Annotated in this window: 99 protein-coding genes (2 of these 99 only partly in view); 36 read left to right on the top strand and 63 right to left on the bottom strand. The window is 71.6% G+C overall.

Annotation, left to right across the window (positions count from 1 at the left end):
- The 8 genes from AB0F52_RS31620 to glyA form a co-directional block, all read right to left on the bottom strand.
- On the bottom strand, window positions 1–1,163 hold the 5' portion of the coding sequence (locus tag AB0F52_RS31620; protein WP_360179056.1) for a trypsin-like peptidase domain-containing protein. 211 nt of this gene lie to the left of the window's left edge; the window shows 1,163 of its 1,374 coding nt (coding positions 1–1,163); its start codon is at window positions 1,161–1,163; its stop codon lies off the left edge, out of view.
- Window positions 1,164–1,257: 94 nt separating this feature from the next.
- Window positions 1,258–3,723 carry an FAD-dependent oxidoreductase gene (locus AB0F52_RS31625; protein ID WP_360179058.1) on the bottom strand — a complete coding sequence of 822 codons (2,466 nt, stop codon included), beginning with the start codon at window positions 3,721–3,723 and terminating at the stop codon, window positions 1,258–1,260.
- A gap of 13 nt (window positions 3,724–3,736) precedes the next feature.
- A complete protein-coding gene (purU, locus tag AB0F52_RS31630; protein ID WP_360179060.1) occupies window positions 3,737–4,579 on the bottom strand; it encodes a formyltetrahydrofolate deformylase in 843 nt (280 codons plus the stop codon).
- Window positions 4,576–5,094, bottom strand: coding sequence for a sarcosine oxidase subunit gamma family protein (locus AB0F52_RS31635; RefSeq protein WP_360179062.1), 519 nt, complete (start codon window positions 5,092–5,094; stop codon window positions 4,576–4,578). The genes purU and AB0F52_RS31635 overlap by 4 nt, the downstream gene beginning before the upstream one ends.
- Complete coding sequence (locus tag AB0F52_RS31640) at window positions 5,084–7,648, bottom strand: 2Fe-2S iron-sulfur cluster-binding protein (protein WP_360179064.1); 2,565 nt, start codon at window positions 7,646–7,648, stop codon at window positions 5,084–5,086. Before AB0F52_RS31640 ends, AB0F52_RS31635 begins: the two co-directional genes overlap by 11 nt.
- Entirely contained in the window at window positions 7,645–7,923 is a 279-nt protein-coding gene (locus AB0F52_RS31645; RefSeq protein ID WP_360179066.1) for a sarcosine oxidase subunit delta, read from the bottom strand. Before AB0F52_RS31645 ends, AB0F52_RS31640 begins: the two co-directional genes overlap by 4 nt.
- Before the next feature lie 9 nt (window positions 7,924–7,932).
- Window positions 7,933–9,144: a sarcosine oxidase subunit beta family protein gene (locus AB0F52_RS31650; RefSeq protein ID WP_360179068.1), complete on the bottom strand. Its 1,212-nt coding sequence runs from the start codon at window positions 9,142–9,144 to the stop codon at window positions 7,933–7,935.
- On the bottom strand, window positions 9,141–10,403 hold the full coding sequence (gene glyA / locus AB0F52_RS31655) for a serine hydroxymethyltransferase (RefSeq protein WP_360179070.1): 1,263 nt from the start codon (window positions 10,401–10,403) through the stop codon (window positions 9,141–9,143). Before glyA ends, AB0F52_RS31650 begins: the two co-directional genes overlap by 4 nt.
- A 57-nt stretch (window positions 10,404–10,460) precedes the next feature.
- On the opposite strand from glyA, the gene AB0F52_RS31660 reads away from it, so the two are divergent.
- Window positions 10,461–11,108, top strand: coding sequence for a GntR family transcriptional regulator (locus tag AB0F52_RS31660; protein ID WP_360179072.1), 648 nt, complete (start codon window positions 10,461–10,463; stop codon window positions 11,106–11,108).
- On the opposite strand, the gene AB0F52_RS31665 is transcribed toward AB0F52_RS31660, so the two are convergent.
- Together AB0F52_RS31665 and AB0F52_RS31670 are read right to left on the bottom strand one after the other, a co-directional pair.
- A complete protein-coding gene (locus AB0F52_RS31665; protein WP_360179074.1) occupies window positions 11,105–12,226 on the bottom strand; it encodes an aromatic ring-hydroxylating dioxygenase subunit alpha in 1,122 nt (373 codons plus the stop codon). The two genes, AB0F52_RS31660 and AB0F52_RS31665, sit on opposite strands and share 4 nt — an antisense overlap.
- A 294-nt stretch (window positions 12,227–12,520) precedes the next feature.
- On the bottom strand, window positions 12,521–13,099 hold the full coding sequence (locus AB0F52_RS31670) for a TetR family transcriptional regulator (protein WP_360179076.1): 579 nt from the start codon (window positions 13,097–13,099) through the stop codon (window positions 12,521–12,523).
- A gap of 97 nt (window positions 13,100–13,196) precedes the next feature.
- Between AB0F52_RS31670 and AB0F52_RS31675 the strand changes: the two genes are divergently transcribed.
- The 6 genes from AB0F52_RS31675 to AB0F52_RS31700 all read left to right on the top strand — a co-directional run bounded on the left by AB0F52_RS31675 (window position 13,197) and on the right by AB0F52_RS31700 (window position 20,146).
- A complete protein-coding gene (locus tag AB0F52_RS31675; protein WP_360179078.1) occupies window positions 13,197–14,663 on the top strand; it encodes an aldehyde dehydrogenase family protein in 1,467 nt (488 codons plus the stop codon).
- 31 nt (window positions 14,664–14,694) lie between these two features.
- Window positions 14,695–16,263 (top strand): amino acid permease, encoded by a 1,569-nt coding sequence (locus AB0F52_RS31680; RefSeq protein ID WP_360179080.1) that lies wholly within the window; start codon window positions 14,695–14,697, stop codon window positions 16,261–16,263.
- 9 nt (window positions 16,264–16,272) lie between these two features.
- Window positions 16,273–17,952, top strand: a complete 1,680-nt coding sequence (gene betA, locus AB0F52_RS31685) for a choline dehydrogenase (protein WP_360179082.1) — start codon at window positions 16,273–16,275, stop codon at window positions 17,950–17,952.
- Between the two features lie 183 nt (window positions 17,953–18,135).
- On the top strand, window positions 18,136–18,456 hold the full coding sequence (locus AB0F52_RS31690; protein ID WP_360179084.1) for a bifunctional 3-phenylpropionate/cinnamic acid dioxygenase ferredoxin subunit: 321 nt from the start codon (window positions 18,136–18,138) through the stop codon (window positions 18,454–18,456).
- Entirely contained in the window at window positions 18,453–19,586 is a 1,134-nt protein-coding gene (locus tag AB0F52_RS31695) for an FAD-dependent oxidoreductase (RefSeq protein ID WP_360179086.1), read from the top strand. Before AB0F52_RS31690 ends, AB0F52_RS31695 begins: the two co-directional genes overlap by 4 nt.
- A 38-nt stretch (window positions 19,587–19,624) precedes the next feature.
- Window positions 19,625–20,146 carry a putative immunity protein gene (locus AB0F52_RS31700; RefSeq protein WP_360179088.1) on the top strand — a complete coding sequence of 174 codons (522 nt, stop codon included), beginning with the start codon at window positions 19,625–19,627 and terminating at the stop codon, window positions 20,144–20,146.
- A 30-nt stretch (window positions 20,147–20,176) separates the two neighbouring features.
- Here AB0F52_RS31700 and AB0F52_RS31705 read toward each other — a convergent pair whose 3' ends face one another.
- A complete protein-coding gene (locus AB0F52_RS31705; RefSeq protein WP_360179090.1) occupies window positions 20,177–21,103 on the bottom strand; it encodes an alpha/beta hydrolase in 927 nt (308 codons plus the stop codon).
- 84 nt (window positions 21,104–21,187) lie between these two features.
- On the opposite strand from AB0F52_RS31705, the gene AB0F52_RS31710 reads away from it, so the two are divergent.
- Window positions 21,188–21,811, top strand: a complete 624-nt coding sequence (locus tag AB0F52_RS31710; RefSeq protein WP_360179092.1) for a TetR/AcrR family transcriptional regulator — start codon at window positions 21,188–21,190, stop codon at window positions 21,809–21,811.
- Between the two features lie 198 nt (window positions 21,812–22,009).
- On the opposite strand, the gene AB0F52_RS31715 is transcribed toward AB0F52_RS31710, so the two are convergent.
- From AB0F52_RS31715 to pdhA, 5 genes are read right to left on the bottom strand one after another with little or no spacing between them, the layout of a single operon-like run.
- A complete protein-coding gene (locus AB0F52_RS31715) occupies window positions 22,010–22,984 on the bottom strand; it encodes a hypothetical protein (protein ID WP_360179094.1) in 975 nt (324 codons plus the stop codon).
- Window positions 22,981–23,529 (bottom strand): hypothetical protein, encoded by a 549-nt coding sequence (locus AB0F52_RS31720; RefSeq protein WP_360179096.1) that lies wholly within the window; start codon window positions 23,527–23,529, stop codon window positions 22,981–22,983. The genes AB0F52_RS31715 and AB0F52_RS31720 overlap by 4 nt, the downstream gene beginning before the upstream one ends.
- A 55-nt stretch (window positions 23,530–23,584) precedes the next feature.
- Window positions 23,585–24,769, bottom strand: coding sequence for a dihydrolipoamide acetyltransferase family protein (locus AB0F52_RS31725; RefSeq protein WP_360179098.1), 1,185 nt, complete (start codon window positions 24,767–24,769; stop codon window positions 23,585–23,587).
- A complete protein-coding gene (locus AB0F52_RS31730; protein WP_103338373.1) occupies window positions 24,762–25,757 on the bottom strand; it encodes an alpha-ketoacid dehydrogenase subunit beta in 996 nt (331 codons plus the stop codon). Before AB0F52_RS31730 ends, AB0F52_RS31725 begins: the two co-directional genes overlap by 8 nt.
- On the bottom strand, window positions 25,757–26,842 hold the full coding sequence (gene pdhA, locus AB0F52_RS31735) for a pyruvate dehydrogenase (acetyl-transferring) E1 component subunit alpha (protein ID WP_360179100.1): 1,086 nt from the start codon (window positions 26,840–26,842) through the stop codon (window positions 25,757–25,759). Before pdhA ends, AB0F52_RS31730 begins: the two co-directional genes overlap by 1 nt.
- Before the next feature lie 134 nt (window positions 26,843–26,976).
- Here pdhA and AB0F52_RS31740 point away from each other — a divergent pair, with 134 nt between their 5' ends.
- Window positions 26,977–27,453: an Lrp/AsnC family transcriptional regulator gene (locus AB0F52_RS31740; protein ID WP_360179391.1), complete on the top strand. Its 477-nt coding sequence runs from the start codon at window positions 26,977–26,979 to the stop codon at window positions 27,451–27,453.
- 27 nt (window positions 27,454–27,480) lie between these two features.
- Here AB0F52_RS31740 and AB0F52_RS31745 read toward each other — a convergent pair whose 3' ends face one another.
- From AB0F52_RS31745 to AB0F52_RS31755, 3 genes are all read right to left on the bottom strand, one after another.
- Entirely contained in the window at window positions 27,481–27,621 is a 141-nt protein-coding gene (locus AB0F52_RS31745; protein WP_360179393.1) for a hypothetical protein, read from the bottom strand.
- 3 nt (window positions 27,622–27,624) lie between these two features.
- Window positions 27,625–28,731, bottom strand: coding sequence for a pentapeptide repeat-containing protein (locus AB0F52_RS31750; RefSeq protein ID WP_360179101.1), 1,107 nt, complete (start codon window positions 28,729–28,731; stop codon window positions 27,625–27,627).
- Window positions 28,732–28,843: 112 nt separating this feature from the next.
- A complete protein-coding gene (locus AB0F52_RS31755) occupies window positions 28,844–29,251 on the bottom strand; it encodes a GNAT family N-acetyltransferase (protein ID WP_360179103.1) in 408 nt (135 codons plus the stop codon).
- A gap of 248 nt (window positions 29,252–29,499) precedes the next feature.
- Between AB0F52_RS31755 and AB0F52_RS31760 the strand changes: the two genes are divergently transcribed.
- Window positions 29,500–32,091 (top strand): exo 1,3/1,4-beta-D-glucan glucohydrolase, encoded by a 2,592-nt coding sequence (locus tag AB0F52_RS31760; RefSeq protein ID WP_360179395.1) that lies wholly within the window; start codon window positions 29,500–29,502, stop codon window positions 32,089–32,091.
- A gap of 44 nt (window positions 32,092–32,135) precedes the next feature.
- On the opposite strand, the gene AB0F52_RS31765 is transcribed toward AB0F52_RS31760, so the two are convergent.
- Window positions 32,136–32,753 (bottom strand): hypothetical protein, encoded by a 618-nt coding sequence (locus tag AB0F52_RS31765; RefSeq protein WP_360179105.1) that lies wholly within the window; start codon window positions 32,751–32,753, stop codon window positions 32,136–32,138.
- Between the two features lie 801 nt (window positions 32,754–33,554).
- Here AB0F52_RS31765 and AB0F52_RS31770 point away from each other — a divergent pair.
- Window positions 33,555–35,195 (top strand): DUF885 domain-containing protein, encoded by a 1,641-nt coding sequence (locus AB0F52_RS31770; RefSeq protein ID WP_360179107.1) that lies wholly within the window; start codon window positions 33,555–33,557, stop codon window positions 35,193–35,195.
- On the opposite strand, the gene AB0F52_RS31775 is transcribed toward AB0F52_RS31770, so the two are convergent.
- The 3 genes from AB0F52_RS31775 to AB0F52_RS31785 all read right to left on the bottom strand — a co-directional run bounded on the left by AB0F52_RS31775 (window position 35,177) and on the right by AB0F52_RS31785 (window position 37,315).
- On the bottom strand, window positions 35,177–35,608 hold the full coding sequence (locus tag AB0F52_RS31775) for a hypothetical protein (RefSeq protein ID WP_360179109.1): 432 nt from the start codon (window positions 35,606–35,608) through the stop codon (window positions 35,177–35,179). The two genes, AB0F52_RS31770 and AB0F52_RS31775, sit on opposite strands and share 19 nt — an antisense overlap.
- A gap of 7 nt (window positions 35,609–35,615) precedes the next feature.
- Window positions 35,616–36,107, bottom strand: coding sequence for a hypothetical protein (locus AB0F52_RS31780; RefSeq protein ID WP_360179111.1), 492 nt, complete (start codon window positions 36,105–36,107; stop codon window positions 35,616–35,618).
- A 92-nt stretch (window positions 36,108–36,199) separates the two neighbouring features.
- Window positions 36,200–37,315: a helix-turn-helix domain-containing protein gene (locus AB0F52_RS31785; protein WP_360179113.1), complete on the bottom strand. Its 1,116-nt coding sequence runs from the start codon at window positions 37,313–37,315 to the stop codon at window positions 36,200–36,202.
- Between the two features lie 116 nt (window positions 37,316–37,431).
- Between AB0F52_RS31785 and AB0F52_RS31790 the strand changes: the two genes are divergently transcribed.
- Window positions 37,432–38,292: an alpha/beta fold hydrolase gene (locus AB0F52_RS31790; protein ID WP_360179115.1), complete on the top strand. Its 861-nt coding sequence runs from the start codon at window positions 37,432–37,434 to the stop codon at window positions 38,290–38,292.
- 15 nt (window positions 38,293–38,307) lie between these two features.
- On the opposite strand, the gene AB0F52_RS31795 is transcribed toward AB0F52_RS31790, so the two are convergent.
- On the bottom strand, window positions 38,308–41,454 hold the full coding sequence (locus tag AB0F52_RS31795) for a GH92 family glycosyl hydrolase (RefSeq protein WP_360179116.1): 3,147 nt from the start codon (window positions 41,452–41,454) through the stop codon (window positions 38,308–38,310).
- A gap of 156 nt (window positions 41,455–41,610) precedes the next feature.
- Between AB0F52_RS31795 and AB0F52_RS31800 the strand changes: the two genes are divergently transcribed.
- Together AB0F52_RS31800 and AB0F52_RS31805 are read left to right on the top strand one after the other, a co-directional pair.
- Entirely contained in the window at window positions 41,611–42,306 is a 696-nt protein-coding gene (locus AB0F52_RS31800; protein WP_360179118.1) for a response regulator transcription factor, read from the top strand.
- Window positions 42,296–44,140 (top strand): HAMP domain-containing sensor histidine kinase, encoded by a 1,845-nt coding sequence (locus AB0F52_RS31805; protein ID WP_360179120.1) that lies wholly within the window; start codon window positions 42,296–42,298, stop codon window positions 44,138–44,140. The genes AB0F52_RS31800 and AB0F52_RS31805 overlap by 11 nt, the downstream gene beginning before the upstream one ends.
- Window positions 44,141–44,146: 6 nt before the next feature.
- Here AB0F52_RS31805 and AB0F52_RS31810 read toward each other — a convergent pair whose 3' ends face one another.
- The 5 genes from AB0F52_RS31810 to AB0F52_RS31830 form a co-directional block, all read right to left on the bottom strand.
- On the bottom strand, window positions 44,147–45,202 hold the full coding sequence (locus tag AB0F52_RS31810; protein ID WP_360179122.1) for a LacI family DNA-binding transcriptional regulator: 1,056 nt from the start codon (window positions 45,200–45,202) through the stop codon (window positions 44,147–44,149).
- A gap of 86 nt (window positions 45,203–45,288) precedes the next feature.
- Window positions 45,289–46,440: a 4-hydroxybenzoate 3-monooxygenase gene (locus tag AB0F52_RS31815; RefSeq protein ID WP_360179124.1), complete on the bottom strand. Its 1,152-nt coding sequence runs from the start codon at window positions 46,438–46,440 to the stop codon at window positions 45,289–45,291.
- A 73-nt stretch (window positions 46,441–46,513) separates the two neighbouring features.
- Complete coding sequence (locus AB0F52_RS31820) at window positions 46,514–47,266, bottom strand: IclR family transcriptional regulator (RefSeq protein ID WP_360179397.1); 753 nt, start codon at window positions 47,264–47,266, stop codon at window positions 46,514–46,516.
- Between the two features lie 48 nt (window positions 47,267–47,314).
- Window positions 47,315–49,081 carry a glycoside hydrolase family 18 protein gene (locus AB0F52_RS31825; protein WP_360179125.1) on the bottom strand — a complete coding sequence of 589 codons (1,767 nt, stop codon included), beginning with the start codon at window positions 49,079–49,081 and terminating at the stop codon, window positions 47,315–47,317.
- A gap of 910 nt (window positions 49,082–49,991) precedes the next feature.
- Window positions 49,992–50,546, bottom strand: coding sequence for an AAA family ATPase (locus AB0F52_RS31830; RefSeq protein WP_360179127.1), 555 nt, complete (start codon window positions 50,544–50,546; stop codon window positions 49,992–49,994).
- Between the two features lie 261 nt (window positions 50,547–50,807).
- Here AB0F52_RS31830 and AB0F52_RS31835 point away from each other — a divergent pair, with 261 nt between their 5' ends.
- On the top strand, window positions 50,808–51,230 hold the full coding sequence (locus AB0F52_RS31835) for a hypothetical protein (protein WP_360179129.1): 423 nt from the start codon (window positions 50,808–50,810) through the stop codon (window positions 51,228–51,230).
- Here the strand turns inward: AB0F52_RS31835 and AB0F52_RS31840 are convergent.
- Together AB0F52_RS31840 and AB0F52_RS31845 are read right to left on the bottom strand one after the other, a co-directional pair.
- Window positions 51,208–52,935 (bottom strand): serine/threonine-protein kinase, encoded by a 1,728-nt coding sequence (locus AB0F52_RS31840; protein WP_360179131.1) that lies wholly within the window; start codon window positions 52,933–52,935, stop codon window positions 51,208–51,210. The genes AB0F52_RS31835 and AB0F52_RS31840 overlap by 23 nt on opposite strands.
- Window positions 52,932–53,720 (bottom strand): hypothetical protein, encoded by a 789-nt coding sequence (locus tag AB0F52_RS31845; protein ID WP_360179133.1) that lies wholly within the window; start codon window positions 53,718–53,720, stop codon window positions 52,932–52,934. The genes AB0F52_RS31840 and AB0F52_RS31845 overlap by 4 nt, the downstream gene beginning before the upstream one ends.
- A 176-nt stretch (window positions 53,721–53,896) precedes the next feature.
- Here AB0F52_RS31845 and AB0F52_RS31850 point away from each other — a divergent pair, with 176 nt between their 5' ends.
- From AB0F52_RS31850 to AB0F52_RS31870, 5 genes are all read left to right on the top strand, one after another.
- Window positions 53,897–54,700, top strand: coding sequence for a hypothetical protein (locus AB0F52_RS31850; RefSeq protein WP_360179135.1), 804 nt, complete (start codon window positions 53,897–53,899; stop codon window positions 54,698–54,700).
- A 78-nt stretch (window positions 54,701–54,778) separates the two neighbouring features.
- Window positions 54,779–55,555 carry a metalloregulator ArsR/SmtB family transcription factor gene (locus tag AB0F52_RS31855; RefSeq protein WP_360179399.1) on the top strand — a complete coding sequence of 259 codons (777 nt, stop codon included), beginning with the start codon at window positions 54,779–54,781 and terminating at the stop codon, window positions 55,553–55,555.
- Between the two features lie 210 nt (window positions 55,556–55,765).
- The gene (locus AB0F52_RS31860) at window positions 55,766–56,923 is read left to right on the top strand and encodes an EfeM/EfeO family lipoprotein (protein WP_360179401.1); all 1,158 of its coding nucleotides are present in this window, start codon (window positions 55,766–55,768) and stop codon (window positions 56,921–56,923) included.
- Entirely contained in the window at window positions 56,920–58,146 is a 1,227-nt protein-coding gene (locus tag AB0F52_RS31865) for a Dyp-type peroxidase (RefSeq protein ID WP_360179137.1), read from the top strand. Before AB0F52_RS31860 ends, AB0F52_RS31865 begins: the two co-directional genes overlap by 4 nt.
- A gap of 28 nt (window positions 58,147–58,174) precedes the next feature.
- Window positions 58,175–59,797 (top strand): alkaline phosphatase family protein, encoded by a 1,623-nt coding sequence (locus AB0F52_RS31870; RefSeq protein WP_360179139.1) that lies wholly within the window; start codon window positions 58,175–58,177, stop codon window positions 59,795–59,797.
- A 127-nt stretch (window positions 59,798–59,924) separates the two neighbouring features.
- On the opposite strand, the gene AB0F52_RS31875 is transcribed toward AB0F52_RS31870, so the two are convergent.
- The 8 genes from AB0F52_RS31875 to AB0F52_RS31910 form a co-directional block, all read right to left on the bottom strand.
- A complete protein-coding gene (locus AB0F52_RS31875; protein ID WP_360179141.1) occupies window positions 59,925–60,332 on the bottom strand; it encodes an ATP-binding protein in 408 nt (135 codons plus the stop codon).
- Window positions 60,333–60,343: 11 nt separating this feature from the next.
- On the bottom strand, window positions 60,344–60,700 hold the full coding sequence (locus AB0F52_RS31880) for an STAS domain-containing protein (RefSeq protein ID WP_360179143.1): 357 nt from the start codon (window positions 60,698–60,700) through the stop codon (window positions 60,344–60,346).
- Window positions 60,701–60,734: 34 nt separating this feature from the next.
- Window positions 60,735–61,175 (bottom strand): response regulator, encoded by a 441-nt coding sequence (locus AB0F52_RS31885; protein WP_360179145.1) that lies wholly within the window; start codon window positions 61,173–61,175, stop codon window positions 60,735–60,737.
- On the bottom strand, window positions 61,172–62,785 hold the full coding sequence (locus AB0F52_RS31890) for an ATP-binding protein (protein ID WP_360179147.1): 1,614 nt from the start codon (window positions 62,783–62,785) through the stop codon (window positions 61,172–61,174). Before AB0F52_RS31890 ends, AB0F52_RS31885 begins: the two co-directional genes overlap by 4 nt.
- Window positions 62,775–63,977: a SpoIIE family protein phosphatase gene (locus tag AB0F52_RS31895; protein WP_360179149.1), complete on the bottom strand. Its 1,203-nt coding sequence runs from the start codon at window positions 63,975–63,977 to the stop codon at window positions 62,775–62,777. The genes AB0F52_RS31890 and AB0F52_RS31895 overlap by 11 nt, the downstream gene beginning before the upstream one ends.
- A gap of 157 nt (window positions 63,978–64,134) precedes the next feature.
- Window positions 64,135–65,472 carry a DUF2252 family protein gene (locus AB0F52_RS31900; protein ID WP_360179151.1) on the bottom strand — a complete coding sequence of 446 codons (1,338 nt, stop codon included), beginning with the start codon at window positions 65,470–65,472 and terminating at the stop codon, window positions 64,135–64,137.
- 34 nt (window positions 65,473–65,506) lie between these two features.
- The gene (locus tag AB0F52_RS31905) at window positions 65,507–66,574 is read right to left on the bottom strand and encodes a DUF6801 domain-containing protein (RefSeq protein WP_360179153.1); all 1,068 of its coding nucleotides are present in this window, start codon (window positions 66,572–66,574) and stop codon (window positions 65,507–65,509) included.
- An 80-nt stretch (window positions 66,575–66,654) separates the two neighbouring features.
- A complete protein-coding gene (locus AB0F52_RS31910; RefSeq protein WP_360179155.1) occupies window positions 66,655–67,884 on the bottom strand; it encodes a DUF6801 domain-containing protein in 1,230 nt (409 codons plus the stop codon).
- 332 nt (window positions 67,885–68,216) lie between these two features.
- Between AB0F52_RS31910 and AB0F52_RS31915 the strand changes: the two genes are divergently transcribed.
- The gene (locus AB0F52_RS31915) at window positions 68,217–68,780 is read left to right on the top strand and encodes a hypothetical protein (protein WP_360179157.1); all 564 of its coding nucleotides are present in this window, start codon (window positions 68,217–68,219) and stop codon (window positions 68,778–68,780) included.
- A complete protein-coding gene (locus AB0F52_RS31920; RefSeq protein ID WP_360179159.1) occupies window positions 68,777–69,961 on the top strand; it encodes a lipase family protein in 1,185 nt (394 codons plus the stop codon). The genes AB0F52_RS31915 and AB0F52_RS31920 overlap by 4 nt, the downstream gene beginning before the upstream one ends.
- Here AB0F52_RS31920 and AB0F52_RS31925 read toward each other — a convergent pair whose 3' ends face one another.
- Window positions 69,962–70,576: a hypothetical protein gene (locus tag AB0F52_RS31925; RefSeq protein WP_360179161.1), complete on the bottom strand. Its 615-nt coding sequence runs from the start codon at window positions 70,574–70,576 to the stop codon at window positions 69,962–69,964.
- Between the two features lie 39 nt (window positions 70,577–70,615).
- Here AB0F52_RS31925 and AB0F52_RS31930 point away from each other — a divergent pair, with 39 nt between their 5' ends.
- Window positions 70,616–71,146 (top strand): GtrA family protein, encoded by a 531-nt coding sequence (locus tag AB0F52_RS31930; RefSeq protein WP_360179163.1) that lies wholly within the window; start codon window positions 70,616–70,618, stop codon window positions 71,144–71,146.
- Here AB0F52_RS31930 and AB0F52_RS31935 read toward each other — a convergent pair.
- Entirely contained in the window at window positions 71,036–71,746 is a 711-nt protein-coding gene (locus AB0F52_RS31935; RefSeq protein WP_360179165.1) for a GNAT family N-acetyltransferase, read from the bottom strand. The two genes, AB0F52_RS31930 and AB0F52_RS31935, sit on opposite strands and share 111 nt — an antisense overlap.
- A gap of 148 nt (window positions 71,747–71,894) precedes the next feature.
- Window positions 71,895–73,121, bottom strand: coding sequence for a helix-turn-helix domain-containing protein (locus AB0F52_RS31940; protein WP_360179167.1), 1,227 nt, complete (start codon window positions 73,119–73,121; stop codon window positions 71,895–71,897).
- A gap of 175 nt (window positions 73,122–73,296) precedes the next feature.
- On the opposite strand from AB0F52_RS31940, the gene AB0F52_RS31945 reads away from it, so the two are divergent.
- The 4 genes from AB0F52_RS31945 to AB0F52_RS31960 all read left to right on the top strand — a co-directional run bounded on the left by AB0F52_RS31945 (window position 73,297) and on the right by AB0F52_RS31960 (window position 78,670).
- The gene (locus AB0F52_RS31945; protein WP_360179403.1) at window positions 73,297–74,499 is read left to right on the top strand and encodes a helix-turn-helix domain-containing protein; all 1,203 of its coding nucleotides are present in this window, start codon (window positions 73,297–73,299) and stop codon (window positions 74,497–74,499) included.
- A gap of 440 nt (window positions 74,500–74,939) precedes the next feature.
- Window positions 74,940–75,857, top strand: a complete 918-nt coding sequence (locus tag AB0F52_RS31950) for an alpha/beta hydrolase (protein WP_360179169.1) — start codon at window positions 74,940–74,942, stop codon at window positions 75,855–75,857.
- Window positions 75,858–76,073: 216 nt separating this feature from the next.
- Window positions 76,074–77,447, top strand: coding sequence for a helix-turn-helix domain-containing protein (locus AB0F52_RS31955; protein ID WP_360179171.1), 1,374 nt, complete (start codon window positions 76,074–76,076; stop codon window positions 77,445–77,447).
- 26 nt (window positions 77,448–77,473) lie between these two features.
- Entirely contained in the window at window positions 77,474–78,670 is a 1,197-nt protein-coding gene (locus AB0F52_RS31960) for a helix-turn-helix domain-containing protein (protein ID WP_360179173.1), read from the top strand.
- Between the two features lie 108 nt (window positions 78,671–78,778).
- Here AB0F52_RS31960 and AB0F52_RS31965 read toward each other — a convergent pair whose 3' ends face one another.
- The 14 genes from AB0F52_RS31965 to AB0F52_RS32030 are packed head-to-tail and all read right to left on the bottom strand — an operon-like array spanning window position 78,779 to window position 92,390.
- On the bottom strand, window positions 78,779–79,921 hold the full coding sequence (locus tag AB0F52_RS31965; RefSeq protein WP_360179175.1) for a KR domain-containing protein: 1,143 nt from the start codon (window positions 79,919–79,921) through the stop codon (window positions 78,779–78,781).
- A complete protein-coding gene (locus AB0F52_RS31970) occupies window positions 79,918–81,108 on the bottom strand; it encodes an AMP-binding protein (RefSeq protein WP_360179177.1) in 1,191 nt (396 codons plus the stop codon). The genes AB0F52_RS31965 and AB0F52_RS31970 overlap by 4 nt, the downstream gene beginning before the upstream one ends.
- Before the next feature lie 16 nt (window positions 81,109–81,124).
- Complete coding sequence (locus AB0F52_RS31975) at window positions 81,125–81,709, bottom strand: hypothetical protein (protein WP_360179179.1); 585 nt, start codon at window positions 81,707–81,709, stop codon at window positions 81,125–81,127.
- Window positions 81,706–82,203 (bottom strand): hypothetical protein, encoded by a 498-nt coding sequence (locus tag AB0F52_RS31980; RefSeq protein WP_360179181.1) that lies wholly within the window; start codon window positions 82,201–82,203, stop codon window positions 81,706–81,708. The genes AB0F52_RS31975 and AB0F52_RS31980 overlap by 4 nt, the downstream gene beginning before the upstream one ends.
- Window positions 82,200–83,306 carry an MlaD family protein gene (locus tag AB0F52_RS31985; RefSeq protein WP_360179183.1) on the bottom strand — a complete coding sequence of 369 codons (1,107 nt, stop codon included), beginning with the start codon at window positions 83,304–83,306 and terminating at the stop codon, window positions 82,200–82,202. The genes AB0F52_RS31980 and AB0F52_RS31985 overlap by 4 nt, the downstream gene beginning before the upstream one ends.
- Window positions 83,306–84,277 carry an MCE family protein gene (locus tag AB0F52_RS31990; protein ID WP_360179185.1) on the bottom strand — a complete coding sequence of 324 codons (972 nt, stop codon included), beginning with the start codon at window positions 84,275–84,277 and terminating at the stop codon, window positions 83,306–83,308. The genes AB0F52_RS31985 and AB0F52_RS31990 overlap by 1 nt, the downstream gene beginning before the upstream one ends.
- Window positions 84,274–85,272, bottom strand: a complete 999-nt coding sequence (locus AB0F52_RS31995) for an MCE family protein (RefSeq protein ID WP_360179187.1) — start codon at window positions 85,270–85,272, stop codon at window positions 84,274–84,276. Before AB0F52_RS31995 ends, AB0F52_RS31990 begins: the two co-directional genes overlap by 4 nt.
- Window positions 85,272–86,282 (bottom strand): MCE family protein, encoded by a 1,011-nt coding sequence (locus AB0F52_RS32000; protein ID WP_360179189.1) that lies wholly within the window; start codon window positions 86,280–86,282, stop codon window positions 85,272–85,274. Before AB0F52_RS32000 ends, AB0F52_RS31995 begins: the two co-directional genes overlap by 1 nt.
- Window positions 86,279–87,295: an MCE family protein gene (locus AB0F52_RS32005; RefSeq protein ID WP_360179191.1), complete on the bottom strand. Its 1,017-nt coding sequence runs from the start codon at window positions 87,293–87,295 to the stop codon at window positions 86,279–86,281. Before AB0F52_RS32005 ends, AB0F52_RS32000 begins: the two co-directional genes overlap by 4 nt.
- Window positions 87,292–88,482, bottom strand: coding sequence for an MCE family protein (locus tag AB0F52_RS32010; protein WP_360179193.1), 1,191 nt, complete (start codon window positions 88,480–88,482; stop codon window positions 87,292–87,294). The genes AB0F52_RS32005 and AB0F52_RS32010 overlap by 4 nt, the downstream gene beginning before the upstream one ends.
- Entirely contained in the window at window positions 88,479–89,294 is an 816-nt protein-coding gene (locus AB0F52_RS32015) for an ABC transporter permease (RefSeq protein ID WP_013229372.1), read from the bottom strand. The genes AB0F52_RS32010 and AB0F52_RS32015 overlap by 4 nt, the downstream gene beginning before the upstream one ends.
- Window positions 89,295–90,089, bottom strand: coding sequence for an ABC transporter permease (locus tag AB0F52_RS32020; RefSeq protein ID WP_103338417.1), 795 nt, complete (start codon window positions 90,087–90,089; stop codon window positions 89,295–89,297).
- Window positions 90,086–90,799, bottom strand: coding sequence for a hypothetical protein (locus AB0F52_RS32025; protein ID WP_360179195.1), 714 nt, complete (start codon window positions 90,797–90,799; stop codon window positions 90,086–90,088). The genes AB0F52_RS32020 and AB0F52_RS32025 overlap by 4 nt, the downstream gene beginning before the upstream one ends.
- A gap of 28 nt (window positions 90,800–90,827) precedes the next feature.
- Window positions 90,828–92,390, bottom strand: coding sequence for a DUF6801 domain-containing protein (locus AB0F52_RS32030; RefSeq protein ID WP_360179197.1), 1,563 nt, complete (start codon window positions 92,388–92,390; stop codon window positions 90,828–90,830).
- Window positions 92,391–92,642: 252 nt separating this feature from the next.
- Between AB0F52_RS32030 and AB0F52_RS32035 the strand changes: the two genes are divergently transcribed.
- Window positions 92,643–93,575, top strand: coding sequence for an ATP-binding cassette domain-containing protein (locus tag AB0F52_RS32035; RefSeq protein WP_360179199.1), 933 nt, complete (start codon window positions 92,643–92,645; stop codon window positions 93,573–93,575).
- A gap of 11 nt (window positions 93,576–93,586) precedes the next feature.
- Window positions 93,587–94,420: an ABC transporter permease gene (locus AB0F52_RS32040; RefSeq protein ID WP_360179201.1), complete on the top strand. Its 834-nt coding sequence runs from the start codon at window positions 93,587–93,589 to the stop codon at window positions 94,418–94,420.
- Here the strand turns inward: AB0F52_RS32040 and AB0F52_RS32045 are convergent.
- Genes AB0F52_RS32045 through AB0F52_RS32065 form a run of 5 tightly spaced genes read right to left on the bottom strand, consistent with a single transcriptional unit; the run spans window position 94,417 to window position 106,136 of the window.
- Complete coding sequence (locus AB0F52_RS32045; protein ID WP_360179203.1) at window positions 94,417–95,523, bottom strand: nucleotide disphospho-sugar-binding domain-containing protein; 1,107 nt, start codon at window positions 95,521–95,523, stop codon at window positions 94,417–94,419. The two genes, AB0F52_RS32040 and AB0F52_RS32045, sit on opposite strands and share 4 nt — an antisense overlap.
- On the bottom strand, window positions 95,520–96,296 hold the full coding sequence (locus AB0F52_RS32050; RefSeq protein ID WP_360179205.1) for an alpha/beta hydrolase: 777 nt from the start codon (window positions 96,294–96,296) through the stop codon (window positions 95,520–95,522). The genes AB0F52_RS32045 and AB0F52_RS32050 overlap by 4 nt, the downstream gene beginning before the upstream one ends.
- Window positions 96,284–96,574 carry a phosphopantetheine-binding protein gene (locus AB0F52_RS32055; protein ID WP_103338423.1) on the bottom strand — a complete coding sequence of 97 codons (291 nt, stop codon included), beginning with the start codon at window positions 96,572–96,574 and terminating at the stop codon, window positions 96,284–96,286. The genes AB0F52_RS32050 and AB0F52_RS32055 overlap by 13 nt, the downstream gene beginning before the upstream one ends.
- The gene (locus tag AB0F52_RS32060; protein WP_360179207.1) at window positions 96,571–100,401 is read right to left on the bottom strand and encodes a type I polyketide synthase; all 3,831 of its coding nucleotides are present in this window, start codon (window positions 100,399–100,401) and stop codon (window positions 96,571–96,573) included. Before AB0F52_RS32060 ends, AB0F52_RS32055 begins: the two co-directional genes overlap by 4 nt.
- Complete coding sequence (locus AB0F52_RS32065; RefSeq protein ID WP_360179209.1) at window positions 100,398–106,136, bottom strand: beta-ketoacyl synthase N-terminal-like domain-containing protein; 5,739 nt, start codon at window positions 106,134–106,136, stop codon at window positions 100,398–100,400. Before AB0F52_RS32065 ends, AB0F52_RS32060 begins: the two co-directional genes overlap by 4 nt.
- Before the next feature lie 205 nt (window positions 106,137–106,341).
- Here AB0F52_RS32065 and AB0F52_RS32070 point away from each other — a divergent pair, with 205 nt between their 5' ends.
- Together AB0F52_RS32070 and AB0F52_RS32075 are read left to right on the top strand one after the other, a co-directional pair.
- Complete coding sequence (locus tag AB0F52_RS32070) at window positions 106,342–107,127, top strand: SDR family oxidoreductase (protein ID WP_360179211.1); 786 nt, start codon at window positions 106,342–106,344, stop codon at window positions 107,125–107,127.
- 1 nt (window position 107,128) lies between these two features.
- The gene (locus AB0F52_RS32075) at window positions 107,129–108,094 is read left to right on the top strand and encodes an aldo/keto reductase (protein ID WP_360179213.1); all 966 of its coding nucleotides are present in this window, start codon (window positions 107,129–107,131) and stop codon (window positions 108,092–108,094) included.
- Window positions 108,095–108,100: 6 nt separating this feature from the next.
- Here AB0F52_RS32075 and AB0F52_RS32080 read toward each other — a convergent pair whose 3' ends face one another.
- Window positions 108,101–110,710, bottom strand: a complete 2,610-nt coding sequence (locus AB0F52_RS32080) for a CHAT domain-containing tetratricopeptide repeat protein (protein ID WP_360179215.1) — start codon at window positions 110,708–110,710, stop codon at window positions 108,101–108,103.
- 93 nt (window positions 110,711–110,803) lie between these two features.
- Window positions 110,804–110,962 (bottom strand): hypothetical protein, encoded by a 159-nt coding sequence (locus AB0F52_RS32085; protein WP_199191289.1) that lies wholly within the window; start codon window positions 110,960–110,962, stop codon window positions 110,804–110,806.
- 1,007 nt (window positions 110,963–111,969) lie between these two features.
- Here AB0F52_RS32085 and AB0F52_RS32090 point away from each other — a divergent pair.
- The 5 genes from AB0F52_RS32090 to AB0F52_RS32110 all read left to right on the top strand — a co-directional run.
- Window positions 111,970–112,395, top strand: coding sequence for a hypothetical protein (locus AB0F52_RS32090; protein WP_360179217.1), 426 nt, complete (start codon window positions 111,970–111,972; stop codon window positions 112,393–112,395).
- A gap of 30 nt (window positions 112,396–112,425) precedes the next feature.
- Window positions 112,426–112,791, top strand: a complete 366-nt coding sequence (locus AB0F52_RS32095) for a VOC family protein (RefSeq protein ID WP_360179219.1) — start codon at window positions 112,426–112,428, stop codon at window positions 112,789–112,791.
- 76 nt (window positions 112,792–112,867) lie between these two features.
- Window positions 112,868–114,538, top strand: coding sequence for a hypothetical protein (locus AB0F52_RS32100; RefSeq protein ID WP_360179221.1), 1,671 nt, complete (start codon window positions 112,868–112,870; stop codon window positions 114,536–114,538).
- 15 nt (window positions 114,539–114,553) lie between these two features.
- Window positions 114,554–114,955: an NUDIX hydrolase gene (locus AB0F52_RS32105; protein WP_360179223.1), complete on the top strand. Its 402-nt coding sequence runs from the start codon at window positions 114,554–114,556 to the stop codon at window positions 114,953–114,955.
- 300 nt (window positions 114,956–115,255) lie between these two features.
- Window positions 115,256–115,343: the start of a hypothetical protein gene (locus AB0F52_RS32110; protein WP_360179225.1), read on the top strand. The gene runs 389 nt beyond the window's last position; the window shows 88 of its 477 coding nt (coding positions 1–88); the start codon lies at window positions 115,256–115,258; its stop codon lies beyond the right edge, outside the window.

Here is a 115,343-nt window from a genome sequence, read left to right on the forward strand (position 1 = left end):
TCGCGGACCTTGGCTCCCCCTTGGCCGTCGGTCACCGAGACCCCGATGAACGCCGTCTTGCCGATGTGGATCTTGTCGGACGCCTGCCCGGCGACGATCTTGTGGGCGATGTCGACGGCCTGGTTGATCGGGATGGCGAAGCCCTGGCCGGCCCCGCCGCTGCGGCGCCCGTTCAGCTGGTAGCCGGTGGACGCGGCGGTGTCGACGCCGATGACCTGGGCGTCCGCGTTGACGAGCGGGCCGCCGGAGTCCCCCGACTCGATGTTCGCCCGGACCTGGATGAGCCCGGTCAGCTGCTCGGAAGACCCGCTGGACTCGTCCGACGCGGTGATCGACTGGTCCAGCGCCGTCACCGTGCCCGGCGCGGGCACCGGGTCGCCACCGCGGCCGCCGGCGTTGCCCAGCCCCAGGATCTGGTCGCCGACCTGCACCTTGGCCGAGTCGCCGATGGTCGCCGTGGGCAGCCCGGACGCGTTCTGCAGCTGCAGGACCGCGATGTCCTCGGTGCGGTCGTAGCCGACGACGTCGGCCTTGTAGGTGTCACCGGTGCCGATGCTGGTGACCTTGATGCTGGTCGCGCCGGCGACGACGTGGTTGTTGGTCAGCACCTCGCCGTCGGCGGTCAGCACGATGCCGGTGCCCGCCGCGGCCGCGCCCTGCAGGCCGAGCTCGGTGTTGATGTTCACGATGGCCGGGTTGACCTTGGCCGCCACGGCGTCGGGGTCGAGCACCGTCTTGGCCGCGCTGGGCTGCCCGGAGAAACCGAAGTTCTGGTTGCCGCCCGCGGTGGGCGCGTTCACCCCCGAGATCAGGTGCCCGATCCCGAGCCCGGCGACCACGGCCAGCGCGATCGCGACGATCGCGACCGTCAGCGCGCGCAGCGGATGACGTCGGCGCGGCGGTGGCTGGTAGGCGGGCTGCGGGTAGGAGTAGGTCGGCTGCGTGTACGGCGGGTACGGGCGGCCCCACTGGTCACGGGGCTGGTCGTACTGCTGCTGGTCGTACTGCTGCTGGGGGTACGGCTGCTGGTCGTATTGCTGCTGGTGGTAGCCCTGGTCCTGCGGGTAGCCGTTCTGGCCGTAGTAGTCCGGCGAGTAGCCACCCTGGCCGTAGCCGTACGGGTACTCGCCGCCGCGTGGGCGTCCTCGGTCGTACTCGCTCATGCACAGCTCCAGCTCTCGACAAGCCTCCGGCTCGTACCAGCAAACGCCTCCTTCCTGAGAATTTCCTGTCGCGCTTCCGTGGACTTGCTGTGGATTACCGCCGGATCCGTTCCATGCCGGGGTCGACCAGCGGCTCGGCGGCCACGGTGGCCGCGACCCGGCGGCCGAAGTACTCGATCTCCACACTGCTGCCGATGTCCGCCGACGCCGGGAGCCACGCGTAGGCGATCGGCCGCCCGACGGTGTACCCGTACGCGGCACTCGTCACGTAACCCGAAGCCACGCCGTCGACGAACACCGGTTCCTTGCCCAGCACGACCGTGCGGCCGTCGTCGATCGTCAGGCACCGCAGCCGCCGCGACGGCGTCCGGCCCGCGAGCGCGTCCCGGCCCAGGAACTCCCCCTTCGCCGGGCGCACCGCGAAGTCGACACCGGCCTCGTACGGGTCGTGCTCGGTGGTCATGTCGGTGCCCCACAGCCGGTAGCCCTTCTCCAGCCGCAGGCTGTTGAACGCCGCGCGCCCGGCCGCGATGGCGCCGAGCGGCTGCCCGGCTGCCCACAGCGCGTCCCACAGCCTGAGGCCGTTGTCCGCGCTGGTGTAGATCTCCCAGCCCAGCTCGCCCACGTAGGACAGGCGCATCGCGACCACCGGCACCCCGGCGATCCGCGCCCGCCGCGCCCGGAAGTACTTGAGACCGGTGTGCGAGAAGTCCTCGCGCGACAGCGGCTGCACGAGGTCCCGCGCCAACGGGCCCCAGACGCCGATGCAGCACGTCCCGCCGGTGATGTCCCGGACCTGCACCCCGGGAGGCGCGTGCTTGACGAAGTGGTCGACGTCGATGCCGCCGTTGATCCCGACCTGGAACAGCTCCGGTTCGAGCCGCGCGACCGTGACGTCGCTGCGGATGCCGCCGGCGTTGTCGAGCATCAGCGTGTAGGTCACCGAGCCGACCGACTTGTCGAGCTGGTTGGTCGTCAAGGATTGCAGGAACGCCAGCGACCCGGGTCCGCTGATCTCCACGCGCTTCAACGGCGTCATGTCGTACAGCGCGACGCCGTTGCGCGTGTGCCACGCCTCGGCCGCGGCGATCGGCGAGTGGAACTGCGCCGACCACGCGTCCCGCGCCGGCGGCAGCCATTCGTGCGGCAGCTTCTTCAGCAGCGGCGCGTTGGCCTCGAACCAGTGCGGCCGCTCCCAGCCGGCCGCTTCCAGGAACACCGCACCCAGCTCGCGCTGCCGGACGTGGAACGGTGTCACCCGCAGGTCACGCGGGGACAGCTTGGGCTGCAACGGGTGCAGGATGTCGTAGACCTCGACGAAGTTCTGCTGCGCCGTCTCGCTCACGTACGAAGGCGCGAGCTGGACCTCCTCGAAGCGGTGGACGTCGATGTCGTGGGTGTCCACTTCGGAATGTCCGTCGACGAGCAGTTCGGCGACCGCCTTCGCGATGCCCGCGGAATGCGTCACCCAGATCGCCTCGGCCAGCCAGAACCCGCGGACGTCGGCCGACTCGCCGACCAGCGACTGGCCGTCCGGGGTGAAGGAGAAGATGCCGTTGAAGCCCTCTTCGACCTTCGTCTGGCGCAACGCGGGCAGCAGCAGCCGGCTCTGTTCCAACGACGGCGCGAAGTCGTCTTCGGTGAAGGGCAGCATGGACGGCATCGCCGTCTCGGTCACCGAAGGATCCAGTGTGGACTCGTCGACCGGCATCGGGCGGTGGGCGTAGGAGCCGATGCCGAGCCGGTCGACGTGCTCGCGGAAGTACAGGTCCTGGTCCTGGTGACGCAGGATCGGCAGGCTCGCCTCGACCTCTTCGCGGTTCGAGGCACTCTTTCCCGCCGAGAACCCATCGGTACCGTTGCGCCCGGCGAGTTCCGCGAGCTGCCCGGTCTTCGCGTATTGGTGGGCCAGCGGCAGCAGGGGGACGTCCATGCCGGCCATCGCGCCGATCTCGCGGCCCCAGAACCCGGCGCACGACACGACCACGTCGGCCGCGAAGTCGCCCTGGTCGGTCCGGACGCCGGTGACGCGGCCGCCGTCGGACAGCACGTCGGTGACCCGCGTCGAGCCGATGAACCGGGCCCCGCGCGAACCCGCCCGCTCGGCCAGCACCTCGACGGCCTTGGCGGCCCGCGCGAGCCCGTCGGTGGGGACGTGCAGCGCGCCGAAGATCCGCGAACCGTCCAGGAGCGGCCAGCGCTCGACACATTCGGAAGCGTCGATCAGCGACCCTTCGACGCCCCACGACGTCGCCCAGCCGTGCTTGCGCTTGAGGTCCTCCCAGCGCGCCGGGGTGGTCGCCACCTCCATGCCGCCGACCTGGAGGAAGGAGTCCAGCTCCAGGAACTTTTTGACGGTGTACCGGGCGAAGTCCGTCATCGCCTTGGACGCGTTGGTCTGGAACACCAGGCCGGGCGCGTGCGAGGTGGACCCGCCGGTGCGCGGCAGCGGGCCCCGGTCGAGCACGGTGACGTCGGTCCAGCCGCGGGCGGTCAGCTCGTCGGCCAGGTTCGCGCCGACGATGCCGGCGCCGATGATCACGACCTTCGGTGCACTCATGGCGGAACTCCTTCTACCGGAACACAACAGTGCTGTTGCCGTTGAGCAGGACGCGGCGTTCGCAGTGCCAGCGCACCGCGCGGGAGAGGGCGAGGGCTTCGGCGTCACGGCCGACGGTCACCAGCTCGCGCGGCGAGTACGTGTGGTCGACGCGCTGCACTTCCTGCTCGATGATCGGGCCCTCGTCGAGGTCGGGGGTGACGTAGTGCGCGGTCGCGCCCACGTACTTGACGCCCCGGTCGTAGGCCTGGTGGTAGGGCTTGGCGCCCTTGAATCCGGGCAGGAACGAGTGGTGGATGTTGATCGCGCGGCCTTCGAGCTTCTGGCACAGCTCGTTCGACAGCACCTGCATGTACCGGGCGAGCACGATCAGATCTGCTTCGTACTCCCCGACCAGGTCGAGCAGCCGCTGCTCGGCCTCGGGCTTGGTGTCGGGCGTGACCGGGACGTGCACGAACGGGACACCGGCCGCCTCGGCCATCGGCCGCAGGTCCTCGTGATTGGACACGACCACCGCGATCTCGGCGCCGAGGCCGCCCGCGCGCCAGCGGAAGAGCAGGTCGTTGAGGCAGTGCCCGAACTTCGAGACCATGACGAGGATCCGCGGCGGCGTCCCGTCGGAGAAGCCGAACTCCATGCCGAAGTCGCCGGCCACCGGGGCGAACGCGCGGGTCAGGTCGTCCACCGTGGTCTGCTCGGTGCGGGTGAAGGACGTGCGCAGGAACAGCGAGCCGCGGACGTCGTCGTCGAACTGCTGGTGCTCGACGATGTCGCAGCCCTGCCCGACCAGGAACGTCGTGACGGCGTGCACGATGCCCGAGCGTTCCGGGCACTTGAGCGTCAGGGTGAAGGTCACGAGACGTACTCCAGACTCGCGTCGGCCAGCCAGGCCGTGAAGTAGTCCGAAAAGGACTGCCGCACGAGGATCGTGTAGCCCTCTTCCCGGACCATGAGGACGATCCCGGTGCGCGCGAGGAGCGTCTGGACGCAGGCACCCGGCGGTAACACCTCCAGATCGATCGAGCACCCGTGCGCCAGAACGTCGGCCGGTGACTCCCTACGCTTAAGTGCCACATCATTGGGGCATTTGGCCGTAGGCACATGCGAGCCGGTCAGCCGGAAGACGTTCCGCTGCGCCGAGACATCCACCACGGCGGCACTTTCACGTGAAAGTGCCGCTTCCAGCTCGGCTTGGCGGCCCGGTGCGGCAAGGACGAGGTACTCGTCCGGGCCCATCCAGAGGATGTCGGCGCCGTTGCCGGTCGTGAAGGTGCACGGGCCGGGCAGGGGGACCCCGAGGAGCGACTCGCCCTCGCGGAGGCGGACGGTGAGCTGGGTGCGGAACTTCTCTTCGGCGATGTCAACCGTCACGGCGGGCTCCTTCCTTGTCGAAGAGCACGGATTCGGTCACGGTCACCGGCACCACCCGGTCCCCGACCGGCACGTAGAGCGTCTCGCCGATCCGCGCGCGACCCGAGCGGACGAGAGCGAGCGCGAAGGTGCGGCCGAGGGCGGCGCTGTCGTAGCTGGAGGTGACGTGGCCGAGCATCCGCACCGGCGGTTCCGGCACCGTCTCCGATTCGATGATCTGCGACCCTTCCGGCAGCAGGATCGACGGGTCCACGGGCAGCAGGCCGACGAACTGCTTGCGGTCCGGCCGGTTGTTCTCGGCGCGGGCGAAGCTGCGTTTGCCGATGAAGTCGGCCTTCTTCTTCGACACGGCCCACGACAGGCCGAGGTCCTGCGGGGTGACCGTGCCGTCGGTGTCCTGCCCGATGATCGGATAGCCCTTCTCGGCCCGCAGGACGTGCATGGTCTCGGTGCCGTACGGCGTGGCGCCCTGGTCCACTATGGACTGCCAGAGCGCGGGTCCGTGCCACGACGGGACGTTGATCTCGTACGCCAGTTCGCCGGAGAAGCTGATCCGGCAGACCCGCGCCGCGAGCCCGGCGACTTCGGCGTCCTGCCAGGTCATGAACCCGAAAGCCGCATCGGACACGTCGAGATCCGGCGCCAGGCGGCCCAGTACCTCCCGCGAACGCGGCCCGACCAGCGGGATCGTGGTCCAGTGTTCGGTGACCGACGTCGCGAAAACACGCAGGTGCGGCCATTCCGTCTGGAGCCACTCCTCCATCCACTCGAGGATCTTCGCCGCGTTGCCCGTCGTCGTGGTGACGAGGAACCGCTCCTCGCCGACGCGGATCACCGTCCCGTCGTCGATCACCATGCCGTCGACGCCGCACATCACGCCGTAGCGGATCCGGCCGACCTTGAGGGTGCTCATCATGTTCGTGTAGAGCATGTCGAGGAACCAGCCGGCGTCCGGGCCCTGGACGTCGATCTTGCCCAACGTGGACCCGTCCATGAGGGCGACGTCGGTGCGGGCCGCGCGGCATTCGCGCCGGACGGCGTCGGACATCGACTCGCCGGGCCGCGGGTAGTACCACGGCCGCTTCCACTGGCCGACGTTCTCGAACTCGGCGCCGTGCTCGACGTGCCACGGGTGGATCGTCGTGACGCGCACGGGGTCGTGCAGCTCACCGCGGTCCCGCCCGGCGAGTGCGGCGAACGAGACCGGGGTGTACGGCGGCCGGAACGTCGTCGGGCGCTGGGTCGCCAAGTCGGCACCGAGGGCTTCGGCCGTGATGCCGGCGGCGAGCATGCCGGAGGTCTTGCCCTGGTCGTGCGCGGTGCCGATGGTCGTGTAGCGCTTGATGTGCTCCAGCGAGCGCAGCCCGGCGCCGGTGGCACGCAGGACGTCCGACACGGTCGCGTCGCGCTGCTGGTCCACGAAGCGGGTGTCCACTTCGGACTCGGGCGCGGGCACCTGCCAGAGCACCTTGGTCTCCGGTAAGCCTTCACCCGCGGCCGCGCCGACGACACGCACCGTCGGCAAGTCACCGTCCGGGACGTACGCGCCCAGCTCGGCGGCGTACCGGAGCTTGCCTCGGGCCTGGCTGAACAGGTGCACGGCCGGGTTCCAGCCGCCGGAGACGAGCAGCAGGTCGCACTCGACCCGCTCACCCCGCGTCTCACCGAGTTTCGCGATGTGCGCGGCGGTGATGTGCCCGTCGGCACCGCCATCGGTGCCGATGATGCCCTGGCCCGCGCGGGCGTCGACGATCCGCACGATCTCGGCCCCGGCCGCGGCCAGTTCGGTGGCGGCGTCGTACGCGGAATCGTTGGTGGTGAACACGACCACGCGCCGCCCGGCGAGCACGCCGTAGCGGTTGAGGTACGTGCGAGCAGCCGAAGCGAGCATGATGCCGGGACGGTCGTTGTCCGGGAACACGATCGGACGCTCGTGGGCGCCGGTCGCGATGACGATCCGCTTCGCCCGGATCCGCCAGACGCGCTGCCGCGAGATGCGTTCGGGAGCCGCGGGCTCGCCCCGGCGTTCCAGGGCCAGCACGAACCCGTCGTCGTAGACCCCGAACGCCGTGGTGCGCGAGAGGAACCGGACGCCCTCGGGAGCTTCGCCGTCGGGCTGGTCGTCCACGAGCAGGACCCGGCCGGACGCGGCGGCCGCGGCGGCACGCCCGGCGGGACCGGCACCGATGACCAGGACGTCACAGTGGGCGTGCTTGGCGTCGTAGCGAGCCGGGTCCGGTTCGGCGGCGAGGCGGCCCTGGCCGGACAGACCACGAGCGACCAAGCCGTCGTACAGCTCGACCGTCGTCGCGCTCAGCATCGGCTCCGGGAACGGTTTTTCGATCTGCACCAAGGCGTTCGAGTCCTCGACGCCGGCGCCGACGATACCGCGCGGCCGGCCGTACCTGACGCTGGTCGCAACCCGGTGGATGCCGTTGGCCAGCAACGCGGACGCCAGGGTGTCGCCGAGGAAACCGGTCAGCTCACGGCCGTCGAAGGTGAACTTGAGGGGAGAGCCGCCGATGCCGCCATCCCAATTGTGCAGTCGGGTCACGGGATCACCGGCCGGGGTTCGTCGAGGCGGTAGACCGCCAGGAGGTCGTGGGTGCGGGTGTCGCGGACGGCGTTGAACCACCGGCGGCACCCCGCGGAGTGGCTCCAGCGCTCGGCGAACGGGCCACTCGGGTTGTCGCGGAAGAACACGAACTTCGCCCACTCCTCATCGGACAGTGCCGACGGATCCGCGGGGTAGGCGACGTGCGCTTGGCCGCCGTAGTGGAATTCGGCCTCTTCGCGCGGCCCGCACCACGGGCAAGGGATCAGCTGCATCAGGAACTCCTAGTGCGCGACGGCGGCGGCGCCGTGCTCGTCGACGAGGGCACCGGTGGTGAACCGGTCGAGGGCGAAGGGCTCGGCGTACTCGTGGGGCTTGCCCCGCGCGATGGTCGCCGCGAAGACGTCCCCGACGCCGGGGGTGGCCTTGAAGCCGCCGGTGCCCCAGCCGCAGTTGAGGAACAGGTTCTCCACCGGCGTGAGGCCGATGATCGGCGAGGCGTCCGGGCTGGTGTCGACGATGCCCGCCCACGTCCGCAGCAGGTGCGCCCGCGCGAACACCGGGAACAGCTCCAGCGCGGCGGCCATCTGCTGCTCGATGATGTGGAACGAGCCGCGCTGGCCGTAGCCGTGGTAGCTGTCGATGCCCGCACCCATCACGAGCTCGCCCTTGTGCGCCTGGGAAACGTAGACGTGCACGGCGTTCGACATGACGACCGTCGGGTGGATCGGCTCCAGCAGCTCCGACACCAGCGCCTGCAGCGGGTGCGACGTCAGCGGCAGGTCCAGGCCCACCATCTTCGCCAGCACCGAGGTGTGCCCGGCCGCGCACAGCCCCACCTTGCCGGCGGCGATCCGGCCCCGGGTCGTCTCGACGCCGGTGACCCGTCCGTCCACTGTGGAGATCCCGGTGACCTCGCAGTTCTGGATGAGGTCGACGCCCAGCTCGTGCGCGGCGCGGGCGAAACCCCAGGCCACGTAGTCGTGCTTCGCGATGCCCGCGCGCGGCTGGAAGGTCGCGCCGAGCACCGGGTAGCGGACGTCCGGGCAGGTGTTGACGATCGGGCAGATCTCCTTGACGCCGTCGGCATCCACCCACTCGGCGTCGATGCCGTTGAGCTTGTTGGCCTCCACGCGGCGGACGCTGTCGCGGACGTCCTGCAGGCTGTGCGCCAGGTTGAGCACCCCGCGCTGGCTGAACAGGATCGGGTAGCCGAGGTCCTCCTCGAGCCCTTCCCACAGCTTGAGCGAGTGCTCGTAGATGCCGGAACTCTCGTCCCAGAGGTAGTTCGAGCGGATGATCGTGGTGTTGCGGGCCATGTTGCCGCCGGCGAGCCAGCCCTTCTCCAGCACGGCCACGTCGGTGATGCCCTGTTTGGCGAGGTAGTACGCCGTCGCGAGGCCGTGCCCGCCGCCGCCGACCACGACGACGTCGTAGGCCTTCTTCGGCTCGGGGTTGTCCCAGAGGAAGTCCGGGTGTTCCGGCAGGTCGGTCATCGAGCCTCCTCCGAGGGGTACAGCGGGAACGCTTCGGCCAGCGCGGTGACGCGGGCCCGCAGCTTCTCGGCGTCGTAGCCGGGCCGGAGCGCCTCGGCGATGACGTCGGCGGCCTCGCGGAACTCCGCGTCCCCGAAGCCGCGGGTGGCCGGCGCCGGGGTGCCGATGCGGAGACCCGACGTCACCATCGGCGGCCGCGGGTCGAACGGGACGGCGTTGCGGTTCACCGTGATGCCGACCTCGTGCAGCCGGTCCTCGGCCTGCTTGCCGTCGAGTTCGGAGTTCCGCAGGTCGGCGAGGACGAGGTGGACGTCGGTGCCGCCGGTCAGCACCGAGATGTCCTCCTCGACGAGCAGCCGCTCGGCCAGGAGCTTCGCCCCGCGCAGCGTCCGCTGCTGGCGCTCGGCGAACTCGGGTTCCCCCGCCATCTTGAAGGCGACCGCCTTGGCCGCGATGACGTGTTCGAGCGGACCACCCTGCTGACCGGGGAAGACGGCCGAGTTGACCTTCTTCGCGAGCGCCGGGTCGTCGGTGAGCACCACGCCGCCACGCGGGCCACCGAGGGTCTTGTGCGTGGTGGTCGTCGTGACGTGCGCGTGCGGCACCGGCGACGGGTGCAGGCCCGCGGCGACCAGCCCGGCGAAGTGCGCCATGTCGACCAGCAGGTACGCGCCGACCTCGTCGGCGATCTCGCGGAAGCGGGCGAAGTCGAGCTGCCGCGGGTAGGCCGACCAGCCGGCGATGATCAGCTTCGGCCGGTGCTCCTTCGCCAGCCGTTCGACCTCGGCCATGTCCACCCGGTAGTCCTTTTCGGACACTTCATACGCGGCGACGTCATAGAGCAGGCCGGAGAAGTTGATCCGCATGCCGTGGGTCAGGTGGCCGCCGTGGGCCAGCGACAGGCCGAGGATCCGGTCCCCGGGCTTGAGCAGCGCGGCCATGGCGGCGGCGTTGGCCTGGGCGCCCGAGTGCGGCTGGACGTTGGCGAACCCGGCACCGAAGAGCGCCTTGACCCGGTCGATGGCGAGCCGCTCGACGACGTCGACGTGCTCGCAGCCGCCGTAGTAGCGGCGGCCCGGGTACCCCTCGGCGTACTTGTTGGTGAGCACCGAGCCCTGGGCCTGGAGCACCGAAAGCGGCGCGAAGTTCTCGGAGGCGATCATCTCCAGCGTCGTCTGCTGGCGGCGCAGCTCGGCGCCGATCGCTTCGGCCACCGCCGGGTCGTAGTCGGCCAAGGAGCGGTTGAGCATCGATGGCATCGGGAACCTTCCGTGGTCGACTTCTGATATATCAATCGTCGATGTAGACTAAGCGGCGTGCACCCCCAGGTCAATCCCCCTTCGCTGGCCGAACAGGCGTACCGCTACGTGCGTGATCGCCTGGTCATGCTGGACATCCCGCCGGGCTCCCCGCTCAACGAGGAAGAGCTCGGCAGCACGCTCGGCATGGGCCGGACGCCGATCCGCGAGGCGCTGAAGCGGCTGGAGTCCGAACGCCTGGTCGTCGCCTACCCGCGGCGCGGGACATTCGCCACCGACGTCAACATCTCCGACCTCGCGCACATCTCCGAGGTGCGGCGGACGCTGGAGCCGATGGCGACGGCCGCCGCGGCCGGGCGCGCGACCGAGGCCGACCGGACGGCCCTGACCGAGCTGCGCGCGCAGCTCGACGCGGGCGTCCCGGGCCGGGACAACGCCGAGCTGCTGCGCACCGACCTCGCCCTGCACCGGGCGATCTACCGGTGCGTGCACAACCCGTTCCTCGAGGACACGCTGATCCGGTACGACAACCTCGCGACCCGGATCTGGTGCGTGTTCGTGCCCCGGCTGTCCGGGATGGCCGGCCACGTCGACGAGCACGTCCCGCTCCTCACCGCGATCATCGAGGGTGACGCCGAGAAGGCCGCCGCCCTCACGCTCGAGCACGTCACCGGGTTCGAGGCCGCCATCCGGGCGTTGATCTAGACCGCCAGCCTCGCCCGGACCCAGTCATGGAAGGCGCCGATGTGGTGCTCGCTGGGCACGAGCACCCCGCCGTTGACGTAGGAGCGCGAGTCCATCGCGAGCTGGCAGCGTTCGCACGCCTCGAAGTCCTGGAGGTTGACGCGGTGGAACAGCTCCACCGAGCGGGTCAGATCGCGCCCGGACTCGACGACTTCGGGCAGGTAGAGCCAGTCGCAGCGGACCAGCGTCCGGTCCGGGGCGAGCGGGAACATCCGGTGCAGGATCACGTGGTCCGGGACCAGGTTGACGAAGACGCCCGGTTTGATGGTGATCGCGTAGTACTTGCGGTCCTGGGCTTCGGTGACGCCGGGCAGCCGGTCGACGCCTTCGGAGCCGTCGATGGTGAAACCCTTGACGTCACCGCCGAACTCGGCGCCGTGGCCGACGTAGTACTGCGCCGCGTAACCGTCGGCGAACTCCGGGAGCACCTCGGTGAGCTCCGGGTGGATCGTCGCGCAGTGGTAGCACTCCATGAAGTTCTCGATGATCTGCTTCCAGTTCGCCTTCACGTCGTACTCGATGCGCTTGCCCAGCGCCAGGCCGTCGATGCCGTAGGCGTCGATCTCTTCGGCACCGCCGAGGCGTTCGGTGACCGCGCCGACGACGGTGTCTTCGAACGACGGCGGCTCGTCGGCCAGGCAGACCCAGGCGTAGCCGAGCCACTCGCGCAAGTGGACCTTCGTCAGGCCGAACTCGGTCCGGTCGACGTCCGGCATCCCGGTGAGGTTGGGCGCGGCGATCAGCTTGCCGTCGAGGCCGTACGTCCAGGCGTGGTACGGGCACTGGAAGGCGCGCTTGACCGTGCCGTTCTCCGAGGTGCACAGCCGGGCGCCGCGGTGGCGGCAGACGTTGAGGAACGCGTTCAGCTTGCCGTCCCGGCCCCGCGAGACGAGCACGCTCTCCTTGCCGATCTGCACGGTCTCGAACGACCCGGAACCGGCGAGGTCGGCGCTGCGCACGGCGCAGAACCAATCCGCCTCGAAGATCTTCGCCTGCTCCAGCGCGAAGACCGCCGGATCGGTGTAGGCGCTGCCGGGCAAGGTGGCGAGCAGGCTCGGCGGCAGATCGGTTGTGGTCACCGGCGTGGTCCTCTCCGCGGATCAGGACGGGAGTAGTTGCGCAGAACGCGGCTTGTTGCACACTCCGCACCAGAGTGACTCCTGTCCAACCCCCTGTCAACCCACGTTTTTCAGGGCCCCGCCACGGGTTCGTGCGCCGTTCGGGGCATCACGCGTGATTGAGCAGGCATCACGCGTGACTGGGCGGGCATCTCGCGTGATTTAGCGGGCATCTCGCGTGACTGGGCGGGCATCAGCCCGATGCCCCTTCAATCACGCGAGATGCCTCTCCAATCACGCGGGATGCCCGTTCCGTCACGCGGCGGGGCCGTTGATGGCGCGGCGGAAGAGGGTTTCGATCTCCTCGCGGGTGGGGCGGGGGTCGGCCAGGGCCGCCTGCATCAGGAGGCCGCAGAACAAGCCGGCCAGGAGGCGGCCGGTGAGCGGGTCCGTGCGGGAGCCGAAGAACGCGATCAGGGCGTCGTCCCAGGCCGCGCTCGCCTTGCGCAGCCGCGGCCGGTGCAGCGCGGCCACGTACAGGTCGTACTCGACCACGGTGTCGCGGTACTGCTCGTTGATGTAGCCCATGACCAGGTCGGCGAGGGCCGCGGCGAAGTCGGTGGCCGGCGGGAGCGCCGACTCCCACTCCTTCAGCGCGTGGACGTTCTTCTCCGCCGCCTCGACCAGGGCCACTTCCAGCAGGTCGTCCAGGGTCGCGAAGTGGTAGGTCGTCGAGCCCAGCGGTACGCCGGCGGCCGCCGCGACGGCCCGGTGGGTGACGCCGTCGATCCCCCGCTGGGCGACGACCTCGATCGCGGCCTTGGCGATCCGCGCCCGCCGTTCCGGGTCGTTCGGGCCGCGGCGCCGGGCCGCGGCGGGTTCCGTCTTCGACATCGGTGTCGAGCCCCCTTGTGGACATCTGTACACGCTTCGCGTACAAATGTACGCACTCAACGCGCCGAGCAGCCACTACCGATCCGGGAAGGGCCGCATGAAAGACCTCCACATCGACGGGATCTGGGCAGACGCGTCCGCCGGCACCCGCTCCGACGTGCTGAACCCCGCCACCGGCCAGGTCATCGAGACCGTCGCCGAAGCGGGTCGCGAGGAGGTCGACGCCGCGGTCAGAGCCGCGCGGAGGGCCTTCGACGAAGGTCCGTGGCGGCAGACGACCGCCACCGAACGCGGTGAGCTGCTACGACGCACGGCCGACCTGCTCGTGCGCGACCGCGAGGAACTGGCCCGCACCGAGAGCCTCGACACCGGCAAGACCCTCGGCGAAGGCCGCATCGACATCGACGACGTGACCAACGTCTTCCGCTACTACGCCGACCTGGCCGGCAAGGACGCCGGACGCCTGGTCGACGCCGGCAGCCCGACCGTCGTCAGCCGGATCGTGCACGAACCGGTCGGCGTCTGCGCGCTCATCGCCCCCTGGAACTACCCCCTGCTCCAGATGTCCTGGAAGGTCGCGCCGGCACTGGCCGCGGGCAACACCGTGGTGCTCAAGCCCAGCGAGGTCACCCCGCTGACCACGATCAAGCTGGTCGCCCTGCTCGAAGAAGCCGGCACGCCACCCGGCGTCGTCAACCTCCTGCTCGGCGACGGCCGCGTCGGCGCGGCGATGGTCGAGCACCCGGCCGTGGACCTGGTCTCGTTCACCGGCGGCTACGCGACCGGCGAGAAGATCATGACCGCCGCCGCGAAGGGCGTCCGCCGGGTCGCCCTCGAACTCGGCGGCAAGAACCCGAACGTCGTCTTCGCCGACGCCGACTACGAAACGGCGCTCGACTACGCCCTGATGGCGGCGTTCGTCCATTCCGGACAGGTCTGTTCAGCGGGCGCGCGGCTGATCGTCCAAGATGGCATCCATGATCGGTTCGTCGCCGACCTCGCCGCGCGTGCCGACCGCATCCGGGTCGGCGACGGCCTGGATCCGGAGACCGAAACGGGTCCGCTCGTCTCGGCGCAGCACCGCGCCAAGGTCGAGGGCTACATCGAAAGCGCTCTCGCGGAGGGCGCCCAGCTCCGGGCCGGCGGCAAGCGCCCCGAAGGACCGGAGTACGAAAGCGGTTTCTTCCTGCGTCCGACCGTTTTCTCCGGCTGCACCCGGGAGATGACGATCGTCCGGGAAGAGGTCTTCGGCCCGGTCGTCACCGTGGAACGCTTCACCGACGAAGCCGACGCGATCGCGCTGGCCAACGACACCGAGTACGGGCTCGCCGGAGCCGTGTGGACGTCGGACGCGTCCCGCGCCCAGCGCGTCGCCGGGGCCCTGCGCCACGGCACCGTGTGGATCAACGACTACCACCCCTACCTGCCCCAGGCGGAGTGGGGCGGGTTCGGCAAATCGGGCATCGGCCGCGAACTCGGGCCGTCCGGGCTGGCCGAGTACCAGGAGAGCAAGCACATCTACCAGAACATCGACCCTGTTCCGCAGCGCTGGTTCAAAGGCTGAAGCTTCCCCACCACCACGTAAGGACGCTGCCATGACCACCCAGGAAATACCGGCGGGCGGGGGGCCTGCTGCCGACGACAACTCCGACCTCGAAAAGTTCGGCTACCGCCAGGAGCTGGAGCGCTCGCTCGGCTCGTTCTCCAGCTTCGCCGCCGGCTTCAGCTACATCTCCATCCTCACCGGCGTGTTCCAGCTGTTCTTCTTCGGCTTCGGCTCGGGCGGACCGGCGTTCATCTGGACCTGGCCGCTGGTCTTCGTCGGCCAAGCCGCCGTGGCCCTGTGCTTCGCCGAACTGGCCGGGCAGTTCCCGCTCGCCGGCTCGGTGTACCAATGGGCGAAGCAGATCGCGAAACCGGCGACGTCGTGGCTGGCCGGCTGGATCATGATCATCGGCGCGATCGTGACGGCGGCCGCCGTCGCGGTGGCGTACCAGATCATCCTGCCGCAGGTGTCGACCGCGTTCCAGCTCGTCGGCAGCGACGAAGACGCCGGCCTGACGTCGACGCCGGGCGGCGCGCAGAACGCCATCATCCTGGCCCTGGTGCTGGTCGTGTTCGCCACGATCGTCAACATCATCGGCGTCAAGCTGATGGCGAAGATCAACAACTTCGGCGTCGCGGTGGAGCTCGGCGCGAGCGTCCTGCTGGTGATCGCGCTGGCCATCCACATCAAGCGCGGCCCCAGCCTGGTCTTCGACACCGCCGGCACCGGCGAGGGTCACTCGTTCGGGTACCTCGGGGCGTTCCTGGTGGCGTCGCTGATGAGCGCGTACGTCTTCTACGGCTTCGACACCGCGGGCTCGCTGGCCGAGGAGACCACCCAGCCGCGGCGGCACGCGCCCCGCGCGATCCTCCGGGCGATCACGGCGGCGTTCATCGTCGGCGGGCTGATCATGCTGTTCGGGATGATGGCCGTCGGCGACCTGAGCGCCAAGGAGCTCAGCACGTCCGGCATGCCGTACCTGCTGAAGAGCACCCTCGGCGAGGGGCTCGGCGACGCCTTCCTGATCTGCTCGGCGATCGCGATTACCGTCTGCTGCCTCGCCGTGCAGACCGCGGCGATCCGGATGACCTGGGCGATGGCCCGCGACGGCCGCCTGCCGTTCAGCAAGGCCATGGCGAAGGTGTCCCCGCGCTCGAAGACGCCGGTGCTGCCCGCGCTGCTCACCGGCGGGCTCACCGTCGTCGTGCTGCTGATCAACCTCGGCAACCAGCGGGCGTTCTTCATCCTGACCTCGACGGCGATCATCCTGTTCTACATCCCCTACCTGATGGTCACCGGCCCGATGCTGGTGCGCCGCCTGCGCGGCGGCTGGCCGCGCCCGGACCACGGCCCGTACTTCAAGCTGGGCCGCTGGGGCACGCTGGTGAACCTGGTCGCGGTGGTCTACGGCGCGGCCATGACGATCAACCTGATCTGGCCGCGGGCCGAGGTCTACGGCTCCGACCACTGGTACTTCCAGTGGGGCGCGGTGATCGTCACCGGGCTGATCGTGATCATCGGTGCGATCATGCTCTACGTCCGGCGCCACACCTGGGGCTCCGCGCACACGAGCCCCGAACACATGCCCGACAACGCCCCGGACACCCTGCCCGGCTGAGGAGGACGCATGAGTACCGAGACCTACGACTTCGTCATCGTCGGCGGTGGTTCGGCGGGCTGCGCGCTGGCGAACCGGCTGTCGGCCGACCCGGCGAACAAGGTCCTCGTCCTGGAGGCGGGCCGGTCGGACTTCAAGTGGGACGTCTTCATCCACATGCCCGCCGCGCTGACCTTCCCGATCGGGTCGAAGTTCTACGACTGGGGCTACCGCAGCGAACCCGAGCCGTACATGAACCGCCGTCGCATCTACCACGCGCGCGGCAAGGTGCTCGGCGGGTCCTCCAGCATCAACGGGATGATCTTCCAACGCGGCAACCCGATGGACTACGAGCGCTGGGGCGCCGACCCCGGGATGTCCACTTGGGACTACGCGCACTGCCTGCCGTACTTCAACCGGATGGAGAACTGCCTCGCTGATGACGACCCGCGCTCTTCAAACAGCACAGTCGGCCAGTGGCGCGGCCACGACGGTCCGTTGGAGCTCGAGCGCGGCCCGGCGTCGAACCCGTTGTTCAAGGCCTTCTTCGACGCCGCCGAGGAAGCGGGCTACCCGCGCACCGACGACGTCAACGGCTACCGGCAGGAGGGCTTCGCGGCCTTCGACCGGAACGTCCGCAAAGGACGGCGGCTGTCGGCGGCCGGCGCCTACCTGCACCCGGTGATGGACCGGCCCAACCTCACGGTGAAGACCCGCGCGTTCGTCTCGCAGATCCTCTTCGACGGCACGCGTGCGGTCGGCGTCGAGTACGCGCAGGGCCGGGGCGTGCCGGCCGAGGTGTACGGCAAGGAGATCATCCTCTGCGGCGGCGCGATCAACACGCCGCAGCTGCTGCAGCTCTCCGGCGTCGGCAACGCCGCCGACCTGGAGAAGCTCGGCATCGACGTCGTGAAGGACCTGCCGGGCGTGGGCGAAAACCTGCAGGACCACCTCGAGGTGTACATCCAGTACACCTGCAAGCAGCCGGTGTCGATGCAGCCGTCGCTGGCGAAGTGGAAGCGGCCCTACATCGGCGCGCAGTGGCTGTTCCTGCGGTCCGGGCCGGCCGCCACCAACCACTTCGAAGGCGGCGGGTTCGTCCGGTCCAACGACGAGGTGAAGTACCCGAACCTGATGTTCCACTTCCTGCCGGTGGCGATCCGCTACGACGGTTCGGCGCCCACGGAAGGGCACGGCTACCAGGTGCACGTCGGCCCGATGTACGCCGACACCCGCGGCTCGGTGAAGATCACCTCGACCGACCCGCGGCAGCACCCGGCCATCAAGTTCAACTACCTGTCGACCGAGAACGACCGCCGCGAATGGGTCGAAGCGGTGCGGGTGGCGCGGAAGATCCTCAACCAGCCCGCGCTGGAGCCGTACAACGGCGGGGAGATCTCGCCCGGGCCTCGAGTAGACACGGACCAGGAGATCCTCGATTGGGTCGCCAAGGACGCCGAGACCGCGTTGCACCCGTCGTGCACGACGAAGATGGGCGTGGACGACATGTCCGTCGTCGACCCGCAGACCATGCGGGTGCACGGCACCGAGGGCCTGCGCGTGGTCGACGCGTCGGTGATGCCCTACATCACCAACGGCAACATCTACGCCCCGGTGATGATGACCGCCGAGAAGGCCGCCGACCTGATCCTCGGCAACACCCCGCTGGCCCCGCTCAAGCTGCCGTTCTACCGGCACGGGGAGAACTAGCCTCCGGCGTCGCAGCGCCCGTACCGCCATCCCCGGTACGGGCCTTCGGCGTGCCCGGGATACCCGTTATCCGGTAACGAAAACTACCCGGGCGTACCCCCTTGACGACGTCCTCCGGGGGATTCAGACTTTGTTGCGGATCACAGTTGATGTTCCCCTATGCGCAACAGTCTCGGAGGACCCATGATGCGCGCGTGCACGGTGGACGAGCTGCCCCCCGGTGAGTCGGTCCGGATCCCCGGGCCGCCCGCCATCGCGGTGTTCCACACCGAGGACGGCGAGCTGTACGCCATCGGCGACACGTGCACGCACCAGGACGCCTCCCTGGCCGACGGCTGGCTCGAAGGCTGCTTCGTCGAGTGCCCGCTGCACGCGGCGCTGTTCGACCTGCGCACGGGCATGCCGACCTGCCTGCCGGCGAAGGACCCGGTGCGCACGTACGCCGTGGTCGTCGACGAAGGCGTCATCTACGTCCGGGGCGTGGCCGACGAGGACGCCGCGTGAAGCGCGTCGCGGTCGTCGGCGCTTCACTCGCCGGGGTCCGCGCGGCGCAGGAGCTGCGCGCGCAGGGGTACGACGGCGGGATCGTGCTGATCGGCGACGAGCCGCACCTGCCCTACGACCGGCCGCCGCTGTCGAAGGCCTTCCTGGCCGGGACGGCGTCACGGGAGTCGCTGGAGCTGCTCGACGCCGGCGACCTGGCGTCGCTGGCCCTGGACTTCCGGCTCGGCGTCCGGGCGACGGCGCTGGAGCCGGGCAACCGGCGCGTGCTGCTGTCGGACGGCACGTCGGTGCACGCGGACGGCGTCGTGATCGCCACCGGCGGCCGGGCGCGCCGGCTGCCGGGTCTCGCGGGCGCCCACACGCTGCGGACGGTCGACGACGCCGTGGCGCTGCGGGCCTCCCTGGTGCCCGGGGCGCGCGTGGTGATCGTCGGGGCCGGCTTCATCGGGGCCGAGGTGGCCTCGACGTGCCGGTCGCTGGGTCTCGACGTGGTCGTCCTGGAAGCCATGGCCGCGCCGCTGGCGCCGGTCCTCGGCCCGTCACTGGCCGCGGCCTGCGCCCGGCTGCACCTCGACCACGGCACGGACCTGCGCTGCGGCGTCCGGGTTTCCGGCCTCACCCCGGCCGGCGTCGAGCTGGCTTCCGGCGCACTCGTCCCGGCCGACGTGGTCGTGGCCGGCGTCGGGATGACGCCGGCGACCGAGTGGCTGGCGGGCTCGGGGTTGACGGTCGGCAACGGCGTCCACACCGACGCGGGACTGGTCACTTCGCTGCCTCAGGTCGTGGCGGTGGGCGATGTGGCCCGGTACGGGGGACAGCGGCACGAGCACTGGACGAACGCGTCCGAGCAGGCACCGGTCGCGGTGGCCAACCTGCTGGCCGGGCACAGCGCGCGCACCTACACCCCGAGCGGATACGTCTGGTCGGACCAGTATTCGGGGACCTTGCAGCTGGCCGGGCACCCCCGCCCGGACGACACGCTTTCGTTCGTGGACGGCGACCCGTCGTCGTCTTCGTTCGTGGCGACGTTCTCGCGGGACGGCTCGACGGTGGGCGTCTTCGCCCTGAACAACGCGAAGCTGTTCAACCGCGTGCGCCGGCAGGCCCTGCGCCGCCCGGCGACCGTCTGAAAGTCTCAACCGGGCCTTCAAGGCTACGCTTCACGGGCGTGGAGCTGAGTCTTGACGAACTACGAGCGTTGACGGGCTGGGCCGCTTCCTGCGCTTCCCGGGTCCTGCCACTGTACGAAACCCGGGTCCCCGACGACCCCCGCCCCCGCGCGGCGATCTCGGCGGCTCAGGAGTTCGCCGCGGGCGCTCCGCGCACGAAGCTGCTTCGCACGGTGGCCTGGGCCGCCCTCTCGGCCGCTGGTGAGACCTCCGACCCCGCCGCCTCCGCCGCCGCCCGCGCGGCGGTCGGCGCGGCCGGGGCGGCGTACCTGCATCCCCTGGCGTCGCCGCACCAGGTGAAGCACATCGTGGGCCCGGCCCAGCAGGCAGCGTTGGCGCGCGAGCTGGCGGGCGGTTCCGCGGAGGCCGAGCTCGAGTGGGCCCTCACGCAGGCCCCACCGGAGGTGAGCACCCTCCTGCACCGCTTCCCACCGGGCAAACCGGGCAAAACCCGCCTCGGCGAGCTGCACCGCCTGCTGGAAACCGCCCTCCGAGCACCCCGCGACGGAAATCACCCGTGATGCCACGCCGCGGTACTCCGCCGCGAACGGTCAGCCGTGCGGCACGCCTCCTCCCGGTTCGCCACCGAGGAAGTCCTGCAGGACCTCGGTGAACCGCGCCGGCTGCTCTTCGGCCACGTAATGGCCGCAGTCGTCGAGGACCACCCCGGTGACATCGCCGGCCACCGGCCGCATCGTCTCGGCGACCAGCGCGCCGCTGTACCGCGCGCCGCCGACGGCGAGCACCGGCAGCGTCAGCCGGGTCTTCCCGCGCTGCTCGTTCTGCGCGATCGTCTCGTCCAGCGCCCGGTAGTACGCGAAGCTCGCCCGCAGCCCGCGAGGATCCGCGACGATCGCATCGACGTAGACGTCGACGGCGTACGCGGGGATCGCGTCCGGGGTGGCGCCCTTGGTGGCGAACTGGTAGCCGAAGAACAGCCGCTCCCGCCCCCGGACCAGCTCCTCGTTGAGGTCGGTGAGCCGGTTGAAGCCGAAGTGCCAGAGCCGCTGGTTGACCGCGGCCGGGCCGAAGACCGAGGGGGCCGGCGTGATACCCGGGATGATGGCGTCGACGACGGCGAGCCGCCCCACCCGCTCGGGGTGATCGGCGGCGAGGGCGTATCCGGTCCACATGCCGATGTCGTGGCCGGCCACGTCGAACCGGTCGTGCCCGAGCGCGGCCATCAGCGCGACCAGATCGGCGGCCAGGGTACCGGCGTCGTAACCGTCGTCGGGTTTGTCGGAGAACCCGGCCCCGCGCGAGTCGACGGCGACGACGGTGTGCTCGCGGGCGAGCGTGGGCATGACCTCCCGCCAGGCGTACCAGGTCTGTGGCCACCCGCCGACCAGCAGCAGCGGCGGGCCGTCCCCGCCGGTGACCGCGTGCAGCCGCAGCCCGTCCAGCTCCACGAGCCGGCTGGTGAAGACGTCGGTGAACCCGTCGGGCAGCCGCAGCGAACTCAAGCTCGTCGTCCTCATCTTGGAACGATCGGTGCAACTTGTCATGCCGGTGACCTTACGCATGATGGAACGATCGGTGCAAGATGTGTAGGCTGCTGAACCATGGCGGGCCGCAAGCAATTCGACGTGGACGAGGCGTTACGACGGGCGATGCACGTCTTCTGGCGCTGGGGCTATTCGGAGGCCTCGATCGACCGCCTGACCGAGGGCACGGGCCTGGGCCGGAGCTCGCTCTACGGCACCTTCGGCGACAAGAGCGCACTCTTCCGGAGAAGCCTCCAACGATACGCGCAGACCTACCACCCGCTGTACGAGCACGCGTTGTCCGGCCCGCACCCGAGCCCGAGCGCCGTGGTGGCCGCCTACCTGCGGGTCACCCTGAACCGCATCGCCGACCCGACGGTCCCGGACGGCTGCCTGCTCACGATGTCGGCCGCGCAGTTCCCGGCCCTCGACGCGGAGGGCCAGGCGATGGTCCGCGCCATGATCGACGGTTTGCGGGCGATGCTGGAGCAGGCGCTGCTGGCGGCGGGGGCCGATGGGCAGGAGGCGGCAGAGCTGGCGTTGTGCACGCTGGCGACGAACAAATCCCTGGCGGTGCTGAGCCGCGCCGGCTTCTCGGACGAAGACCTGGAAACCGTCGCCGCGGCCGCCGCCCGTGTCCCCGGAAAACCGAGCGGCGGACCATCGTCTCGGACGGTCGGCCTCCCCGGGCGGCCCGGCTAGTGTCGCGCGTCTGAGGTTCGTTGGCAGTCTCCTGGCGGCGGCTGGTCCGATGACATGAATGACTCATTCACTGCATCGCCCGCCATGAATGAGTCATTCACTGCATCGCCGCGGCCGGAAGTCCGCACTGACCGGGCCGGTTTCGGGGAGCGAGCCGATTCCAGCCACCCAGAACGTCAAACAACCTGCGACACGACACTAGAGGGCGAGGTCGTCCAAATCGGACTCCAGCCTCGCCCGCCAGGTCCAGCGGCGTTCCGTGGTGTCCGCGTCGTCCGGGGCCGGCGGGCCCAGCGGGAGCGCCGGTTCGGTCACGCCGAACGTCACCCGGTACGCCAGGACCGACGCGGCCGTCCGGATCCACGCGTCACCCGTTGTGCCGGACGGCGGTGCGACACCCAGCGCGTTCCCGAACCACGTCGGCAGCAGGACGTTCGAGCCCAGCGCGTCGGTGATCCGGGTGCGCAACCGCACCTGCAGGTCGTGCCACGCTCGTTCGGCCCGCTCCAGCTGGGGCACCACCCGCGCCTCGACCGCGTCCGCCTCGCGCAACGCCAGCCGCGCCTTCTCCGCCGCGGCCGAAGCCGCCGGGATCTCCTCGTCCAGCAACGTCCGGCGCCGGGTCGCCAGCGCGCGCAGCCGCGACTCCGCGTCGCCGCGCGCCCGGGACGCGCGGTCCGTCGAGGCCAAGACGCCGATGACGTCCAGGAGGTCGGCGTCGCACCGGGAAAGCGCCCCGCGCACCGCGTCCAGGTGCGCGATCTCCTCCGCGTACCGGGCCCGCTGCTCCTTGGTGACGAGCTCCTTGTGCAGGTCGTCCCACCGCGCCGCCTCGGCCGCGAGCGCCCGCGTCTCCGTTCCGACGTCGTCCAGGTCCGCCTGCGGCACCCCGTCGGCCACGCGCACCGCGCGCTCCAGGACCCGGACCTGCTGCTGCAGCCGCTCCAGCTGCCGGGCGAGCAGGTCGATCCGGTCGTCCTGCCGGTTCGGGCCGCCGCTTTCGAGCCGCTCGGTCAGTTCGGCGACGTCCTGACCCAAGCGGTCGTCGGCCGCGCGCAGCCCGTCGACCGCCGCGAACAGCTCGTCCAGGTCGCGGCGCGCCGGATCGGCGGTCTCGAGGTACTCGTCCGAGAACTCGGGATCGTCGCCGTAGGTCGCGTAGCCGTGGCTCACGGGATCCGGCTTTCCCGCCACAGCAGCGCGATCGTGCCCGCGGTACCCAGCGCCGCCAGGATCGTGAGGACGGCGGCGGCGGTCCACGGGAGCAAGGCACCGCCCAGCGCCAGCGCCGTGACAGTGCCCGCCCACGCCGCCCGCGTGCGCTCGCGGATCACGGCTCCGGCCCGGCGGACCGGGGCGAAGCCGATCCACAGGCCCGCGCCGAACAGCGGCACCAGAACCAGCAGCCACACCGGCGAAAGCACCTCGAACAGCACCAGCGCCGCGGCGGCCAGCGGCACCAGGACGGGCGCGGCCGCGAACCAGACGACCGCGCGCTGCGTCGCCGCGTGGCGGGACTCGAGCTCGGCGTCGGCGAGGCGCCGCCTGGCCTCGTCGAACGCCAGCTCGGCGTCGAGCAGCCGGTGGGCCGTCGCGACGAGCCCGTCCATCTCGCCGACGTCCGCGGGCGGGGTCGCGAGCCCGTCCCGCAGGTCCTGCTTGAGCCGGGCGACGCGGCCCTCCGCCAGGTCGCGGTCGTGCTGGGCCGGTGTCGTCACGCAACCACTTTAAGTGCGGCCACCGTCACCACCGGCCAAGGCGGCCGGTGAGTCGTCAGAGGTCTCCCAGCGCGGTGACCGGTGACTCCACGCAGTCGGCGACGAACCGCAGGAACCCGCCCGCCGTGCCGCCGTCGCAGACGCGGTGGTCGAAGGCCAGCGTCAGCTCGCAGATCTTCCGCACCGCCAGCGCGCCGTCGACGACCCACGGCCGGTCGATGATCCGGCCGATGCCGAGGATGGCCGCCTCGGGGTGGTTGATGATCGCGGCCGAGCCGTCGACGCCGAAGACGCCGTAGTTGTTCACCGTGAAGGTGCCGCCGGTGAGGTCCGCGGGCGCGAGCTTGCCGTCCCGGGCCGTGCGGGCGCGCTCGCCGATCGCCGCCGACAGGTCCCGGGTGGACAGCTCCCCCGCGTCCCGCACCACCGGCACGACCAGCCCGCGGCCGGTCTGCGCGGCGAACCCGAGGTGGATCTCGTCGAGCAGGACGATTTCGCCGCCTTCGACGCGCGAGTTCAGCTCCGGGTGCTTCTTCAGCCCCGCGACGGCGAACCGCGCGATCAGCCCGAGCAGGCTGACCGGCCGGTCGGTCTTGGCGTTCAACGCCGCGCGGGCGGCGACCAGCTCGGTCGCGTCGACGTCCACCCAGACCGTGGCCTCGGGAATCTCCCGCCGGGACGTCGTGAGCTTGTCGGCAACGGCCTTGCGGACCCCGGTCAGCGGGATGCGCCTGCCCTTCGCGACCGGCTTCTTCAACGCCGCTTCGACGTCCGCGCGGCGGATGATGCCGTCCGCGCCGGTGGCGGTGACCTTCGCGAGGTCGATCCCGTTGTCCGCGGCCAGCTTCCGGACGAACGGCGAGATCACGCCGGGCGCCTTGGCCCGGGGCGTGGGCGCTTCGACGCGGCGGACCCGCTTGCGCCGGGTGGTGGGCGCGGTGCCGTAGCCGATCAGGACGTTCCCGCTGCCGGAACCCGCGGAAGACACCGTGACGCCGGGTTCGGCGAACCCGCCGACGCTCAGCAGCGGCGCGCCGACCGGCAGCAGCTGCCCCGGCTCGCCGTGCAGCGCGGACACCACGCCGGCGAACGGCACCGGCACCTCGACCGCCGCCTTCGCCGTCTCCACCTCGACGACGACCTGGTCGACGTCGACGGTGTCGCCGACCTTGACCCGCCAGTCCACGATCGCCGCCTCGGTCAGGCCTTCGCCGAGGTCCGGCAGCAGGAAGTCAGGCACCGGCCACCACCGGCGTGTCGTCCCACTGCAGGCGCGCGATCGTGTCGAGGATCCGGTCGACGTCGGGCAGCTGGTGGCGCTCGAGCTTCGGCGCCGGGTACGGGATGTCGAGCCCGGTGACCCGCAGGACGGGCGCGTGGAGCTGGTGGAAGCACTGCTCGGTGACGCGCGCGACGACCTCGGCGCCGTAGCCGCCGAAGCCCGCGGCCTCGTGGACCACCACGGCCCGCCCGGTGCGGCGGACCGAAGCGGTGACGGTCTCGTCGTCGAACGGCGACAGCGAGCGCAGGTCGACGACCTCGACGTCCCAGCCCTCGGCCTTCGCCGCGTCGGCGGTTTCCAGCGCGGTGGCGACCATCGGGCCGTACGCGATGAGGGTGACGTCCTTGCCGTGGCGGCGGACCACGGCCCGGTCCATGGCCGGGCCCGAGCGGGTGAAGGTGACCTCTTCGCTCGACCAGTAGCGGCACTTCGGTTCCAGGAAGACCACCGGGTCCGGCGACTCGATGGCGTCGCGGAGCAGGTCGTAGGCGTCCTGCGCGGTGCCCGGCGTGACGACGCGCAGGCCCGGCGTGTGCGTGTAGTAGGCCTCGCTGGAGTCGCAGTGGTGCTCGACGCCGCCGATACCGCCGGCGTAGGGCACGCGGATCACCATCGGCAGCGAGAGCGCACCGCGGGTGCGGTTGCGCAGCTTCGCCACGTGCGAGGTGATCTGCTCGAACGCCGGGTAGGCGAAGGCGTCGAACTGCATCTCGACGACCGGGCGGAACCCGCCCATCGCCATCCCGACGGCGAACCCGACGATGCCGGACTCGGCGAGCGGCGTGTCGAAGCAGCGGTCCTCGCCGAAGTCGGCGGTGATGCCGTCGGTGACGCGGAAGACGCCGCCGAGCGTGCCGACATCCTCGCCGAACACGAGGACGCGGTCGTCGTCCTTGAGGGCGTCTCGCAGGGCCGCGTTGAGGGCCTGCGCCATGGTGGTCGTCATCAGGCCTCCAGTTCGGCTTCGAGGGCGGCCCGCTGGGCTTCCAGCTGGCGGGTCGGCTCGGCGTAGACGTGGTCGAACAGCGACAGCGGGTCGAGCTCGGGCTCGGCGTTCAGCGTGTCGCGGACGGACTGGGCGAGCACCTCGGCGTCGGCCGCGAACCGCTCGATTTCGTTGTCCTGCAGCAGTTTCTGGCTCTTGAGGAACGTTTCGAGGCGCTTGAGCGGGTCCGCCTCACGCCACTTCGCGACTTCTTCGGCGTCGCGGTAGCGGGTGGCGTCGTCGGCGTTGGTGTGGGCGTCGATGCGGTAGGTGTGGGCCTCCACGAGGACCGGTCCCTTGCCTTCGCGCGCGTGCTTCACCGCGTCGTCCAGGACGGCCAGGACGGCGACGGCGTCGTTGCCGTCGACCTGCTCCGAGCGCATGCCGTAGCCGATGCCCTTGTACGCCAGCGCGGCGGCGGCGCTCTGCTTCTCGAAGGGCACCGAGATGGCGAAGCGGTTGTTCTGCACGAAGAACACGACGGGCGCCCTGAAGACGGCCGCGAAGTTGAGCGCTTCGTGGAAGTCGCCCTCGCTGGTGGCGCCGTCCCCGATGAGCGCGAGCGCGACGGCGTCTTCGCCGCGTCGCTGCATCGCGTGCGCCAGCCCGGCGGCGTGCAGAGTCTGCGTCGCCAGCGGAGTGCACTGAGGCGCTACGCGCGTCTCGACCGGGTTGTAGCCGCAGTGCGCGTCGCCGCGAAGGAGCGTCAGGACTTCGCCGGGCTTCAGGCCGCGGGCGACGAGGGCGACGGAGTCGCGGTAGGTCGGGAAGAGCCAGTCCCGGGTTTCGAGGGCGAGCGCCGCGGCGACCTGGCAAGCCTCCTGGCCGGCGCTGGAGGGGTAGACGGCGAGCCGGCCCTGCTTGGTGAGCGCGGTCGCCTGGACGTCGAACCGGCGGCCCAAGACCATCAGCCGGTAGGCCTCCTTGAGCCGTTCTCCCGCGGGTTCGCCGTACGCGCCGTGCTCGCCGGCCCGGCTCCCGTCTTCGGCGACGAACCGCACGGGGGTAGCCGACGGCAGCAGGGTTTCCGAAGACACCACAGCCATGGCGCACACCACCTCTCCCAGACATATGATGCTGAAATGGTGGTTCTCGGCGGTGTTGTGTTCAAGGGTTGGCGGAAATGAGCGACAAACTGTCTTCAGAAGGTCCCTCCGGCGCCCAAACGTCCACCGGTGTCCTGGCTCACGGGGGTCTGCCGGGACGAACGGTCCCGGCCCTGGACGACGTCGACCGGGCGATGCTGGCGGAGCTGTCCGCGGACGGCCGCTTGGCGGTGCGCGCGCTGGCGGAAAAACTCCACATCTCGCGGACGAACGCGTACGCGCGCCTGGAGCGGTTGCTGACGGAGGGGGTGATCACCGGCTTCGGCGCGCGGATCGACCCGCGCCGGGCGGGCCTGGGCACGTCGGCGTACATCATGGTGACGGTGGAGCAGACGTCCTGGCGCACGATGGCGACGGACCTGCACGAGATCCCGTACGTGGACCACGTGGCCCTGGTGGGCGGCGACTTCGACATCCTGCTGCTGGTCCGGACGCCGGACAACTCGACCCTGCGGGACGTGGTGCTGGAGCGGCTGCAGGCGCTGGAGGGCGTGCGGTCGACGCGGACGTGGCTGATCTTCGAGGAACTGCCGGGCTCGGTGCTGAGCTGAGCAGCTGCCGCGCCCCTGATCGGCAGGTCAGTCGAAGACGTCTTCGGGGCGGGGGTCCCACTCCTCCGGCACGTAGCCGACACCGTCCAGCGTGCAATCGACGAACCGGACGTCGCCGCTGAACACGACGTCCTTGAAGGTGGTGTCGCCACTGAAGCTGACTCGGATGAATCACCCGTCCCGCGCGAAGGTCACCTCGACGAAGCGCGCGTCGCGGCCGAAGTCGACGCCCGGAAGGTAGGCCTCGTCCGCGAAGCTCGCTCTGGTGAAGTCGGCAGCTCCTTCGAACGCGGCGTCGCTGAAGATGACTTTGCCCGCGAAGGCCACCTTGTCGAACCGCGCGTCGCGGCGGAACCGGGCTCCGCGGAACACCGTCGCGCCGAGGAACGTGGTTTCGTCGAAGCGGGCGTCGGCGTGGAAGGCGGCGCCGTCGAAGCGGGTGCTGTCCGAGAACTCCGCCTCGGCGAACCATGCCTCGCCGAGGAACACCGCGTCGTCGAACCGGGTGCTTCCCTTGAACTTCGTGCCCAGCAGGGAGGCCTGCCCGAGAAACCGGGCCCGGGCGAAGCTGGCGTTGCGAAGGCTGCAGTCGTGCAGCTTCAGGTCCATCAGGATCGCGCCGCTGAGGTCGAGATCGAGGTCCGGCCAGAACCGGCCACCACTGCCGTCGCCGGGGACGAGGTGGCCGGTGAGGACCTGCTGGGCGGTGAGCCGGACTTCGCGCTCCTGCAGGCAGTCCCGGTATTCCTCGCGGATCTCCCGCCCGGCGCTGCCCTCCGGCGGTTCGCCCGGCGGGTCGTACGGCATGCGCAGATAGGCGCTGATCACGTTCACGATGGTCTGCCGCTGGCCCGGGTTGTCCTGCGCCAGTCGCTCGAGGGCGTAGAGCCCGGCCAGGCGCACCGGTGCTTTTTCCGCGCCGAGCTGCTCGACCGCCTTGAGGTAGAGGTCGCTGATCCGCCGCTCTTCGGCGTCGTGACGGACGTCTTCGTTGGCTCGCTCGCGCAGGAGGAGATCGTGGCGCTTGGTGGCCAGATCCTGCTCCGCGGTCTGCTGCCGGCGCGCGGCCAGCACCAAGGCCATCGCCCCGCCCGCACCCAGCACGATGGTGCCCACGGTGCGGACGCTTTCCAGCCGCGCCTTGTCCGCGTCGGTGCCCTGGCCGTAGAGCGACAACAGCACCCAGCACGCCGCCGTTGCCACCATGACCAGCGCCGTCGCGGACAGCGCGATCGTCCGGTGCGAAAGGATCCGGCCTCCCCCTGCCTGGTCCGCCATCGTCCCAGGATCGCACCGTATTCCGGCCGCGCCGCGAAGTTCGTTCGGTCGGCGGACCCGCCGAGCACCGTTCGCGACCTTCAAGCCGCCATCGGGAGGGCCGGCGGGGCTCTCAGAACGTCCACGTGAGCACCGTCTGCCCCTCCTCGGCGACTCCGCCGGCCGCGCGGTAGGTCGCCTTCGCCGGGGCGTTGTCCCCTTCCGTGACGACCCACATGCCGTAACACCCGCGCTCGCGAGCCAGTTCCCCGAGCGCCGTCACCAGCGACCGGCCGAGGCCCTGCCCGCGGAAGCCGTCGTCGACGCCCAGTTCGTACAGGAACATCTCCGTGCCCTTGTCCGGGTGGGTCATCTCCACGCCGGTCACCATGCCCGCCGGCACGTCGTCCACGTACGCGACCAGCAGGTGGTGGCCTTCCGCGGCGAGGAAGCGCCCAGCGGCGTCCGGCCGCGGGGCATCGTCGAACAGGTGCCCGGCCGCCAGGAGCGGGTCGAGCGAGACCACACGGCGGATGTCCATGGGGCAAAACCCTTGCCCTCAGTGCCCTTGACCGCAAGCGCATTACGCGTTAGACGTGACCCCACCACCGAGCGACTCTTAGTTTATGTCGAGAATTAACACGCCCTCCAAATAATCGAAACCCTTGACGCCCTCCCCATCGCGCGGTGAGGATCGGCCGGTCCGCCGTTCATCGCAGAATGGACCAGTCCATGGCCAGAAGATCCCGCGCGTGGTCTCGTGCGCGCCGAAGTTCGCTCGTCACGCTGATGAGCCTGAGCCTGCTGGGCGGGATCGCCCAGGCGACGCCGGCCCAGGCCGCCGAAGTGCCCCAGCCGGTCATCGGCCAGCCGGCCAAGGACAAGGACGGCTGCGCCAAGATCGAAAAAAGCCTGCCGACCCTGGCGGACTGGCCGAAGGTCGACAGCCGGCTCAAGGGCAAGGCCGGCGACGAGCAGCGGATCGCCGAAATCCTCAAGGGCATGACCCTGGAAGAAAAAGTCGGGCAGATGACGCAGCCCGAGATCGCCGCCATCACCCCCGACGAGGTCCGCCAGTACGCCATCGGCTCGGTCCTCAACGGCGGCGGCTCGTGGCCGGGCGGGAAGAAGTACGCCACCCAGCAGGACTGGCTGAACCTCGCCGACTCCTACTGGGACGCCTCCAAGACCAGCCGCACGAAGATCCCCGTCATCTGGGGCATCGACGCCGTGCACGGCAACAACAACGTCTACGGCGCCACCGTCTTCCCGCACAACATCGGCCTCGGTGCCGCGCACGACCCGTGCCTGGTCCGCGACGTCGCCGGCGCCACCGCCCGCCAGATCCGCTCCACCGGCCAGGACTGGGCCTTCTCGCCCACCCTCGCCGTCGTCCAGGACGACCGCTGGGGCCGCACCTACGAAGGCTTCTCCGAGGACCCGCGCATCACCCGCGCGTACGGCTTCGAAGCCATCGACGGCCTCCAGGACGGCGCCACCAAGCGCATCGGCTACAACGGCGTGATCGCCACCGCCAAGCACTTCATCGGCGACGGCGGCACGATCAACGGCCAGGACCAGGGCGTCAACCCCTCGTCCGAGGCGGACATGATCAACATCCACGGCCAGGGCTACTACGGCGCGCTCGCCGCCGGTTCCCAGACCGTGATGGTGTCGTTCAACAGCTGGACCAACGCCGACCTCGGCATCAACGAGGGCAAGCTGCACGGCAGCGACAAGGCGCTGAACCAGATCCTCAAGGGCAAGATCGGTTTCGACGGCCTCGTCGTCTCCGACTGGAACGGCATCGGCCAGGTCACCGGCTGCACGAACTCCTCGTGCCCGCAGGCGATCAACGCCGGCATCGACATCGTGATGGTGCCGAACGACTGGAAGGCGTTCATCACCAACACCGTCGCCCAGGTGCAGAACGGCCAGATCCCGATGGCGCGCATCGACGACGCCGTCACCCGCATCCTGCGCGTCAAGCTGCGCGACGGCCTGTTCGAGTCGCAGAAGCCGTCCGACCGCTCCTACGCCAACTCCGACGAGGCGCTGAAGGACAACTGGCTGGCCCGTGACGCCGTCCGCGAGTCGCAGACGCTGCTGAAGAACAACGGCAACGTGCTGCCGCTCAAGCCGGCGTCGAAGGTCCTGGTGGTCGGCAAGAGCGCCGACAACATCCCGAACCAGACGGGTGGCTGGACGCTCAGCTGGCAGGGCACCGGCAACACCAACGCCGACTTCCCGAACGCCACCTCGATCCTGACGGGCATCAAGCAGGACCTCGGCGACGCGAACGTCACCTTCGACGCCACCGGGACCGTCGACCCCAAGGGCTTCGACGCGGTCATCGCCGTCATCGGCGAGACGCCGTACGCCGAGGGCGTCGGCGACCTGACCCGCAAGTCGCTCGAGGCGTCGAAGCTCTACCCCGAGGACCTGGCCGTGCTGGACAAGGTCAGCGGCAAGGGCACCCCGGTCGTCACCGTGTACGTCGGCGGCCGCCCGCTGTACATGAACAAGGAGATCAACCGCTCCGACGCGTTCGTGGCGGCCTGGCTGCCCGGCACCGAAGGCGGCGGCGTCGCCGACATGCTGGTCAAGGGCAAGGACGGCACCGGCTACCAGGGCACGCTGTCGTACTCGTGGCCGAAGAGCGCGTGCCAGTCGCCGCTCAACCCGTGGTCGCCGGGCTACGACCCGCTGTTCAAGCTCGGCTACGGCCTCAAGACCGGGCAGCGCGTGACGGTCGGGCAGCTGGACGAGACCTCCGGGCCGGCGTCCTGCACCTCGACCGGCGGCGGCGGGACCGCGACCCAGGACCTGTCGATCTTCGACCGCACCGACGTCCCGCCGTACACGAGCCAGATCGGCTCGGCGGAGAACTGGGGCGGCACGGTGATCGGCCCGGACGGCACGGCGGCGCACAGCGAGATCAACGTCGTCCCGGCGGACGTCAACGTGCAGGCCGATGGTTTGAAGGCGACCTGGACCGGCGCCGGCGCGGCCCAGCTGTACATGCAGAACACGGCGGGCACGAACGACCTGCGCGGCTACCTCAACGCCGACGCGGCCCTGGAGTTCGACACGGTCGTGCAGCAGGCACCGGCCAACCGGGCGGTGATCAGCATGCACTGCGTCTACCCGTGCTTCTCCGAGGTGAACGCGACGAAGCTGTTCACCGACCTGGCGGGCGGCCCGAAGACGACGGTGAAGATCCCGGTGTCCTGCTTCAACAACGGGCTGGACTTCGAGCACATCAACACCCCGTTCCTGGTCTACACCGACGGCACGTTCCAGGCTTCGTTCGCGAACGTGCGGTGGGTACCGAAGGGGGCTCAGGATCCGGACGCGAGATCCTGTTCGAGCTTGACCTGACGGCGACCGGGCCGGGAGCGCACCTGCTCCCGGCCCGGTTCGTTTCATCCGCTGCACACCGACCGCGCAGCGACGTGCTCGACGGCCTTCTCGGCCAGCAGCGCCGAGGTCAGCCTCCGCGCCCAGGTGACGGCCTTGTCGAGGTCACCGGCCGCCCGGACGAGCCGCAGCTGTTCGAGGCACCTGTCGACCCCCACGTCCACATTCCGGCGAGGCGGTTCCGGCTCCGGTCTGAGCTCGCCGGAGGCTCTGTGCCTGCGACGTTCGAGAGCGAACCTTCCCCAGGCACGCATGATCTCGTCGACCTGATCCATCCTCAGGCCGCAGCCGGTCAGGAAGAGCAGGACCTGGTCGGGATCGACCGGCAGCCCCCTTCTCGACACCGAAACCAGGTTGTACGCGGAACTGCGGGCGATCGACGTCTTCGCTGCCACCTGGCCGGCTGTCAATCCCGACCGTTCGAGCACGAGACGCAGCACGGCCAGGAAATCGTCGACCGTGGCGAGTGTCAATTCCTCCGGCGTCAACGCCACCCTGGCCGAGACCCGGAACGTATCCGGGCCGGGCTCGCCGGGGAGCGGGCTACCACGACGCGGGCCGGGAACCTTTTGCCGCTCCGCGGGCCGGCTCCACCAGCCCTGATGATCCACCCGGATGCTCATTCGCGGCGTCCGCCACCTTCACCGACTGCCACCGAAAGCCGGAGGTGCAAGCGGAGGGCCCAGGGCCGGCGCACACCGGAGTCCAGGGAGATACCCGCTCCCGCGAGAATCGCGAGCACGGCAGGCACCTCGGCTCCTCCGAGCCGGAAGGTCCACAGCCAGAGCAAGATCGTGACCACGATTGCCGCACCGCTACTCGGCACCGAAACCAGCTCGTCGCCCGCGACGAGCGCACACGGACCGCGATCCCTCGTACGCATGATCGGCCTCCCGGAGTTGCCCTGGGGTGCCGCTGGACAACAATCGAGTCGATGAAGTCGGAGACGTCGAAATCCCCCGCCAGGCGCAAGGTGGCACTCGGCACCGGACGTTCCCCGCCGGCGCGGCACCGCATCGACGGGAACGCCCCGATATTCGCACTGCGATCCGGCTCGATGCACGTATTGGCCGAAGTTTGCGTCCAAAGAGCTCCGAGTGTCCAAAGAACCGTCCATGACGCAGGACAGCCGTGCTGCTGTTTCGCAGCTCAGAGCCCCCATAAGGGCGACGTGAATCCCATACTGGTCTATACCGTAATTGTCGCCGGCGACGGACTCGAATACCGTGTGAATGTGCGCAGGCAACGTCGCGCACGGTTCCCGGTCTCGAGTCGGTGAAGTCGGAGCACGGAACCCGGATGAGCGCTGGTGGCACGGCGCCTCGTCGCCCAGGTCTTGGAGGTCCTCACAGGGCCTTCAAGACCGCCGGTGGTCCGCCCTCGGAGCCCTCCCCGCCCGGTCTCTTTTCCGCCACGATGGACGAATGACCTCCGAAGCGGCCGCGCTCGCCGACGAACTCCTGGACGTGCTCGGCACCTGGACGCCGCTCGAAGCGACGTTCGCGGGTGTTCCGGGCCACGACGCCGAGCTGCCCGATCCGAGTGCAGCCGGCCATGCCCGGCTGCGGACGCGGGCCGCCGGCGTGCTGGCGCGGGCGCGGGCCTCGGCGGATCCCGACCGTGTGACGCTCGGCGTGGTCACGCAGCAAGGGGAGGCCGTGCTCGCGCGGCTCGACGCGAACGACGTCGAGTTCACCCTCGCCGACCCGCTGTACGCCATCGGAATGAACCACCTCTCCTTCCTGCCGCAGCTCACGCCGTCCGGCGGGCAGGCCGAGGAGGACTTCCTGACGCGGCTCGCCGCGATGCCCGCGTTCTACGAGGCCCTGGCGCTGCGGCACAGTGCCGGCCTCCGCGCCGGGCGGACGCCGGTGGAGCGCATGACGCACCACGCGATCGCGTTCCTCGACCGCTTTCTGGCGCAGGAGAAGCCCTTTCCCCAGCCGCTGACCGGGGATCGCGGTGAGCGTCGCGACCGGCTGGTGACCGAGGTCGTCCGGCCGGCGCTGGCAGGCTACCGCGAGTTCCTCGCGAGCGAAGTCGCCGGGCAGGGCCGGCCCGACGACCGGCCGGGACTCTGCTGGCTCGAAGACGGCGAAGCGCACTACGCGGCCCTGGCGCGGATGCACACGACCACCGGCCACACCCCCGAAGAGCTGCACCGGCTGGGCCTCGACGTCCTCGCCGGGCTCGAGGCCGAGTACGCCGAGTTCGGCGGGCGCGTGTTCGGGCTGACCGGCCCGGCCGACGTGCGCCGCCGGCTGCGAAGCGACGAAAGCCTCCGCTGGCGCGACGCCGAGGAGATGCTGGAGACCGCGCGCGCCGCCATCGCCCGGGCGACCGCCGCCGCGCCGGACTGGTTCCCGCGGGTGCCGGACGCCGAGTGCGTCGTCCGGGCGGTGCCGGAAGCCGAAGCACCCGTCGCCGCGGCGGCGTACTACATGCCGCCCGCGCTCGACGGTTCACGCCCGGGCGTCTACTTCACCAACACCCACGAGGTGCGCACGCGCGACCGGTTCATCGCCGAGACCGTGGCCTTCCACGAAGCCGTCCCCGGCCACCACTTCGCGGAGTCGCTGGCGCAGGAGCTGACCGGCCTGCCGCAGCTGCGGCGGATCGCGATGATCACCGCCTACGGCGAGGGCTGGGCGCTCTACACCGAACGGCTCGCCGACGAGATGGGCCTCTTCTCCGACGACCTGATGCGACTCGGCATGGTGGCCGAGGATTCGGTCCGCGCCGCGCGGCTGGTGGTGGACACCGGCCTGCACGCGCTGGGCTGGACGCGCGAGCAGTGCGTCGAGTTCCTTCGCACGCACACCGTCCTGAGCGAGGTCGAGGTGCAGTCCGAGACGGACCGGTACATCGAGTCCCCCGGCCAGGCGCTGGCCTACCTGACCGGGCGGCTGGAAATCCTGCGCCTGCGCCGCTTCGCCGAGGAGCGACTCGGGGAAGCGTTCTCCCTGAAGGACTTCCACGGCGTGGTCCTCGGCGGCGGCCAGCTGCCGCTGAAGGTCCTGGACGAGGTCGTCCGCGCATGGGTCGATCAGTGCTGCGGGCCGTAGGACTTCTGGCACGGGTAGCCGTCGCCGGTGGCGGACCAGCTCGCGGGAAAGCCGTTCTGCGCCCAGGCCGCGTACGCCTGCGCGTAGGGGTAGCCGCGCGCGTTCAGCCACTGGCACGGCGTCTGGCCGGCCGCGGGCGTGATGGTGATCCACGGCTGGGCGTCGATCCAGCTCGGCTGCGCGTACCACTGGCTCGTGGCGGCCACCCCCTTCGGGGCGACGTACACGGTCTGCGGCGGTGGTACGAAGACGGTTTGCGGCACCGGCGCGGTGACGGTGGGGATGACCGGTGCGGTGACGGTCGCGGTGGACGCGGGAGCCTGGGCCGGGCTGCCGGAAACCGCCCGCGGCAACCCGCACCCGCCGAGGGCGAGCGCGGCGGAAAGGGCGACGACTGTCCGAAGTGTACGCATGGGTGGCTCATTTCGTCCGGGTCATGTGACTGCCGGTGATGACGCCGCCGGAAACGGTGTAGGTACCGGAGAAGGTGCGGGTGCTGCCGTCGGTCTGGACCGCCGCCAGCACCACCGAGACCGTGCTGCCGCGGACGTCGGTGACGGTCAGCGCATCCCACGATGTCGTCGCGAACCCGTTGACGTACCGGGTGTATCCGCCGTCGCCGGCCAGGCGGCTGCCGCCCAGTGCCCACGCGGTGGCGAATTCGTGGCGGTTGAGCGCGTCGTAGTAGGCGACGACCGTGCGCGCCTCCGCGGTTTCCGCGGGCGCCACGGAAACGGGTGGCTGGACGTAAACCGTCTGCGGCGCGGGAACCGCGACCGTCGCCGTGCTCGTCACCGGCGCCTGCGGGGTCACCGGAACGGCCACCGGCACGCCCACCACCGGCGTTCCGCACGCGGCCGCACCCGCCAGGATCAGGGCGGCCACGGCGATTCTGGTCGCGGTCACGGCCATCACCTTCTTCCGGGTCCGCTCCCTGGGTCGCCCGCCCGGCGGGTTCTGCAACGCATTCCCGGAACCGCGACGCAAGCGTTACCCCGTGGAATTCACCCGTGCCGGCGGCTGATGTCGTAGGCCGTCATCGCGGCGGCCAGGTGGCGGGCGTCCGCCGGGCGGGTCGCGTCGTAGCCGGTGATCAGCTGGACGCGGCCCAGCCGGTAGGTGAGCGTGTTGCGGTGGATGTTCAACGCCGTCGCCGCTTCGCCGCGGTTGTAGCCCGACGTCACGAACGCGCGCAGGGCGTCGATCAGGTGCGGGTGCTCCGCCAGCGGCGACAGAACTCCGGCGAGCGCTTCCCGCGCGGGGCCCGGCTGGGCCAGCTGGTACTCGATCGCCAGATCGGCCAGCCGGTAGAGCCGCGGCGGGCGGTGCAAACCCTCGGCCAGCGCCAGGATTTCCACCGCTTCGAAGTGCGCGGCCGGAATGTCGGCCAGCGTGGGCGCCCGGGACGCGGCCGCGGCGCACGGCCGTCCGCAGACCCGGTCGACCCGCGCCGCCACGGCGTCCACCGCGGACCCCGCCGGCACCAGCAGCACGCCGCCGTCACCCTGGAACGTCACCAGCACGCCCGGTTGACTGTCCAAATCGGACCGGATGACGCGGAAGAGGTCCGTCGCCGCCCGGGAGGCCGACGAGGTGGGCGACGGCAGCTGGAACACGACGACGTCGTAGCTCTCGGCCAGCTCCCGCCGCCGCACCGGGCGGCCGGCCAGCAGGCTGGCGGCGAGGTTCTGCCGGTCCTCCCGGCGCTCCCAGTCGAGGTCGTCGCGCTCCCGGAGGTACGCCTCGGCGACGCGCGGCATCACCTCGCCGAGGAAGTCCAGCATCCGCGCGCCGAGCAGGGCCCGGTCGCCGGCCAGCAGCTCCCACGCGACGCCGGCGGCCAGGGGGTAGATCTTCAGCACGGCTTCCAGCGGCAGGCCGTCACGGGCCCGCTCGGCGCCCCACGCGATCGGCAGCGCGAGCTCGTCCTCGGTCGGCCGCCGGTCCTCGGCGACCGTGGTCAGGAACAGCTCGAACACCGCCGTCGCGTTGGCGACCAGGTCGCCCTCCAGCACGCTCGCCGGCAGCAGCCGGTACGCCGGGATCTCGGCGGCGCACCGGGCCATCATCGCGGCGGCGATCTCCCCGGCTCGCGGGAACAGGGCGTCGACGGTCTCCACTGCCGTATTGTCACCGTGCACAAACGGCCAGGGCAAGTTTCTGCGGGTTTTGCCAGCAGACAGCCTTGATCGCGAAGCGCATGCTGTGCAGAGCAACCAGACGAAGGGACTCTGCAATGGCGCGGGGAACGAACCGATGGCTGGCCGCGATCGGCCTGGCGGGCACGCTGCTGCTCGGCTCGGCGGTGCCGGCCCAGGCGGCGGCCGGGGGCAACAACGACTTCGCGTGCCGCCCGAGCGCCGCGCACCCGAACCCCGTCGTGCTGCTCCACGGCACCTTCGCCACCTACTACGAGGACCTCAACTTCCTCCAGGCCGACCTGGCCGCCCGCGGCTACTGCACGTTCTCCCTGACCTACGGCGCGTACCCCCAGTTCCCCTTCGTCGGCGGGCTCAAGCCGGTCGCGGAGTCGTCGCTGGAGATCAAGGCGTTCGTCGAAAAGGTCCGCGCGGCCACCGGCGCGGCGAAGGTCGACGTCGTCGGCCACTCCGAAGGCGGGCTGCAGTCGATCTACCTCGCCAAGATGCAGGGCATCCAGAGCGAGCTCGGCAAGGTCGTCGCGATCGCCCCGCCGACGCACGGCGCCAACGCCTCCGGCCTGCTGACGCTGGCCTACACGCTGCTGGGCAAGAGCACGTGGGACACCATCGTCAAGACGATCGGCCTGCCGATCTTCGCCGACGAACTGGACGGCGGCGCCGCGATCGTCGCGCTCAACACCGGCCCGGTCGCCCAGCCCGGCATCGGCTACACGATCATCACCTCGCGCTACGACGAGCTGGTGACCCCGACCGAGACGTCGTTCATCCGCGAACCCGGCGTGCGGAACCAGTACGTCCAGGACTTCTGCCCGCTCGACCCGGTCGGCCACATCGGCGAGGCCTACGACCTGAACGTCTGGCACCTGGTCCGCAACGCGCTCGACCCGGCGAACGCCACCCCGATCAAGGCCTGCGCGGTGGGCTCCCCCGGCTGACCGCCGTCGGCCGGGTCAGGCGAGGCCGATCGCGAAGACGTGGAGGTTCGGGTCGGCGGGCAGGGTCACCGCGGCGATCTGCTTCCCGGCCGGGGCGTCGAACGGCGCCGTCGCGTAGACCGACGCCCCGCCGCCCTGGCCGCCCGGCTGGTTGCGGTGGTCCGTGCGCGCCACCAGCGTGTTGCCGAACACCGGGGCCGTGCCGCCGCCCGGGAACACCCAGTCGCCGAACGACAGGTCGGCCTGCCCGGTGCTGCCGTCGGTGAAGGTGACCGTCGCCGTGGCCCGGTGGTCGCCGTTCGAGGCCGTGCCGATGAACGACAGGCGCGTGGCCGGGCCCAGCTTGATCGTCTGACCGGCCGGGACGACGTTGTCCGGGCGTCCCGCGGGCGCCGCGGGCCAGACGAACGACGTGCCGGCCGCCTGGGCCGTCCGGCCGCCGACCAGGCCCGCCGCGGCGAGGGCCTGGCGGGACAGGCTGTTCCCCGCCCCGTCGATGTCGGCCGAGCCGGCGTCACCGTCGTCGGAGACGCCGACACCTCCGTACGCCGCGGCCAGCCCGTCCTTCGGCGCGACCAGCACGATCACCGAGCCGGGCACCGTCGTCGCGCCCCCGCGGACGGTCACCGGGACCCGGTAGTAGCCCTCGGGCGCCCCGGCGGCCACCGAAACCGTCAGCTTCGCGGTGCCGCCACCGGTCCGGTCGTCGAGCCGCAGCTGCCGGGGGCCGGTGACCGTGATCCCGGCCGGGGCCTGCGTGGCCACGTCCAGCACCCGGTCGTGGCTGCCGAGCCGCTGCGCGCTGACCGTGGCCTCGCCGCCGGTGCCCGGTTCGACAACGACCTGGTTGGCCGCCGAGGCCAGGAACGGCTTCTCGTTGTCCCGATAGGACGGTGGGGTGGCCCCGGCCGCCCAGTGCTTGTCCGGAGTGGACGCCAGCGAGAAGTCCAGCCGTCCACCGTCCCGGGCGGTGTCGGCGGGCAGGGACGTGCGGTCCCAGTCCCGGCCGTTCAGCGCCAGGTCGTGGACGTACGGCGTGGCCGTCGACGCCTTGGGCGCGCGGATGTCGATCGTCCGGCCGGTCGGCAGGGAGAGCACGGCGCGTTCGAACAGCGGGCTGTGCACGACCAGGTCCGGCGTGCCCGGCGTGGCCGGGTAGATGCCCAGCGCGGCCCAGACGTACCACGACGACTGCGCACCGAGGTCGTCGTTGCCCGGCTCGCCGTCCGGGGTGGCGCTGAACAGCGTCGTCGCGATCTCGCGGACGACCTGCTGCGTCTTCCACGGCTGCCCGACGTGGTTGTACAGCCACGGGACGCCGAAGTCGGGCTCGTTGCCGGCCCACATGTACGGCTCGTTCGGGCCGGCGTTCAGCTTCTGGAAGAAGGTGTCCAGCCGGGACGCCACCGCGGCGGGCCCGCCCATCGCCGTCACCAGGCCGGCCGGGTCCTGCGGCACCAGCCACGTGTACTGCGCGGCGTTGCCCTCGTCGAAACCGTCCTGGCCGAACTTGCCGGGCGGCGGCGGCACGTACGCCGGGCCGTCCGGGAAGCGGCCGTCCTGCCCGCGCGGCTGGAGGTAGCCGGTGAGCGGGTTGAAGATGTTCTGCCAGTTCTGGCCGCGTTTCGTGAACTCGCGGGCGACGTCGCGGTCGCCGATGCCCTGCGCGAACCGCGCGATGGCGAAGTCGTCGATCGCCCACTCAAGGGTGATCGACGCGCCGACCCGGGCGTGGTCGCCGCGCGAAGCGTCGTTGTTCGGCAGGTACCCCCGGGCGACGTAATCCGAGATGCCCCGGCGTTCCTGGTACGCGCCAGGGGTTTCGTCGACCGAGGTAGCGCCCTTGACCAGGTACTTCAGCGCAGTCTTCACGTCGAAGTCGCGCGCGCCGAACGCGTACAGGTTCGAGATCAGCGCGACCGAGCTGTCGCCGGTCATCTGGCCGGTGTAGTCGTTCGCCATCGGCCAGCGCGGCCACCAGCCGCCCTGCACGGCGTCGTTGGTCAGCGACTGCGCCATGTCGCTGGCTTCCTTCGGGAAGAGCATGGCGTGCAGTGGCGCGAGCGAGCGGTAGGTGTCCCAGTCGGAGAAGTTCGCGTACTGGTGCCGCCCCTTCGGCAGGGTGCGGATCCGGTCGTCGAAGCCGACGTAGCGCCCGTCGGCGTCGTCGAACGTGTTCGGGTGCATCAGGGAGTGGTATAACGCGGTGTAGAACGTCTTGAGCTGGGCCGGGTCGCGGCCGGCGACCCGGATCTTGCCCAGCGCCTGCGTCCACTGGTCCCTTGTGGACTCGCGGACGGCGCCGAAGTCCCAGCCCGGGACCTCCGCGGTCGTGTTGGCCTTCGCGCCGTCGACGCCCACGTAGGACATCGACACCTTGGCGTGCACGGTCCCGGAACCGAACGTCAGGTAGGCGCCCGCCTTGGGCGAATCCACGCTGTCGGTATCGGGTTTGACGCTGGAGCCGTCCCACGTTCCGTGCGCGGTGAACGGCTGGTCGAAGGTGATGGCGTAGTACACCGTGTACTTGTTGGGCTTGCCACAGAAGTTGCCGGTGGTGGCCGAGCCGCTGACCTCGCGGTCACCGGTGATCGTCAAGGTGGCGGCCGAGTTCCCGGCGAGGCTCGCGCCGCCCTTGACCAGCACCTGCGGCGTGGAACCGGCCGGGAACGTGAAGGCGGCGAGCCCGGTGCGGGTCGTGGCGGTCAGCTCGGCCCGCACCTTCGAGTCGGCGAGCGTCACGGCGTAGTAGCCCGGCTCGGCCTTCTCGTCGTCGTGGGTGAAGTGCTCGACGCGGTTCCACGGCGCCGCCCCGACGTCGCCGGTGACCGGCAGGATCGGCACGTCGCCGAACGCGTTGCAGCCGACCGAGGCGTGGTCGAGGCTGAACCCCCGGATCTGGTCGCTGTGGTACTGGTAGCCGGCGTACGCGCCCTGCGTGTCCGGCGAGAACTGCATCATCCCGAACGGCGCCGCCGGCCCGGGGAAGTTGTTGATCTCGCCGACCGAGCTGCCGCCGCGGCCGGTCCCGATCAGGGGGTCGACGTACGCGGCCGGGTCGCCGACCAGCGGTGATGACATCGTTGTCGGAGCCGCCGAAGAGACCGCGGGCGCCCCGATGACCGCCGTCGCGACCACCGCCGCCATGAACCTGAACCGCACCGGCGCCTCCCAGGCTGGACCGTCCCCTGTCATCGGACCTTTCCGCGCGCCGTGACCGCGGTCAACACTTTGACAAAGACCTGGCTCGTGCGCCGAGGTGTGAAGATCCGGTCAGGATCGGGTGACCACCGTGTGAGGACGCCTACCCTCGACGCCGTGTGCGCACGTGTACTGGTCGCGGAAGACGACGAGAAGCAGGCCGAGGTCCTCCGGCTCTACCTCGAAAGCGAAGGGCACACCGTGGTGCTGGCCCCGGACGGCCGGGCGGCGCTCGACGAGGCCCGGCGCGACCGCCCCGACCTGCTGGTCCTCGACGTGATGATGCCGAAGGTCGACGGCCTCGACGTCTGCCGGATCCTGCGGCAGGAGTCCGACGTCGCGGTGCTGATGCTGACCGCCCGCGCCACCGAGGACGACCTGCTGCTCGGCCTCGACCTCGGCGCCGACGACTACCTGACCAAGCCGTACAGCCCGCGCGAGCTGATGGCCCGGGTCCGGACGCTGCTGCGGCGGACCGCCGGGCGCCGCGAGCCGCCCGACACCGCGTTGCGCGCGGGCCGCCTGCGGCTCGACCCGGTGCGGCACGAAGTCTCGGTCGGCGACCGGCCGGTGGAGACCACTCCGGGCGAGTTCCAGCTGCTCGAGACGCTGATCCGGCAGCCGGGCCGGGTGTTCACCCGCCGGCAGCTGCTCGGACTGACCCGCGGCGACGACCGGTTCGTCAGCACCCGGATCATCGACGTCCACGTGCTCAACCTGCGGAAGAAGATCGAGCCGGACCCGCAGAAGCCCGTCCACCTGCGGACCGTCTTCGGGGTCGGCTACAAGCTGACGGCGGAAAATGACATCTAGCGCGAGGCGCTCTTCTCGGCCGAGGGCGCAGCAGCGCAGCTTCCCGAGGCGGCGCAGCCTGGTCGTCCGGCTCAGCGCCGTCTCCCTGCTCATCGCGCTCGCCTCCATCGCGGCGACCGCGTGGCTGGCCGTGCAGACCACCACCCGTGCGATCCAGCAGGAGCAGGGCCAGGCCCTCTCCGGCGACGCGACGATCTACACCGAGCTGCTCGGTTTCGCCGCGGCGAACCACACGTGGGACCAGGTCGGCCCCCGGCTGCGGACACTGTCGGAACAGACCGGCCGCCGGGTCGTGCTGACCACCCTCGACCGGCGCGTCCTCGGTGACTCCGGCGGCGCGCCGGTCACCCTGCCGGTCAAGGCGACCGCGTCGGTCGATCCCCTGCACGTCGACCCGGTGCTGCTGCCCGAGGCCGGGACGAGCGGCATCGACCCGCGCGCGACCGGCCCGTTCAAGCTGCCCCCGTCCGAACGCGAGAAGCTCACCGCGCTGGCCCACAAGGCCACCGTCTGCCTCGCCATGGTCGGCCTGCCCGGTCAGGTGCACGACTCGCCGAGCGGGCGGCCACAGCTCACCGGGCTCGACCCGCTCTCCGCCCGCTACTACGCGGGCAAGTGCGGGCTCTTCGAGCTGGCCGCTCCCACCCCGACCGAGCAGGCCGCGCTGACGACCCTGAACGAGGCCGTCAACCGCTGCGTGCAGAACCAGGGCGGCAAACCGGTGACGATCGGCCGCGACCTGGAAGTTCTCGACGTCCCCGATGAGCGGCCGATCCAGGGCTGCCTCGACTCGGCCCGCCGCGAGCAGCTCGCGCCGTACGTCGCTCCGCCCGCGTTGCTGTTCACGCTCGGCCCGGGTGGGTCGCCGCTGCCGACGTTCACGCTGTCGCGGGAGAACCTCACGCGGATCCTGGCGGTGACCGGTGGCGTGCTGGCGCTGGCCGTCGCGCTCACCGCGCTCGTCGCGCGGCGGCTGTCCCGCCCGCTGCGGGCGCTGACCGAGGCCGCGCAGCAGGACCGGCCGGCCCCGGTGAAGTCCCGCGACGAGGTCGGGTACCTCGCCGCCGCGTTCAACGACCTCACCGCGCGGCGCGAGCGCATCGAGGAGCAGCGCAAGGCGATGGTCAGCGACATCGCCCACGAGCTGCGCAACCCGCTCAACGTCATCCGCGGCCGGCTGGAGGCCGCCGAAGACGGGCACCTCCCGTTCGACCGGGCCCTGAGCGGGTCGCTGCTCGAGGAGACCGTGCTGCTGCAGCACATCGTCGACGACCTGCAGGACCTCGCCGCGGCCGACGCCGGGCAGCTGCGCCTGCACCCCGAGCCCCTCGACGCGGCGGAGCTGGCCGGCCACGTCGCCACCGCGCACGCCGACCGGGCCGCCGCCGGCGGTGTCACGCTCACCGTCGAAGCGCTCGGCGAAGCCACGTTGCCGGCCGACCCGGTCCGGCTCCGGCAGGTCGTCGGCAACCTGGTGACGAACGCGATCCGGCACACGCCGCCCGGCGGCCGGGTGACCATCCGGATCTCGTCCACTGTGGACGAAGTGATGCTCGCCGTGGCGGACACCGGCTCCGGCATCGCCGCCGAGGACCTGCCGCACGTGTTCGACCGGTTCTGGCGGGCCGAAAAGTCCCGCAGCCGCCAAACCGGCGGTAGCGGGCTCGGCCTCGCCATCGTGCGCCACCTCGTCGCGGCACACGGCGGCACGGTCACCGTCGAGTCCGAAGTGGACGCCGGATCGACGTTCACCGTCCGGCTGCCGAAGGCGGATCCCGGTGGTGAGGACGCCGGTGTGGGAGACGCGCAGGACGTGCCGCCGCCTCAGCCCTGACCGCCGTCAGCGAGAGTGCTTTGTGGACGGTCCCGCCGTGGTGGCACCCTCGTGGAGCAGGCACGGCAGCAGCAGCTGCCGAGGTTTCGGGTTCGCCAGCAGCCCGACGAGGACGCGCACGGCGTGCACACCCATTTCGTGGCGCGGGATGCGGGACATCGACCAGTCCGTGGCCGTGCTCGGCACCGCGTGCACCGGCGGCTGCTGCGACGGGTCGGCCTCCCCCAGCACCACGAGCGAAAGGTCCTCGGGCACCCCGAGGCCGAGGTCGTGCGCGCTGGCCAGGATGCCGTCGGCCATCGCGGAGCTTTCGACGAGCAACGCCGTGACACCCTCGTCGCGCGCCTGCCGCAGCGCGAGCGCCGGGTCTTCCTCGAGGAACACCAGCGGGGTCCGCCGGTGCTCGCGCGCCGCCGCCTCGTAGCCGGCGCGGCGGTCGAGCGTGGGCTCGTTCTCCTCGGTCACGCCGAGCAACCCGATTCGGCGGTGCCCGAGCCCCCACAGCCACTCGTGGACCTCACGGGTGGCCGCGACGTAGTCGGCGCCGACGTAGCTGACCGGCCCGGTCGGCGACTCGCGGCGGCCGACGAACACGAACGGGAACTGCTCGTCGACCAGCTGCGCGAGCTCCTCCGGGTCGTTGTGCCGGCCCAGCAGGATCGAGCCGTCGGCGATGCGCAGCCGGTTCGTGCCGGACTCGTAGATCCGGCGGCGCCCGTCGCGACGGCCACCGCTGGTGAACAGCAGCAGGTCGAAGCCCTGTTCCTCGGCTTCCTCCTCGATGCCGAGCAGGAACGGCCGGTAGAAGTCCGCCACCCCGGACGGGAACACCGACTCGTAGGTGAACACGCCGAGGATCCGGTTGGACTTGCCGCGCAGCCGGCGGCCCATGATGTCCACGGTGTACCCGGTTTCGCGCAGCACCTGCTGCACGCGGTCGCGGGTCTCGGGGGTGATGCGCAGGCTGTCGGAGCCGTTGAGCACCATGGACACGACAGCCTGCGAGACGCCGGCCAGGCGCGCCACCTGGGCCTGGGTGATCCGGCCCGAACCCGCCGTCATCGCCGCCCCCTCCCGCTGCGCTCCGGCAGACCTTACCGGCGACCGGCTCGGTACCCCCACACTTCCGACCGGACCGGCAGGATCGGCTACAGGGGCAGGCCGGCGTAGTTTTCGGCCAGTTCGGTCTTCGCGGGCGTCGACGTCACCGTGCGGTGGAGCTGGGAGAGCTGGAGCTGGGCGTCGAAGTCGTCGCCGTGGCGGTGCAGCATCGACGTCATCCACCACGAGAAGTGCGTGCAGCGCCAGACTCGCCGCAACGCCGTCTCCGAGTACGCGTCCACGAGCCGGTCGTCGCCGCGGAACGACGCCGTCAGGGCCCGGGCCAGCAGGGCGACGTCGGCCACCGCCAGGTTCAGCCCCTTCGCTCCCGTCGGCGGCACGATGTGCGCCGCATCCCCGGCCAGGTAAAGGTTTCCGTGCCGCATCGGGGTCGTCACGAAGCTCCGCATCGGGAGCACGCTCTTCTCCGTGATCGTCCCGGTCTCGAGCGTCCACCCCGGCACGCCGAGCCGTTCGGACAGCGCCGCCCAGATCCGGTCGTCGCTCCACTGCGCGATGTCCTCGTCCGGCGCCACCTGCAGGTAGAACCGGCTCACCCGCGGTGAGCGCATGCTGTGCATCGCGAACCCGTCCGGGTGCCAGGCGTAGATCAGCTCGTCCGTCGACGGCGCGACGTCGGCCAGCACCCCCAGCCACGCGAACGGGTAAGCCCGCTCCCAGACCCGCGGTTGCGGAACGGACGCCCGGCTCGGTCCGTGGAAGCCGTCGCAGCCGGCCACGACGTCCGCCTCGATCCGCCGCGCGACGCCGGAATCGTCCACAAAGGTCACCGACGGCTGCCCGGTGACGTCGTGCAGCGTGACGTCGGCGGCCGAGTAGTACGCCGGGCGGCCCGCCTTTTCCCGCGCCGCCATCAGGTCCTTGGTCACCTCGGTCTGCCCGTAGACCGTCACCGACCGTCCGATCAGGCCGGTGAAGTCGACGTGGTGCCGGTGCTCCGGCCACTGCAGGTGGATCCCGCGGTGTTCCATGCCCTCGATGTCGAGCCGGGCGCCGAGGCCGACGTCCCGCAGGAGTTCCACGGTCCCCGCCTCGAGGATGCCGGCGCGGATGCGCGCCTGGACGTACTCCGCGGTCTGCCGTTCGAGCAGCACCGAGTCGATGCCTTCGAGACCGAGCAGGTGGGACAGCAGCAGCCCGGCCGGGCCGGCGCCGACGATGACGACTTGGGTGCGCACTGGAGGACGTCCTTTCCCGCGATCGAGCCCGAGCATGGATCGGCGGCACCGCCCGCCACCAGTATATTCTCATTCAGTGAGAGGAATTCCCCATCGCCCGTGAGATCCCGCGCGCGGCGGCCCGCAGCGCCGGGATCTGCGTGCGCGCGTTCCGGTCGTTGGGCACGATCACCGAAAGCGCGGCGACGACCTCGCCGGACGGCCCGCGCAGCGGCACGGCGATCCCCGTCGTCTCCTCGTCGATGAAGCCGGCGCAGAAGGCGTACCCGTTCCGCCGGACGTCGGCGAGGAACCGGCGCAGCCGCACCGGCTCGGTCAGCGTCGTGCGGCGAAAGGCTTCCAGCGGGCCGGCCAGCACCTGTTCCTGCAGGTCGGCGGGCGCGTGGGCGAGCAGCACCAGCCCGGACGACGACGCGTGCAGCGGCAGCCGGCCGGCCACCCGCGTCACGTTGAGCGTCGCGCCGGGCGCCGAAAGCCGCTCGACGAACAGCACCTCGCGGTCCTCGAGCACCGCGAGCTGGGTGTGGTGCCCGACGACGGCGTGCAGGTCTTCCATGAACGGCATCGCCGCTTCGCGCAGCCCGAGCGTCGGCGAGGCGCGGGACGCCAGTTCCCACAGCCGGACGCCCACCCGGATCCTCCGATCGGGGTCACGCCACAGCCAGCCGTGCCCGACCAGCTCCTCGACCAGCCGCGACGCCGTCGCGACGTGCAGGTTCGCACCCCGCGCGATATCGGTGACGCGCAACGCCGGCGCGTCCGGCCCGAACGTCTCGAAGATGCGGACCACGCGCGAGAGCACGGACTCGCCCAGCATCGGTTTCACCACGCCAGCAGTGTGCCCCACCGGAGCGGCGGGGCACACCGCCGACGGTCACGGCAGGGCGTTCAGGAACGGCTCGTGGCTGTTCTGGAACTCCCAGCCGTAGTACTTGTCCCAGTTGATCGACCACGTCATCAGCCCGCGGAAGCCGGGCGAGGTCCCGCCGCGCAGCGTGTACGAACCGCAGCCACTGCCCTTGACCAGGCAGTTCACCGCCGTCTGGACGTCGGCGGGCGAGGTGTAGCCGTTGCCCGCGCTGACGGCGGCGGGCAGCCCGACGGCGATCTGGTCCGGCCGCAGGCCGGGGAAGAACTGCCCGGTGTTCGCCACGCTGAAGCCGGCTTTGAGCATGTCGGTCATCGCGATGTGGAACTCGGCGCCGCCCATGTTGTGGTACTGGTTGTCGAGCCCCATGACCGGGCCGGAGTTGTAGTCCTGGACGTGCAGCACGGTGAGCGAGTCCCGCAGGGCGTGGATAACGGGCAGGTAGGCACCGGTCCGCGCGTCACCGGCGCCGGAGCCGCCGTAGAACTGGTAGCCGACCTGCACGAAGAACGTCTCGGGCGCCATGGTGAGCAGGAACCCCGGGCCGTACTTGGCTTTGAGCGTCTTCAGCGCGGAGATCAGGTTGACGATGACGGGCGTGGTCGGGTTGCGGAAGTCGGTGTCGCCGGCGTTGAGCGACAGCGAGTGGCCCTCGAAGTCGACGTCGAGCCCGTTGAGGCCGTACTTGTCGATGATGGCGGAGACGGAGCTGACGAACTTGTCCCGGGCGGCGGTGGTCGTCAGCTGGACCTGGCCGTTCTGCCCGCCGATGGAGATCAGCACCTTCTTGCCCTGCGCTTGTTTGGCCTTGATCGCGGCGACGAAGTCCGCGTCGCTCTCGACGTTCGGGCATTCGGAGGCGGGGCACCGCGTGAAGCGGATGTCCCCGGAGGTGACGGAGGTCGGTTCCCCGAAGGCGAGATCGATGATGTCCCAGGCAGGCGGCACATCGGCCATCCGGACGTACCCGGACCCGTTGGCGAAGCTGGCGTGCAGGTACCCGACGAGGGCGTGCTTGGGCAGGCCGGTGTCAACACAGCCCGTGGTGCTGGCGGTGGCGGTCCCACTCTTGGGCGACTCACCGGCACTGTTGTAGGCGGCGACGGTGTAGCTGTGGGTGGTGCACGCGCCGAGTCCGCTGACGGTGGCACTCGTTCCGGTGACGGTGGCCACGGCCGTGGCGCCTTCGTAGACGCGGTACCCGCTGACGGTGCCGCCACTCGCACCCCAGCTGAGGGCGATGGAGCTGGTGGTGACGGTGGTCGCTTGCGGAGTACCGGGAACACCGGGCGTACCGGGAGTACTGCCACCGGGACCATCGAGGACGACGTCGTCGGCGTAGTAGGTGCCGGCGCCGTACCAGCCGTGGAGGTAGAGCTGGGCGGAGGTCTGGTTGCCGGTGGTGAAGCTGAGGGACAGCTGGTTGTAGGCGCCCGAGTTACCGGACCAGGTCGAGGGGCCACCGGTGATGCCGAGGTAGACGGGGTTCCCCCGCACCCAGGCGGAGACGGTGTAGCTGGTGTTGGGCTGAACGGAGACGGTCTGCGCACACTGGGCGTAATCGGCACCGACGGGAGTACCGGAGAGGGCATGACTGCCCGAGTGCACGGGCGAGCTCACGACGGCGGCGTTGGCACAGGTCCACCCGGAGAGCGACCCGGCTTCGAAGCCGGAGTTGGCGAGGAGGTTGGCGGCCTCGGCGGGGACGGCGAGCACCCCGGAAAGCGAGAGCAGGAAGGCGGCGAGGGTGACGGACAGTCGGGAACGCCTCATCGGGGTCCTCCAGTCAGGGAGAGACCTTATTGTCTAGACCAATATGTAAATTGTCCAGACCAAAAAGAGGGTTGCGGCGGCGGTGGTGATCGTGCCGCAGCGCTCGGATGTTCCCGGCCCTCCCCCGGGGGCGGCCGGGGCCGGGGGCCGGGAGGCCCGGGTGCCGCCCGTGAGCGCTGGCGCGGGTCGCTGGGCTGCACCAGCGGACTGCACCAGCAGGCCACACCAAAGGGTTGCTGCCGGCGGGCCACTGCCGGCGGACTGCACCAGTGGGCCGCGCCGGCGGGCCGCTGTCGGCGGGCGCGACCGGGGCGGCCGGAGGCCGCCGTGAGCGCTGGCGCGGATCGCTGTGCCGCACCAGCGGACTGCACCAGCAGGCCGCTCCGGAGGGCTGCGCCGGAGGGGAGCGCGATGGGCTGCGCCGGAGGGCCCCGGCGCCGGCTGAGGCGAGTGGCGCGGCTGGCCGGGCGAGCCGCACCGGCGAGGCGGGCACTGGCCGAGGTAAGCCCTGCAAGCTGGGCGGCCAGCCGGGCGAGCCACCACAGCCGGAGGCGTGGCACCGGCACCGGCACCGGCACCGGCACCGGCACCGGCACCGGCGAGCCACGGCAGGCCAGCGCCGGAAAGCCGCACCGAAGGCGAGGAGTTCCCCGGCGCAAGCCACGGGCCAGACCCCGACCACACCCTCCTGCCGACCGATACGCAGCCGCCTCAGCGGCCGTCACGCCGGGTCAAGGCACGCTTTCCCGCCTTGACGCGCGTGACGGCCGTTGAACAATCCGGCGTTCGGGTCGGTGGAAGTCAGTAAAACTCACCAAAAGAGCACCAACTCAAGAGCGACTCAGCGGCCCAGCGACTCACCGAAAGAACAGCAACTCACCAAAAGAACCGAAAGAACCGAAAGAGCACCTCAACACCCCACCAGCACCTTGGCCACCACCCGAGTCCGCGCCGCCCGCGCCCGATCAATCACCTGAACACTCCGCCACCCCACCGGAACCCGATCCGCCAGCAACTCCTCCCGCCACTTCCCCACCCGCCGAACATGCCGCGCGAACGCCCGCGCCCGCACCACCCGCCCCCGGCTCCGCTGCCCCGCCAGAGCCTCCTCCGCCGGCACATCGAGAAACAGCAACCGCACCGGCCGCCCACTCACCACCCCGACCAGCGCCAGCAGAACCCGGGTCGACGCCCGCGTCGACGGCTCATGAACCACGATCGGGCCATCACCGAGAGCCCGCCCGACTATCCGCAGCCGGTGCCACGCGTGCACAACCGGCCGGTAACAGCGGTACGGCACCACCGGCGGAACCACCGCCCCGAGCCTCTCCCGCACCTGGTCGGAGTCCAGCACCGGCAGCCCCGCCGCGGCGTGGTGGAGCATGGTCGTCTTGCCCGCTCCGGGCAGCCCCGCCACGACGAGCAGGTCGCGCGGGCCGAGCTCGATGACAGTGGGCTCGCTCATGCCCGGCCCAACGTCCCGGCGAAGGTAATGGTTCCTTTACCTTAGATTCACGCACAGTAGCAGACAACCATCCGTGCACCGAAGACCACCCGCCCGGAACCCTCGCTGTCACCCGCCGTACTCATCGACGAGAAACCCCTGCGCCGCAAGCCATCCGCGGCCGGAACCGGTTCGGGTGAAGATCGCGCCGAGCCCTTCCCGGCGTCCGGAAAATCCCTATCTTCTGGAAGGGACGCTCAGTGAGAACAGGGGAAACTCGTCATGACCCAGTCGCTGGAACTTCCGGTCCAGGAATTCTGTCTCGATTGGACGCTCACGGGCGACGAAGGCGCCCGCGTCGGGATCACCCTCTCCGGTCAGGTGACCCTGCTGGACAACAACCGGTTCTACAAGATCGACGGCGTCGTCTACGTCACCGAGGGCGACGCCGACATCCGCGCGGTCGGCAACCCGCGGATCTCCGTGCGCCGCAACGGCGTCGAGAAGACCGGGCGCCAGTGGGGCTGGGAGATGTGCTCGGCGCGCAAGAGCCTCGGCGCGCTGAACACGATGGAGGGCTACTTCGTCCGCACCGGCTACTGGGCGCCCGCCGACCGCGCGATCCAGCTGAGCCTGTGCGCCGAACAGGGGTGGAGCCGGCGCAAGAGCTACAGCCCGCACGTCACCGTCCGGATGGTCGACTGACCACTGTGGACACCCGGCGGCGCGCCGCCGCGACGACCAGCCCGGCCGCGACCGCGCCGGCCACCGCGCACCCGGCCCCGAACCCCGGCGACGGCTCGTGCACGCGCAGCACCGTCACGCACAGCCACACCGCGGCGCCGAACAGGAGGCCCAGCACCGGGCCGCCGACCACCGCGCCCCGCCAGCGGTGGCCGTTGCGGATCGTGCGCAGCCCCGATTCGAGGTAGGCGAGGGCGAACAGCGCCAGGATGAGGCTGCCCGCGCCCATCGCGCTGGCCAGCGGGTGCTGGCTGGTGAGCAGCGTGAAGGTCTGGGTGGCCGAACCGGTCCGCACGTCGGCGGTGACGGCACCGCCGACGATCCACCGGGCGATCCCCGGCAGGGTGAGTTCGGCGGTGAAGCCGTTGCCGCCGGGTTTCGCCTCGGTGGACGCGGACCCGAGCGGAATCCCGGCGGCGGACAGGTCGAGCGCCACGTGGCCGGGGTTGCCGGGACCGGTCAGGACCAGCGGCTTGCTGAGATCCACCTCGACCGGCGCCGAGACGGAGGCGCCCCCTAGGTTGAGCACGGACGAAGGCGGGTGCGGCAGCCGAGCGGGGTTGAGCAGGGCGAGCACAACGAGGACAACCGCGGCCGCCGCGGCGGTCAACCGCAGCCAAAGGACAGCAGCCGACGACGTGGCAGGCGAATTCGGCCCCGGCGGCAGACTGGGAGGCGGGCTGCTCGGCGCTCCCACCAGCGTGGCCCCGGGCCGGGCAACCGGCCGCGTCCGGGCGTCCGCCGGCAGCGCCGGGGCGGTCGCCGAATTGAGGCCGGCGATCACCCGGGGTGTCAGGTGCAGCACCGGGACCCCGGACCGCTCCAGCCACCCCGAGCCGTACACCACCGTCGCCGCCGCGGCCAGGTCCGCCGCGAACGACTCCGCCTCGCGGTACCTCGCGTCCAGCTCGCGGGCCAGGCTGCGCATCACCACCCCGGCGATCGGGGCCGGCACCCCGGCGATCGGCTGCGGGTCGGTGAACATGTGCTGGCGCATCATGCTGATCGCGCCGCGGGTGTTGTCGAACGGCAGCCGGCGCGACAGCAGCTCGTACAGCACCGTGCCCGCCGCGTACACGTCGGCCGCCGGGCTCAGCGCGTTGCCCATGGCCTGCTCCGGGGCGATGTACGCCGGTGTTCCCAGGATCTCGCCACCGTGGGTCACCAACGTGGCGCCCTCGCTGATCACCCTGGCGATGCCGAAGTCGGCCACCTTCACCACGCCCTGCGTGCTGAACAGCAGGTTCCGCGGCTTGACGTCGAGGTGCAGCACGCCCGCCCGGTGCGCCGCGTGCAGCCCGGCCAGCATCGCCAGCCCGATCGCGCACGCCTGCTCGCCGCTGACGCCGCCGCCGTGGAAGCGGCTGTGCACCGTCCCGCCGTCGAGCCGCTCCATCACCAGCAGGTGCTCGCGGCCCGTCCGCACGTAGTCGTACACCGGGACGATGTGCGGGTGGTCCAGGCTGGCGAGCACCCGCGCCTCGCGGTCGAAGAGCTCGCTGCTCGCCGCGTGGTTGAGCACGTCCCACGGCAGCTGCTTGATCGCGACGCTGCGGCCCAGCGTCCGGTGCACGCCGGCGAACACGACCCCCATGCCGCCCTCGCCGATCGACTCCCCGATGTCGTACTGCGGCAGGGCGGCGACCAGCTCGGCCGGTGCGCTCATCGGGTGAATTCCTGTGTTGACGGCAGCGGGAGCTGGACCGTGGTGTCACTCTCGGTCACCGCGGGGGGCGCCGGGTGCGGGGTCAGGTAGCCGAGCAGGAACGCGATCGCCGCCGCTCCGAGCACCACCGGGATCTCGATCGCCGGCTCGGGCGGGACCAGGCGCAGCACCGACAGGCTGATCACCGCGACCAGGCCGGTGCCGAACCCGGCGGGCAGGAACCGCACCCCGCGGCGCCAGCGGTTGGGCGCCAGCCGGTGCCGGGCCAGCGCCAGCAGCGCGGTCGCCCAGGCGAGGATGGTCAGCACCAGCATCGCCAGGCCGAAGACGCCGTAGACCGACCAGAAGGAGCCGCGGACGTCGGCGACCGTCGTCGCCTCGCCGAGCGTGCCGCGCCCGGCGTCGAGCAGCTCGACCGACGACGGCAGCAGCCCGGTCGCCTGCCCGGCCAGGTCACCGAGGTCGAGGACGAACGTCCGGGACACCGAGCCGCGGGCCGGCACCTCGAAGGGCGCGGTCGTGTCGTAGGCGAAGAACGTCAGCGCGAGCGCGACGCCCGAGAGCCGCACGCTGCGGACCTTCACCGGCGCGTTGCCGGGGTTGGTCGCCACGACCTGCAGCTCGACCTGGTTCGCCGGATCGATCGGGACCGTGGCGTCCTCGACCGGCCGCTTGTCGATCGACACCTGCAGCTGGAGCGAGCCGGATGCGGCCGAGGCGGGTGGGGCGCCCAGCAGCACCGCGCACAAACCCAACGCAACCCCCGCCGCGATGACACGTCCCATTGGGCATCCCCTACTTGCGTTATCCGACTGGTCCGGAATGCTACAGCGAGCACACACCGGGGAGGGACGTCCCAATGCGATTCGTGGTTCGGCTGGTTTTCGGCGCCGTGGCCGGAACGTTGCTTCTGCTCGCGGGAGCGGGCACGGCGAACGCACAATACACATCGTCGGTTGGTTTGAAACCGTCGAGCGGCCAGGCCGGAAGCTCCTTCACCATTTCCTGGAATTTCTACCCGTGCAAAGGGCCGGTCACCTTTTCCTGGAACGGCACGCCGATGTGGTCGGCGAACGCGACCCTCGAGCAAACGAGCGGCACGGTCGCGGCGACGGTGCCCGGCGGCGGCGCGGCCGGCACCTACCCGGTCACCGGCACGTGCACCAACGCCCGGACCGGCGGACCGCTCAGCGCGGGCAGCCGGTTCACCGTGACGCCCACGCCCACGCCCACCACCACACCGCCGGTGACGACCACGGCGCCCCCGCCGGTGACCACGCCCACGACTCGGCCGGGGACCCCGACAGCGGGCAAGCCGACGATCACCCCCACTCCGCCACCGTCGACCACGAGCACGCCGACAACCCCGACGACCCCGACGACCCCACCGGGCACGCCCGGCACCCCCACGACGTCCGGCACCGCGCCGAAGCCCGGCGACCTGGTGCTCGACCGGCCGAGCATCAAGCCCGGCGAGCCGCTCTCGGCGTCCGGGACGGGCTGCCTGCCGAGCCGGATGGTGACGCTGATGTCGGACGGCACCGAGGTCGGCAGCGCCTACACCGACGGCTCCGGCGCCTTCACCGCGCCCGTCGAGTTCACCCGCATCGAGGCCGGGCGGCACACCGTCGTCGCCGAGTGCGGCGTGCGGCTGACCGGCGCCGTCGACCAGGTCGTGACCCGCTCCTCCGGCGGGCAGACCGGCACGCTGGTCATCCTCGTGTTCTTCGTCCTCGCCGGCATCACGGTGATCCGCTTCCGGTGAACCCCGGTTGACATGCACCCGGTCGGCTGCCTAGCGTTAAAAGGCAGCCGGGCGGCTGCATGTCACCCGGAAGGCGCGATGGACGAGGTCTTCAAGGCGCTGGCCGATCCCAGCCGCCGCCAGCTGCTGGACGTGCTCAACGACCGCAACGGCCAGACCCTGCGCGAACTGTGCGCGGGACTGGACATGGCCCGCCAGTCGGTGAGCAAGCACTTGGCCGTGCTCGAGGCGGCCGGGCTGATCACGACCACCTGGCGCGGCCGGGAGAAGCTGCACCACCTCGACGCGGCGCCGATCAACGCGATCGCCGAGCGCTGGATGACCCGCTACGACCGGCGGCGGGCCGGCGCGCTGGCCGATCTCAAACGAGCACTGGAGTCCGCACCGATGAACGATTTCGCCTACACCACCTACATCGACACCACGCCGGAGAAACTCTGGCAAGCGCTTACCGATCCGGCCTTCACGAGTCGATATTGGGGCGTCTCCTTCGAAACGGACTGGAAAAAGGGGGCACCGATGACGTGGGCCGAGCGGGGTGCGAAAACGAGCGATCCCGAGCAGGTCGTGCTCGAATCGGAACCCCACCGCCGGCTGTCCTACACCTGGCACACCTTCACCGCGGAGTGGGCGAAAGCCAACGGCATCGACGAAGAAACGCTGGGGAAACTGCAGAGGGAAAGCCGGAGCAAAGTCACGTTCACCATCGAACCGCACGGCAAAATGGTGAAGCTGACCGTGCTCCACGACGGTTTCGACGCCGGCAGCACGACGCTGGAGATGTGCAGCCAGGGCTGGCCCGCGCTGCTGTCCAGCCTGAAGACGCTGCTGGAGACCGGCGCCCCTCTCCCGTGACCTGGCCAAACCGGTCGAACATCTCGAACGAGACAGATCTGGCATAGAGATACGTCTGAATTCTCCCCGTTTCGTGGGCGACCGGCTGAAGTCCGGGTGAACTTCCCTCTTTCGATCGGATCCGATGCGGTTTTCCGGGCGTTAGGCTCGCATAATCCGTGACCGGTGATGGTCCGATCGAGTGACGGGAGAGTGCGCGTGCCGGGGTCAGTGCGTACCCGCTGGACCGTGGTGGCCGTGGTCGTGGCCGCCGCGGCGGGCGCCGTCGTGGCGTTCTGGCCGGGCGACGCGGCCGCCGTCGACCCCGAGATCGCGGTCTCGCGCTCGGCGTGCGGCACCGGCTGGACGGATCCGAAGCCCGGACCGCAGGCGTTCCGCCTGCACAACACCGGGTCGGTGACGGCCGAGGTCGACCTGATCGACCCGGCGACCGGCGTGATCTACGGCGAGGTCGAGGGCCTCGGCGCGGCGACGACCCGGCCGTTGCAGGTCAACCTGGGCAACGGCAGCTACGCGTTCCGCTGCCTGCCCGAGGACGCGGGGGCGATCGTCGGGCCGGCCGTGCGGATCACCGGCGGCACCGAGCGGACCGGGCCGGGCGTCGCACCGGTGACGCACGACGACCTGCTCGGCCCGCTCAAGGCCTACCAGCAGCACGTCTCGACGGGGCTGGGCGAGCTGGTCGCGGACACGGCCGCGCTGAAGAACACCGTCCCCGGCGGCGACCGCGCGGCGAGCCAGGCGGCGTGGCTGACCGCTCACCTGGCGTACGAGCGGCTGGGCGCGGCCTACGACGCGTTCGGCGACTCCGACGGCGCGCTCAACGGCACGGCCGACGGCCTGCCGGGCGGGTCGGCCGACCCCGGTTTCACCGGCTTCCACCGCCTGGAGCAGGGCCTTTGGCACGGCGAGGACCCGGTCGCACTCGCCGCCGTCGCCGACCAGCTCGACACCGACGCCCGCGCGCTGCAGACGTCCTTCGCCGACAGCCAGGTCGACGGGAACGACCTCGGGCTGCGCGCGCACGAAATCATGGAGAACACGCTGCAGTTCGAACTGACCGGCCGCACCGACTACGGCAGCGGCACGAACCTCGCCACGGCCCGCGCGAACCTCGACGGCACCCGCGCGGTGCTGGACGTCCTGCGGCCGCTGCTGACGCCGCGCTACCCGGCTCTGTCCAAGGTGGACAGCTGGCTCGACCGCACGCAGAAAGCGCTGGACGCGGCCCACCGCCCGGACGGCACGTGGCTCCGGCCGGCGGACCTGAGCCGGGAGCAGCGGCAGAAGCTCAATGCGGACGTGAGCGAGCTGACGGAGCTGCTGGCCCCGATCGCGGCGATCGCCGAGCCGAGGAGGGTCTCGTGACCAACTCGCCGCACGGACCGACCTCGGGTTCCGGGCTCCCCCGCCGGTCCTTCCTCCGCCGGGCGGCGATAGGCGCCGGGCTCACGGTGGCCGCCGGAGCCGGGCTCGGTGCCTCCTCCGCGACCGTCCCCGACGGCACCTCGCCCGTTCCCTTCCACGGCCCCCACCAGGCCGCCATCCTCCGCAAACCGCCGGCGCAGACCATCGTCGCCTCCTTCGACGCCGTCGCCGAGTCCAAGGCCGAGCTCACCGAGCTCTTCCGCGCCGTCACCGACCGCGCCCGGTTCCTCACCGCCGGCGGGGCGCCCGCCGCGCTCGGGATCACCGCGCCGCCCGCCGACTCCGGCGTCCTCGGGCCCGTCGTGCCCGGCAGCGACCTCGGCGTCATCCTCGGCGTCGGCGCGAGCCTCTTCGACGACCGGTACGGGCTCGCGAAACTCAAGCCCGCCAAGCTGAAGCCGATGACGACGTTCCCCGACGACGCCCTCGACCCCGCCCAGTGCCACGGTGACCTGAGCCTGATCCTCTCCGCGAACGACACCGACACCGTCCTGCACGCCCTGCGGGACATCGCACGCGCCACGCGCGGCGGCATGCAGCTGCGCTGGAAGCTCAACGGCTTCTGCTCACCACCCCGGCCAGAGGGCATGCCACGCAACCTGATGGGCTTCAAGGACGGCACCGCCAACCCCACCGGCTCCGAAGTGGACAGTCTGGTGTGGACGCCGGGCGAGCCCGCGTGGACCGCCGGCGGCAGCTACCAGGTCGTCCGGCTGATCCGGATGCTGGTGGAGTTCTGGGACCGCGTTTCGCTGGCCGAGCAGGAGAACATGTTCGGCCGCCGCCGCGACACCGGTGCCCCGCTCGACGGCACCGCGGAGACCGACGTCCCCCGGTACGCCGACGACCCGGTCGGCACCGTCATCCCGCTGACCAGCCACATCCGGAAGGCGAACCCGCGCACGCCGGAGACCGACGCGAGCCGGATCCTGCGCCGCGCAGTGAACTACGACCGCGGCGTCGACAGCAACGGCAACCTGGACATGGGCCTCCTCTTCGTCTGCTACCAGCAGGACCTGGAGCGCCAGTTCGAGGCCGTCCAGACGCGCTTGGCCGGCGAACCGCTGACCGACTACATCTCCCCGTTCGGCGGCGGCTACTTCTTCGCGCTGCCGGGCGTCTCCGGCCCGGACGACCACTTCGGGCGCTCCCTGCTCGCGTAAGCGAAGCCCACCACGAAAGGAATCCATTGTGGACAGAAAGACCCGCCGGCGACGGCGCGGCCTGCTCGGCGCCGGGGCCCTCGCCTCGGTCGCCACGCTGGCCGTCGTCACCGGCTCCGCGGCGACCACCGCGGAAGCCCAGCCGCTGAACCTGTTCCCCGCGCACTGGATCCCGACGTCGACGCCGATCAAGCACGTCGTCGTCATCTTCGGCGAGAACATCTCGTTCGACCACTACTTCGGCACCTACCCGGACGCGGCCAACACCGACGGCACGCCGTTCACCGCCGCGCACGGCACCCCGAAGGTCAACGGCCTGGACCACAAGCTGCTGACCGACAACCCCAACGCCTACAACCCGAAGCGGCTCACGCCCCAGCAGGCGATGACCTGCGACCAGAACCACAACTACGGCGCCGAGCAGGCCGCGTTCAACGGCGGCAAGATGGACAAGTTCGTCGAGAAGACCGAGACGGACAAGTGCACCGGCCAGCCGATCCTGTTCGGCGAGCCGGGCCTGGTCATGGACTACTACGACGGCAACACCGTGACCGGCATGTGGAACTACGCCCAGCACTACGCGCTGAACGACAACTCGTTCAACACGGTGTTCGGCCCGTCCAGCCCGGGCGCGATCGACCTGATCTCGGGCAACACCCACGGCGTCCAGGCCGTCGACCCGGTCACGCACGAGCCGGTCGACGACGCCTACGCCGTGCAGTCGCCGGACGCGAACGGCGTCGGCACGATGATCAACGACCCCGACCCGGCGTGGGACGACTGCTCGGGCAAGAACCACACGAGCAAGGACAACCTGGCCACCATGCACGGCCGCAACGTCGGTGACCTGCTCAACCAGCGGCGCGTGACCTGGGGCTGGTTCCAGGGCGGCTTCCGTCCGACCGGTTCGGCCAACGGGTACGCGGTCTGCGGCCAGACCCACACGAACGTCGGCGGCAACGCGGTCGTCGACTACAGCCCGCACCACGAGCCGTTCCAGTACTACCGGTCGACGGCGAACCCGAAGCACCTCCCGCCGTCGTCGGTGCGGGCGATCGGCCAGACCGACCGCGCGAACCACCAGTACGACATTTCCGACTTCAACGACGCGCTGCAGGCCGGCTCGATGCCCGCGGTGAGCTTCCTGAAGGCGCCGGAGTACCAGGACGGCCACGCGGGGTACTCGGACCCGCTGGACGAGCAGCAGTTCGTGGTCGGCGAGATCAACAAGATCCAGCAGTCCCCGGACTGGAAGTCGACGGCGATCGTGCTGGCGTACGACGACTCGGACGGCTGGTACGACCACCAGAAGTCGCCGATCATCAACGGCTCGCACGACGCTTCGCAGGACCAGGCGGTCTGCACGGCCAAGCCGACGACGCTGGGCACGTACGCCGACCGCTGCGGCTACGGCCCGCGGCTGCCGCTGCTGGTGGTTTCGCCGTTCAGCAAGGTGAACCACGTCGACCACACGCTGACCGACCAGACCTCGGTGCTGAAGTTCATCGAGGACAACTGGTTCACCGGCCGGATCGGCGACTCCTCGTTCGACACGCACGCCAATTCGCTCAACGGGATGTTCGACTTCTGGTGGCCGAAGGCCCGGAAGGTCACCCTCGACCCGAAGACCGGAGCGGTCGTCCACAGCTGACGGCCCCACTGGCGCTCCCCGCCCTCGGTTCAGGGGGCGGGGAGCGCAGTGAATGACTCATTCCTGACGTCGGACGCAAGGAATGAGTCATTCACTGCATCCGGGAGGGGGAGGGCGGGGGGAGGGGTCAGGGCTTGACGGGGTCCAGGTCCCAGGTCAGCGTCACCACGGTCCCCCGCTCACCCGAGGTGATGTCCGCGCGGTCGGCGCTCGCCCGCAGCAGCAGCAACCCGCGGCCGCGCAAGGAAACCGGCTGGGTGTCCGGGATCGGCAGCCGCCACTGGCCGTGGTCGGTGATCATCACCTCGAGCCGGTCGGGGTGCGCCGCCGCGTCGACGTCGACCACGCCGGGCTCCCCGCCGTCGTAGGCGTGGTCGGCCACGTTCGCCAGCGCCTCGTAGCTGGCCAGCACGATGTCGCCCGCCCGCGCCTCGTCGACCCCCGCCCCCAGCACCCACGCCATCAGGTCGTGCCGCAGGCGGCGGAGGGCGCCGGCGGCCGCGGGCACGCCGTGGCGGCGGAACGGTTCCGGCATCCGCGCCCGCCTCACTGGAGTGCTTCGTCGACGGTCGGGTGGACACCGATCCACGTGTCGAGCCCGGTCGTCTTCAGCGGGCCGGACGTCACCGGGGAATCGCTCACCACGCACAACGCGCGCTCGGCCAGCTTGCGGTGGGCCGCGGCGAGCACCTGCAGCCCCGCCGAGCAGAAGAACGTCACCTCGCGCAGATCGACCACCAGCTTCTCCGGCCCGCGGGCCAGCACCACGTCGACGACTTCCCCGAACTCCGGCGCGCTGACCAGGTCTATCTCGCCCGCGACGGCCAGCACCGCGGCCCGGCCCCGCCAGTCGAGCGTCACCGCCAGCTCGGTGGCCGGCAGATCCGGCATCGAAGGGGTCACGGCGTCCCATGGTGCCCGACTCCCCGCCAATCGGCTACCGGTGCGGGAGTTGCACGACGGTGACCCAGAAGTCGTCGATCTTCCGGACCACCTCGACGAACTTCTCGAAGTCGACCGGCTTCGTGACGTAGGCGTTGGCGTGCAGTTCGTAGCTGCGCAGGATGTCCTCCTCCGCTTCGGACGTGGTCAGCACGACCACCGGGATCGTGCGCAGGCCGGGGTCCTGCTTGATCTCGCCGAGCAGTTCCCGGCCGTCCTTGCGGGGCAGGTTGAGGTCGAGCAGGATCAGCCCCGGCCGCGGTGCCGCGCCGAACGGCCCTTCGCGCTTCAGGAACCGCAGCGCTTCGACGCCGTCCTCCGCGACGTGCAGCGGGTTGCGGATCTTGTGGTGCGCGAACGCTTCCCGGGTCATCAGCACGTCACCGGGGTCGTCCTCGACGAGCAGGATGTCGATCGGAACCGGCGCCGGTGTCATGCGAGCACCCCGTCCTGGTGAGCCGGAGCTTCGAGTGCCGGGTCTTCGCCGGCCGGCAGGGTGAAGCGGAACGTGGTGTCCACGGCCTCGGTGTCGAGCCAGATCCGGCCGCCGTGGTACTCGACGATCCGGCGGCACAGGGCCAGCCCGATCCCGGTGCCCGGGTACGCCGACCGCGTGTGCAGCCGCTGGAACAGCGCGAACACCCGCTCGGCGTACTCCGCGTCGATGCCGATCCCGTTGTCCACCACGGAGAACACCCACTCGTCGCCGTCGCGCTCGGCGGTGACCCGGACTTCCGGCGGTGACTCGCCCTTGAACTTCAGCGCGTTGCCGATGAGGTTCTGGAACACCGCCGTCATCAGGGCCGGCTCGACGCGCACCTCGGGCAGGTCGCCGCGGGAGACCTTGCCGCCGCTGAGCGAGAGGGCGACCTCCAGGTTCGCGATCGCGTCGTCGGCCAGCGCACCCGCGTCGGCGACGACGTGCTCGCCCGGCTTCCGGCCGACCCGGGAGAACGCCAGCAGGTCGTTGATCAGGATCTGCATCCGCTTCGCGCCGTCGACGGCGTACTCGATGTACTGCTCGCCGCGCTCGTCGAGCAGGCCCTGGTACCGCCGCTGGAGCAGCTGGCAGAAGCTGGCCACCTTCCGCAGCGGCTCCTGCAGGTCGTGCGAAGCGACGTAGGCGAACTGCTCCAGGTCGGCGTTGGACCGCTCCAGCTCGCGCGTGCGCCGGTCGAGCATGACGTTGGACCGCTCCGCCTCCTGCGTGCGCCGGTCCAGCTCCTGGGTGCGCCGGTCCAGCAGGGCGTGCGCCTGCTCGAGCTCGGCGACCTCGTCGAGGATGCGCTGCCGCATCGCTTCGACGTCGGCGCCGAGCTGGGCGATCTCGCGCGGCCCGCTCCCGTGCACCGGGCTGTGGACGTCCGCGTCGGCGACCCGGCGGACCTCGCCGGCCAGCCGCAGGATCGGCCGGGTGACGACCTGCCGCAGGCCGAAGAACAGCATCGCGAACAACAGCAGGACCAGCGCCGCGACGACCACGAACATCGCGTTCAGGAAGCGCCCCGCGGCGTCCAGCTCGGCGCGGCCGGCGTCGCGCATCCCGGTCAGGTGGTCGAGCTGGGCGTCGAGCGCCCTGCGCACGTCGACGAACAGCGTCCGGCCGCGCTCGACCTGGTCCGCGGTGACCGGTGGCGCGTCGGGGGCGATGGTCGGCGCGGCCGCGGCCTGCCAGGTGCGGGCGGCCCGCAGCACGGCTTCGAGGTCGTCGCCGATCCGGGTGCCCGGCGCCGCGCCGAGCTGCCGCAGCTGGGTGACCGCGTCGGCCTGCGACCGGATCCCGTCGGTGTAGGGCACCAGGAACGCCGGCTGACGGCCGAGCTGGTAGCCGCGGACCCCGCTCTCCTGGTTCAGCAGCGCGGTGGACAGCTGGATCGCGGCCAGGCGCTGGGGCGCGATCACGTCGAGCAGCCGGGTGCGGGCCCCGGTGAGACTGTGCAGCGCGATCCCGCCGGCGACCAGCGCGGCCACCAGCAGCACGGCCTCGACGGCGGCGAGCAGCGCCAGCCGGCGGCGGATCGGCCAGCCGCGTGCGTCAACGCTCATGGGCCTCGGCTTCCGGGTCGTGGCTGAGCAGGGCGAGGGCGACGTCGTCGTCGAGCGGGCCGGCGTTGAGCCGTTCGGCGCGGGCGATCAGCTCGTCGAGCAGTTCCCGGTGGTGCATCCCGGTCTCGTGCTTGATGTCGAGCACCAGTGCGGCCATCCGCTCGTGACCCAGCCGTTCGGATCCGGCGCCGACGCGGCCCTCGAACACGCCGTCGGTGTACAGCAGCAGCGACCACCCCGGCTCCAGCGGCACTTCCAGCGAGTCCCACTTGGCGCCCTCGACGACGCCGAGCGGGACGCCGAGGCGCTCGCCGGAGAGCAGGTGCCCGTCGCCGGGGGTGAGCAGCAGCGGCGGCAGGTGCCCGGCCAGCGACAGGCGCAGGGATCTTCGGTCCGGCGCGACGACGACCATGCAGACGGTGGCGAACAGCGGCTCGATCCGCTCGTGCACCAGGACCCGCTCGACCATGCTCAGCACGTCGGGCATCGGCAGGCCGGCCATCACGAGCGAGCGCCACGCGATCCGCAGCGCGACGCCGAGCGCGGCTTCGTCCGGGCCGTGGCCGCAGACGTCGCCGATCATCATGTGGACCGTGCCGTCGTCGAGCTCGATCGCGTCGTAGAAGTCGCCGCCGAGCAGGGAGCCGTTGCGGCCGGGCCGGTAGCGGGCGGCGAGGTCGAGGTGGGGGTCGCGCAGCAGCGGGCTGGGCAGCAGGCCGCGTTCGAGCCGCGCGTTCTCCCGCGCGAGCAGCTGCTGCTGGAGGAACTGCTGCTCGACCTGCTCGGCGCGCTTGCGTTCGCGGGCGAAGCGCAGCGCTTTCACCAGCAGCGGGCCGTCGACCTGGTCCTTGACGAGGTAGTCCTGCGCGCCGGCGGCGACCGCGGCGACGCCGGTGGCCTGGTCGTGCTGCCCGGTCAGGACGACCACCGCGACCCCCGGCGCGTGCTGCCCGAGCTTGGTCAGCCCGCTCAGCCCCATCGCATCGGGCAGCTGCAGGTCGAGCACGACGCAGTCGGCGGTGAGCGGGCCGTCGAGCGCGGCGGTGAGCGTTTGGACGCGTTCCAGCGCGTACGGCACGGACGTGTCCGCCAGCATCTCCTCGACCAGCAGCGCGTCGCCGTCGTCGTCCTCGATCAGGAGCACCCGCAGGCGCGTGCGGGGATCCCACGATGAGTCGAGCGCGGCGGTCACCGGCGTCTCCCGTTCGGCTGCTCTTGAGCCAGCAATCCAGACGATCAACCCTAGCGGCACCGGTGACGGCCGCCTACAGCGGTGGAACCGGTCCCATCGGGGTAGCGTTTTATAGCACCCCGATGTGACACCGGGTCGATAACGGTTCGGCAGACGCTCAGAACAAGGGGCGGCCGCTGTTCTTGGCGCTGACGTACGCCTGCCAGTCGCGAGTCACCTGGTCGGCGTAGCTCGTCGCGAAGGCGCGCGTCTCGGCCTGCAGCCCGGAGACGCTCGTGATGGCGCCGTCGATCGCCGCGTCCGCCGAGTACGCGAGTCCGGTACCGGGGATGTCCTGGTCGGCGCGGGAGTGCGCGGCGGCCAGCAGGCGTCCGACGTCGCGGACGGTGTCGTCCCAGCTCGCCGACGTCGTCAGGTCGCCGATCTTCAGGTCCTCGGCGAACGGGGACTTCTCCTTGACCAGCACCGGCGTGCTCCCGACGCTCGCCCAGCCCGCCAGCGGGTCCGACTCGTTCGCCAGCCAGCGCAGGGCCAGGGCCGGGCGCTGCCCGCCGGTGAGGGTCGTGGCGTTCGGCGCGAGCGGCTTCGGCGCCGGGTCGACCTCCTGCTTGAGCTCGAGGATCCGGTCGTCGGACGCCGAGGTCGTGTCGCCCTCGACGAGCACGTACCAGCGGAAGCGGCCCAGGCTGCCGGTGCCCGCGCCGGTCCGGCGCCGGACGTCCTTGACCACGGCCTCGGCCGCGGACAGCGGCTCGCCCGCGGTGGTCCGGTACGCCGCGATCGCGGCGACGAGCTGGCTGCGCGTGGCCGCCGGAACGGTCTGGAGCTGCGGGTCGTCCTTGAAGTGGCCACCGGTGGTCCACTTCGTGAGCAGGTCGGCCCGCTTGTCCGCGGCCGCATCGTCGATGAGCGAGGCGATGAGGTCGGAGGTGTTGCCCGACGTCAGCCGCCAGCTCGCTTCGTCGCCGGTGCCGTGGAACTTCGCGATCCACTGGGCGTACTCGGCGACGAAGGTGTCGACGTCGGTGGCGATCTTGCTCGCGCTGCGGCCGTCGGCCCGCCCGGCGAGCACGATCGACACGGCTTCGCGGCGCAGTTCCCACGTCCACGACCCGCGCCAGGCGTCGTCGGTGTCGGTGAGCGCGAACTGCTCTTCGTTGCCGGCCCCGCGGTCGGCGCCGGTGTTCTCCAGGTGCGCGTCGCCGGTCAGCCACACGTCGCCGCCCGCGGTGGCGTAGGCGGACGCCGGCAGTTCGCCCAGGTCGCGGTAGTAGAGCGGCGAAGTGCCCCGGAAGAACGTCCACGCGTTCGACGCCAGCGCCTGCGTCCGCAGCGTCAGCTCGTCGTCGGTCGCGCCGGCGTCGAGGACGTGCAGCGCGTGGTCCCGGTCGTGGATCACCGCCACCGGGTCCCGGCTCAGGCCGGCCGCCTCCCCGGGCGCGGCGGTGGCGATGAGCGTGACAACGACCAGGGTCCCCACAGTGGTTCGACGCATTCCCCCAGGTATACCGGCGGGAGGTGAGCAGCGGTCAGCGTGCGGACAACGTCAGGGCGAACGTGTTCCCGCCGCCCTGCACCAGCGCACTCAGGTACGCGGTGAACGCGCCGCAGCCGGTCAGCGGCGGGATCGCGTAGGTCCCGGTGACCGGACCGCCCGTGGCCAGGGCGAAGCCGGTGCCGGTCCGCAGGTCGACCGGGATGGACGCGCTCGCCCGGCAGCCCGCGTCGGCGACCGGCAGCCCGAAGAGCGTCACCTGCGGCAAGGCCAGCGCGAAGGCCGCGTGCGCGACGAAGCCGCCGTCGCCGAGTTCGCCGGTCTGCGGGCCGTCCGGGGTGAACCGCAGGTCCGCGCGGCCGGGGACGAACCCGAACGCCTTGAAGTCCGCGCTGGTCTTGTCGAACGCCGTGGTGAACTCCGGGCCGGCCGTGAGGGATCCGGTGAGCGGCGCGGTCGCGCCCAGTGCCTTCACCGCCGTCGACCCCGCCACGGCGTAGCGGTGCCGGGTCTGCGTGCTGCCGAGGTCGAAGCTCAGCAGCACCGGGTCCTGGCCGGCGTCGAGCGTGCAGTCCGACGTGAACGAGCCCAGCCCGGTGTACGAGCCGTCGGCCTTCTTCGGCGTCAGCCGGGTGCTGAAGCCGCCGATCGTGAGGGCCGTCTTCCCCGCGTTCGGCAGCCGAACCGGCGGGACCGAGCCGGACGCCTTCGTGGTGAACGCCCCCGAAGGCGGCAGCGCGGTCTTCGCCACCGTCAGCGGGAGGCTCAGCGGCAGCGTCAGCGGGCCGTTGGTCAGCGTCACCCCTGCGGACGCCGTCCCTTCGATGCTCGCCGCGCCGACCAGGGCCAGGCCGCGGGCCGGCTTGTCCGGCACGGTCACCGACACCGCGAGGTCCGCCGTCGTGAACGTCCCGCCCGGCGCGGAGGGCACGTCGAACGACGCGGTGATCTCCACGTCCAGCTTCTGCAGCCCGATCAACGGGAACGGGCAGGTGTAGCTCAGCTTCTTGGTGACCGGCGTCGACGCCTGGGCGGGCGCGGCGACGGCGAACGCGAGCAGGCAGGCGAGTCCCGCCGCGAGCAACGACCGGGCTTTCCGCAACGGGCTCTCCCATCCGGAGGGGCATGGCACCGGCCCCCGCCGCGGCACAGTCGGCGCGCAGCGGGGGCCGGTAGTCGGGGTCACTTCTTGGTGAGCACCAGGTTCAGCGAGTTGCCGTCGCTCTTGGCGAACGCGCTGACGATGTCGTTGAACGGACCGCAGTTCTGCAGCGCGGACAGCGAGTAGGTGCCCGCCAGCTTGCCGCCCTTGAGCAGGTCGAAGTCGGGACCGGTGGTCATCTCACTGGTCGAGGAGCTGACCGTGCCGCACTTCGGGTCGGTGCTGATCGGGATGCCGAACAGGTTGACCGTGGTGAGGAACGTGTCGAACTTGATGTGCGCCTTGAAGCCGGTGCCCACGAGCTCACCGGTCTGCGGGCCGTTCTGCACGACCTTGACGTCCGAGCTGCCCTGGAGGAAGCCGAACAGCTTGAAGTCGGTGTGCGTCGGGTTCAGCTGCAGGCTCCCGGTGAACGTCTTGGCCGACAGGTTGACGTCGGCGTCGAACGAGCCGGTGATCGGCGCGGTGCTGCCGAGCGACTTCAGCGCGGTCTGGCCGGTGATGCCGAAGGAGTACTTGATGCCCCCGCCCGGCGGCGTGGTCGTGGGCGGGGTCGTCACCGGCGGCGTGGTCGCCGGCGGCGTCGTGACCGGCGGAGTGGTGGCCGGCGGGGTCGTCGTCCCGCCACCGCCGTTGATGGTGATCGTGGCGAGGGTGTTGTTCTGCCCGCTGTCCTGCGTGCAGGGCGCGTCGATCGTGCCGTCCGGCGTGATGCCGGTGACCGAGCCGTCCGCCTTGCGCGGGGTGACCTTGAGGTTGAGGTCGCCCACGGTGATCTTCGCCTGGCCGGCCTGGGTGAACGTCAGCGACGGCGTCTTGCCGGCGGCGTTGATGTTCATCTCACCGGACGCCGGGATGTTCGTCTTGTCCAGCGTGATCGGGACGCTGACCGGCAGGTTGAGGCTCGGCGCGGCGACGGTCGCGCTCGCCGTGGCGGTGCCTTCCAGGGTGGTGGCACCGATCAGGCTCAGGCCGCTGACGGTGTCCGCGTTGATGGTGGACACGGCCTTGATGTCGAACGCGCCGGTCGGCTGCCCGGTGTTCACGGTGGCCGGCAGGTCGGTGTTGATCACCACCTTCAGCGACTGGGAACCCACCAGCGGGAAGGTGCAGTGGTAGTTCAGCGTCAGCGAAATCGGGTCGGCGGCGCTGGCCTGCGCCCCGGCGACGAGCGCGGTGGCGATGAGCCCCACCGCACCCACGGCCGCGGCGGCCGCGATCGTCTTCTTCTTGCCTCTTGGGTGACTCACGATGGTCCTTCCGTGTATCAACAGTGATACGAAACGGCGGCGCATTCTTTGAAAGACACAGCCTTCAATCGCGTCCGAACCGTAAGCTAACGAGCGCCGATGGCACCGATCAAGGCCTTTCGGCAAAAAGGTCACAGCGGCACCGCAAATTGTCACCCCGGCACGCCACGCCGCCGGGGTTCCTAGCAGGGCCGGGAAGGTTTCCCCAGCACAGCACCACCTTCGAACCGCTGACACGCGTAACAAATCCAGGCACCGGAATGTTGACGCACGTGCCAACCGGCCATTCCGTTCTTGCTCGCGCGTGAGCGTGGCGCGTAGCTTCGAAACCCATGAAAAGAATGCACAGCGCGGTGCTCGTGATGTCGGCGGCCGCGCTTCTGTCGTGCGCCGCGTGCGCTTCGGACACCCCGCCCGACCCGGGCCGGCACGCCGACCCCGCGGCGCTCGCCTGGGTCGACAAGGTGTGCACCGGCGTGGCCGCGGGCTCGGCGAAGCTCTCGCAGCCGCCGTCCGTCGACGACGCCGACCCGGTGAAGACCCGGGACGCGATGGTGGACTTCCTGGGCCGCTTGGGCTCGGCCCTCGACGACATGGCCGGTGGCCTGCACGGCGCCGGCGTTCCTCCCGTCCCGGATGGACAGTCCGTTGTGGACAAGGCGACCGGCAACCTCACCGAGACGAAGACCAAGCTCGCCGAGACGAAGACCCGGATGGAGCAGGCGCGGGTGACCGACCAGCCCAGCCTGCGCAAGGTCATTTCCGAGGCCGACTCGACCATGGGCCAGCTGGCCGACCCGGAAGGCCCGATCAAGGACCTGAAGGCGAATCCCGAGCTGAACCTGGCCTTCAGCGAGTCCGCGACCTGCAAGCGCGTCTACGGGACCGGCGCGTGACCGCCCGCCGCGTGCTCGCCACGCTGGTGGCGCTGGTCCTCGCCACGGCCTTCGCGCCCGCCGCGGCCGCCGCGCCCGCGCCGGGCCCCTCCGACGACGCCTTCTACGTGCCGCCGTCCCCCTTGCCGGCGGGCAAACCGGGTGACGTCATCCGGTGGCGGCCGTCGCACGCCGGCCCGCGCGCGGCGTCGGCCGACGCGTGGCAGGTCATGTACCTGTCGACGAACGCGCTGGGGCAGCCCGACGCGGTCACCGGCACGGTGCTGGTGCCGAAGAACGCCGACCGCGCGACGGCGCCGATCGTCGCGTTCGCGCCGGGCACGCACGGCCCGGCGTTCGCCTGCACGCCGTCGGCGATGATCGCCATCGGCGCCTTCTACGAGCAGCCCGGCCTCGACGACCTGCTCGACGCGGGGTACGCCGTCGCCGTCCCGGACTACGAGGGCTACCAGCCGGCGCCGAAGACGACCTACGTCGTGGGCCGGTCCGAAGGTCCGGCGGTGATCGACGCGGTCCGCGCGGCCCAGCGGCTCGGCGCGGCCGGCCTGTCGGCGTCGGCGAAGGTCGTCTTCCGCGGGTACTCCCAGGGCGGCGGCGCCGCGGCGTGGGCGGGTGAACTGCAGCCGTCGTACGCGCCGGAACTGAACCTCGTCGGCATCGCGGCCGGCGGTGTGCCGGCCGACCTGGTCCAGGTGACGCTGCAGCTCGACGGCAAGTTCGGCTTCGGCGTGTTCGCCTACGCGCTGCTCGGCCTCGACCAGGCCTACCCCGAGTTGCAGCTGGACTCGTTCCTCACCGACAACGGCCGCGCGAAGCTGGCCGAGATGAAGCAGAGCGCGTGCACGTTCGAGCTGCTCACGACGTACGCGAACCAGAAGATCGCGGACTACACGACCGGCCCGGGCTACATCAAGCCCGCGTGGGTGGCGCGGCTGACCGAGAACAAGCTCGGCGGGACCCCGCCGCGGGTGCCGGTGTTCCTCTACCACGCGACCGGCGACCAGCTGGTGCAGTTCGCGCAGGCCGACAGCCTGCACAAGACGTACTGCGCGGCCGGGGTCCAGGAGACCTGGAAGACCTACGACACCGACCACATCACGCTGGTCTACACCGGCAACGCCGACGTCCTGGCCTTCGTGAAGGACCGGATCGCCGGGAAGCCGGCCACGGCGAGCTGCTGATCAGCGGTTCCGGCCACCGCGGGGGTGCTGCTGCCACGAGCTGATCACCGAGCTGACGTACTCGCGCCACTGGTCTTCCGGCGACGGCGGCGTCGCCGTGGGCGCCGGCGGCTGAGCCGGTGCGGGCTTGCGGCCGGCCCCGGACGGCGCGCTCGTGGTCTCGGGCGTGGTGTGCCGGACCTGGGCGGTGAGCGGCGGCGCGGCGGCGGAGGCGCTCATCGTCTCCACGGCTTCGCTGGAGGTCGGCGGCGCCACGACCGGGGCGGGGGCGCCGGGCGGCGGCACGGCGGTCCCGCCCACCTGGTGCGGCTGGAGCAGCACGACGGCGACCAGCCCGAGCCCGACGGCGGCGCCCGCGGCGAGGACGAAGGGCTTCGCGCGGCGGGACCGGTCGGCGGGCGGCGCGTCCTGCGAACGGCCGTCTCCGGGTTCGTCGGCCGCGGCCAGCTCGGCGTCGAGCACGGCCAGCGGATCGGGGGCCGGCTCGGGTTCGGAGACCGCCTCTTCGGCGAGCTTCGCGTCGAGTTCACCGCGGATCATCAGCGGCTTCGTCTGCGAAAGGTTCACCAGTTCGGCGACGGAGGGCAGATCGCCCTCACCGCCCGTGCGTGCCATCGAAAGCCTCCACCCTGTCCGGCGTCACCTGGAGGAACCATGCCCGAGCCGCGAGAGCTGCTCCGCTTCGCCGTCGTCGGCCTGGCCGCGTACGGGGTCACCCTACTGGGCGACTACAGCCTGAAGCTCACCGTGTTCCGTGAGAAGCCGGTGACGGCGCTCGCGATCGCCACGGTCGTCTCGACGGCGTTCGCGTACCTGCTGTCCCGCCGCTGGTCGTTCGCGGGCCGCGGCGGGCTCGGCCGGGTGCGCGAGGCGACGCTTTTCGTGGTGGTCAACGCGGGTGCGGTGGCCGTGAACCTCGTGCCGGCGCTGGTGTCGCGGTACGTGCTGCACCTGTCGGTCCCGTACGTGGGTTACCTGACCCAGGAGATCGCGGACTTCGTCGCCGGGATGCTGCTGGGCACGCTGGCGGGCACGGCGTTCCGCTGGTTCGGCTACCGGCGGTGGGTGTTCCCGTCAGCGCCACCAGTTGGCCTCGCCCAGGCCGACGAACCCGAGCTTGTCGTAGAGCGGCCGGCCGGACCGCGAGGCGGTCAGCGTGACGGGCAGGTCCTCGAAGTGCCGTAGCACCGCGTGCATCAGCGCACGCCCGACGCCCTTCGAGCGGTGTTCGGGCCGGGTGGTCACCCAGTAGACGCCGCCGACCCCGCCGTGGGCCATGGTGAGGCAGGCGCCCTGGGTGTCCTTGCGGAAGAACGCGGTGGCCTGCTCGAGGAGCCCGGGCGGGAAGACGGTGCCGGGGCGGTAGGGCTGGTACTCCTCCAGCGGAAAGCCGTGCACGACGAGCTCTTCGGCCGCGGCCAGCCCGGCGGCTGTCCGGACGCGCGCGACCCCTTCGGGTGCGGGGACCGGCCCGGGCTCGCGGGCCATCACCGGCAGCTGCCCGGCGGTCATCCCGGCCGCGCCGAGATCGAGCACGCCGAACGGATCTTCGACGACGACGGCACGCCCGTCCGCCCGCCGGGCCTTGGCGAGCTCGGTCAGCTCTTCGACGGCGTCGTCACCGGGCGTGGCGGTCCGCAGCATGATCCGGAACCGGCGGCCGTCGATCACGGCGAAGGCGGGGTGGTCGGCAACGTGGTCACCGCGCGCGCGGGCGAGGGTGCTCCACAGGGCAATGGCGTTGTCGGAGGCTTGCCGCAGCCGCTCGGTGAGCAATCCGGTCATGCCGGGCAGCCTAGAGCCGTGGCCGGCCTCCCCGGGAGGTCGCGAATGACTCATTGGGGACCTCCGGCGTCCCGAATGAGTCATTCGCGGCACTGGGGGCGTGGAGACTCGGGGCGGGAGACTCGGCGGCGGCGCGCGAGCGGGCTCCTCAGCCGCGGTCCGGCAGCGCCCGCTCCGCCAGCAAGGCCAGCTCCAGCCGCAGCCGCTCGGCCGGATCGTCCAGCTTGTCCCCGAACAACTCGCCCAGCTTCTTGAGGCGCGCCCGGATCGTCTGCGGGTGCAGGTCGAGCAGCCGCCCCAGCTCGGGTGCGCTGCCGCGGGTGCGGACCAGCGCCAGCAACGTCTCCGCCAGCTGCTCGCGACGGCGTCCGGACAACCCCGCCAGCGGTTCCAGCGTCGTCGAGGCCAGCTGGGCGACCAGGAACTCGTCGGCGAGCAGCAGCAACGTCGTCACGTGGTCGCGGCACCAGATCACCGGGCCCGGTGCGTCGAGGAGGCCGCGGGCGGCCAGGTCGACCGCGCGGCGGGCGACCCGGAACGACTCCGGTGCCTCGGCCGGCGGGACCAGCGGGCCGACCGCCGCCGTCCAGCCCGGGGGCAGGGCCGCCAGGCCGATCAGGTCCACGTCCGGGGCCGGGGTGAGGGCCGCCGGCGGGTCGCCGGCCGGGTCGGCCGGGACGTGCTCCGGCAGCAGGTCCGGCGGGAACTCCGGGGCACCCGGCAGCGCGCGGAACGCCACCGCCGCGACCCGTTCGGGCAGCGGCAGCCCGGACGCCGCCGCCAGGCTGTCGGCCTCTTTGCCCGGCTCGGCCGGGAATGGCTCGGCGGCGAAGGTCCGGCCGCCGAGCAGCGCGCGCAGCAGGCGGCGGTGCCGTTCGCCCGTGCCGGACACCGCGGCCTCCGCGGCGCTGTAGCCCTCCGCGACGGCTGCCATCGACGTCTCGACGTCGGCGAACATCCCCTCGGCGGCGCCGTACAGGACGTCACCGGAGAGGCCGGCTTCCCGCGCGATGTCGGCGATCCACCGCCAGGTGACCCGGCTCGACACGCGCACGGCCGCCTGCACGGCTTCGCGGCTGAGACCACTGTGGAACGCGTCGCGCCCGTGGCCGCGGAACCCGGCCAGCCGGTCGGCCTGCCACAGCGCGGGTGTGCCGACGCGGTCGACGTCCCGCTCGATCCCGCGCCGCGCCAGCTCGATCGCGGCCGCGCGGCCGGGGCCGCCGGCGAATCTCCCGGAATATTCCGGAATCTCGGCGGCGATCGCGTCGACGCAGGCGCGGGCGATCTCCGGGATCCGCGGGCGCACCGCGTCGCCGAGCTCGTGCGGCAGCCGGGACCACACGGAACTGTCCGAGGCAGCGGAACCGCGCATGGGGAATTCAGTCCTTCGCTGGAATGGGCGCCCCGAAAAAATACTGACACGGAGCGTAGGACGCCCACCCGTCCGTGTCAAAAGGACTGACCTGCGTCACCCTTTCAGGGAACCAGTCGTTGATTTTTCAGTGACACCTGCGTCGGATACGCTCGGCGCAGAACTCGAAGGGGGATTGGTGGTCGAGTACCGCAGCTTTCGCCTGCTGGCCTCGCTGCCGCGCGCGCTCGGCGCGGGGTTGCGCCCGCACGTCGGGCACGCGGCGGCCTCGATGATCCAGGAGGTGCAGCGCACGGTGCCGGCCTACGGCCAGCCGCTGAAGGGCGTGTTCGGCAAGGTCCTGGTGAAGAGCGTCGAGTTCGCGGTGCAGCACTGCATCGATTCGATGGGCGAGCCGGCGCTGGGCCACGAGCACTGGATCGAGTTCTACCGCGGCCGCGGCCGGATCGAGTTCACCGAAGGCCGCAACCTCGACGCGCTGCAGGACAGCGCCACGATCGGGGCCCGGGTGGCCTGGCGCGCGATGCACCAGGGGGTGGTCGCCGCCGGCGTCGACCCGGCCGTCATCTCGGTCGCCGCGGAGGCGATCTTCGCCTACGTCGACGAGCTGTGCGCCACCGCGATCGAGGGGTACCAGCAGGCGCAGGCCGAGGCCGAGGGCGCCGTCCCGGTCCGGCGGAGGCGGTTGCTGGAGCTGATCGCCGGCGCCCCGGAAGGCGCGGCGAGCAGCATCGCGGGCTTGGCGGGCGGGGCGGGCTGGCCACTGCCGGAGACGGCGGCGATGGTGGCCCTCGAACGCGGCCCCGACGCGGCGGACTTCCCCGCCGACCTGCTCGGCGACGGCGTCCTGGCCGACCTCGACGGCCCCGAGCCGTACCTGCTGACCCGCGACCCGGACGCCGACCTGACCCCCCTGGCAGCCAAGCTCGACGGCTGGCGCGCGGCGGTCTCCCCGACGGTGCCGCTGGCCGACGCCCCGGCGGCGCTCCGCACGGCACGGCGGGCGCTGCTGCTGTCCGGCCCGGACGTCCCCGGCCCGATCATCTGGTGCCGCGACCACCTCGCGACGCTCTGGCTGCTGGCCGAGGACTTCCTGGCGGCCGAGCTGGCCCGGCAGAGCCTGGACCCGTTCGCTTCGCTGAGCGAGAAGCAGCGGGACAGGCTGAGCGAAACCCTGCTGGCCTGGCTGGAGACGCGCGGGGGCGCGCCGGAGATCGCGCAGCGTCTCGGCGTCCACCCGCAGACGGTCCGCAACCGCCTGCGCCAGCTGGAGGAGCTGTTCGGCGACCGGTTGAAGGACGCCGACGACCGCCTGGGCATGCAGCTGGCCCTGCGCGCCCAACGCCTGATGCGCGCCCACCGGCCTCCCGAGAGCTGACGGCGCCGGCCGGATGAAGGCGGCGTCAGCCCGCCCGCACCACTGCCCCGGGCTCACCGAGCCACACCGGCCCACCCGTGGCGTGCCCCTGCGCCCTGACCACGCGGTCCAGCGCGCGCACCGGCATCGGCAGCACCCGCCGCCACGGCCGGCGGCCCGGCCACCGCGACCGTGGCCCCGGCCCTTGGGGAACGAAATGGAAACTCGCGCGGCAGGACATCAGCGCGTCCGGTGCGTCATTGCGACCATGCTCCGAGGATTACCGGATACCACCGGAATGTCGATACGCATTCCCGGTGACGCCGCGAAAACCCGCATGCTCCGCCGCGTTTCCGCAATGCTTCTTGTCATGCCCGTCCGTGATTCCCCGGCGGTGGCGTTCACCACATCCGCGGCGGCCGCCGGATGCCCTAATTTCGGGTCCGCGAGAAAGGCCGCCCATGACCGTCGAAACCCTGACCCTGCACGGCCGCCGCATCCGGCTGCACGAGCACCGCCCGCCCTCGGACACCGGCGACGAAGCGGTCGTGCTGCTGCACGGGATCGCCGGCAGCGCCGAAACCTGGGCCCCCGTCCTGGCGCGGTGCGGCGCGCTCGGCCGCCGGGTGCTGGCGCCCGATCTGCCCGGCCACGGCGAATCCGAGGCACCGCGCGCGGACTACGGTCTCGGCGCGATGGCGAGCACCGTGCGGGACGTCCTCGCGGTGTCCGGCGTGCGGCACGCGACCGTCGTCGGGCACTCGCTCGGCGGCGGCATCGCCCTGCAGTTCGCCTACCAGTTCCCGGAAATGTGCGACCGGCTCGTGCTGGTCGGCAGCGCCGGCCTCGGCCCGGAGGTGAGCCCGGTGCTGCGGGCCGCCGCCCTGCCGGGGGCACCGGCCACCATGGCCCTCGCCGTCAACCGGGTGACGCTCGCGCTCGCGCGGGCCATGGCCCGGCTCGGACGGCGGCTCGGCGGCTCGCTCCAACCCGAAACCCGGGAACTGGCCCGGCATTTCGGCTCGCTGGCCGACCCCGCGCGGCGGCGGGCGTTCCTGTTCATCGCGCGCAGCCTGATCGACCTGCGGGGCCAGCGCGCCAGCGCCGTGGACAAGCTCTACCTGGCCGAAGCGGTGCCGGTGCTGTTGGTCTGGGGCGCCCGCGACCCGCTCATCCCGGTGGCGCACGGGCGCCGGACGGCCGCGCTGCTGCCGGATAGCCGCTTGACCGTGCTGGAAAACGTGAAACACTTTCCGCACGTGGCCGACCCGGACCGGTTCTGCGCACTGCTCAACGAGTTCCTCTCGGAGACCGCGCCCGCCCGGCTGACCCTCGACGACGTCGTCACGCGGCTGACAACCCCTGAACCACCCTTCTGAAAAGTTGTCACGCGCGCACCATTCGCGCGCTCCGGAAGTGTCACGCCCTCTCGCGACGTTCCACCCGTTCGGGTGTAGTCCGGACGGGTTACCGCAAAGTCAGCGGACAACCCGTTGACAGTGCCGTTCGCACGAAATTATGTTGCCTGAGCCACAAAAACCGGATCGGCGTTCCCGCCGACGAGGCCGATTTTGTTGCCAGCAAGGATAAAACACATGACCGACGTGGACACCGGATTCGCCGCCGCCGCTCTGCGGGCCGGACGGCCGAACCCCGGCGAGCGCACTCCCGGACCGGCCTACCGGCAGCAGTCCGTGTCGGCCGACCGCGCCCGGTCCGCCTACCCACCCGCGCCACGCACCCCGGCGGATCCCCGGCCCGGACGCGCTTCCGGCGCGATCGGGCTGTGGGCGTCCCTGCCCCGCGAGCTGGCGATCCGCTTCAAACCGCGGGTCGACCCGCTCGCCCGCGCCATCCTGCAGGAGGTGCAGCGGGCGGTGCCCGAATACCGCCAGCCGCTGGAAGGCGCGTTCGGGCACATCATCACGCAGGGTGTCCGGCAGTCGATCATCCAGTGCCTCGACAGTGTCGGCACGCCCGGTGCCGTGCCGCTCGAGACGTGGACGACCGTGTTCCGCAACCTCGGCAAGATCGAGTTCAACGAGGGCCGCAGCCTCGACTGCCTGCAGACCGCCTACCGGGTCGGCGGGCGGGTCGCGTGGCGGCACATCAGCGAGTTCGGGCAGGCCACCGGCGTCTCCGCGGACACGCTGTGCACCAGCGCCGAAGCCATTTTCGCCTACGTCGACGAGATCTCGGCGCTCTCGATCGAGGGCTACACGGCGGCGCAGACGCGCGCCGCGGGCACCCGCGCCCGCCGCCGCAGGCGGCTGCTGGAGCTGCTGCTCGCCGACCCGCCGTCCGCGCCGCAGACCATCACCGCGCAGGCCACCACGGCGCAATGGCCCCTGCCGGCCGAAGTCACCGTCGTCGCCCTCGAACCACGCCCCGACCAGCACGGTCTCGGCCATCAACACAGCTTGGCCGCTCCCGACCTGCACTCCGACGTCCTGGTCGACCTCGAAGGCAGCGAGCCGTGCCTGGTCACCGGCGACCCGGACCGGCACCTGAAGAACCTCGCCGAGCGGCTGCCGGGCTGGCGCGCGGTGATCGGCCCGACCGTGCGGCTCACCGACGCGCCGCGCTCGCTGCTCTGGGCGCGTCGCACGCTGAAGCTGCTCCAGCGCGGCGTGCTGCCGGACGCGCCGGTGACCCGCTGCACCGACCACCTGTCCACGCTGTGGCTGCTCGCCGACGAGTTCCTCGTCCGCGAACTGTGCGCGCGCAGCCTGCAGCCGTTCGAGGACCTCACTCCGAAGCAGCGGGCGCGGCTCGGCGAGACGCTGCTGATCTGGCTGCAGTCCCGCGGTAGCGCCCCCGAAATCGCGAAGAAGCTCAAGGTGCACCCGCAGACCGTCCGGTACCGCATGCACCAGCTCATCGATCTGTTCGGCGACCGGCTCAACAACGCCGACGACCGGCTCGACATGGAGATCGCGCTGCGGGCGGAGGCACTTCTCGGTTCCTGAGTCCCCTTCAACGACGAGGTGGGTCAATGGCGGGATCGCCCGTCGAGACGGCCTTCGGGCCGATGCTGAGCGGCGACGGCCGGCCGGGGCAGCTGTGGGCCATGCTCCCCCGCGAGCTGGCCGCGGTGTTCCGGCCGCGGCTGCTGGACGTCGCCGACGAGGTGCTGCGCGAGATCCAGCGGACCATCCCGGACTACGCGCGGCCCCTCGACGGGGCGTTCGGCAAGGCGCTGCGGGCCGGCGTCCAGGCGGCGATCCTGCAGTTCATCGACCGGATCGCCGCGTCGGGGCCGGTGCCGGACGAGCGGCGCAAGGTGTTCGTCGGGCTCGGCGTGCACGAGCTCGCGCAGGGCCGCAACCTCGACGTCCTGCAGGCCGCGTACCGGGTCGGCGCCCGCGTGACCTGGCGGCGGATGGCGGAGGTGGGGACGCGGGCCGGCGTGCCGTCGGCGACGCTGTGCCTGCTGGCCGAGGCGATCTTCGCCTACATCGACGAGCTGTCCGCACTGTCGATCGAGGGCCACGCGGCGGCCCAGGCGCGGGCGGCCGGCGCGCTGGAACGACGTCGCCGCCGGCTGCTGGACCTGCTGCTGGCCGACCCGCCGTCGCCGTCACGGATGGTGCAGGAAGCCGCGACGGCGGCGGAGTGGCCGTTGCCGCACCGGCTCGTCGCGGTGGCGCTCGACGGACCTGCCGACGTCACCGGGCTGAACGCGCTGGAGGACTTCGAAGACGGGACCCCCCGGCTGCTGCTGCCGGCACCCGAAGACCGCCACGCGTTGACGGCGGCCCTGGCCGGCCACCGGGCGGCGGTGGGGCCACCGGTGCCGCCGCGCCAGGCGGGCCGGTCGCTGGCGACGGCGCAGGAGGCGTTGCGGCTGGTGGCGGCGGAAGTCCTCCCGGACGAGCCGCTGACGTGGTGTGAGGACCACCTCGCGACGCTGTGGCTGCGCAAGGAGCCGTTCCTCGTGACGGAGGTGTCCCGCCGCCGCCTGGCCCCGCTCACGGCGTTGACCCCGAAGCAGTACAACCGCCTGGCCCCCACGCTGCTCGCGTGGCTGGAGACGTGCGGCAACGTCCGCGAGGTCGCCGACCGCCTCGCGATCCACCCCCAGACGGTCCGCGCCCGCGCCCAAGAGCTGGAAACCCTCTTCGCGGACCACCTCCGCAACCCGGACGACCGCTTCGAGATGATCCTCGCCCTCCGCGCCACCCTCCCCTGACTCGTGTCGTCCGCCTAGGTACGCGTGTCGTCCATCCAGATACGCGTGTCGTCCGTTCCGGTCCGGTACCGGGATGGACGACACGCATACGCAGGCGGACGACACGGGTCAGAGGGTGGAGAAGTAGGGGCGGGGGAGGTCGGGGAGGCGGGTGGTGCCGAGCTGGACGATCGTCGCGGGGAGGCCGCGGGTGCGGCGCCAGGCGGCGAAGGCCTCGAGCCAGGCGTCCGCCGTTGCGCGGGCCGTTTCGCCGGGGGCGCCCGCCAATGCCGTGGCCGACGTGCCGAGCAGCCACCAGTCCGGCGGGGTGTCGGCGGTCGCCTCGTGCAGGCGGCGGGCGCCCAGGACCCCGTGCCGCCAGGCGGCCGACGGGTCGTCGGTGAGGACGCCCGCCGTGTGCACGATGCCGCGCAGCGGGAGGCCGTCCGCCGTGGCGGCCGCGACCAGCCGCTCCGCGACGCCGGGTTCGGCGATGTCGCCGGGGACCACCAGGACGTCGGGCGAGCCGGCGTCGTACGGTCCGGCGTTGTGGGGTCCACAAAGGACGATCCGGGTGGCTCCCGCGCCCGTCAGCCACCGCGCGGTCGCGAGCCCTAGGTCGCCCGTGACCACGTACGCCCCGGGCCCGGCCGCCACCTCGACGGCGAACGGCACGCGGGCCAGCCGCGCCGCGTACCGGACGTCGTGCCGCCAGCGCACTTCGTCGTCCGGCGCGTCCGACCGCAGCTCGCGCACCAGGACGTCCACGTCGGACCGCGCGTCGAAGTCGACCAGGCTCGCCCGAAGCTGTGGCCGTTCGACCGCGAGCACCCGCACCAACCCGCGCAGGAACGCCAGCCCCGGCTCACCGCCCGCCTGCGTGACCAGGTGGAACCGGACGCCGAACCCGAGGCGGGCGACCACCGACAGCACCGAAAGCAGCAGTTCCTGCGCGGCCTCGGGATCGTGGTAGGCGTACGGCGACCCGGTGAAGAAGACGACGCCGCGCACCGGCCGCTCGGCCAGGAACCCCGGCAGCTCGTCGAGGTCGTCACGCGGCAGCGACAGCGCGTCGTCCCCCGCCGCGGCCAGCGCCAGGGCCAGCGCGACGGCCCGGCCGAGCGCCGCCGGGTGCTCGTCGGTGAGCAGCAGCCACGCGCCCGGCCCGTACGGCGCCACCGGCGGCAGCGGCACCTCGGGCCAGGTCACCTCGAAGGACGAGGTGGCGAACGGGACGCCCGGCGACAGCGCCCGCTCCGCCGGCCCGGTCACCACAGGCCGTCCCCGGCGAGCGACCCGGGCAGCACGACGACTCTGCGCAGCGTGAGCCCGTGCCGTGCCGTCACCGCGTGCCGCACCGCCCGTTCGACCTCGCCGCGCGGCGGGACGACCCCGTCGGCCAGCTCCAGCACCACGACGGCTTGATCACCGCGGACGGCGAAAGCCGACGCCGCACGCGGCCGGATCGCCGGGTGCGCCCGCTCGGCCGTCGCTTCGAGGTCCTCCGGGCGATACCCGGCGACCAGGCCCCGGCCGGTGACGCACAGCTCGCCGGCGACGTCCAGGAAGCCCTGGTCACCGGTCCGCAGCCACCACCGCGGTTCGTCGTCGCCGGTGATGAGGGCGCAGAACACCCGCGCGGACTCCTGGGGCCGCTTCCAGTAGCCGCGGGCGACGTTCGGCCCGCTCACCCAGATCTCGCCGACGTCGCCCGCGGGCACCCGCCGTCCGTCGCGGCCGACGATCGCGACCAGCTGGCCGGCCGGCTGTCCACAGGCGACCAGAGCGGTCGCTTCGGCGACGACGTAACACGCCCGCAGCGCCTCGGGAGCGGACGCGTCGCCCAGCACCGCCGGGCGGCCCGTGACGATCGGGACCGCCACGCCGAGCACCAGCCCCAGCGGATCGCTCGGCGGCAGCGCTGTCACCACAGCGGATTCGCCCAGCACCTGAGCCGCCTGCCGGGCATTGGCCAGCACGTTCGCGTGCGTGACCATGACCCCGCCCGGGTACTGCAGATACGCCACGTCCGAAGGCGCGACCGGGACTTCGGCGCAGCCGGGAGCGTCCGGAACGGCGTCCACGGCGAGCACCCGGTGCCCGCAGGTGTCCAAAGTGGCCAGGAACCGCCGGATCGCGGGCACGGTGGCCGCGGTCGCCAGCACGATCGACGGCTCGGCGTCGGCGAGGACACGCGCCCGCCGGTCGGGCCCGGCGGGGATCGCGACCAGCCCGGCCCGAAGCGCGCCGAGGAACGCGACGACGTAGCCGGGTGACGGCGCGATGAGGATCGCCGCCCGCTGCCCCGGCTCGGTGACCCGGCGCAGGGCCGCGGCGACGGCGGTGACGCGCCGGTCCAGCTCGGCCCAGGTCAAGGTGGATACCGGACGGGACCAGGTCATGGCCGGCGCTTCGCCCGCCACCGCGGCGCGGAAGGCCAGCAGCTCGGAAAGGGTCATGGTTCCTCGCGCATTCTCAGGCGGCGGACATCCCGGTGACGCGCCACTTCCCGGCGACGCGCTCGGCCGTGACGCTCAGCTGGGCGGCGCCGGTGCTGCGCTGCCCGTCCCCTCTCGTCCCGGTCTGGTCGAGGAACACCAGCAGCGCCGCGCGGTCGCCGTCCAGGAGCTTCACCCCGGACGCGACGGCGGTGGAGGTGACCACGAGCTGCTGCTCGGCCGCCAGCTTGCGGACCTGGCCGAAGAGCTGTTCGTACTGCGCGAGCGCGGGCCCGGTCAGGACCTCCTTGGCGGCCTGCTCGCTCTTGGCCGGGTCGTCGAAGCGGTAGGAGAAAACCGTGCCGAGCGCCGCACTGATCTGCTTGGCGGCGTCCGCGGTACCGGCGACGTCGGACAGCGCGCTGTTGTGCGCGACCACGGCGTTCGTGCTCCGCGTTTCGAGGGTGAACCACCCGGCGAGCCCGGCCAGCACGACGGCGAGGGCGGCGAACACCAGCGGCCACCGGCGCCGCGGCTCGGCAACCGGCGCCGGCGGCGCGGGTTCCGGCTCGTGGTGCCGTCCCGCGACCTTCACGATCCGCTTCTTCGTCGGAACCGTCATGGTGCCTCCCCCACGGGAACCTGGCCGAGGCCGGTGACGCGCCAGCCGCCCGGCCCGCGCGTCAGGTCGGCCTGGAACCGGTTGCGCTTGGTCACGGCGTCCCCGCCGTCCGGTGCCACGACCAGCTCGACCGCGGCGATCAGCTTCGCCGTGCCCGCACCGGTGTCCACTTCGGTCACCGCGGCGTCGGTCACCTTCCCGGTCGTGACGGTCTTCGCCTGGGCGATCCGGTCGAGACTGCCCTGCCGGTCGGCCGCCAGCTCGTCGTGCAGCGCGCCACCGGAAAGGTCGAGCCAGTGCTGGTACCCGGGCGCGGCCCGCCGGTAGTCCAAAGTGGTCAGCGCGGCGACCGCCGTCCGGCCCGCCTGCAGGGCCTCTTCCCGGACGACCGCGCGCGCGACACCGTCGTCGTGCGCCGCCTGCCACCAGGTGAACCCCGACCACCCGGCCGCAACGGTCGCCAAGACCGCGGCCAGCGCAGCGAAAATCCTCACGGCCGTCCTCCCGGTGCGTTCTGCGAGCCCCGCACGTTCGTCGGGTCGCCCTTCGGCAGCGCACAGCGCGCGGCCGTGTTCAGCGGACGGACCGACGTGTCGAGCCCGTCGCGGTACGGCGTCGTGTACCCGGTGGTGCACGGCGGTGGGTCGAAGAAGGTCAGCGACAGTCCGATGTGGACGCCGTCCGGCCGCACGATCGCACCGGCCGCGGCGACCGCCTGCGGCGCGGTGATGAGCAGCTGCCGGAGCCCGTCCCGGCGGGCTTCCAGGACGTCCGCGGTGGTCAGCAGGTTCGCCAGGAGCACGCCCAGGTTCGGGCCGGAGTCGCGGATCAGCGCGCTGACCTCGTTCGCGGCCGCGGGAACCGCCGGGATCAGCGTGCGCAGGTCGCCGTCGGACTGCTTCAGCGTCGAAGCCAGCAGCTTCGCGTTGGCACCGAACTCGCGGATCGCGCCGGCCTGCTGCACCTGGGTGTCGAGCACCGTGTGCGCGTCGGTGACGAACCGGGTCAGCGGCGCGACGTGCGCGCTCGCCGCCTGCACGAACTCGATGCCGCGGCCGACCAGCTGGTCCAGTGCCGGGCCGGCGTCGGACGTCGCGTTGTACAGCTCGTCGACGACCGTGCGCAGCGCGGGTTTCGGCACCGAGTTCGCGAACGAGTCGACTGTCGACAAGACGACGTCGACCGGCAGCGGGATCTTCGTGTCCGCCGGGGTGATCACCGAGCCGTCGTGCAGCTTCGGCCCGCCGTCGGTGCGCGGCCGCAGGTCGACGTACTGCTCGCCGACGGCCGACCGGTCGGCGACGACGGCTTCGGTGTCGGCCGGGACGGGCGCGGTCCCGGAGTCGATCTCGAGGTCGGCTTCCATCCCGGCGGGGGTCAGCCGCAGCTCGCCGACGCGGCCGATCGGCACCCCGCGGTAGGTGACCTCGGCGTTGGTGAAGATGCCGCCACCGGTCGGGAACTGCGCCGTGACGGTGTAGCCGCGGTCGAAGAACACCTTGTCGAGACCGGCGTAGGTGGCGCCGACGTAGGCGACACCGACGACGGCGATGACGACGAAGATCGTCACCTGCACGCGCACGAACCGGGTCAGCATCAGTGGCCCGCCTTGAGGAAGCCGTTGAGGTAGTCGCCGCGGATCGCGTCCAGGGCGGCGTCCGGGAACGGGAAGGTGAAGATCATCTCCATCGCCTTGGGCAGCTTGTCGCCGGAGTCGGCCAGCCGCCGCAGCAGCGGTTCCAGCGCGCGCAGGTCGGCGACCAGGTCGTCCTTGCTGCGGTTCACCGTGTCGACGGCGACCGAAGTCAGCCCGTCCAGCGACTTGAGCATCCCGACCAGTGCGTCCCGCTGCTGGTTGAGCACGCCGATGCCGGGCGTCAGGCCGTTCAGCGTGGTCGTGATCTGATCGGTGTGCGCGTTCAGCGTGGCCGCGAGCTTGTTGACGCTCTCGATGGCCCGGGTGATCTCGTTCCGGTGCTCGTCGAGGCCCCGCACGAAGGTGTCCAAATCGGACAAGAGCGAGCGCGCCGCGGTTTCCTTGCCGCCGAGGGCGTCGTTCAGCTCGTGGCTGATGTTCTGGACCTGCGCCACGCCGCCGCCGTTGAGCAGCAGCGACAGCGCCCCGAAGACCTCCTCGATCTCGGGCGTCAGCGTCGAACGATCGAGCGGGATGGCCGCGCCGTCGAGGAGCCGGCCCGACGGCGTGGCGTCGTCCGGCGGGCCGAGCTCGACGAACTTCTCGCCGAGGATGCTGGCCTGCCGCAGCCGGGCGACGGCGTTGCCCGGCAGGTCGACGTCGCCGTTGAGCAGCAGGTCGACGACCGCGCTGTGCCCGTCGGGGGCCAGCTCGACCCGGACGACCTGGCCGACCGGGACGTCGTTGACCTTGACCCCGGACTGCGGCACCAGGTCCAGCACGTTCGTGAAGCTCGCGGTCACGTGGATCGGGTGGTCGCCGAGCGCGGCGCCGCCCGGCAGCGGGATGTCGTAGACGCTCACGCCGCTGCCGCAGCCGGTGGTGACCAGCGCGAGGGTCACCACCGCGACCAGCTTGACCGGGGACTTCATTTCGGCTCCGCGAACTCGAGGAGGTTGCCGCGGCCGTCGATGGTCCCGTTCGCCTGGTCGTAGGCGCCCAGGAGGTTCGTCAGGGCGTTCGGGGCCGCGTCGAGCGCCTCGGCGAGGGAGTTCTTCTGGTTCACGAGCACCTTCGTGACGTCGGCGAGTTTGTCCACATCGGACCGGACCTTGCCGCGGTTGTCCTTGATGAACCCCTGCACGACGCTCAGGGCCTGGGTCAGTTCGGTCAGCGCGCCCGAGAACTGGTCTCGCTGGCCGGCCAGCACCTTGCTGAGCGAGGCGATCTGGGAGATGGCCTGCTTGACCTGGCCGTCGTTGGCGGCGAGCATCGCGGTGAACTTGCTGATGTTGTCGACGGAATTGAACAGGTCGTCCTTCGAGTCGCTCGCCGTGCGGGCGAACTCGCCGAGGTTCTTGATCGCCGTGCCGATGGTCTGCCCGGTGCCGTTCAGGTAGTCCGCCGAGCGGGTCAGGACGTCGCTGACCGCGCCGTCCTTGTTGGCGCCCTGCGGTCCGAGCGCGGACATCAGCTGGTTGAGGCTGTGCAGCAGGTCGTCGACCTCGACCGGCGTCGCGGTGCGCTCCCGGGGGATCGACGCGCCGTCGGCCAGCTGGGGCCCGCCGCGGTAGACGGGCGTGAGCTGCACGTACCGGTCGGCGACCAGGCTCGGGGTGATGACGACGGCCCCGGCGTCCGCGGGCAGCGGCACGCCGGGCCGCAACGTCATGGTCACCTTGACGTCGGTCCCGTTCGGCTCCACTTCGGACACCGAGCCGATGGCGACGCCGAGGACGCGCACGTCCGAGTTCGGATAGATACCCACGGCGGCGGCGAAGTACCCGGTCAGCGTCCGCGCACGCGGGGCGGTGACCAGGGGCCAGGCGGCCGAGACCGCGAGCGCGAGCACGACGCCGAGGGTGAGGGCCCGCAGCCGCGTGCGGCGGCGGGCCTGGGCGCCCAGGTCGGCGAGGTGGTGGGCCATCAGCGTCCCCCGTTCTTCGGTGGCCGGCAGCTGCCCGGCGTGGTGCCGGTGGGAATCAGCCCGCAGATGTAGGTGTCGATCCACCGGCCGTTGCCGACGGCGTTGCCGAGCAGCCGGTAGAACGGGCCGGCCAGGCGGAGGCTGTCCTCCAGCTTCCCCTGGTTGCGCTGGAGCACGCCGGCGACGCGGTCGAGCTGGTCGAGCGCCGGTCCCAGGGTCTTCTGGTTCTCCGCGACGAGCCCGCGCAGCTGGATCGAGAGGTTCTTGATGCCGGTGAACAGCTTCGCGATGGCGTCCTTGCGGGCGTTGAGCTCGGTGAGCAGCGTGTTGCCGTCGCGGATCAGGGCCTGGATCTGGTCGGAGCGCTCCCCGAGCGTCTTCGACACCTGGTTGGTGTTCTGGAACAGCTTCACCAGCTCCTCGTCGCGGGACGCCAGCGTTTGCGACAGGGCGGCGATCCCGTTGAACGCCGTCTTGACGTCGCTGGGAGCGGACGCGCCGAGCGTGTCGGACAGCACGCGGAACGCCTGCGCGAGCTGGTCGGTGTCGATCGCCCCGACCGTGCTCGCCAGGTCGTTGAAGACGGCGGTGACGTCGTAGGGCGAGCTCGTGCGCTCGGCGGGGATCGGCTGGTCGGGGTTCAGCTCGCCGTTGCCGACCGGGTCCAGCACCAGGTTCTTCTGCCCGAGCAGCGTCTTGATCTTGATCGCCGCCGTGGTGCGGTTGCCGACCCAGGTGTCGCGGACCCGGAACAGCACCTCGACGTGGTCGCCGGCCAGCCGCACGTCGGTGACCTCGCCGACCTTCACCCCGGCGACGCGGACCTCGTCGTTCGGCTTCAACCCGGCGGCCTCGTGGAACTCGGCCCGGTAGGTGGTGCCGCCGCCGAGCACCGGCAGGTCGTCGGAGAAGAACGTGGCGCTGCCGATCAGCGCCATGACCAGCGCGGTCACCGCGCCGACGGCGATCGGGTCGCGGCTGCGGAACGGCTTGATGCGGGGCGGTTTCACCGGCACCTCGCAGCCGTCACGGGGATGCCGGGCGGGGGCCCGCCCGGCGCCGGTTTCGCGTCGGTCTCCACCGCGCACAGGTAGAAGTTCGCCCACGAGCCGTAGGAGAAGAGCGTGCCGATCCGGTCGAGCTTCTTCGGCAGGTTGTCGAGGAACTGCTGGAACACCGGGGTGTTGTCGGCCAGGTTCTTCGACAGGTCGCCGAGGGCGGTGATGCTGTCCTTGAGCGGCTGCCGCCCTTGCTCGAGCAGCCCGGCGGTCGCCGTGGTCAGCTCGCCGAGGCCGCCGATGGCCTGCCCGATCGGCTTGGCGTCGGCGGCGAGGCCGGTGACCAGCTGGGCGGTGGTGTCGACGAGCGTGTCGAACTGGTCGCCCTGGGCGTTCAGCGTGTCGAGGACGGTGTTGAGGTTGCCGACCACCTGGCCGATCAGCGCGTCCTTCCCGGCGAGGGTGGAAGTGAGCGACGCCGTGTGCCGCAGCAGGCTGTCGATCGTGCTGCCCTCCCCCTGCAGGACCTGGATGATCTCGAACGACAGCTGGTTGACGTCGTTCGGCGACAGCGCCTGGAAGAGCGGTTTGAAGCCGTTGAACAGCGCGGTGAGGTCGAGCGCCGGCTTGGTCTTTTCCAAGGGGATCTGCGCGCCTTCGGCCAGGGTCGGGGACGTGTCGGTGGCGCCGGGGTCGACCGAGAGGTACCGCTGGCCGACCAGGTTGCGGTAGCGGATGGTGACCGAAGCCGACGCGGTGAGCCGGTGCGTGCGCCCGACCGAGAACCCGACGTCGGCGAGGCGGTGTTCGACGACCCGCACCGAGTCGACCTGGCCGATCCGGACGCCGGCCATCCGCACTTCGTCGCCGGGGTTGACCGAGGTCGCGTCGGTGAACCGGGCGGTGTAGCCGATCGTCGCCCCCACGTTCGAGTTGGCGATCGTGACCGCGAGCACGGCGGTCGCGGTCGCGGTGACCAGGAAGAAGATCAGGCCCTTGACAGCGGGTCCGGTGACGCTCCTCATCGGACGGTCACCTCCGTCCCGCGCAGCGCCGGTCCGATGAGGACACTGCTCCAGTCCGGCACGTCACCCAGCGCCGGCCGCAGCAGCTCGGCGACGAGCTGCCGCTCGCTCGGTGAGTTCGCGGGCCCCAGGTCGCCATCGGCGGCGGCCGCCGCACCGCCGCCGTAGCACTTCGGCCCGCCGGTGGCGTCGAAGCGCGGGGTGTCCCGGCCGGGGACGTACTTCTCGCGCGGGTCCTGGACGGAGAGCGTCACGTGCAGGCCCGGCTCGTTCGTGCCCTTGCCGAGGGCCTTCTCCATCAGCGGCTTGAGCCGGTTGACCGCGTCGAGCAGGCATGGGAACTCCGGCGAGTAGCGCGAAAGCAGTTCCAGCGTCGGCCGGCTCGCCGCCGAGACGCCGATGAGGTTGTCCTTGTTCTTCCGCAGGAACTCGTTCAGGTGCCCGGTGGCGCTGGTGACGCTCGTGTAGAGGTTGTCGAGGTCTGCACGGGTGTCCACGATGGTCTTCGCGGTCGTCGACAGGTCGCTCAGCGCCTGCAGGATGTCCGGCGCGGCTCCCGTGTAGACGTCGGCCGCGTCGGCCAGCGCGGTGACGTCGGCCTTGAACTGCGGCATCAGCGGGTTCAGCTGCCCGAGGAGGTCCTTCAGCTGGACGAAGCTGTCGCCCAGCGGCTTTCCGCGGTGGTCGAGGGCCTGCGAGATCGCGCCGAGGGAGCTGTTGAGCTTCTGCGGCTGGACCGCGCGCAGCAGCGGCAGCAGGTCGCCGAGCACGCGTTCCAGCTCGATGGCGTTGGTGGAGCGGTCCTGCGCGATGACGTCTCCGGCGTGGAGTTTCCCTTGTGGACTGTCCGGCAATACGAGGTTGACGTACCGCTCGCCGAACACCGTCTTCGGCAGCAGCCGCGCGGACACGTTCCCCGGCAGCAGCCCGATCTTGGCCGGGTCGAGGGCGAGGTCGATCTCGGCACCCGCGCGGGTGCTGCGCACCGCCCGGACCTCGCCGAACGGGACGCCCTTCACCTTGACCTCGGCGGTCGGCGCGAGCTGGTTGCCGACGCGGTCGGCCCGCAGCGTCACCAGCTCGGAATCGTCGAAGTCCTTGTCGTAGATGGCCACCGCGAGCCAGCCGAGCAGGACGAGCACGCCGAGGAAGGCGACCCCGGCGAGCTGCGTGCGGAACCGGCTCATCCGGACACCTTCACCGTGGTCGTCGCGCCCCAGATGGCCAGCGAAAGGAACAGGTCGAGCACGCTGATCAGCACGATCGACGTCCGCACGGCCCGGCCGACCGCGACGCCGACCCCGGCCGGCCCGCCGCTGGCGCGGTAGCCGTAGAAGCAGTGCGTCAGGATCACGCCGACGCTGAAGACGAGCACCTTGCCGAACGACCACAGGACGTCGCCGGGCGGCAGGAACAGCGTGAAGTAGTGGTCGTAGGTGCCGCCGGACTGCCCGAAGAAGACGACCGTGGTCAGCCGCGAGCCGAGGTAGGAGATCAGCAACCCGATGACGTACAGGGGGATGATCGCGATGAAGCCGGCGACGATCCGGGTGGTGACCAGGTACGGCATGCTCCGCACGGCCATCACTTCGAGGGCGTCGATCTCTTCGGAGATCCGCATCGCACCGAGCTGCGCGGTGAACCCACTGCCCACAGTGGACGAAAGGGCCAGCCCGGCGACCAGCGGCGCGATCTCCCGCGTGTTGAAGTACGCGGTCAGGAAGCCGGTCATCGCCGAGATGTTGATCTGGTTCAGCGCGCTGAAGCCCTGCAGGCCTACGGTGACACCGGTGAACACGCACAGGCCGACCATCACGCCGATCGTGCCGCCGATCACCGCCAGGGCGCCGCTGCCGAACGTCACTTCGGCCAGCAGCCGCACGACTTCGCGGAAATAGCGCGTCACGGCGAGCGGGACGGCCGCGAGCGCGCGGACGTAGAACAGCAGCTGGTCGCCGAGGTCGAACAGCCGGTCGCCGGGTTTGCCGAGGATGGCCACTCAGGTTCCCTTCGCGGGGACGAGCTGCAGGTACAGCGCGGTGAGCACGGTGTTGACGAAGAACAGCAGCAGGAACGTGATGACGACGGACTGGTTGACGACGTCCCCGACGCCCTTGGGACCACCCTTCGGGTTCAGGCCTCGGTAGGCCGCGACGACCCCGGCGAGGTAGCCGAAGATGACGGCTTTGATCGAGCTGACGACGAGGTCCGGCAGCTGCGCGAGGGCGTTGAAACTGGCCAGGTACGCCCCGGGTGTGCCGCCTTGGATGATCACGTTGAAGAAGTAGCCACCGAGCACGCCGACCACGCTGACCAGGCCGTTCAGCAGCACGGACACCCCGACGGCGGCCTGCACGCGCGGCACGACCAGGCGGTGGATCGGCGAGACGCCGAGCACCTCCATCGCGGCGATCTCCTCGCGGATGCTGCGCGCGCCGAGATCGGCGCAGATGGCGCTGCCGCCCGCGCCGGCGATGATCAGCGTCGTCACGATCGGGCTGGCCTGCTGCACGACGGCCAGCACGCTCGCCGCGCCGTTGAACTGCTGGGCGCCGATCTGGCTGGTGAGCGAGCCGAGCTGCAGCGAAATGACCGCGCCGAACGGGATCGACACCAGGATCGCCGGGGTGATCGACACGCTGGCGATGAACCAGAACTGCAGGACGAACTCCCGCACCTGGTACGGGCGGCGGAGCATGGCGAGCAGGACGTCGAGGCCCATCGCGCACATCCGGCCGAACTCGCGCAGGCCGTTCGCGGCCTTCTGCGGCGCTTCGCTGAGGAAAGTCGTCATGGCTGCTTGCACCCGGTGCTGAAGCAGCGCAGCGTCAGGTTCGAGACGAAGGTGTTGCCCGGCCCCGAAACCAGGCCGGTGAGCAGGCGGCTGACGTCCTCGTGCCCGACGCACCCGGCGAACGCGGGCGTGGTGAAGGTCGACGTCACCTTCACCGGCGGAGCGGGCAGCGAAATCGGCACCAGCGCCTTGATGGTGACCGCCGCGGGCTGAGCGGTCCGGCAGTCCGGCCCGACGTCGAGGGGCCGTCCGTCCACTTTGACGTCCGAGAGCTTGATGAACACCTTCGCGGTCACGTCCGTGTCGGCGCAGATGTTGGTCTGGGTGGCTTTGCAGTCCTTGTCCTTGCCGGTGTGCACGGTGGCCGTTCCCGCGGCATCGCCGTCCGGGACGATCTCGACCCGGCCGGTGGTGGCCATGAACCGGAACGCGACGAAGTAGCCGTCGGTGGGCGGGATGGCCAGCTTCCCGGTGATCGGCACGGTGCTGGTGAGGCCGCCCAGTGCGCCGTCGAAGGTGCCCGGCGGGAAGGCGATGTCGGAGCCGAGCTTGGCCACGTGGCTCGTGGTCGGCTGCTGCGCGTCCCCGAGGGTGAATCCGAAGGGGATCTGCGTGGCCTGCGCCGCCGGGGCGGTTTCCCCCGGCGCCGCTTCCGCAGCGCCGGGCGAAACCGCGGCCAGTGCCAGCACCAGCGAGAGCCGGGTCAGCATCCGGACTTCTTCATCGAACGAGGTTCCTTCACTTCTTGGTGAGGGTGATGTCCAGCTGGTTGCCGGGGCCGGAGGTGATGCCGGTGATCAGGCCGGTCAGGAAGCCACACCCGGTGAACCGCGGGATGTCGTAGGTCGCGGTCAGCTTGCCGCCCTTGAGCGGGTCGAAGCCGGGCGCCGAGGTCAGCGGCACGTCGGCGGGCTTGACCGTGTGGCACGACTTCGACGACAGGATCGGGAAGCCGAACACGCGGACCTTGGTGAGCTGGACGTCCACCTGGGCGTTCGCCTTGACCGCACCGGCGGTGAGCGTGCCGTTGATCGCGCCGACCTGGTCGAGCTTCACGGTCGCGGACGCCGGGACGAAGCCGAGCACGCGGAAGTGGACGTCCGACTTCGGCAGCGCGAGCTGGGCACCGAACTTGCCGGACGCCGCGTCCAGCTTCGCGTCCAGGGTGCCGGGACCGAGCGGCAGCGTGGCGTGCAGCTGCTTGAGGACCGACTTGCCCTGCACGGAGTACTTGACCTCGATGCCGCCCGGCGGGTTCGTGGGCTGGGTCGTCGGGGTCGTCGGCTGGGTGGTCGGCGTCGTCGGCTGGGTCGTCGGCGTCGTGGGCTCCGTCGTCGGAGTCGTCGGCTCCGTCGTAGGAGTCGTGGGCTCCGTCGTCGGCGTGGTCGGCTCGGTGGTCGGAGTAGTGGGCTGGGTGGTCGGAGTCGTCGGCTCCGTGGTGGAGGTCGTCGGCTCGGTCGTCGGAGTCGTCGGCTGGGTGGTCGGAGTCGTGGGCTCCGTCGTGGGAGTCGTCGGTTCCGTGGTCGGAGTCGTCGGCTCAGTGGTCGGAGTCGTCGGTTCCGTCGTCGGAGTCGTCGGCTCCGTGGTCGGAGTCGTCGGTTCCGTCGTGGGAGTCGTGGGCTCCGTCGTCGGCGTGGTGGGCGTGGTCGGCGTCGTGGGCGTGGTGGGCGTCGTCGTGCCGCCCGCCGGCTTGATCTCGAACGTGCCCAGCTGCTGGTTCTGGCCCGGGACCGCGACGCAGTCCGAGGTGAACGTGCCGAGGTCGGTCGGCTGGCCGTCCGCGGTGCGCGGGGTCATCGTGGTGCTGAAGTTCCCGACCGTCACCGACGCGGTGCCGGGGCTGGGGAACGTCACCGCCGGCGCCTTGCCGCTGCTCTTGACGTGGAACGCGCCCGACGGCGGCACCGGCGTCGACGCGATCGTCAGCGGCAGGTTCAGGTTCAGCGTCTTGTCGACCGGGTACTTGAGCACGGCCGCCGCCTTCGCCGAGCCGTCCAGCGACGCTGCACCGACCAGGGCGAGGCCCTCGGTGGCGGTCTCCGGCACGGTGACGTCGACGTCGAAGGTGATCGGCGTCGACGAGGCACCCGCGACGGCGTTGTCGGGCAGGTTGGTGTCGATCTTCACCGACAGCACCTGGTCGCCGATCAGCGGGAACGGGCAGTTGTAGTTGAGAGTCAGGCTCACCGGCGCGGCCTGGCTCGGGCCCGCCCCGACGAGCGCGACGGCCGCCGCGACCCCCGCGGCGGTCACGGCGGCGAGGCCGAAGGCGGGCTTTCTCGACTTCCACGAAAACTTCACGGGTCGTCACCTCGGGAAATGGGGGAATTTCGGCAAAGCTACCTCCGTGTTTCCGGGCGAACAAGCCACCCGCGATTCTTTGTCACGCGCAGGAGATCGCCCCGGCCCGGAAGAGTCACGCAGGTCAGGCCTTATCACGCGGGTGCTATCCGGTTCCGCGAAAACTGTCATACCCGAGGCGGATGACGGCAATCTTCTTGATCTACGCGGCGCAGTCCGGATACCTTTTTCCGGGGCAGGAAAGGAGCGGCCATGCACCAGCCGGTCATCGCCGTGACGGACCTCGCGAAACAGTACGGCGAAGTCACCGCGCTCGCCGGGATCAGCCTCACCGTCGCTCGCGGCGCGGTGCTGGCGGTCCTCGGCCACAACGGCGCCGGGAAGACCACCTTGATCGACATCCTCAGCACGCGCGTCCGGCCGAGTGCGGGCACCGCCCGCGTCTGCGGTTACGACGTCGTGCAGCGCGGCCGGGCGGTCCGGCGGCGGATCGGGGTGACCGGGCAGTTCGCCGCGGTCGACGACGCCCTGTCCGGCCGCGGGAACCTCGTGCTGATCGCCCGGCTGCTGGGCGCGAGACCGCGACAGGCGCTCGCCCGGGCCACCGAACTGATCGCGGCCTTCGGTCTCGAAGAGGCGGCCGACCGCCCGGCCGGGACGTACTCCGGCGGGATGCGCCGGCGGCTGGACCTGGCCGCGGGCCTGGTCGGCGCGCCGCAGGTGCTCTTCCTCGACGAGCCGACCACCGGCCTCGACCCGGTCAGCCGGGCCGGGTTGTGGACGATCGTCGAGGGCCTCGCGGCGCGCGGCACCACCGTCGTGCTCACCACGCAGTACCTCGAGGAAGCGGACCGGCTGGCCGATCACGTCGTCGTCCTCGGCCTCGGGCACATCACCGTGTCGGGGACGCCGGCGCAGCTGAAGGCCCGGCTCGGCACCCGGACGGCGACCCTCACGTTCGGCACCGAACTGGCGTTGCGCCGCGCGGCGGACGCGTTGTCGCGACTGGGTTTCGCGGCCGGGCGCACCGGGTTGGTGCTCACCGTGCCGTTGTCCGGCCCGGGTGACATCCCGGTGGTGGTGCGCGCGCTCGACGCGGCGGGCGCACCGCTGCGGGACCTGACGGTGACCGAGCCGACGCTCGACGACGTCTACCTTTCACTGCACCGGACGGCGGCGTCATGACCCAGTTTCGGATGACACAGAGCCGGCACCGCGCGGCCGTCGCCGCGCTCGGCGACCCCGCGGCCTGGCCGGAATCCGGCTTCTGGACACAGGTCCGTGTGCTGACGGCCCGTTCGCTGCGGACGGCGTTCGGCGACCGCCGGCTGGTCTTCTTCGGCCTGCTGCAGCCGGTGGTGCTGCTGCTGTTGTTCAGCCAGGTGTTCAGCGGCGTCGGCGCGCTGCCGGGCGTCGCGGCGTACCAGGGTTACGTGAACTTCCTGGTGCCGGCGACGCTGGTCAACATCGCCATGACGACGGCGATGAGCTCGGGCGCGGGCCTGCTGGCGGAGATCTACGGCGGCTTCACCGGACGGCTGCGCTGCCTGCCGATCTCGCTGTTTTCGGTCCTGGTGGCCCGTACCCTGGCGGATTCCGCGCGGCTGGGTGTCCAGTTGCTGGTGACAGCCCTGGCCAGCGTGGTCTTCCTGGGCTTCCGCCCGGCGGGCGGGGTGCTCGGCCTGGGCTTGGCCCTGGTGCTGACGCTGGTCGTCGGCTGGTGCCTGAGCTGGGTGTTCGTGGCGATCACGACGTGGCTGCGCAAGGCGGAGACGCTTCAGGCGGCGTCGTTCGTGGTGATGTTCCCGCTGATGTTCTCGTCCAGCGCGTACATGCCCCTGGACACGATGCCGGCGTGGGTCCGCGCGGTTTCGGCGGTCAACCCGCTGACCTACGCGATCGACGCCACCCGCGCGCTGGCCCTGGCCCGCCCGCTCGGCTGGTCCCTCCCGGTGGCGCTGCTGATCGCGGCGGTGGCCGCGGTGGCGGGCGCCACCCTGGCCGCCCGCACCTTCCGCAGCCGCACCTAACCCAGCGACTCCAGCCGCGTCGCGACCTCTTCCGCCCCACCCGCCGCTTCGAACGATTCGCGGATCTTCTCCGCACCGGGGCGGTACTGCCCGGCCGATTCGATCGCCTCGCGGATGTCGCCCGCCTTCGCTCGGTCGAACCGCAGCCGCACCCCCGCCGAGGCCGCGACCACCTGCTGGGCCAGCATCGACTGGTCGTCGCGAATGGGGGCGACGACCAGCGGCACCCCGGCCGCCAAGGCTTCGCACACCGTGTTGTGGCCGCCGTGGCAGACCACCACCGAGGCGCGGGCGAACACCGCCACCTGCGGGATGCGCCGCGCCAGCAGCACGCTTTCGCTCACCAGCTCGCCCGTGGGGTCCACCACCAGCCCCTGCACGGACGGCATCCCGGCCAGCGCGTCGACGCTCTCGGCCAGGAACCGCACCCCGGCCGCCGCATTCGACGTTCCCAGCGTCACCACGACCAGCGGGCGTCCGTCCACACCGGACCACTCGCCCGGGCCGGCCGGCAGGACCGGCCCGACGTAGGACACCGGAACCGCCGGCCGGCCGGCCCCGGCCAGGGCGCGGGTCGTGAACGCCAGCACCAGATGAGGGGAAAACCGCAGGTCGCCGAACAGCACGCCGTGCCGGGCGCACAGGCCCGCTTGGAGGTCGCCGACCCAGGACGCGATCTTCGGCAACGCCGCCAGCGGGTCGGCCAGCTCGGTGGACGTCGACGCCGACGTCGCCCACGGCAGCCCGCACCGCGCGGCCACCAGCGCCCCCGCCATCGCCTGCTGGTCGACGACCACGACGTCCGGCTCGAAAGCCGCCACGGCGGCCGCCACCCCCGGCGCCATCGCGTCGGCCAGCGGCACCAGGTACGACTCCCACAGGTACTTCAACGCGGCGAACCCGCGCAGCCCCGGCGGCCGCAGCTCCGGCGCGAACGGGACCGAATCCCCCGCCGGGAACACCCGGCCGTCGACCAAAGTGGACAGTTCCGGCTCCGGGCCGCACCAGGTCACCTCGTGGCCCCGCGAAGAAAGCACCGAAGCCACCCCGCGCAGCGGCGCCACGTGCCCGGCCAGCGGCGGCACGACCAGCAGGAACCTCACGCCGCGTGCCGTTCGATCCACTTCAGCACCAGCTCGCGCACCTCGCGGTGCTGCTCCACCAGCACCGAATGGCCCTGCCCCTCGAACACGTGCAGCTCGCCGTGCGGCAGCACCGACGTCAGCGCCTCGAGGTCGTCGGCCTGGTAGCCGTGACTGCCCAAAATGGACAGCACGGGACAGCCGATCGCCGCCACCTGCTCCCAGGTGAGCAACGGCCCGAGCGGCACCTCCTCGGCCATCTTCGTCGACGTGATCCGCTCGGCCGCCATCCGCGCGAGCCGCCGGTGGTGGGCGCTGAAGTTCGCTTCGATCCAGTCGAAGCTCTCCTCGACCTGCAGGAACCGCACGGTGTGCGCGAGGATCGCGCTCATCTTCTCCGCCCAGACCTCGGTCGCGGGCTCGGATTCGATGCACACGATGCTGCGGACGCGGTCCGGGCGGGCGACGGCGTAGCTGTAGGCCAGCGTGCCACCGAAGCTGTTGCCCACCAGGTGCACCGGCCGGTCGACGCCGAGCTGCCGCAGCAGGTCGTCGAGGTCGGCGACGAAGTCGCCGAGGGTGTACCCGCGCTCCGGCCGCTCGGTCTTGCCGTGCCCGCGCAGGTCGTAGCTGATCACGTCGATGCCGGCGGCCGCCACCGGCGGCGCCAGGGTGAGGTAGAAGCTCGCCAGGCTGTCGGTGCCCATGCCGTGCAGGAACACCACCGTCTCGGTGCCGCCGGCGGGCACGAGCTGCACGTTCGTGCGCAGCCCGTTGACGGTCATCGTGGGCATGTGCGCTCCCCCACGAACCGGGCGATGTCGCCGACGGTCAGCCCGATGACGTCGTCGAGGTCCTGCTCCGCCAGGTACTCGGCGAGGTTGACGTCCGCCCCGAAGTGCTCGGCGAGGATGCTCGCGAAGGTCACCAGGTCGATGCTCTCCAGCTGCAGGTCCTCGTGGAACGTCGTGTCCGGGGTGATCTCGATGCCCAGCACCTCGGCGTCGCCGACGAGCTCGGCGAGCAGCTCGGCGACGACGTCGAAGGTGGCGGACGCGTGGTCGATGGTCATGGCGTACTCCTGTGGTGTGCGATGGCGGTGTCCCCTCTCAGCTCGACCGTGACGGCGAAGCGCGGCAGGTCCCGGTGCCGGCCGGACACCGTGCCGTCGTCGTGGACGCGGATCTCCGCCGGGTAGACGGGTTCGCCGAGCCGGGCCCGGACGGCGTCCTTCACGGCGATCCGCCTCAGCAGCCAGCCGCGCTGCTGACGCGGCGGCACGGCGGCGAACTCCGCGCGTTCGGCCGCGCCGAGGTAGATCCCGGCGTAGATGTCCCGCGCGGCGACCGTCGGCCAGCGGTCGGTGACGGCGACCGAGCCGTCGTCCCGAACGTCCCCCAGCAGGTGCTCCGCCGGGAACGCGTAGACGCGGTGGGCCGCGCGGTCGCAGGGGAACCGGACGTCCCGCCAGCCTTCGATGCGGGCCAGCACCCGGCCGTCCCGCACCAGCTCCGCGTCCATTTCGAGGACGTCGGGCCGCGGTAGCCGGACCCGCACCTGGCAGGTGACGCGCGTGCCCGGCGCCGGTTCCGGGCCGTACCAGGTCAGCCGGCCGATCGAGCGCGGGAAGGCGAGCAGGTCGTCGGACCGGGTCGCCATCAGCCAGCAGCCGAGCAGCTGGCCGACGTTGTCGAGCAGCCCGCCCGGTGCTTCGGGGACGACCAGTTCGCCGCGGATGTGCTGCTCGCCGAGGCCGGTCAGCCGGGCCAGGCCCTGGTAGGCCGGGCCGTGGAACATCTCGCGCCGCGCGTAGACCTCGGCCGCGCTCAGCGGCGGCGCGGTCTCCGGCCCGGGCACCGCAGTCCGCGCCGGTGGCGGCCCGAACGCCCCCAGCTCGACGGTCATCAGCGCGTACGGTCCGATCTCGACGGTCACGTGGTCGTCGTCGCGGCTCATCGACAGCGGCACCCGCTGCGCCGGGGCCGCGATCAGCCAGCGCGAGAACACGGCGTCCCGCACCGCGACCGCCGTCGTGCCCGGCCAGGTGCGTTCGACGGCCCGGCAGGCGAGGTCCACCAGGGTCGTCGCGGGCACCACCGGCCGGAAGTCGGTTTCGTCGGGCCAGCCGTCGCGCTGCCGGAAGAACCGGTGGTCACGCAGGTACGGCATCGCCGCCAGCGATACGTCCACAGTGGACTCGACGCGGCGGTGGGCGGCCGCGACGACGTCCGCCGCGGCCTGGCGGGTTTCGGTGAGCAACGCGGTGAACTCGGCGACGATCGCGTCCGGTGTCCCGGCGGGCAGTTCCGGCAGTGCGCGGTCGTCGAGCAGGCCGCGGGCCGATTCCCCCAGCGACAGCAGGGAGTTCCCGGTGGCGAGCCGGATCCGCCGTGGTTCGAGCGCGGCGAAGTCCGGGCTGCCGCCTTCGACCCACAACGCGGTCGCGGCGCGGCGCAGCTGCGCGAGCCCCGGCCGGCCGCCGGACGCGGCCGCGACGACCAGGTGCCGCCGCTCGCCGAGCGTGTCGGTGACGAACGAGCCGAGCTGGCCGGCGCCGACCTGCACGAACACCCGGAACCCGGCATCGTGCAGGGCCTCGGTCAGCGCCCGGAACCGGACCGGGCGCAGCAGGTGGTCCAGGTAGAGCCGGCGGACGTCGTCCGGAGCCGCCGGGTACGGCCGCGCGGTCGTCGCCGACCACACCGGCAGCGCCGGTTCGCGCAGGTCCAGGTCCGCGACGAGCCGCTCGAAGGGCGCGAGGTGCGGTTCCATCAGCGGGGTGTGGAAGCCGGAGCGGAACGGCAGCGTCGTGGCCACGATCCCGGCACCACGGCAGGTTGCGGCGAACTCCGCGACGGCGTCCGGTGGGCCGCACACGATCGTCTGCCGGGCCGCGTTCTCGTGGGAGACGACGAGGTCGCCGGGCAGCAGCTCGGTCACCCGCGCCGCCGGAGCACCCAGCACGAGGTAGTCCGCTTCCGGCAGCGCGAAGCCGTCCGGCCAGTACCGCGCCAACGCCTCCGGCGCCGCGGTGTACATCCCGGCGGCCCGCATCGCGGTCCACTCCCCGACGCTGTGGCCGGCGAGCGCGTCCGGCCGGATCGCCAGCCGCCCCAGCACCTCGCCGAGCAGCAGCCCGGCCGCCGACACGCTCGCCGCCCGCTCGAGCACGTTCGCCGTCGACCACGGTGGACGGTCGAGCCCGAAGTGCCCGGCGACGTCGTCGAGCCGCGGTGCGGCGCCGGCTTCCAGTCCCGGGTGGACGAACACGGTCTTCCCGTCCGGCAGGAGCGGGTCGACGCTGCACCAGACGTCGCCGGCACCGTGCCACGGCCGGCCTCCGGCCGCCACCTTGGCGAGCACCCGGCGGGCCGCGGCCCGCTTCCGCTCGTCCGGGCCGACGATCCCGATCCGGCACGGACCGTCGCCGGTGCCGGGCCGGTCGAGCTGGTCCAGCAGTTCCGCCGGCGTGCGCGCGGCCAGGCGCAGCACGCGTTCCGGCTCGTCGACGCGCACGCGCCGCTTCGGTGCCGAGTCACCGGCCTCGAGCACGACGTGGGCGTTCACCCCGCCGAAGCCGAACGCGTTGACCGCGGCCACGCGGGGCAGCGCGCCCCACGGCTCGGCCTCGGCCAGCACCCGGAAGCGCGTCTTGTCGAGCAGCGGGTTCGGGTCGGCGCAGTGCAACGTCGGCGGCAGGACGCCGTGGTGCAGCGCGAGAGCCACCTTGATCAGCCCGGCGACGCCGGCGGTCGGCAGGGTGTGCCCGATCATCGACTTGACCGAGCCGATCACCGCGCGCGGCCCGTCCGCCGGGCCGAAGACGTCGGCGACGGTGGTCAGCTCGGCGGCGTCCCCGGCGGGCGTGGCGGTGCCGTGGGCCTCCAGCAGGCCGATTTCCGCGGGGTCGTGACCCGCCCAGGCCCGGCGCAGGGCGAGGGTCTGCCCGGCGACGGACGGGCTGAGCAGGCTCGCTCCGCGCCCGTCACTCGACGTGCCGCTGCCGCGGATCACGGCGTACACGCGGTCGCCGTCGCGGCGGGCGTCGGCGAGCCGCTTGAGCACGACGATCGCGGTGCCCTCGCCGATGAGCATGCCGTCGGCGGCGCGGGACAGCGGGCTGATCCGCTGGCTCGGCGACAGCGCGCCGAGCTGGGTGAACAGCGACCACAGCGTGTCGTCCTGCGTCTGGTGGGCGCCACCGGCGAGGACGGCGTCGCAGCGGCCGCGGGTCAGCTCGCCGATCGCCTGGTCGACGGCGACCAGCGAAGACGCGCAGGCGGCGTCCACCGTGTACGCCGGGCCGCCGAGGTCGAGCCGGTTCGCTACGCGGGCCGCGGCAAGGTTCGGCACCAGCCCGGCGGCGGTCTCCGGCCGGAACTCGCCGAGCGGTGCCAGCAGCGCCGTCCGCAGCCGTTCGAGCACGGCCGGGCCGGCCGACGGCAGCAGCTCGCCGACCGTGCGGGTGATCTGCCGGACGGTGCGGACCCGCTGGTCGAAGCCCTGCAGCCCGGGCGAGAGGTACCCGCCGCGGCCGAGCACGACGCCGATCCGCTCGGGGTCGCCGAGCCGGCCGAGGCCACCGGCGTCGGCGACCGCGCCGACGGCGACCGCCAGCGCCGTCAGCTGGTCCGGTTCGGTGCCCTCGAGGGAGGTCGGCGGGACGCCGTGGGCGACCGGGTCGAACTCCAGGGTGTCCGGGGTGAAGCCGCCGCGGCGGCCGTGGGTGCGGTCCGGTGCGGTGCCGTCCCGGCCGTGGAAGCCGGTGTCCCGGCGGTGCGGCGGCACTTCGGTGACGGCGTCGGCGCCGTCCACCAGGTTCCGCCAGTACTGGTCCACTGTGGACGCGCTGGGCAGGAACACGCCCATGCCGACGATCGCGGCCGGCTCCTGGCTCACCACAACGACGCCGTGTACAGCACCGAACGGTCCGTGCCGTAGGTGAGTTCGCGCAGCAGGGCCGCGGTGGCCTCGGCCGGGTCGAGCAGGGCGACGGCACGGCGTTCGTACTCGCGGGCCAGCTCCGGCGACACCATGCCGCCGTGGTCGCCGGCCGGCGCCCACGGTCCCCAGTGGACGGTCACCGCCCGGCCCGGCCAGGTCGTCCCGAGGGTCTCGAGCGCGTCGTTGGCGGCGGCGTAGTCGGTCTGGCCGCGGTTGCCGAGCACCGCGGCGATGCTGCCGAAGAAGGCGACGAACCGCGGTTCGCTGCCCGCCAACGCACCGAGGAGGGCTCTCGCACCCTCCACCTTGGTCTCGACGACGGTCCGGAACGACTGCTCGTCCTTGTCCGCCATCAGCTTGTCGTCGAGGACGCCGGCGGCGAAGACGACGCCGTCGAGCCGGCCGTCGAAGCCCTTGATCAGCTGGTGGACCGCATCCGCGTCGCGTACGTCGAGCGGGTGGTAGGCCGGCTCACCGCCGGCGGCGCGGATCTGGTCGAGGGTCCGGCCGATCTCGCGCTGGGCCAGCACCGTCCGCACCCGGCGTTCGATGTCGGCCACCGCGCCGCCACGGCCGGCGAGCACCGCCCGCATCGCGGCGGGATCGGCAGGCAGGTCGTCGGGTTCGCCGGGCCACGGCGTGCGCCCGGCGAGTTCGATCCGGGCGCCGGAGGCGGCGAACGCGACCGCCGCATGGGCGGTGATCCCGCGGGCCCCGCCGATCAGCAGCACCACCGACTCCGGGCCGAGCCCGAGCGCGGCCAGCTCACCGCCGCCCGGACCGGCACCGGCGTAGGCGATCGACGGCAGATCGGCCGGCCGCGGCTCGATGGTGAAGCGGCCACCCTCGTCGTGCCCGACCACGGACGGCCCGGCGCTGAGGGCTTCGTCGACCAGCACCTTGGCGACGTCCTGGGTGACCTCGACGAGCCGCGTCACGCCGTCGCGCTCCAGCGCGGCCGACCGCACCAGGCCCCGGAGCCCGGGCACGGTGTCCGGCTCCGCCGCCACGAGGACGGTCCCCCGCAGCGCTTTGAGCCGGGTGAACACCTCCGTGAGGTCGCGGGCGAACAGGACGGTGATGTCCGCGTCCCCGGTGACGACCTTTGCCCCGGCGGCGGCGAAGGCGGCGCACACGGCGTCGTCCGGCGCGGCCACGGACTTCCCGCGCAGCCGCGTGGGATCCGGGTCGAGCGGCACCGGTACCCGCTCGAGCCGGTACCGGGTGGGTACTTCCGCGGCCGGCGTGGGGTTCAGCCAGCTTTCGAGGTGCGCGGTGAGGGAGTTCGCCGTCCGGTCGCGGCTGAGCTGGTCGGTGCGGTCGTCGGCCGGGAGCCCCAGCCGAGCCAGCAGCGTGCCCGCGATCTCCGTGCGCTTGATCGAGTCGATCGACAGGTCGGCTTCGAGGTCGAGGTCCCCGGCGATCATCTCGGCCGGGTAGCCGGTGCGCTCGCTGATCACGCCGATCACCGTGCCGAGGACGTCGGCCGGGCTTTCGGCCACCGGTTCGGGTTCCGGCTGTGGCTGTGGTTCTTCGAGCAGTACCGGAACCGGGGCGGGCGCTTGCCCAGGTGCGCGGCCGAGGTAGCCGAGCATGACCTCCCGCTGGGCGGCGACGAGCTCGCGGGTGGTGCGCAGGAAGTCCACGATCGCCTGGTCACGGCCGGGCGCGGGCTGGGTCATGGCGGTACTCCGGATTCGTCGGGCCGGGGGCAGGGCGGGCGTGTCGGAGCCGGGCGCGCGGACGGACCGCCCGTCGACGGCCCAGGCGGTCGGCGCCGGTTCGGGCGGCTTCGGCCGGGCCAGCCGTCCGGTCCGGACGTCGACGCCGGCTTCGGCGAGGTGCCGCAGCGCGGTCAGGAACCCGGGGAGGTCGGGCCCGCAGGCGACGACGGTGTGCGGCCGGTCGCCGAGGATGTCCGTCACCAGCCGCGACAAGACCCGGCCGGGTCCGGCTTCGACGAAAGTGCGCGCCCCGGCCGCGTACATGGCCTCGATCTGGTCGAGAAACCGCACCGGGGCACCGATTTGCGCGGCCAGTTCATCGCGGACGTCGTCTTGGTACGGCTTCGCGGTCCGGTTGGCCCACACGGGCTTTCGCGGCGTGGTCACTGTTTCGCGGGCGAGTTCCCGGGCGAAGACCTCCCCCGCGCCGGCGACGAGCGGGCTGTGAAAGGCACAGGCGACGGGGATCCGCTGGGCGGTGATGCCGGTTTCCCGGAGCCGCCGGATGGCGCGTTCGACCGCGGGCACGGGCCCGGAGACGACGACCTGCTCGGGAGCGTTGTGGTTGGCGACGACGACATCGGGGCCGATGAGCGTGGCGGTGAGAAAGTCCCGCTTCGCTTTGACGGCCGCCATTGTCCCGGGCCGGGCGACCTGGGCGATGGCCTGTGCGCGGGCCCGGCTGAGGCGCACGAGGGTCTCGGTGTCGAAGGCACCGGCGACGGAGAGGGCGACGAGTTCGCCATAGCTGTGCCCGGCCAGGAAGTCGGGGCGGACGTTGAGCTCGGCCAGCAGCTTCGCGACGGCGATTTCGACCAGCCCGAGCGCGGGCTGGGCCACGCGGGTGTCGGTGAGGGCGGTTTCTTGCGCCTCGACGGCCTCGGCGGTGAAGGCTTTCGGCGGGAAAGCCGTGGCGGCGATGTCGGGCGCGAGGCGGAGGACTTCGGCGAGTCCGGGAAAGTGCACGAAGAGCTCGGCGAGCATGCCGGTGCGCTGGCTGCCCTGACCGGGGAAGAGGAAGGCGATCTTGCCGGGATCGGCTGCGGGCTTCCCCTTCTCCGCCGTCGCGTGTTCGAGCCCGGCCAAGGCCTGCTCCGCCTCCGGTGCCCAGTCGCGCAGACCGTGCCCGCGGTCCGGGGCCACCGGCGCCGCGCCCAGGACCGCGTGGAAGTTCGTCCCGCCGAAGCCGAACGCGCTCACCCCCGCCAGCCGGGCCGGGTTCGCCCACGGCCGCGCCGCCGTCGTGAACGTGAACGGGCTCGCCGCCGCGTCCCAAGCGTCGTTCGGCCTGCTCAAGTGCAGTGTCGGCGGCACCACCTCGTGCCACAGCGCCAGCGCCGCCTTGATCAGCCCCGCCAGTCCCGCCGCGCACTTCGTGTGGCCGATCTGGCTCTTCACCGATCCGAGCACACACGAACCCGCCTCGGCGCCGGCCTCGGTGAAGAAGCCGGTCAGCGTCCGCAGCTCCGTTGCGTCGCCCACCACCGTTCCCGTGCCGTGGGCCTCGACCAGCCCGACGTCCACCGGGGACACTCCCGCGTCCCGGTAGGCGCGCTCCAGCGCGCGGCGCTGGCCTTCCGGGCGGGGCGCCGTCAAGCCGAGCGCCTTGCCGTCGCTGGCCGCGCCGACCCCCTTGACCACCGCGTAGATCCGGTCGCCGTCGCGCTCGGCGTCGGAGAGGCGCTTGAGCACCAGGCACGCCACCCCTTCGCCCAGCGCGATGCCGTCGGCCGCCGCGTCGAACGGGCGGCAGCGGCCCGTCGGGGACAGCGCTCCCGCCGACGTGAACATCAGGTAGTCGTGGATCCCGTTGTGCAGGTCGACCGCGCCGCACAGGACCAGCGAGCTCGTTCCCGCCCGCAGCTCCTTCGCCGCGAGGTCGAGCGCGGCCAGCGACGAACCGCACGCGGCGTCCACCGTGTAGTTCGCGCCGCCGAGGTCGAGCCGGTTCGCGACCCGCCCGGAAATGACGTTGGCCAGTGTGCCCGGGAAGGTGTCCTCGGTCGGCTCGGGCAGCTGGGCGAGCAGTTCGGGCGGCACTTCGTCGAGGTAGCCGTCGAGCAGGGACCGCAGCGTGCCCGCGTTCGCCAGGTCGCCGCCCGCCTCCGCACCGAACACGACGCTCGTGTGCTCGCGGTCGAAGTCCCGGTTCGCGTACCCGGCGTCGGCGAGGGCGCGCCGCGCGGTTTCCAGGGACACCAGCTGCGCCGGGTCGATGCTGCCCATCGCCGACGGCGGGATACCGTACGCCAGCGGGTCGACGTCCAGCGCGGGCAGGAAGCCGCCCCACTTCGACGTCGACTGTCCGAAGTAGACGTCCGGGTCCCAGCGGTCGCGGGGGACTTCGGTGACGGCGTCTTCGCCCCGGAGGATGTTCGACCAGAACGCCGGCAGGTCGCGCGCCCCGGGGAACGTGCAGGCCATGCCGATGATCGCGATGTCGCCGGAGTCCGTCACCGGCGCCTCGGGGCGGCCGAACGTCTTCCCGGCGGTCACCTCGCGGTGCAGCTCGGCGATCGTCGTCCGGCGGTCCCGCAGGACGGCCACCTCGCCCGCCATGAACATCCCCTCGGCCAGCTGGGTGGCGGCGTCCAGCGCCTCGCCGTCACGGCGGACGCCCTTGCTGGCGACGCGCAGCCGTCCGGTGTTCAGCTCCTCCAGCCGCTGCCACGCTTCGGGCGTGTCACCCAGACCGGCTTTGACCTGCTCGAATTCCGCCGTGTACGGGCTCGGCAGGCACCGCGTGCGGTGGCCCGGCGCGGTCTCCAGCGTCACGGTGGTGTCCGCGGCGAGCGCGCGTTCCTGGAACAGCCCGGTGATCGCGCCGTGCGTCACGGCTTCTTCGGTGAAGAGGTACGCGGTGCCCATCAGGACGCCGGCGGCGTCGAGCGGCGCGGCCATCGCGGCGACCATGGCCGCCGAGCGGGCGTCGTGGATGCCGCCCGCGAAGAGCACCTCGACGTCCTTCGCGCCGTCGAGGACGGCCAGTTGTTCCTCCCACAGCTCGAAACTCGGCCGCGGGCCGACGTGTCCGCCGCACTCGGCTCCCTCGAAGACGAATCGCCGGACCCCGGCGTCGAGGTACTGGCGGAGCAGGACCGGCGAGGGCACGTGCAGGAACGTCGCGATGCCGTCGGCCTCCAGCGCTTTGGCCTGGCCCGGTTTCCCGCCGGCGACCAGCACGCACCGCGGCCGTGCCGCCCGGATCGCGGCGAGCTGGGCGACGCGCAGGTCGTCCGGCACGAAGCCGAGGATGCCCGCGCCCCACGGCCGGTCACCCAGGCGGGCGGCGGTCCGGGCGAGCAGCTCGGTGGTGCGCGCCCCGTTCGCCGTGGCCACCGCGACGAACGGGAATCCGCCCGCGTCGGCGACCGCGGCCGCGAAGCCCGGCTGGTCGCTCACCCGCGTCATCGGGCCCTGGACGACCGGCAGCGCAGTGCCCAGCGTCCGGCACAGCCGGGTGCCGAGCCCAGCCTCGGGCATCTTCGCGCCCACGATCCGGCTTACGTCCACAGTGGACTTGACGAGGACGCCCGCCGCGCCGCCGGCGAGCGCGCCCACCGCCGTCCGCGGCCCGGCCACGCTGCCCCAGACCGGGACGTCGAAGGTGGCCAGGAGCTGTTGCAGCAGAACGAAGTCGCTCAACGCACCACCACGGGCGACGAGTCCTCGCGCGCCACCGCGAACGGCCTCGGCCGCCGTCGCGACGTCCGCGACTTCGGCGAGTGACCCGGTCCACGGCGCTCGCGTACGGACAGCGAAGGCCGCGCCTTCGGGCAGCGGGCCGTCCGTCCGCACGGCGTACGGCACCCGGACCCGGGCCGCGACCAGCCGCAAGTCTTCCGGGGCAGCGCCGTCGAGGACGCCGAGGCCGCCGTTTCGCGCGACCGCGGCGACCACGCCGGGATCGCCGACCCCCAGGCACCGGAGCCGGCGAGCGTGCGACGGCGGGACGAGCTCGGCCATCGGCGGACCTCCTGTGCGCGGGCTGTGGCGATCTTCAGGAATAACGCACGAGGCACCGGAAACGCAATAGTCATGCTAACGTGCAAAACTGTGGAACAACGCACGATCATGGCCCTGACCAGGACTTTTATCACCCGCATCGCAACCGCCGAATATATTTCCCGCACACAAGTGACAATTCGAAGCTGAAATATCTGGAGCCCGCGTGGAACTGACTGGACGCGTGGTCGCGCTGACCGGCGCGGCACACGGAATCGGGGCCGCGATGGCCCGCCGCTTCGCCGCGGAAGGCGCGGCCGGGGTGGTCGTGTCCGACGTGGACGCCGCGGGCGCCGCCCGGGTGGCGGCGGAGATCGCGGCGGCGGGCGGGCGGGCCGTCGCGGTGGCCGCCGACGCGACGTCCAAAAAGGACCTGAAAGCTCTGGTCGCGACGGCTCGCGCCGAGTTCGGCCCGGTCGACCTGTTCTGCGCCAACGCGGGTGCCGCGTTCGGCACCGGCGTGCACGCGGCCGACGAACAGTGGCAGAAGTCCTGGGAGATCAACGTCATGCAGCACGTCCACGCCGCGCAGGTCGTGCTGCCCGCGATGCTGGCCCGCGGCGACGGCTACCTGCTGATCACGGCGTCGGGCGCCGGCCTGCTCGGCATCCCGGGCGACGCGCCGTACTCGGTCACCAAGCACGCGGCGGTGGGCCTCGCCGAGTGGCTGGCGATCACCTACCGGCCACGCGGGGTGCGGGTCAGCGCGCTGTGCCCGCTCGGCGTCCGGACGGCGCTGCTGGAACCCGGGATCGCCGCCGGCCACCCGGCCGCGCTGGCCATCGCCGCGGCGGCGCCGCTCCTCGACCCCGAGGACGTCGCCGAAGCCGTCGTGCGCGGGCTCGGCGAAGAGGAATTCCTGATCCTGCCGCACGAATCGGTGCGGGAGTCCTTCGCCCGCAAGGCCGGCGCGGTCGACGCGTGGATCGACGAGATGGCCGTGGGAGGCTGAAGTGGAGTACCGCAGGGTCGGCGCGAGCGGGCTCGCCGTCAGCGAGATCGCCTACGGCAACTGGCTGACGCACGGCGCACCCGGCTGCGTCGCCGCGGCGCTGGACGCCGGCGTCACGACGTTCCACACCGCGGCGGCGTGGGACGGCGGCGGCGCGGAGGCGGCGTTCGGCGCGGCGTTCGCCGGCGTGCGCCGCGACGACCTCGTCCTGTGCACCGGCGTGTTCTGGCCGGAAGGGCCGGGCCCGAACGACGCGGGGTTGAGCCGCAAGCACGTGATCGCGTCCCTGGAAGGCTCGCTGCGGCGGCTGCGCACCGACTACGTCGACGTCTACCAGCTGCTGCGCTTCGACTACCGCACCCCGGTCGCGGAGACGTTCCTCGCGCTCTCGGACCTGGTGCGCCAGGGGAAGATCCGGTACGCCGGGACGTCGGAGTGGACGGCCGAACAGCTGCTGCAGGCCCACGAGGCCGCCGCGCGGTACGACGTGCCGCTGATCGCCAACCAGCCGCACTACTCGATGCTGTGGCGGGTGCCCGAGGCGCAGGTGATGCCGGTGGGCGCGCGGATCGGCGTCGGGCAGTTCGCCTCGGTGCCGCTCGCCCAGGGCGTGCTGACCGGCAAGTACCGGGACGGCCGGATCCCGGCGGGTTCGCGCGCGGCCGGGCCGTCGCACACCCGGCCGTTGCTCATGCCGGAGCTGCTGGAGCGGGTGGAGCTGCTGCGTGGCGTCGCGGACGACGCCGGCCTGACGATGGCCCAGCTCGCGCTGGCGTGGACGTTGCAGCACGAGACGGTCGCCTCGGCGGTGACCGGCGCGAGCACGCCGGAGCAGGTCACGGAGAACGCCAAGGCCGCCGGCGTCCGGCTCGACCTCGACGTGCTGACCCGGATCGACCAGCTGCTCGGCAGCTTCGTCCAGACCGACCCGCGGCTGGTGTGGTCACCGCCGGCCCAGTTGCCCTAGCCGGTCTTACCCGGCGCCGAGGCAGACGAACGGGCGGCGGAACGGGTCGACGGCGATCGCGTCGGCCAGCGCGAGCGCCGGGCTGTCCCGGACGGCCAGCGCCCGGTAGTAGTCGTCCATCGCGGCGGCCGAGGCGAGGTCGCCGACGCGCGAGAGCGGCGCGATCACCGTCCGGGAGCCGCTGGCCAGCAGCGCGCTGGCGAAGCCGAGGGCTTCGTCGCCGGGCCGGATCCGGTTCATCGCGAGCTCGCACGCGGCGAACACCACCTGCCGCGGCGGTTGCCGCAGCCCGGCCATCTCGTGGCCGAACAGGGCGCCGTCGGCGAGTTCGAGCCGGGAGAACAACGCGTTTTCCGGCTCGTGCGCGCCGTGCGCGGCGAAGTGCGCGAGCTTGGCGCCGTCCATCGCGCGCAGCACGGACTTCACGGTGGCCTTGGCACCGGTCATGGTCGTCGCGGTCCGGTAGTGCGTGGTGAGCTTCTCGAGCTCACCGCGGGCGCCGGCCAGCCCGGGCCCGCGGACGAGCACGATCTTGCGCGCCCGCGACGACTTCGTCAGCTCGGCGGCGAGCCAGGCGGTCGCCGACGGCGCGACGACGGTGGGCCGCCCCCGCAGGCCGGGCAGCACGCCCCACGGAACGGCGTAGAGGGGCCCGGTCGGGACGATGACCAGGTCGCGATCGCCGATGAGGTCGGCGAGGGGCTGGATGAGCTGGACGTCGAGCTTGTCGGCCTGCTTGTGCGCCGAGGTCATGACGACCTCGGCCAGCCGTTCGGGCAGGTTGTCGGGAGCGAGGGCATCGAGGTCGACGTTCAGCACGCGCGCGGACTCGGCGGCGGCCCCGGCGGACCCGAGCCGCACGAGCCGGCAGTCACCCCCGGCCACGACGACGGCGACCAGCTCGTCCCCGGAAGCGGCGAAGCTGACCATGGCCCGCTCACCGAGCCGCGCCACGACCTCGGCGAGCCCGGCAACGGGCCGCGGCCGGCCCCACCGCCCGGTGTGCCAGCCGAGCCGCTGGGCTTCCCGCAGCCGTTCGTTGTACTTCGCCCGCAGGCCGGCGATGGGGTGCCCGTCGTGCTGGGCCTCCTGGATGGCCTGCCCGAGCCCTCGCACCTCGGCCACGCGCGCGGCCAGTTCGGGATCGGTCCCGGCGGAGAGGGGTTCGTAGCGGTAGGTCTGGGCCCGGGTCCGTTCGAGCCAGACGAACAGCCGCCGGGCATCGTGGCGCTCGAGCACCAGCTTGACGGCGAGATCGGCGAGTTCCTGCCCGTGCAGAGCGGTCCCGGAGACGAGGTCCAGCCCACCCATCCGATCCCGGACGGCGTCCAGTTCGGTGAGCCCCGACCGGATCTCGGTGAGCGCCTTGACCCGGTCGCCCTGGGCCACGGCGAGTTCGGCCCGGCAGAGCCGCCGGAGCATCCGGTAGTCGATGGGGGTCAGCTGGCCGGGGCGCGGGACCTTTTGCAGGGTTTCGACGGCCCGCTTGAGGTTGCCGCGCCGGATGTCCAGCCGCACGGCGAGCATCCGCGCGGTGGCGGCCTGCTCGGCCAGGCGGGGAAGCTGCATCTTGTCCGCGGTCCGCAGGGCCCGCACCGGCAGCGCGGAGGGCGGCGTCCCCTTCGCCACCGCCTCGCGCACGTCGGCGTGCAAGCCGAGGACGGTCGCGTTGGCCACACAGGTCTGGCAGCCCACGCGCAGCAGGAGCCGGCGAGCGGAAGCGGCCGTCTGCCGGGCGAATTCGATGTCGTCGTTCAGCAGGGCGGCCGAAGCACGCAGCAGCTCCGCGTTGCCGAGGTGGTTGGCGATGCTGGGTTCTGCGCTCATCCGGGCGATCAGGTCGTCGAGGTGGCTTCCCGCCTCGTCGGCCAGCCCGGCGGTCAGCAGGGCTTGGGCCTGTTCCATCGAAAGGAGGGCGGGCGCCTCGAGGTCCAGCGCGCGATACACCCGCTCGCTCTCCTCGTACAGCCGCAGAGCCTCCGGCACATCGCCGGTCCGCAGCGACAAGGTCCCGAGGATGCGCCGGACATCGGCGGCCTCTCCCCGTAATTCGTATTTTTCCGAAAGCTCCAGCGCCCGGTTCAAGTCCGCGCGGGCCTGGCTCACGTTGCCGAGCTTGGTGTGCACCCAGCCGCGCGAGTAGAGCGTGACGACGAAGCCGCGCATCTCCGGCGCCGGATCACCCCTCCGGGCGAGCAGGAACTCCTTGTGCTCGAGCGAGGCGTCGAAGGAGGCGAGACTCTCCTCGTTGCGCCCGACGGTCATGAGGCGCATGGCGTAGTTGTGGTTCAACCCGCCGTTCAGCTCGGCGCGCAGAACCGGGTCGGCCACGGCGTTGATGAGCAGCCGCACGTCGTCCAGGCCGGCCAGACCGGCCGCGACATCTCCCGTGATCTCCGACGACATCCCGGCCAGGGTGCTGGCCACCTTGATCCGCGTGACCAGCCAGTCGGTGCGGTGCTCGTCGGCGACCGGGTGGATCGAGTCCAGCAGGCTCATGCCCCGCCGCAGGTGCTTGACCCCCTGGTGGAAACGCCCGAGACACGACGCATCGGCGGCGGCTTGCTGAAGGGCGCGGACCGACTCGATGACTTCCGGGGGGTCCAGGTTCGTCACAGGCACCCTCTTATGACAGCACAGCCGATGGCAGAAAGAAGCCCGCCTACCGGTCAAAGATCAGCAGGCGGGCGTTGAACACGCGGGTTGCTCTCAGGCCGTGACCTTCTGGTAGCAACCACCCACGCACTCGGTGTGGACCGGGTGCTCGGTGTGGATCTTGCCGTCCGAGTCGGTCCACTGGACCGTGGGCCCGGTCGGTTCGACCGGCTCCGGAGCTTCCTCGGGCTTGACATCCGTGGGCGTCGACATGGTCGATCTCCTCTCCCCTGGGGATCTTCATAGGGACGCTGCCGTGACGGTGAGTCCCCCTGTCGCGAGGCCCTCTCCCCGCGAACGGCCCAATAGTTTCACATCGGAGCAATGATCGGGAGAGTTTTCGCTACGGAAAGTCAGTCCATGGTGCGTGAGCAGGCTAGATGTCTCGATCGGAACGTCCTAAAGAGTGAAGTCTGTAACGACATCCACTACGGACGTGCATTCCCGCGCCTGGGGGCACCTCGCCCGGACCGCCCGCAGGTACGTGTTGCTCCGGATGCGGAACGTGACAATCGGCCGGAGGTCCGGACCGGAGTGTCCAGTGTGGACGGCTGGGCCGTCGGGCGCGCGCGGACCGGGCGGACGGTTTCCGGCGTGGCTCCGCCCGGGACGGCGAACCGGCGGCGGTTGTAGCCGGACGCAAGGCCGGTGGGTGGTCGGCGAAGGCCGGTGAGCCGACCCCCGCCGCCATGGCCGAACGCGCGCGGACGCAGGAGCGGCTCCGGCCCGCTGATCGCCACCGCGTACATGCCGGCCAGGGCGCGCACCGACGCCACGCCGCCCACCGAAGCCGGGCTCAGCTGCCGGACCAGCCTGCTGTTCGGCAGCTCCCGAAGCTCGGGCGCCGCCGGTCAGCGCGCCGATCGCCAGCGCGTGGTCCCCGGACGCGGTGCCCCGCCGCTGCGAGACGAGCAGCTCCCGCACAGTGCTCCCGCTCTTGCCTGCGGCGCCGAACTCCGGCCAGTCGTGGGCGACCCGCTGCTCGAGGTCGAGCACGCCGTCCTGGGCGAGCAGCGCGGTCACCAGGTGCGCGGGCCCCTGGTCGAGGAGACCACGCCGGTCAGTGAGATTCCGGCGAAGCCGAGCCGGTCCACAGGTCGGCGACCCGTTCCCCTCGACGCGCGCGACGAGCTTGGTGGCGTCGTCGGCGCCAGGGAACAACCCACGCGATGCCGAGGCATTCGGGTAACGCGCGACCGCCCTGTGGAGATGTTCCCGGCATGGGGGGACCAGAGCTCGAAGCGGGGGAAACCACCACCACGACCCAGCCCGGCCGCGGCCTGGGGATCGCGTCGGTCGCCGTCAGCGCGTCCGGCCTGACGCTCGCGGTCGCGACCTGGGCGGCCTGGCTGATCGTCCGGCCGGGGATCGTGTCCGCGTGGGTGTTCTCCTGGATCACGCAGGCGTTCGTGCTGGTCCTCGGCGCGCTGTGGTTCGCGCTGCTGCCGATCAGCGTGCTGGCACTGGTCTTCGGCGTCTGCGCCGGCGCACGCACCCAGCCGGGTTACGCCCGGATCGGCGCCACCCTGGCCGTCGTCACCGCGCTGCTCGCGCTTTCCGGAGCCGCGGTGTTCGCGACGACGTCGTGGCGGCACATCGGCCCGCCGATCGCCTACTTCGACACGGGACCCTCCGGACCGCGGTAGAGAACCCGCCGCGCGGGTACCAGTCCGATCATGAAGCTGACCTCCACCGTGCTCGGCACCCCGGAACCCCGTGCGCTCGCCGAGTTCTATTCGAAGCTCCTCGGCTGGCCCATCCGCACCGACGAACCGGAATGGGTGACCCTGCGCCCGGACGACGGCAGCGCGGGGCTGTCGTTCCAGCTGGAGACCGGGCACGTCCCGCCGGTGTGGCCGCCGGCCGACGGTGCGCAGCAGATGCAGCTGCATCTCGACATCGAGGTCGACGACCTCCAGGAGGCGACGGCGGCGGCGACCGCGGCCGGCGCGGTGGTCGCCGAGTTCCAGCCGCAGGACGACGTCCGGGTCTGCTTCGATCCGGCCGGGCACCCGTTCTGCCTCTGGACCCGCACGGGGTGACGCCCCGCGTTCGAGCGGTCACAGGATCCGCTATGTTCGGCTGCGGTCCTGTTCCCGGCGAACGGAGTTGAGTCCTGTGGGGGTGCACCGGATCTGGCACCACGGACTGGTCCCCACCGAGGGGAAACGCCCCCTGGACGCCTTGCGCAGCAGGCTGATCAGCCGCCAGCGGCAGCAGGACGACTACACGGTGACCGATCTCGGCTCGTCCGACGACGGTGGCTCGCGCCGGTGCGACCTGAAGTTCGCGTACGAGGGCAGCGAAGGCCGCTACTCCGTTCAGGTATTGCTTTCGCTGTGCTACCGCGCCGGCGAAGACCGGGTGACGTGGCTGCTGACCGCGGCCTGCACGCGGCCGTGGCGCAGCTGCCACGACGCGCCGGCCCACCGGATCGGGCTGGAGGAGCTGGGCGCCAGCGGCAGCGACGAGATCCCGATCGAAACGCCGGTGCTGGCGATGCGCGGCTGGTCGCGCAAGGAATGCGACCACCTGGCCGACCTGCTGGGTGAGGCACTGGCGGCGCCATGGCGCTCTTCGGCGGTGCTGGTGCTCACCGAGCCGCCGACGGTGCCGGTCGAGGGCTGGCCGGGCCTGGTCAACGTCTTCGATGTCGACGACCGCTTCCGCCACACCCTCAACCGGCACCTGCCGCTCGGGTGCGCGCTGCCGCAGGGCGCGCGGCTGTACGTGCCGCCGTGCGACCAGCTGCCGGATTTCGTCGTCAGTGAAAGCCCGGTGTCCGGCGAAGCGCTGCAGGGCGCGATCACCCGGCTCATCCAGACCCGCGGCCGGACGCCCCTGCCCGAGGAGTGGGCGGACGTGCCGAGCGTGCGGGCTTGGTACGAGGCCGATCCGTTCGCCTCGCCGGAGCGCGAGCCCGACGCCGAGCTGCTCGAGAAGCTCGGCCGCGCCGAGCGGGAACTGGCCGAGGCGCGGGGCGTGATCACCATCCTGCGGAAGAAGGCCAAAGCCCGCGCCGAGGAACGGGACCGGCACGCCTGTGAGGTGAAGACGCTCCGCCGCCGCCTCGAGGAAGCGTGCGCGACCGACGTCGCCTGCCTGCGCGACCAGCTCGCGCAGCTGCAGGCGGAGGTGGACGACTACGCGCGGGCGTTCGAGGAGACGGAGGCCGAGCGCGACGAGCTCAGGCGCGTCAACGGGCTGCTGGCGGGCCGGCTCGCCCGCCACCACGACGCCGACGACGAGGTCGCCGCCGCCGAGCGGCCGCCGGAGGAGTTCCCCAGTTTCGCCGAGCTGATCGGCGCCGCGTCGGCCTCGCTCAAGCACCTCGCGATCACGGCCGAACCGGCCCCGGCCGCGATCCTCGACCACCACCCCAAAGCCGCCGCCTGGCGCCGCAAGGCGTGGGACGCGCTCCGCACCCTCGACGCCTACGCGGGCGCGCGGACGTCCTTGCTCGACGCGGGCCAGGACCCGGGCCCCGAGCTGTCGGACGTGCTCGCGTTCGCCCGCACCGGCCAGCCGGGTTCGCTGATCAGCGCGAACATCATCGCCTTGGCCGAGTCGGACACGGTGACCACGAACGAGCGGCTCCGCCAGGCCCGCACGTTTCGCGTCGATCCCCGGACGAACCCGACGGGCCGCGACTACTTCGGCGCCCACATCGCCTTGGAGCGCTTCAAGTCGCCGGCACCGCGGCTGCACTTCCTCGACGACACCGACCGCACCGGCACGGTGTATGTCGGATACCTGGGCGCCCACCTGCCGACGTCGAAGACCAACTGAGCCAGAATCGCGCGCATGACGGAGATCGCGCACAAGCACCTGGCCTACTGCTGGATCGCCCGCGGCGACCGGGTGCTGTTCCTCCGCCGCGCGCCCGGCGTGTTCCTCGCGGGCCGCTGGGAACTGCCCGGCGGCACGGCCGAGCCAGGCGAGCACTTCGAGGACACCGCGGCGCGCGAAGCGGCGGAGGAGACCGGGTTGACGGTTCGCGTCACCGGTGAGCTGGCGCGGGACGCGTGGCCGGACGTGGCGGGACGGGCGTTGCGCATCCACGCTTTCGTTTACACGGTGGAGGAAGCGGGAGCCGGCGACGTCGTGCTCAACCCTGAGGAGCACGACGACTTCGCGTGGCTGACGCGGGCGGAGGCCCGGGAACTGCTGCTGCCGGACCACTTCCGGCGGCTGCTCGATCGGTAGGGTTTTTCCTTGGCGCAGCACCGGATCGCGGTGCTGCGGAGGTCTTCGGGTGGTGGTCATGTCTTCGACGGTACGCGAACAAATGTGCGAACGTCATCGCTGGAACGGGTGAACTCCGGCGGGCGTTCGAGCGGCGAATTCGCTTGTGGCACAACGGAAATCCACCTAGGGAGCCCCCGAATTCCACACTACCGGAAGGGACCGACAAAACTAGTGCCGTATCAAGCAACGTCGACGCGGTAACCGTGTCGCGTGGACGTCCGGGCCGGTCACCGCGAGGCTGCCTGTTGGAGGTGAGCCATGGCGCGTCGACCCGAGGTGTTCGCGCGGTCGTTGGAGCCCGAGGAAGCGCAACGGCTGGTCAAGATCACGAGGTCGACCCGGGATC

Origin of the sequence: Amycolatopsis sp. NPDC024027 (assembly GCF_040638975.1) — a bacterium.
In the GTDB taxonomy this organism is placed as follows: domain Bacteria; phylum Actinomycetota; class Actinomycetes; order Mycobacteriales; family Pseudonocardiaceae; genus Amycolatopsis.

Excerpts from the sequence above, each read along its gene's own strand:
- AB0F52_RS31960 (WP_360179173.1), top strand. The coding sequence starts at position 77,474 with ATGGCGGGATCGCCCGTCGAGACGGCCTTCGGGCCGATGCTGAGCGGC.
- AB0F52_RS31760 (WP_360179395.1), top strand. The coding sequence starts at position 29,500 with ATGAGCCTGAGCCTGCTGGGCGGGATCGCCCAGGCGACGCCGGCCCAG.
- pdhA (WP_360179100.1), bottom strand. The coding sequence starts at position 26,842 with ATGGCTGTGGTGTCTTCGGAAACCCTGCTGCCGTCGGCTACCCCCGTG.
- AB0F52_RS32040 (WP_360179201.1), top strand. The coding sequence starts at position 93,587 with ATGACACAGAGCCGGCACCGCGCGGCCGTCGCCGCGCTCGGCGACCCC.
- AB0F52_RS32095 (WP_360179219.1), top strand. The coding sequence starts at position 112,426 with ATGAAGCTGACCTCCACCGTGCTCGGCACCCCGGAACCCCGTGCGCTC.
- AB0F52_RS31810 (WP_360179122.1), bottom strand. The coding sequence starts at position 45,202 with ATGACGGCGGGTTCGGGCCGGATCACCCAGGCCCAGGTGGCGCGCCTG.
- AB0F52_RS32085 (WP_199191289.1), bottom strand. The coding sequence starts at position 110,962 with ATGTCGACGCCCACGGATGTCAAGCCCGAGGAAGCTCCGGAGCCGGTC.
- AB0F52_RS32020 (WP_103338417.1), bottom strand. The coding sequence starts at position 90,089 with ATGACGACTTTCCTCAGCGAAGCGCCGCAGAAGGCCGCGAACGGCCTG.
- AB0F52_RS31990 (WP_360179185.1), bottom strand. The coding sequence starts at position 84,277 with ATGAAGTCCCCGGTCAAGCTGGTCGCGGTGGTGACCCTCGCGCTGGTC.
- AB0F52_RS31885 (WP_360179145.1), bottom strand. The coding sequence starts at position 61,175 with ATGACACCGGCGCCGGTTCCGATCGACATCCTGCTCGTCGAGGACGAC.
- AB0F52_RS31975 (WP_360179179.1), bottom strand. The coding sequence starts at position 81,709 with ATGACGGTTCCGACGAAGAAGCGGATCGTGAAGGTCGCGGGACGGCAC.
- AB0F52_RS31890 (WP_360179147.1), bottom strand. The coding sequence starts at position 62,785 with ATGAGCGTTGACGCACGCGGCTGGCCGATCCGCCGCCGGCTGGCGCTG.
- AB0F52_RS31840 (WP_360179131.1), bottom strand. The coding sequence starts at position 52,935 with ATGAGCGCACCGGCCGAGCTGGTCGCCGCCCTGCCGCAGTACGACATC.
- AB0F52_RS31915 (WP_360179157.1), top strand. The coding sequence starts at position 68,217 with ATGAAAAGAATGCACAGCGCGGTGCTCGTGATGTCGGCGGCCGCGCTT.
- AB0F52_RS31805 (WP_360179120.1), top strand. The coding sequence starts at position 42,296 with ATGACATCTAGCGCGAGGCGCTCTTCTCGGCCGAGGGCGCAGCAGCGC.
- AB0F52_RS31970 (WP_360179177.1), bottom strand. The coding sequence starts at position 81,108 with ATGACCCTTTCCGAGCTGCTGGCCTTCCGCGCCGCGGTGGCGGGCGAA.
- glyA (WP_360179070.1), bottom strand. The coding sequence starts at position 10,403 with ATGCCATCGATGCTCAACCGCTCCTTGGCCGACTACGACCCGGCGGTG.
- AB0F52_RS31755 (WP_360179103.1), bottom strand. The coding sequence starts at position 29,251 with ATGGACATCCGCCGTGTGGTCTCGCTCGACCCGCTCCTGGCGGCCGGG.
- AB0F52_RS31650 (WP_360179068.1), bottom strand. The coding sequence starts at position 9,144 with ATGACCGACCTGCCGGAACACCCGGACTTCCTCTGGGACAACCCCGAG.
- AB0F52_RS32050 (WP_360179205.1), bottom strand. The coding sequence starts at position 96,296 with ATGCCCACGATGACCGTCAACGGGCTGCGCACGAACGTGCAGCTCGTG.
- AB0F52_RS32005 (WP_360179191.1), bottom strand. The coding sequence starts at position 87,295 with ATGAGGAGCGTCACCGGACCCGCTGTCAAGGGCCTGATCTTCTTCCTG.
- AB0F52_RS32065 (WP_360179209.1), bottom strand. The coding sequence starts at position 106,136 with ATGGCCGAGCTCGTCCCGCCGTCGCACGCTCGCCGGCTCCGGTGCCTG.
- AB0F52_RS31645 (WP_360179066.1), bottom strand. The coding sequence starts at position 7,923 with ATGCAGCTGATCCCTTGCCCGTGGTGCGGGCCGCGCGAAGAGGCCGAA.
- AB0F52_RS31995 (WP_360179187.1), bottom strand. The coding sequence starts at position 85,272 with ATGGCCCACCACCTCGCCGACCTGGGCGCCCAGGCCCGCCGCCGCACG.
- AB0F52_RS31705 (WP_360179090.1), bottom strand. The coding sequence starts at position 21,103 with ATGAGGACGACGAGCTTGAGTTCGCTGCGGCTGCCCGACGGGTTCACC.
- AB0F52_RS32105 (WP_360179223.1), top strand. The coding sequence starts at position 114,554 with ATGACGGAGATCGCGCACAAGCACCTGGCCTACTGCTGGATCGCCCGC.
- AB0F52_RS31950 (WP_360179169.1), top strand. The coding sequence starts at position 74,940 with ATGACCGTCGAAACCCTGACCCTGCACGGCCGCCGCATCCGGCTGCAC.
- AB0F52_RS31925 (WP_360179161.1), bottom strand. The coding sequence starts at position 70,576 with ATGGCACGCACGGGCGGTGAGGGCGATCTGCCCTCCGTCGCCGAACTG.
- AB0F52_RS32055 (WP_103338423.1), bottom strand. The coding sequence starts at position 96,574 with ATGACCATCGACCACGCGTCCGCCACCTTCGACGTCGTCGCCGAGCTG.
- AB0F52_RS31900 (WP_360179151.1), bottom strand. The coding sequence starts at position 65,472 with ATGCGTCGAACCACTGTGGGGACCCTGGTCGTTGTCACGCTCATCGCC.
- AB0F52_RS31955 (WP_360179171.1), top strand. The coding sequence starts at position 76,074 with ATGACCGACGTGGACACCGGATTCGCCGCCGCCGCTCTGCGGGCCGGA.
- AB0F52_RS31835 (WP_360179129.1), top strand. The coding sequence starts at position 50,808 with ATGACCCAGTCGCTGGAACTTCCGGTCCAGGAATTCTGTCTCGATTGG.
- AB0F52_RS31780 (WP_360179111.1), bottom strand. The coding sequence starts at position 36,107 with ATGGCCGTGACCGCGACCAGAATCGCCGTGGCCGCCCTGATCCTGGCG.
- AB0F52_RS31930 (WP_360179163.1), top strand. The coding sequence starts at position 70,616 with ATGCCCGAGCCGCGAGAGCTGCTCCGCTTCGCCGTCGTCGGCCTGGCC.
- AB0F52_RS31935 (WP_360179165.1), bottom strand. The coding sequence starts at position 71,746 with ATGACCGGATTGCTCACCGAGCGGCTGCGGCAAGCCTCCGACAACGCC.
- AB0F52_RS32010 (WP_360179193.1), bottom strand. The coding sequence starts at position 88,482 with ATGAGCCGGTTCCGCACGCAGCTCGCCGGGGTCGCCTTCCTCGGCGTG.
- AB0F52_RS31825 (WP_360179125.1), bottom strand. The coding sequence starts at position 49,081 with ATGAGGCGTTCCCGACTGTCCGTCACCCTCGCCGCCTTCCTGCTCTCG.
- AB0F52_RS31625 (WP_360179058.1), bottom strand. The coding sequence starts at position 3,723 with ATGAGTGCACCGAAGGTCGTGATCATCGGCGCCGGCATCGTCGGCGCG.
- AB0F52_RS31680 (WP_360179080.1), top strand. The coding sequence starts at position 14,695 with ATGACCACCCAGGAAATACCGGCGGGCGGGGGGCCTGCTGCCGACGAC.
- AB0F52_RS31765 (WP_360179105.1), bottom strand. The coding sequence starts at position 32,753 with ATGAGCATCCGGGTGGATCATCAGGGCTGGTGGAGCCGGCCCGCGGAG.
- AB0F52_RS31710 (WP_360179092.1), top strand. The coding sequence starts at position 21,188 with ATGGCGGGCCGCAAGCAATTCGACGTGGACGAGGCGTTACGACGGGCG.
- AB0F52_RS31790 (WP_360179115.1), top strand. The coding sequence starts at position 37,432 with ATGGCGCGGGGAACGAACCGATGGCTGGCCGCGATCGGCCTGGCGGGC.
- AB0F52_RS31775 (WP_360179109.1), bottom strand. The coding sequence starts at position 35,608 with ATGCGTACACTTCGGACAGTCGTCGCCCTTTCCGCCGCGCTCGCCCTC.
- AB0F52_RS31770 (WP_360179107.1), top strand. The coding sequence starts at position 33,555 with ATGACCTCCGAAGCGGCCGCGCTCGCCGACGAACTCCTGGACGTGCTC.
- AB0F52_RS32035 (WP_360179199.1), top strand. The coding sequence starts at position 92,643 with ATGCACCAGCCGGTCATCGCCGTGACGGACCTCGCGAAACAGTACGGC.
- AB0F52_RS31750 (WP_360179101.1), bottom strand. The coding sequence starts at position 28,731 with ATGGCGGACCAGGCAGGGGGAGGCCGGATCCTTTCGCACCGGACGATC.
- AB0F52_RS31855 (WP_360179399.1), top strand. The coding sequence starts at position 54,779 with ATGGACGAGGTCTTCAAGGCGCTGGCCGATCCCAGCCGCCGCCAGCTG.
- AB0F52_RS31875 (WP_360179141.1), bottom strand. The coding sequence starts at position 60,332 with ATGCCGGAACCGTTCCGCCGCCACGGCGTGCCCGCGGCCGCCGGCGCC.
- AB0F52_RS31730 (WP_103338373.1), bottom strand. The coding sequence starts at position 25,757 with ATGACGACCACCATGGCGCAGGCCCTCAACGCGGCCCTGCGAGACGCC.
- betA (WP_360179082.1), top strand. The coding sequence starts at position 16,273 with ATGAGTACCGAGACCTACGACTTCGTCATCGTCGGCGGTGGTTCGGCG.
- AB0F52_RS31845 (WP_360179133.1), bottom strand. The coding sequence starts at position 53,720 with ATGGGACGTGTCATCGCGGCGGGGGTTGCGTTGGGTTTGTGCGCGGTG.
- AB0F52_RS32025 (WP_360179195.1), bottom strand. The coding sequence starts at position 90,799 with ATGCTGACCCGGCTCTCGCTGGTGCTGGCACTGGCCGCGGTTTCGCCC.
- AB0F52_RS31830 (WP_360179127.1), bottom strand. The coding sequence starts at position 50,546 with ATGAGCGAGCCCACTGTCATCGAGCTCGGCCCGCGCGACCTGCTCGTC.
- AB0F52_RS31690 (WP_360179084.1), top strand. The coding sequence starts at position 18,136 with ATGATGCGCGCGTGCACGGTGGACGAGCTGCCCCCCGGTGAGTCGGTC.
- AB0F52_RS31940 (WP_360179167.1), bottom strand. The coding sequence starts at position 73,121 with ATGCGCGGTTCCGCTGCCTCGGACAGTTCCGTGTGGTCCCGGCTGCCG.
- AB0F52_RS32090 (WP_360179217.1), top strand. The coding sequence starts at position 111,970 with ATGGGGGGACCAGAGCTCGAAGCGGGGGAAACCACCACCACGACCCAG.
- AB0F52_RS31985 (WP_360179183.1), bottom strand. The coding sequence starts at position 83,306 with ATGCTGACCCGGTTCGTGCGCGTGCAGGTGACGATCTTCGTCGTCATC.
- AB0F52_RS31675 (WP_360179078.1), top strand. The coding sequence starts at position 13,197 with ATGAAAGACCTCCACATCGACGGGATCTGGGCAGACGCGTCCGCCGGC.
- AB0F52_RS31670 (WP_360179076.1), bottom strand. The coding sequence starts at position 13,099 with ATGTCGAAGACGGAACCCGCCGCGGCCCGGCGCCGCGGCCCGAACGAC.